General features: G+C 45.4%; 93 protein-coding genes (1 of these 93 only partly in view). 43 read left to right on the forward strand and 50 right to left on the reverse strand.

Annotated elements, in window-relative coordinates; genetic code table 11:
- The 3 genes from VRK_RS21320 to VRK_RS14620 all read right to left on the reverse strand — a co-directional run.
- On the reverse strand, nucleotides 1-280 hold a 280-nt coding region (locus VRK_RS21320), incomplete at its 3' end, for a hypothetical protein (protein WP_197413118.1).
- Entirely contained in the window at nucleotides 277-1029 is a 753-nt protein-coding gene (locus VRK_RS14615; protein WP_059122046.1) for a DUF4123 domain-containing protein, read from the reverse strand. The genes VRK_RS14615 and VRK_RS21320, both read right to left, overlap by 4 nt.
- The gene (locus tag VRK_RS14620) at nucleotides 1017-3074 is read right to left on the reverse strand and encodes a type VI secretion system Vgr family protein (RefSeq protein ID WP_059122047.1); all 2058 of its coding nucleotides are present in this window, start codon (nucleotides 3072-3074) and stop codon (nucleotides 1017-1019) included. Before VRK_RS14620 ends, VRK_RS14615 begins: the two co-directional genes overlap by 13 nt.
- A 317-nt stretch (nucleotides 3075-3391) precedes the next feature.
- Between VRK_RS14620 and VRK_RS14625 the strand changes: the two genes are divergently transcribed.
- Nucleotides 3392-3721, forward strand: coding sequence for a cysteine-rich CWC family protein (locus VRK_RS14625; protein ID WP_231735781.1), 330 nt, complete (start codon nucleotides 3392-3394; stop codon nucleotides 3719-3721).
- A 22-nt stretch (nucleotides 3722-3743) separates the two neighbouring features.
- Here VRK_RS14625 and VRK_RS14630 read toward each other — a convergent pair whose 3' ends face one another.
- Nucleotides 3744-4091, reverse strand: a complete 348-nt coding sequence (locus VRK_RS14630; RefSeq protein ID WP_059122048.1) for a HopJ type III effector protein — start codon at nucleotides 4089-4091, stop codon at nucleotides 3744-3746.
- 285 nt (nucleotides 4092-4376) lie between these two features.
- Between VRK_RS14630 and VRK_RS14640 the strand changes: the two genes are divergently transcribed.
- Both VRK_RS14640 and VRK_RS14645 read left to right on the forward strand, forming a co-directional pair.
- On the forward strand, nucleotides 4377-6335 hold the full coding sequence (locus tag VRK_RS14640) for a sensor histidine kinase (RefSeq protein ID WP_059122050.1): 1959 nt from the start codon (nucleotides 4377-4379) through the stop codon (nucleotides 6333-6335).
- Between the two features lie 59 nt (nucleotides 6336-6394).
- The gene (locus VRK_RS14645) at nucleotides 6395-8344 is read left to right on the forward strand and encodes a sensor histidine kinase (protein ID WP_059122051.1); all 1950 of its coding nucleotides are present in this window, start codon (nucleotides 6395-6397) and stop codon (nucleotides 8342-8344) included.
- Nucleotides 8345-8357: 13 nt separating this feature from the next.
- Here the strand turns inward: VRK_RS14645 and VRK_RS14650 are convergent, their stop codons facing one another.
- Entirely contained in the window at nucleotides 8358-9917 is a 1560-nt protein-coding gene (locus tag VRK_RS14650) for a DUF3369 domain-containing protein (RefSeq protein ID WP_059122052.1), read from the reverse strand.
- 336 nt (nucleotides 9918-10253) lie between these two features.
- Nucleotides 10254-10769 carry a nicotinate-nicotinamide nucleotide adenylyltransferase gene (locus VRK_RS14655; RefSeq protein ID WP_059122053.1) on the reverse strand — a complete coding sequence of 172 codons (516 nt, stop codon included), beginning with the start codon at nucleotides 10767-10769 and terminating at the stop codon, nucleotides 10254-10256.
- A 172-nt stretch (nucleotides 10770-10941) separates the two neighbouring features.
- Between VRK_RS14655 and nadE the strand changes: the two genes are divergently transcribed.
- Both nadE and VRK_RS14665 read left to right on the forward strand, forming a co-directional pair.
- Complete coding sequence (nadE, locus tag VRK_RS14660) at nucleotides 10942-11772, forward strand: ammonia-dependent NAD(+) synthetase (protein WP_059122054.1); 831 nt, start codon at nucleotides 10942-10944, stop codon at nucleotides 11770-11772.
- Nucleotides 11773-12015: 243 nt separating this feature from the next.
- Entirely contained in the window at nucleotides 12016-13344 is a 1329-nt protein-coding gene (locus tag VRK_RS14665) for an anaerobic C4-dicarboxylate transporter (RefSeq protein WP_059122055.1), read from the forward strand.
- Between the two features lie 119 nt (nucleotides 13345-13463).
- Here the strand turns inward: VRK_RS14665 and VRK_RS14670 are convergent, their stop codons facing one another.
- The 3 genes from VRK_RS14670 to VRK_RS14680 form a co-directional block, all read right to left on the reverse strand.
- Complete coding sequence (locus VRK_RS14670; protein ID WP_059122056.1) at nucleotides 13464-14177, reverse strand: carbonic anhydrase; 714 nt, start codon at nucleotides 14175-14177, stop codon at nucleotides 13464-13466.
- Between the two features lie 145 nt (nucleotides 14178-14322).
- Nucleotides 14323-14670, reverse strand: coding sequence for a helix-turn-helix domain-containing protein (locus VRK_RS14675; RefSeq protein WP_059122057.1), 348 nt, complete (start codon nucleotides 14668-14670; stop codon nucleotides 14323-14325).
- Between the two features lie 130 nt (nucleotides 14671-14800).
- On the reverse strand, nucleotides 14801-15631 hold the full coding sequence (locus VRK_RS14680; RefSeq protein ID WP_443083478.1) for a tetratricopeptide repeat protein: 831 nt from the start codon (nucleotides 15629-15631) through the stop codon (nucleotides 14801-14803).
- A 316-nt stretch (nucleotides 15632-15947) separates the two neighbouring features.
- Between VRK_RS14680 and proV the strand changes: the two genes are divergently transcribed.
- The 4 genes from proV to VRK_RS14700 all read left to right on the forward strand — a co-directional run bounded on the left by proV (nucleotide 15948) and on the right by VRK_RS14700 (nucleotide 20998).
- Complete coding sequence (gene proV, locus VRK_RS14685; RefSeq protein ID WP_059122058.1) at nucleotides 15948-17135, forward strand: glycine betaine/L-proline ABC transporter ATP-binding protein ProV; 1188 nt, start codon at nucleotides 15948-15950, stop codon at nucleotides 17133-17135.
- Between the two features lie 4 nt (nucleotides 17136-17139).
- Entirely contained in the window at nucleotides 17140-18147 is a 1008-nt protein-coding gene (gene proW / locus VRK_RS14690) for a glycine betaine/L-proline ABC transporter permease ProW (protein ID WP_059122059.1), read from the forward strand.
- Nucleotides 18148-18333: 186 nt separating this feature from the next.
- A complete protein-coding gene (gene proX / locus VRK_RS14695) occupies nucleotides 18334-19323 on the forward strand; it encodes a glycine betaine/L-proline ABC transporter substrate-binding protein ProX (protein WP_231735817.1) in 990 nt (329 codons plus the stop codon).
- Between the two features lie 385 nt (nucleotides 19324-19708).
- Nucleotides 19709-20998, forward strand: a complete 1290-nt coding sequence (locus tag VRK_RS14700) for a magnesium transporter (RefSeq protein WP_443083479.1) — start codon at nucleotides 19709-19711, stop codon at nucleotides 20996-20998.
- 83 nt (nucleotides 20999-21081) lie between these two features.
- Here VRK_RS14700 and VRK_RS14705 read toward each other — a convergent pair whose 3' ends face one another.
- Both VRK_RS14705 and VRK_RS14710 read right to left on the reverse strand, forming a co-directional pair.
- Nucleotides 21082-21864: a transporter substrate-binding domain-containing protein gene (locus tag VRK_RS14705; RefSeq protein ID WP_157371926.1), complete on the reverse strand. Its 783-nt coding sequence runs from the start codon at nucleotides 21862-21864 to the stop codon at nucleotides 21082-21084.
- Nucleotides 21865-21922: 58 nt separating this feature from the next.
- The gene (locus VRK_RS14710) at nucleotides 21923-22849 is read right to left on the reverse strand and encodes a LysR family transcriptional regulator (RefSeq protein WP_059122063.1); all 927 of its coding nucleotides are present in this window, start codon (nucleotides 22847-22849) and stop codon (nucleotides 21923-21925) included.
- Between the two features lie 134 nt (nucleotides 22850-22983).
- On the opposite strand from VRK_RS14710, the gene VRK_RS14715 reads away from it, so the two are divergent.
- Genes VRK_RS14715 through VRK_RS14730 form a run of 4 tightly spaced genes read left to right on the forward strand, consistent with a single transcriptional unit; the run spans nucleotide 22984 to nucleotide 25944 of the window.
- The gene (locus tag VRK_RS14715; RefSeq protein ID WP_059122064.1) at nucleotides 22984-23757 is read left to right on the forward strand and encodes a 5-oxoprolinase subunit PxpA; all 774 of its coding nucleotides are present in this window, start codon (nucleotides 22984-22986) and stop codon (nucleotides 23755-23757) included.
- A gap of 29 nt (nucleotides 23758-23786) precedes the next feature.
- Complete coding sequence (locus tag VRK_RS14720; RefSeq protein ID WP_059122065.1) at nucleotides 23787-24038, forward strand: acetyl-CoA carboxylase; 252 nt, start codon at nucleotides 23787-23789, stop codon at nucleotides 24036-24038.
- 57 nt (nucleotides 24039-24095) lie between these two features.
- Nucleotides 24096-24977 carry a 5-oxoprolinase subunit B family protein gene (locus VRK_RS14725; RefSeq protein WP_059122066.1) on the forward strand — a complete coding sequence of 294 codons (882 nt, stop codon included), beginning with the start codon at nucleotides 24096-24098 and terminating at the stop codon, nucleotides 24975-24977.
- A complete protein-coding gene (locus tag VRK_RS14730; protein ID WP_059122067.1) occupies nucleotides 24967-25944 on the forward strand; it encodes a 5-oxoprolinase subunit C family protein in 978 nt (325 codons plus the stop codon). Before VRK_RS14725 ends, VRK_RS14730 begins: the two co-directional genes overlap by 11 nt.
- 511 nt (nucleotides 25945-26455) lie before the next feature.
- On the opposite strand, the gene VRK_RS14735 is transcribed toward VRK_RS14730, so the two are convergent.
- Entirely contained in the window at nucleotides 26456-27061 is a 606-nt protein-coding gene (locus VRK_RS14735) for a DNA-3-methyladenine glycosylase I (protein WP_059122068.1), read from the reverse strand.
- Between the two features lie 390 nt (nucleotides 27062-27451).
- Between VRK_RS14735 and VRK_RS14740 the strand changes: the two genes are divergently transcribed.
- Genes VRK_RS14740 through VRK_RS14750 form a run of 3 tightly spaced genes read left to right on the forward strand, consistent with a single transcriptional unit; the run spans nucleotide 27452 to nucleotide 31109 of the window.
- On the forward strand, nucleotides 27452-28489 hold the full coding sequence (locus VRK_RS14740; RefSeq protein ID WP_059122069.1) for a hypothetical protein: 1038 nt from the start codon (nucleotides 27452-27454) through the stop codon (nucleotides 28487-28489).
- A complete protein-coding gene (locus tag VRK_RS14745) occupies nucleotides 28489-28941 on the forward strand; it encodes a hypothetical protein (RefSeq protein WP_059122070.1) in 453 nt (150 codons plus the stop codon). The genes VRK_RS14740 and VRK_RS14745 overlap by 1 nt, the downstream gene beginning before the upstream one ends.
- A gap of 38 nt (nucleotides 28942-28979) precedes the next feature.
- Complete coding sequence (locus tag VRK_RS14750) at nucleotides 28980-31109, forward strand: putative bifunctional diguanylate cyclase/phosphodiesterase (RefSeq protein ID WP_059122071.1); 2130 nt, start codon at nucleotides 28980-28982, stop codon at nucleotides 31107-31109.
- Here VRK_RS14750 and mak read toward each other — a convergent pair.
- Nucleotides 31100-32017, reverse strand: a complete 918-nt coding sequence (mak, locus tag VRK_RS14755) for a fructokinase (protein WP_059122072.1) — start codon at nucleotides 32015-32017, stop codon at nucleotides 31100-31102. The genes VRK_RS14750 and mak overlap by 10 nt on opposite strands.
- Before the next feature lie 133 nt (nucleotides 32018-32150).
- Between mak and VRK_RS14760 the strand changes: the two genes are divergently transcribed.
- Both VRK_RS14760 and VRK_RS14765 read left to right on the forward strand, forming a co-directional pair.
- A complete protein-coding gene (locus tag VRK_RS14760; RefSeq protein WP_059122073.1) occupies nucleotides 32151-32507 on the forward strand; it encodes a diacylglycerol kinase in 357 nt (118 codons plus the stop codon).
- Nucleotides 32504-34225: a phosphoethanolamine transferase gene (locus VRK_RS14765; RefSeq protein WP_059122074.1), complete on the forward strand. Its 1722-nt coding sequence runs from the start codon at nucleotides 32504-32506 to the stop codon at nucleotides 34223-34225. The genes VRK_RS14760 and VRK_RS14765 overlap by 4 nt, the downstream gene beginning before the upstream one ends.
- A gap of 91 nt (nucleotides 34226-34316) precedes the next feature.
- Here VRK_RS14765 and VRK_RS14770 read toward each other — a convergent pair whose 3' ends face one another.
- Entirely contained in the window at nucleotides 34317-36032 is a 1716-nt protein-coding gene (locus tag VRK_RS14770; protein ID WP_059122075.1) for a phospho-sugar mutase, read from the reverse strand.
- Nucleotides 36033-36384: 352 nt separating this feature from the next.
- Here VRK_RS14770 and aroG point away from each other — a divergent pair, with 352 nt between their 5' ends.
- Nucleotides 36385-37452 carry a 3-deoxy-7-phosphoheptulonate synthase AroG gene (gene aroG / locus VRK_RS14775; protein WP_059122076.1) on the forward strand — a complete coding sequence of 356 codons (1068 nt, stop codon included), beginning with the start codon at nucleotides 36385-36387 and terminating at the stop codon, nucleotides 37450-37452.
- An 82-nt stretch (nucleotides 37453-37534) separates the two neighbouring features.
- Here the strand turns inward: aroG and VRK_RS14780 are convergent, their stop codons facing one another.
- Nucleotides 37535-38869, reverse strand: a complete 1335-nt coding sequence (locus VRK_RS14780; RefSeq protein WP_059122077.1) for an MATE family efflux transporter — start codon at nucleotides 38867-38869, stop codon at nucleotides 37535-37537.
- A gap of 323 nt (nucleotides 38870-39192) precedes the next feature.
- On the opposite strand from VRK_RS14780, the gene VRK_RS14785 reads away from it, so the two are divergent.
- The 8 genes from VRK_RS14785 to VRK_RS14820 all read left to right on the forward strand — a co-directional run bounded on the left by VRK_RS14785 (nucleotide 39193) and on the right by VRK_RS14820 (nucleotide 45293).
- Nucleotides 39193-41553, forward strand: a complete 2361-nt coding sequence (locus VRK_RS14785; protein WP_059122078.1) for a Lon protease family protein — start codon at nucleotides 39193-39195, stop codon at nucleotides 41551-41553.
- 22 nt (nucleotides 41554-41575) lie between these two features.
- Entirely contained in the window at nucleotides 41576-42061 is a 486-nt protein-coding gene (locus VRK_RS14790) for a GNAT family N-acetyltransferase (protein ID WP_059122079.1), read from the forward strand.
- A 104-nt stretch (nucleotides 42062-42165) separates the two neighbouring features.
- A complete protein-coding gene (locus tag VRK_RS14795; protein ID WP_059122080.1) occupies nucleotides 42166-42648 on the forward strand; it encodes a GNAT family N-acetyltransferase in 483 nt (160 codons plus the stop codon).
- A 92-nt stretch (nucleotides 42649-42740) separates the two neighbouring features.
- On the forward strand, nucleotides 42741-43295 hold the full coding sequence (locus tag VRK_RS14800) for a sugar O-acetyltransferase (RefSeq protein ID WP_059122081.1): 555 nt from the start codon (nucleotides 42741-42743) through the stop codon (nucleotides 43293-43295).
- A 19-nt stretch (nucleotides 43296-43314) separates the two neighbouring features.
- Nucleotides 43315-43509, forward strand: a complete 195-nt coding sequence (locus VRK_RS14805) for a VOC family protein (protein ID WP_197413119.1) — start codon at nucleotides 43315-43317, stop codon at nucleotides 43507-43509.
- 88 nt (nucleotides 43510-43597) lie between these two features.
- Nucleotides 43598-44296, forward strand: coding sequence for an aspartate/glutamate racemase family protein (locus VRK_RS14810; RefSeq protein ID WP_059122082.1), 699 nt, complete (start codon nucleotides 43598-43600; stop codon nucleotides 44294-44296).
- Between the two features lie 21 nt (nucleotides 44297-44317).
- A complete protein-coding gene (locus VRK_RS14815) occupies nucleotides 44318-44740 on the forward strand; it encodes an MAPEG family protein (RefSeq protein WP_059122083.1) in 423 nt (140 codons plus the stop codon).
- 88 nt (nucleotides 44741-44828) lie between these two features.
- Complete coding sequence (locus tag VRK_RS14820; RefSeq protein ID WP_059122084.1) at nucleotides 44829-45293, forward strand: acyltransferase; 465 nt, start codon at nucleotides 44829-44831, stop codon at nucleotides 45291-45293.
- A 130-nt stretch (nucleotides 45294-45423) separates the two neighbouring features.
- On the opposite strand, the gene VRK_RS14825 is transcribed toward VRK_RS14820, so the two are convergent.
- The 4 genes from VRK_RS14825 to VRK_RS14845 form a co-directional block, all read right to left on the reverse strand.
- The gene (locus tag VRK_RS14825) at nucleotides 45424-46644 is read right to left on the reverse strand and encodes a glycoside hydrolase family 30 beta sandwich domain-containing protein (protein ID WP_082671408.1); all 1221 of its coding nucleotides are present in this window, start codon (nucleotides 46642-46644) and stop codon (nucleotides 45424-45426) included.
- 626 nt (nucleotides 46645-47270) lie between these two features.
- Nucleotides 47271-47507 (reverse strand): non-oxidative hydroxyarylic acid decarboxylases subunit D, encoded by a 237-nt coding sequence (locus VRK_RS14835; protein WP_059122086.1) that lies wholly within the window; start codon nucleotides 47505-47507, stop codon nucleotides 47271-47273.
- On the reverse strand, nucleotides 47504-48943 hold the full coding sequence (locus tag VRK_RS14840; protein WP_059122087.1) for a non-oxidative hydroxyarylic acid decarboxylases subunit C: 1440 nt from the start codon (nucleotides 48941-48943) through the stop codon (nucleotides 47504-47506). Before VRK_RS14840 ends, VRK_RS14835 begins: the two co-directional genes overlap by 4 nt.
- A complete protein-coding gene (locus VRK_RS14845; protein WP_059122088.1) occupies nucleotides 48933-49538 on the reverse strand; it encodes a non-oxidative hydroxyarylic acid decarboxylases subunit B in 606 nt (201 codons plus the stop codon). Before VRK_RS14845 ends, VRK_RS14840 begins: the two co-directional genes overlap by 11 nt.
- Before the next feature lie 219 nt (nucleotides 49539-49757).
- Between VRK_RS14845 and VRK_RS14850 the strand changes: the two genes are divergently transcribed.
- The gene (locus VRK_RS14850) at nucleotides 49758-50174 is read left to right on the forward strand and encodes a MarR family winged helix-turn-helix transcriptional regulator (protein ID WP_059122089.1); all 417 of its coding nucleotides are present in this window, start codon (nucleotides 49758-49760) and stop codon (nucleotides 50172-50174) included.
- A gap of 74 nt (nucleotides 50175-50248) precedes the next feature.
- On the opposite strand, the gene VRK_RS14855 is transcribed toward VRK_RS14850, so the two are convergent.
- Entirely contained in the window at nucleotides 50249-51400 is a 1152-nt protein-coding gene (locus VRK_RS14855; protein ID WP_082671409.1) for an MFS transporter, read from the reverse strand.
- Between the two features lie 255 nt (nucleotides 51401-51655).
- Nucleotides 51656-52066: a prenylated flavin chaperone LpdD gene (locus VRK_RS14860; protein ID WP_059122091.1), complete on the reverse strand. Its 411-nt coding sequence runs from the start codon at nucleotides 52064-52066 to the stop codon at nucleotides 51656-51658.
- Nucleotides 52067-52363: 297 nt separating this feature from the next.
- Here VRK_RS14860 and VRK_RS14865 point away from each other — a divergent pair, with 297 nt between their 5' ends.
- Nucleotides 52364-52630, forward strand: coding sequence for a YrhK family protein (locus VRK_RS14865; RefSeq protein ID WP_059122791.1), 267 nt, complete (start codon nucleotides 52364-52366; stop codon nucleotides 52628-52630).
- A 94-nt stretch (nucleotides 52631-52724) separates the two neighbouring features.
- Here VRK_RS14865 and VRK_RS14870 read toward each other — a convergent pair whose 3' ends face one another.
- A complete protein-coding gene (locus tag VRK_RS14870; RefSeq protein ID WP_059122092.1) occupies nucleotides 52725-53033 on the reverse strand; it encodes a hypothetical protein in 309 nt (102 codons plus the stop codon).
- Between the two features lie 247 nt (nucleotides 53034-53280).
- On the opposite strand from VRK_RS14870, the gene VRK_RS14875 reads away from it, so the two are divergent.
- A complete protein-coding gene (locus tag VRK_RS14875) occupies nucleotides 53281-56115 on the forward strand; it encodes an FAD-binding and (Fe-S)-binding domain-containing protein (RefSeq protein ID WP_059122093.1) in 2835 nt (944 codons plus the stop codon).
- A gap of 70 nt (nucleotides 56116-56185) precedes the next feature.
- On the opposite strand, the gene glgB is transcribed toward VRK_RS14875, so the two are convergent.
- From glgB to VRK_RS14935, 12 genes are all read right to left on the reverse strand, one after another.
- Entirely contained in the window at nucleotides 56186-58378 is a 2193-nt protein-coding gene (gene glgB, locus VRK_RS14880; RefSeq protein ID WP_231735783.1) for a 1,4-alpha-glucan branching protein GlgB, read from the reverse strand.
- A gap of 186 nt (nucleotides 58379-58564) precedes the next feature.
- Complete coding sequence (gene malQ, locus VRK_RS14885) at nucleotides 58565-60736, reverse strand: 4-alpha-glucanotransferase (RefSeq protein ID WP_443083481.1); 2172 nt, start codon at nucleotides 60734-60736, stop codon at nucleotides 58565-58567.
- A 104-nt stretch (nucleotides 60737-60840) separates the two neighbouring features.
- A complete protein-coding gene (locus VRK_RS14890; protein ID WP_059122096.1) occupies nucleotides 60841-63294 on the reverse strand; it encodes a glycogen/starch/alpha-glucan phosphorylase in 2454 nt (817 codons plus the stop codon).
- 530 nt (nucleotides 63295-63824) lie between these two features.
- On the reverse strand, nucleotides 63825-64691 hold the full coding sequence (cyoE, locus tag VRK_RS14895; protein WP_059122097.1) for a heme o synthase: 867 nt from the start codon (nucleotides 64689-64691) through the stop codon (nucleotides 63825-63827).
- A 10-nt stretch (nucleotides 64692-64701) separates the two neighbouring features.
- Nucleotides 64702-65016 (reverse strand): cytochrome o ubiquinol oxidase subunit IV, encoded by a 315-nt coding sequence (gene cyoD, locus VRK_RS14900; RefSeq protein WP_038184500.1) that lies wholly within the window; start codon nucleotides 65014-65016, stop codon nucleotides 64702-64704.
- Nucleotides 65013-65618, reverse strand: a complete 606-nt coding sequence (gene cyoC, locus VRK_RS14905) for a cytochrome o ubiquinol oxidase subunit III (RefSeq protein WP_059122098.1) — start codon at nucleotides 65616-65618, stop codon at nucleotides 65013-65015. Before cyoC ends, cyoD begins: the two co-directional genes overlap by 4 nt.
- Nucleotides 65608-67632, reverse strand: a complete 2025-nt coding sequence (gene cyoB / locus VRK_RS14910) for a cytochrome o ubiquinol oxidase subunit I (RefSeq protein ID WP_059122792.1) — start codon at nucleotides 67630-67632, stop codon at nucleotides 65608-65610. Before cyoB ends, cyoC begins: the two co-directional genes overlap by 11 nt.
- A gap of 7 nt (nucleotides 67633-67639) precedes the next feature.
- Nucleotides 67640-68569, reverse strand: a complete 930-nt coding sequence (gene cyoA / locus VRK_RS14915) for a ubiquinol oxidase subunit II (RefSeq protein ID WP_059122099.1) — start codon at nucleotides 68567-68569, stop codon at nucleotides 67640-67642.
- A gap of 587 nt (nucleotides 68570-69156) precedes the next feature.
- Nucleotides 69157-69876 (reverse strand): YebC/PmpR family DNA-binding transcriptional regulator, encoded by a 720-nt coding sequence (locus VRK_RS14920; protein WP_059122100.1) that lies wholly within the window; start codon nucleotides 69874-69876, stop codon nucleotides 69157-69159.
- An 86-nt stretch (nucleotides 69877-69962) separates the two neighbouring features.
- Nucleotides 69963-70172 (reverse strand): DUF3283 family protein, encoded by a 210-nt coding sequence (locus VRK_RS14925; protein WP_059122793.1) that lies wholly within the window; start codon nucleotides 70170-70172, stop codon nucleotides 69963-69965.
- 141 nt (nucleotides 70173-70313) lie between these two features.
- Nucleotides 70314-70511, reverse strand: a complete 198-nt coding sequence (locus VRK_RS14930) for a PA3496 family putative envelope integrity protein (RefSeq protein ID WP_059122101.1) — start codon at nucleotides 70509-70511, stop codon at nucleotides 70314-70316.
- A gap of 552 nt (nucleotides 70512-71063) precedes the next feature.
- Nucleotides 71064-73040, reverse strand: coding sequence for a replication initiator protein RctB domain-containing protein (locus VRK_RS14935; protein ID WP_059122102.1), 1977 nt, complete (start codon nucleotides 73038-73040; stop codon nucleotides 71064-71066).
- A 1483-nt stretch (nucleotides 73041-74523) separates the two neighbouring features.
- On the opposite strand from VRK_RS14935, the gene VRK_RS14940 reads away from it, so the two are divergent.
- From VRK_RS14940 to VRK_RS14955, 4 genes are all read left to right on the forward strand, one after another.
- Nucleotides 74524-75741 (forward strand): AAA family ATPase, encoded by a 1218-nt coding sequence (locus VRK_RS14940; RefSeq protein WP_059122103.1) that lies wholly within the window; start codon nucleotides 74524-74526, stop codon nucleotides 75739-75741.
- A 6-nt stretch (nucleotides 75742-75747) separates the two neighbouring features.
- The gene (locus VRK_RS14945) at nucleotides 75748-76719 is read left to right on the forward strand and encodes a ParB/RepB/Spo0J family partition protein (protein WP_059122104.1); all 972 of its coding nucleotides are present in this window, start codon (nucleotides 75748-75750) and stop codon (nucleotides 76717-76719) included.
- 143 nt (nucleotides 76720-76862) lie between these two features.
- Complete coding sequence (locus VRK_RS14950) at nucleotides 76863-78896, forward strand: GNAT family N-acetyltransferase (RefSeq protein ID WP_059122105.1); 2034 nt, start codon at nucleotides 76863-76865, stop codon at nucleotides 78894-78896.
- Between the two features lie 153 nt (nucleotides 78897-79049).
- Nucleotides 79050-80729: a DUF342 domain-containing protein gene (locus VRK_RS14955; RefSeq protein WP_059122106.1), complete on the forward strand. Its 1680-nt coding sequence runs from the start codon at nucleotides 79050-79052 to the stop codon at nucleotides 80727-80729.
- Nucleotides 80730-80774: 45 nt separating this feature from the next.
- Here the strand turns inward: VRK_RS14955 and VRK_RS14960 are convergent, their stop codons facing one another.
- Genes VRK_RS14960 through VRK_RS14975 form a run of 4 tightly spaced genes read right to left on the reverse strand, consistent with a single transcriptional unit; the run spans nucleotide 80775 to nucleotide 86944 of the window.
- Nucleotides 80775-82886: a type I secretion system permease/ATPase gene (locus tag VRK_RS14960; RefSeq protein WP_059122107.1), complete on the reverse strand. Its 2112-nt coding sequence runs from the start codon at nucleotides 82884-82886 to the stop codon at nucleotides 80775-80777.
- Nucleotides 82887-82912: 26 nt separating this feature from the next.
- On the reverse strand, nucleotides 82913-84826 hold the full coding sequence (locus tag VRK_RS14965) for a bifunctional diguanylate cyclase/phosphodiesterase (RefSeq protein WP_059122108.1): 1914 nt from the start codon (nucleotides 84824-84826) through the stop codon (nucleotides 82913-82915).
- 6 nt (nucleotides 84827-84832) lie between these two features.
- A complete protein-coding gene (locus VRK_RS14970) occupies nucleotides 84833-85501 on the reverse strand; it encodes a transglutaminase-like cysteine peptidase (RefSeq protein ID WP_059122109.1) in 669 nt (222 codons plus the stop codon).
- 51 nt (nucleotides 85502-85552) lie between these two features.
- A complete protein-coding gene (locus tag VRK_RS14975) occupies nucleotides 85553-86944 on the reverse strand; it encodes an HlyD family type I secretion periplasmic adaptor subunit (protein WP_059122110.1) in 1392 nt (463 codons plus the stop codon).
- 246 nt (nucleotides 86945-87190) lie between these two features.
- Between VRK_RS14975 and pdxH the strand changes: the two genes are divergently transcribed.
- Nucleotides 87191-87841: a pyridoxamine 5'-phosphate oxidase gene (pdxH, locus tag VRK_RS14980; protein ID WP_059122111.1), complete on the forward strand. Its 651-nt coding sequence runs from the start codon at nucleotides 87191-87193 to the stop codon at nucleotides 87839-87841.
- Nucleotides 87842-87948: 107 nt separating this feature from the next.
- Here pdxH and VRK_RS14985 read toward each other — a convergent pair whose 3' ends face one another.
- Together VRK_RS14985 and VRK_RS14990 are read right to left on the reverse strand one after the other, a co-directional pair.
- Complete coding sequence (locus VRK_RS14985; RefSeq protein ID WP_059122794.1) at nucleotides 87949-89781, reverse strand: SUMF1/EgtB/PvdO family nonheme iron enzyme; 1833 nt, start codon at nucleotides 89779-89781, stop codon at nucleotides 87949-87951.
- A gap of 157 nt (nucleotides 89782-89938) precedes the next feature.
- Complete coding sequence (locus VRK_RS14990) at nucleotides 89939-91045, reverse strand: PEGA domain-containing protein (protein WP_059122112.1); 1107 nt, start codon at nucleotides 91043-91045, stop codon at nucleotides 89939-89941.
- A gap of 535 nt (nucleotides 91046-91580) precedes the next feature.
- On the opposite strand from VRK_RS14990, the gene VRK_RS14995 reads away from it, so the two are divergent.
- The 4 genes from VRK_RS14995 (at nucleotide 91581) to putP (ending at nucleotide 98127) form a co-directional block, all read left to right on the forward strand.
- Nucleotides 91581-92396, forward strand: coding sequence for an AraC family transcriptional regulator (locus tag VRK_RS14995; protein ID WP_059122113.1), 816 nt, complete (start codon nucleotides 91581-91583; stop codon nucleotides 92394-92396).
- A 305-nt stretch (nucleotides 92397-92701) separates the two neighbouring features.
- Nucleotides 92702-95857: a bifunctional proline dehydrogenase/L-glutamate gamma-semialdehyde dehydrogenase PutA gene (gene putA / locus VRK_RS15000; protein ID WP_059122114.1), complete on the forward strand. Its 3156-nt coding sequence runs from the start codon at nucleotides 92702-92704 to the stop codon at nucleotides 95855-95857.
- Nucleotides 95847-96545 (forward strand): hypothetical protein, encoded by a 699-nt coding sequence (locus tag VRK_RS15005; protein ID WP_059122115.1) that lies wholly within the window; start codon nucleotides 95847-95849, stop codon nucleotides 96543-96545. The genes putA and VRK_RS15005 overlap by 11 nt, the downstream gene beginning before the upstream one ends.
- Before the next feature lie 91 nt (nucleotides 96546-96636).
- Nucleotides 96637-98127, forward strand: a complete 1491-nt coding sequence (gene putP, locus VRK_RS15010; RefSeq protein ID WP_059122116.1) for a sodium/proline symporter PutP — start codon at nucleotides 96637-96639, stop codon at nucleotides 98125-98127.
- A 703-nt stretch (nucleotides 98128-98830) separates the two neighbouring features.
- On the opposite strand, the gene VRK_RS15015 is transcribed toward putP, so the two are convergent.
- The 4 genes from VRK_RS15015 to VRK_RS15030 all read right to left on the reverse strand — a co-directional run bounded on the left by VRK_RS15015 (nucleotide 98831) and on the right by VRK_RS15030 (nucleotide 103560).
- Nucleotides 98831-99370 (reverse strand): MltR family transcriptional regulator, encoded by a 540-nt coding sequence (locus VRK_RS15015; RefSeq protein ID WP_059122117.1) that lies wholly within the window; start codon nucleotides 99368-99370, stop codon nucleotides 98831-98833.
- A gap of 67 nt (nucleotides 99371-99437) precedes the next feature.
- Nucleotides 99438-100583: a mannitol-1-phosphate 5-dehydrogenase gene (locus tag VRK_RS15020; protein WP_059122118.1), complete on the reverse strand. Its 1146-nt coding sequence runs from the start codon at nucleotides 100581-100583 to the stop codon at nucleotides 99438-99440.
- 63 nt (nucleotides 100584-100646) lie between these two features.
- Nucleotides 100647-102536, reverse strand: coding sequence for a PTS mannitol transporter subunit IICBA (locus VRK_RS15025; RefSeq protein ID WP_059122119.1), 1890 nt, complete (start codon nucleotides 102534-102536; stop codon nucleotides 100647-100649).
- Nucleotides 102537-103203: 667 nt separating this feature from the next.
- Entirely contained in the window at nucleotides 103204-103560 is a 357-nt protein-coding gene (locus tag VRK_RS15030) for a MaoP family protein (RefSeq protein ID WP_059122120.1), read from the reverse strand.
- Between the two features lie 176 nt (nucleotides 103561-103736).
- On the opposite strand from VRK_RS15030, the gene VRK_RS15035 reads away from it, so the two are divergent.
- A complete protein-coding gene (locus VRK_RS15035) occupies nucleotides 103737-104627 on the forward strand; it encodes a LysR family transcriptional regulator (protein ID WP_059122121.1) in 891 nt (296 codons plus the stop codon).
- Between the two features lie 10 nt (nucleotides 104628-104637).
- Here VRK_RS15035 and VRK_RS15040 read toward each other — a convergent pair whose 3' ends face one another.
- Nucleotides 104638-105081, reverse strand: a complete 444-nt coding sequence (locus VRK_RS15040) for a DoxX family protein (protein WP_059122122.1) — start codon at nucleotides 105079-105081, stop codon at nucleotides 104638-104640.
- Nucleotides 105082-105358: 277 nt separating this feature from the next.
- Here VRK_RS15040 and VRK_RS15045 point away from each other — a divergent pair, with 277 nt between their 5' ends.
- Nucleotides 105359-105751, forward strand: a complete 393-nt coding sequence (locus VRK_RS15045; protein WP_059122123.1) for a hypothetical protein — start codon at nucleotides 105359-105361, stop codon at nucleotides 105749-105751.
- Between the two features lie 96 nt (nucleotides 105752-105847).
- On the opposite strand, the gene VRK_RS15050 is transcribed toward VRK_RS15045, so the two are convergent.
- On the reverse strand, nucleotides 105848-107497 hold the full coding sequence (locus VRK_RS15050) for a methyl-accepting chemotaxis protein (RefSeq protein WP_059122124.1): 1650 nt from the start codon (nucleotides 107495-107497) through the stop codon (nucleotides 105848-105850).
- A 609-nt stretch (nucleotides 107498-108106) separates the two neighbouring features.
- Between VRK_RS15050 and VRK_RS15055 the strand changes: the two genes are divergently transcribed.
- A complete protein-coding gene (locus VRK_RS15055) occupies nucleotides 108107-109513 on the forward strand; it encodes a glycoside hydrolase family 1 protein (RefSeq protein ID WP_059122125.1) in 1407 nt (468 codons plus the stop codon).
- 180 nt (nucleotides 109514-109693) lie between these two features.
- Here the strand turns inward: VRK_RS15055 and VRK_RS15060 are convergent, their stop codons facing one another.
- Genes VRK_RS15060 through VRK_RS15070 form a run of 3 tightly spaced genes read right to left on the reverse strand, consistent with a single transcriptional unit; the run spans nucleotide 109694 to nucleotide 112280 of the window.
- On the reverse strand, nucleotides 109694-110725 hold the full coding sequence (locus VRK_RS15060; RefSeq protein ID WP_059122126.1) for a DUF2955 domain-containing protein: 1032 nt from the start codon (nucleotides 110723-110725) through the stop codon (nucleotides 109694-109696).
- A 13-nt stretch (nucleotides 110726-110738) separates the two neighbouring features.
- Complete coding sequence (locus VRK_RS15065) at nucleotides 110739-111797, reverse strand: HlyD family secretion protein (protein WP_059122127.1); 1059 nt, start codon at nucleotides 111795-111797, stop codon at nucleotides 110739-110741.
- Nucleotides 111798-111818: 21 nt separating this feature from the next.
- The gene (locus VRK_RS15070; RefSeq protein ID WP_059122128.1) at nucleotides 111819-112280 is read right to left on the reverse strand and encodes a MarR family transcriptional regulator; all 462 of its coding nucleotides are present in this window, start codon (nucleotides 112278-112280) and stop codon (nucleotides 111819-111821) included.
- Nucleotides 112281-112802: 522 nt separating this feature from the next.
- Between VRK_RS15070 and VRK_RS15075 the strand changes: the two genes are divergently transcribed.
- Entirely contained in the window at nucleotides 112803-114398 is a 1596-nt protein-coding gene (locus tag VRK_RS15075) for a carboxylesterase/lipase family protein (RefSeq protein ID WP_197413120.1), read from the forward strand.
- A 161-nt stretch (nucleotides 114399-114559) separates the two neighbouring features.
- On the opposite strand, the gene VRK_RS15080 is transcribed toward VRK_RS15075, so the two are convergent.
- Nucleotides 114560-115343: the 3' portion of a methyl-accepting chemotaxis protein gene (locus VRK_RS15080; RefSeq protein WP_059122129.1), read on the reverse strand. 1133 nt of this gene lie beyond the right edge of the window; the window shows 784 of its 1917 coding nt (coding positions 1134-1917); the start codon falls outside the window, past its right edge; the stop codon is at nucleotides 114560-114562.

The raw sequence follows: 115343 nt of genomic DNA on the forward strand, positions 1-115343 counted from the left end.
AAATCGACTGAAACACACTTTGGATTTCGAGATTACCACTGAGCGGACAACTCACCTTGGTCGCATAGTTCGCATCATCTTTCCCCACCGTGGTACTGGCACCATTGACTTTGAGCTGTTTATCCATCGAAAACAGGGAGGGTAAATCTTGCCACTCGCTCACGGTATCCGCACTCTGGAAATACCACTTCTTAGTCATTTGCCGATATTCGGTCAGCAAATCAGGAAAGCTGTTCAACTGCTGATTGATATAATGATAAAATGCCTGTTGTTCACTCATGAGAGCATCCCTAACCGTTGTTGTTCTTGTTCTATCAATTGAATGAAAGCCGCGAGATAACCGTCTTGCTCTCCCTGATAACGCGCGACAAAACGCTCGGTTTTCTGACGTAAAACCGGCTCAGGATAGGCGTCATACAAAGCCTGCTGATACTCACTTAATCCCTGAAGGAGATTATTGACCAATACACCCGGGTCTTCGCTCAACCCTGCCGACACCGCCTCGGGCACCTGCCACCACGGGAAAGGCCGCTCCTGAAAATCGGCTGGCGCAGTGGGGGCCGGGTTCTCCACCCGGGTCAGCGTTTGCTGAGCCGATAAGCGCAGCCAGCATTGAGTCGGCCCCATCAGAGCGATGCGCTGCTCGTCATCGCACAGTGTCGCCACATCCAGCCCGAAGCGCGGGTCGTAGAAGCGGAAAAACACATGCTCGCCGGATGGCAGCCACACATGGGTCAGGCTGCGAAAATGCGCCTGAACGGTGGCAAAATCGGCATGACTGCCGACCAACATGCCCCAGTCCTCACATGACGCCTGTTTAATCCAGTCAAGAAACGGGTGCTCAGGGGTAATCTGCGCGAGATTCGGCATCACTTCGCGCCATTCGGCATACGGCGTGCTCAGCCAGATGCCCTGCGCATCACTGCCGCCATTGAGGTAAAACCAACGCTGCGGCTGGCCGTCACTGGTTTCATTGAGAATGACGTACCAGTTTAAATCCGGGGTCAGTTGCTGGTTTAAATCGCACATGCGCCATCCTTACATTTTTCACACTCTTCACAGAACGGTACCGCAGCTTTCATCGTGGCAATCTGCGCCGGACTCAGGATAGGCGCCGGGTTATCCGGCTTGGTGGTAATTTCATCCGGTAATTGCGCGGCTTGCCCGCCATACGCCACCGCACTACCGGCACTGCCGCCGGCGTTGAGGTTAATCGCCGGGCCGGAAAGATTGACACTGCCGCTGTCGATGCTGATAAAACTGCCCCCGGCGGATAAGGTCAAACCGGAGCCGGCCTCGGCAACGATTTTGGCCCCGCTTTTCAGGGTGATGGCACTGCCGGTCTCAACCGCCGTCAGGCTGCCGATTTGCTGTGCCAGCGAGCCGCCGATATCGTGGGTCTGGTCTTGGGTGATTTTCAGACGCTGCTCACCATCAATGGTGAGATGGTCATTCATCTTGATGTGCTCGTAACGGTCGTTTTCCACCGTTAAATGGCTGTCGTGACGGATGAGCGTGGTGGCGTCGTTTTCAATCAGCGCTTCGGTGTCTTTCTGCGCATGAATATAGACTTTTTCATGGTCGGACTGGTCTTCAAAACTCAGCTCGTTAAACCCTTCGCCCTGATGGGTCTCGGTGCGCAGCACAGTTTTGGTTTTGTGCTCGGGCAACGGGTAAGGCGGCACCTGACTGGCATTGTAGGCCCGCCCGGTCACCAGTGGCTGGTCCGGGTCGCCGTCAAGAAAATCCACAATCACTTCGTGGCCGATGCGCGGCACGGCAACCATACCGTACTGACTGCCCGCCCACTGTTGTGACACCCGCACCCAGCAAGAGCTCAGCTCATCGCCGTTGCTTTCGCGGTCCCACGGGAAATGCAGTTTCACCCGGCCATGCTCGTCACAGTAAATTTCTTCACCGGCCGGGCCGACCACGGTCGCCACCATCGGGCCGTCCACCCGGGGTTTATTCTCCACCGGCGACAACCATAAGTTATCACCGGGAATGGCGGTAAACTGGTTGGCATAGGTGGTAGCCCCGCTGCCGCCGGACTCTTCCAGTGCCTGCGGCTGACTGCCCTGATGGGCAATTTGTACCACCAGCCAGCTCTGATTCATTGCGGCATCAAGGTGGTTGCTGAGGTCAAACCGCACTCCGGCCTGGAGCTGCGCCTGATTACTTTGACCACGGGCGGTATGCGCTTCACGCCGCAGTGCATCAAGGCGGATTTGGCTGAACGCTTTGCCGGTCGCATCATCTTTATAGCGCCCCGGCGCATCGAAGTGCTCGTAAGTGGTGAGCTGGTAATCGAGATTACTGCCTTCAACGCTCTGTTTAAAACTGTAGGTCGGCTTTTTAAAACTGTAGTCCTGCAACCACACCGCGCTGATTTCAGACTGCTTGCGCGCAGTCATCGCAGAGACATACGGCGTGTCAGAAACCCCGCCGGACAGCACGTTATACGGCACCGTCCCGCCGAGCCGGGTAAAGCCCTCAGAATTATCGGTCACCACCAGCGTATGTTTGTCGGTGTCATGGGTGAAGGTGTACATCAGCCCTTCTTCAGCCGCCAGGCGGTGGAAGAAATCTAAATCGGTTTCGCGGTATTGCACGCAGAATTCACGCGGCGGGCTTTCCCGTTTAGTGGAAAAGGCATAGTCGGTGATGTTCATTTCCTGCAGCAGGACAGAGAGAATTTGCGGCACGCTTTTTTGCTGGAAGATGCGGCTGTTGTGGCGCAGCGAGAGCCGCTCGAATGACGGCACCAGCGTCAGAGAATAAAAGGTGTGGTGATGGCCGGTATCGCCACGACTGAAATTGCGGATAATGCCGTGGACCTTTTGTACCACCTTGCCGCTGCGCAGCACTTCGAGCAGTGCCGTGGTATCGACCATTTGCTCAAAGCTCAAATCACTGTTGCGACTGGCGAGTTCGAGATGATAACGATAGCCATAAACCGGTTGCCCGTCGGCGGCCACTGAAGCTGAAACAGATTCAAATCCCTGATAGTCACGCACCACCAATGACGTATCATTGACCCCATTGATCGTGAGCCTGAAACCTAACGTTGCCATGCAGAAAACCTTTGATGTTTTATGTGAGAATGTCGGTGTTTTATTTTAATTCGCGCAGAGAGTGCCTTTTCGCTCAGAAACTGCCTTTTTCACTTCATAAGGAAACCAGTCAACCGAGAATCTGGCTTTACTCAACAACTTGCTATTGTATGCAATTTATTTTATTGAGTTCAGCCTTTATTGGTTCATTTTCATTACCGGGCGCATTTTATTGAATGCATCTCTCAATTCTTCACGCTTCCTCGCGAATGCTCACCCGATTGCAAAATATTGCATCCTCACAGGGCGATCTCTTATAGTGTCTGCCATAGCAAAATATGAGTCAGATCGAAGTGTCAGAAAAAGCAATCAAATCCCCGTGTGTGGCGAGTTGTAAAAATGAAGATGGTCTTTGTTCGGGGTGCTACCGAACCATGGAAGAGATCCGGCAGTGGCGTCATTACACCGATCAGCAAAGAGAACAGATTATGCAGCGGCTGAACGGAATGGAGACCTCTCATACTTGTCCGCAATGTGGCGAGCCGACCTATTGTGGTGTCAGTGTCGGAGAATCAGACTGTTGGTGTTTTCATGTCTCAACCCGAGAGAAAACGGGGGCACCCCACTGTCTGTGTCGTCGTTGTCTTTCCCAACAGCCGCTGCGATAGCCATTCTCGTCTCATACCGGCGTTATGATTTTGCCGCTAATGCATCGCCCTCAAACCGAATCCCTTCCCAACCGGTACGGATAAAGTTACGGATATTCTGATGGTCCTGATTTTCAGGATATTGCAGCACGTCCTGACGATAAAAGTTACCAAAACAAGCCAGCGTTTCTTCAGGACTCAATTGATGTAATTTCGCAAAAGAAAAGATTTTACATGAGCCTTGATTTTCATGTGCCTCATTAACAACGTCTCCGTTGCTAAATCGGGTTGGCGTAAAATCATAGTGCTCGTCAATCACACGCATCACGCCAGAAAAGTCAACTTGCTCTGGAGAAGTGCGGATCATGTCTAGTAATTCATTGAATGTCATATAAATTTTCTCTACTTCTGGTTAGTCGTTTTACACGATGCGGAGTCTAACAAAGATCTCATTGATTGGTCATGAAAATGAGGACATCGGTTCCTTTCAGGCATAGAAAATGATGTTTATCCTCGAGGACTTCTGTGAGTCTTCCCAACAGAATAAGGATTTTTTTAGTAACTATTGAGCAGAAAAACTTAATGTCATCAATAATTAACTTAGACGTGCTCGCTCTGGCAGGAGCTCGTCTCTTTAAAATGGCGAAGATACGGACTGAAGCAGGGCGTTGAACATATGGCATCAAAGACTGAAAAGCCGATACTAGAAGCAGATCATGAGACGGAAGACATGAAGTCGATTCACCCATTGCGGAGCCGCCTGGGACGAAGAATCATTTTTATGTTGGTATTACTCAGTGGGACGATCACTTTTTTGGCGACCTTGGCACAGCTTTATTTCGACTACAGCAAACAATTCAGTAACGTTGATCGACGCCATCAAGAAATCCGGAATATCCACACCCATCTACTAGCTTCATCGCTGTGGAATTTTGACCTCACCATTTTGCAACAAAGAGTCAATGGGCTGATCAATTTGCCTTATATCGATTATTTGGAAATACAGTCTGACAACTATAAAATCAGTGCGGGGAAACCTGTGACTGGCCGAGCCGTCAGTCATCTTTATCCGCTGACATTTCAAGACCCGATCACTGGGAAATCAGAACAAATCGGTACAATTCGCGTTGAATCGGATATTCAGCAAATCTATAATTCGCTGTTGCATGACTTTCTGGTGATTCTGTCAATTAATACCATTAAGACGGCACTGGTCTGTTATCTGATTCTGATTGTGTTTCACCACAGTATCAATCAACGAATTTACGCGATTGTCCGCTACCTGAGGCAATATAATCCCAGACACAGAACTCACCCCCTGCGCGTCTATAACTATCCGGTGATTACGCAAAAAAATGATGAACTATCACTTTTATGTAATGAAACCAATAAGTTAACTAGAAATCTCACAATTTTATATCAGAATATTCGCTTCGAACAGACACGTTTGGCAGATTTTGCCCACGTCTCATCTGACTGGCTGTGGGAAACCGACTCCGCCCTGAGGCTGGTGTATTGCTCAGAGACCATGCTGGAAACACTCAATTTGCAGGAAAACCATCGTTTGCCATTTCATGAAATTGAGCAATTTCAAATGGCCATTCAGTTACAACAATCCTTAAACGGCAAGCAAAACTTTCATCATTGTGAAGTCGCTCTCGACCTGAACGGACATAAAATGTGGTTAATGTTTCAGGCGCAGGCTCGCTATGACAACGAATATAACAATTTCTTAGGTTTTCGTGGCACAGCGCTGAATATTACTGAGCTCAAATCCGTACAAGCTGAGCTAGAGCAACTCAATCAAAGCTTAGAACACACCGTTCAAGAACGAACCCATGATTTGGCGCAGAGCCTCAAACAACTCAAACAGGCGCAGGCGCAATTGATCCAGTCGGAAAAATTGGCCGCACTCGGTGGATTGGTCGCCGGTGTCGCCCATGAGGTCAATACACCATTGGGCATTGCTGTGACAGCAACATCCGTTATTGAGGAAGTGACCGAGGAGTTTGAACGCGCATTTCGCGATCAAACCTTAACGACCACTCAGTTTGTTGAACTGACGGAAAGATTGAAATCGGGCTCAGAATTGCTGCAAAGCAATCTCAATCGGGCATCGAAGCTAATTCGAGATTTCAAACAGACTGCCGTCGATCAGGTTTCTGAAAACCGTAGTAAATTTAATATTCATCAGGTGCTTATGGCATTAATTGCCAGTATGCACCCGGAAACCCGAAAGATTCCGGTATCACCACAACTCGAAGGTGATGAAGAGCTCATGATGACGAGTCTGCCGGGAACACTGACTCAAATTGTCTCGAATTTGATTATGAACAGTGTTGTCCATGCTTTTGAAGGTGAACATCCGCACCCGGAAATTCATATAAAATTCTATGCACAAGACCAGCATATTATTTTTGAATATCAGGATAACGGTATCGGTGTCCCACACGAATTACACGAAAAGATTTTTGAACCGTTCTATACCAGTAAAAGAGGTCATGGTGGTTCAGGGTTGGGGCTAAATTTGGTCTTTAATCTGGTGACTCAGAAACTAAAAGGCCATTTAAAATTTACCTCAGAGCCGGGTCAAGGCGTTCAATATCGCATTCATCTTCCGAAGACATTGGATTAGCAAAAAACATATGTCCCCCCCCCCCAAGATGAACAATTGTCGGCTAGGGTTGCAAGGATATGACAACAGGTAAATACAGCACTGAATTAATTTCCCCGTTGCGGAGCCATCTCGGACGACGCATGATTTTCATTCTGATCCTGCTCAGTAGTGTGTTTACGTTAATTTCCACGGTCACTCAGCTCTATTTCAATTACACACAACATGTGGATCATATTGAAAAGCGCCATATGGAAATTCGAGATGTGCACGCACATATACTGGCTTCATTTATTTGGGACTTTAACCTGACACGATTGCAACAGAGAATGGATCATCTGGTGCTTTTATCCGATATTGATTATTTGGAGGTTCAATCCAGTAATTACCGAATGGCCGTTGGTCAACCGAACACGGCAAAGGTGATCCGCCATGCCTACCCATTGACGATTCGCGAACCGGTGAGTGATGAAACAGAATTAATCGGCACGATTGTTGTTGAATCGAACCTCCAGAGTATCTACAACACTCTGATTCGTGAGTTTTTGACGACATTGGCTATCAATACCCTCAAAACCATACTCGTCTGTTATCTGATCCTCGTTATTTTTCACCGAAGTATCAATCAACGTATTTTTTCGATTGTTCGTTTCCTGCAACACTACAACCCCATGAAACCGGGGAAACCACTTGAAGTCTATCAGACGCCATTTATTACGCAGCACGATGATGAGTTATCGTTGTTGGTCAAAGAGACCAATAAATTAACCCAAAACCTCGTGGCTTTTTACCGGAGCAGCCATTTTGAACGGACGCGTTCGAGACATTTTGCCCACATATCATCTGACTGGCTTTGGGAAACTGACAACGCACTCCAACTGATTTATGCCTCAGAAGACATGTTAAAAGCCTTATGCCTCTCAGAGAGTCATCCCATCCCCTTCGAGCAAATTGAGGCGTTACAACCGGCACAAGATTTACACCGTTATCTCTCTCACAAACAGAGTTTCCACCGGTGTGAAATCACCATCATCTTGGATGGTATCCAACAGTGGTTTGTATTTCAGGCACTGGCTCGCTATAACGACGCGCATGAATTTATCGGATTTCGGGGAACAGCCCTGAATATCTCTGAGCTGAAGTCCGGACAGTTGGCCTTAAAACAGCTCAATCAAGAGCTGGAACATAAAGTTCAGCAACGCACCAGTGAGCTGGCTCAGAATATGGATCAACTCAAGCAAGCTCAGACCCAACTGATTCAGTCAGAAAAATTCACTGCGCTCGGGGGACTGGTTGCCGGCGTTGCGCATGAAGTCAACACACCACTTGGAATTGCAGTAACAGCAACATCGGTCGCTGAAGATGTCAGAAAAACACTGGAAGAGGCTTTTCACAATCAGACACTCACCACTCATCAGTTTACGGAATTAACCCAACGATTAAATTTAAGTGTCGATCTGTTGAAAAGTAATCTCATCAGGGCATCCGAATTAATGCGAAACTTTAAACAGACCGCGGTCGATCAAATATCCGAGAACCAGAGTCAATTTAACATCTATCAGGTCTTGCAGGCCTTAATTGTCAGTATGTATCCCGAGACCAAAAAAGTACCGGTTGACCCAGTGCTGGAAGGTGATAACAGCCTGATGATGAATAGTTTTCCGGGGGGATTGTCTCAGGTAATTGGCAACCTCATCATGAATAGTACACGTCATGCATTCGGAAACGGAAATACGCAGGCACAACCGCAAATTATCATTCGTTTTTATGCAGAGGGAGAATCCGTTGTTCTTGAGTATCTCGACAACGGCATCGGCATTCCCGAGGATTTACATCAAAAAATCTTTGAACCATTCTATACCACTCAAAGAGGACGCGGTGGTTCAGGGCTTGGCCTGAGTTTAGTGTTTAATCTGGTTACCCAACAACTTCAGGGAACATTGCAGTTTTCATCAACTCCCGGGCAAGGTCTGCACTATTGGTTCAAGCTTCCCAAGCAATTAAAGATTAAAAAGGAAGAAACGGTATAATTGCGATTCAGAGTTAATCGGGCAGACTATTACGAATATTGATAAACTCGTCCCAGTTTGCCATGAACAAGTCAACAAGCTGTGGGTCAAATTGTTTACCTCGCTGGGCCGAAATTTCCCGTTTGATCTCGTCATCTGTCCAACTTTCCTTGTAACAACGTTTTGCCCCCAAGGCATCGAAGACATCCGCCAGCGCGGTAATTCTGCCACAAATCGGGATATTTTCTCCAGATAAACCATGAGGATAACCGGTTCCATCCCATCGCTCATGATGGTACTCAGCAATGTTTTTCGCCATAACCATCAACGGACGAGCCGATTTACTCAAAATTTCGACACCATACTCCACATGTTTTTGCATGATGATCCATTCATCCTCGTCCAGTTTGCCATTCTTATGCAAAATGCGATCTGGCACAGCGACTTTACCGACATCATGCAACGGTGCTGCGTGTTTGATCATCTTCACCTGTGTGTCGGTCAAGCCACATAACTGCGCCAACCGTTCACTATACAATGATACCCGCTGCACATGCGCCCCCGTCTCCTTGCTGCGCGCCTCGACAGCATTCGAGAGGTTATATACCAACTCCACAGAGGTTTCCTGCAAATCGACAAACAGGTTGATATTATCAAACGTCATGCATATGTTCTGCATGTATATTTCCAACAACTGTTTATCCAGATCCGATAATTCACCGTTTAAATTGACGTAAAGGAGGTTGGTTACGTCCCGTTCATCGCGGGTATGGAAAACATAAGCATCCCCATAATTTTGGGAGGCACGTTTTTCCAATACTTCCTGACAGCGCTGAGCAACCAAGTCTGGTAGCACACTGAAACTACACTCTTTATAAAAGGAAACATATTTTCCTGTTGCGGCCAGTGTGAGGGCCTGCTCTCCGTCTTCACGGTCATGGGGATAGACGATGCAGTAAAATGCAGAGGCTTCCAGCCCGAGCAGAGAGGTCAGTTGTTTCAATACCGTTGTCGCATACGTTTTCAATGTTCTGGTATTTTGGACCTTGGCTGAGGCTTCAATGACTCTGCTCAACCCCTCCTTTTGTTCTTCAATGAGACACAGATCCCGATATGCTCTCAGCATCGAATAGAGTAAAGTCCGTAGTTTCTGGGTGGTGAGATCCGTTTTTTCTTTGTAGTCATCAATTTCATAATCTTGGATCACCTTCTCTTCCGGTGCCTGACCAGCCTGCCCGGTCCGTAAGACCAAACGGATAATACGATTGCGACAGGTTTCCCGAATGAACCGAACCAAATCCAGCCCGGCATGTTCCGTCTCCATCACGACATCGATCAGTGCCAGTGCAATATCATCTTCTTGTTGAAAGATCTCTTGGGCTTCACTTCCGGAGTAAGCGGAGATCAATTTCAAAGGGCGTTTTTGAAAAACAAAATTACTGAGCGCTAGTTTGGTAATCTGATGCATTTGGGTGTCATCATCCACCAGTAACACTTTCCAAGGCTCTAAACCTTGAACGTTTGCCGATGAATGGCTGTCTTTATTTTCTTCATTATCTGAAGAACTTGAACGCATATCTGCAAATAATTCCATAATCACCTCTTTTTCATCGACCTAATATAGTTTTAGCACACTCCCCATGACTCTTAACGGTTTTATTCTGAGTTATCGGTACGACATCAAAAAAGCATCGGTCTTTCATATGGGTTGTCGTTGTGAATCAAAGTGTTGCGACTCCGGAGTCAATCGTCATTTTAGTCAACAAAGTCATATTTAAGTTGAACGGATTTGAAATCGATGCTGTGCTCGGAAAGCTGGCCGACATGATTTTTGAGTAGTATGGCGCTGAGGATGTCAGAGGAAGGTACACTGAACCGGACACATAGTGTCACTCAGGTATACAGGTACCAACCAATGTCATATAAGGCATTAGTGATAGAGTGATAGTGAATAGATCAATTGAGCAACAGACGGTGTCGTTAATGTATCGATCGCCTTGCCTTGCTGAAGTCCTTGACGGATGTCCGTGCTGCGAATTGGCACTTTCTCCGGACAGGCCATGACATTAAATCGCTTGAGGATATCTTTCGCCCGAAAAAAACGGGCAAACTGGAACAAATTATCCGGCCCCATCACAAACGTCAGTTCATCCTGCGGATAAATTTCCTGCAATGCGGTCAATACCGCATAAGTGGTAATGTGTTTACCCGGGAGATATAGCTGCTCTTCAATTTCAGAACGTTGAATTTTATCACCGCCTAAATCGGATATCAGCGCATCAACCAAGCGACACCGTTGCTCATAAGGGAGCATCTTCTTCCCCCATGCATGGGCGAGACTCGGGACGAGTAAAACTTGATCAAAATGGCTCAGTGAATCAATCACACTTTTATGACCCAAACTTGGTGGGTTAAAAGCGCTGCCAAATACAGCGATTTTCAACATATCCTTCCTTTCTGGCAATTATCCGGTTTTCTAATTCAACGAAATAGGTATGATACTAAAAAGTTGTTATATACCCAAGTGACCTCAAGATATGGGATTCCACGTATCTCCCGATCACGGTGACTTGAGCGTCATACTATCAGTTTATTCTTGTACGAAAAGGAATCTCAAAATGGAACAGCTTATTCGCGAGGAAATGCGCGTCCAACCCACCATCAATCCTGAGTATGAAATTCAGCGTCGTATTGACTTTATCAAACGCAAATTGACTGAATCCGGCTGTAAATCTCTGGTGCTCGGTATCAGCGGCGGGATTGACTCGGCCACTTGTGGTCGCTTGGCGCAGCTGGCAGTGAATCAACTCAATGAAGAACTGCCAAACACTCCGTATCAATTTATCGCGGTCAGACTGCCCTATGGGGAACAGAAAGATGAAGATGAAGCGCAACTCTCTATCGCCTTCATTGAACCCAGCCATGCTGTTTCTGTGAATATTAAAGCCGGTGTTGACGGACTGCACACAGCGTCTCACCAAGCACTGGCAGGAACCGGGTTACTCCCGAAAGACCATGCACAACTGGATTTCGTCAAAGGCAATGTCAAAGCACGTGCCCGGATGATTGCCCAATACGAAATTGCGGGTTACGTGCGGGGCCTTGTGCTCGGCACCGATCACTCAGCAGAAAATATTACCGGTTTTTATACCAAATTTGGTGATGGTGCATGTGACCTCGCCCCTCTGTTCGGATTAAATAAGCGTCAGGTTCGTCAAGTCGCAGCAACACTGGGGGCACCGGATGTGCTGGTCAATAAAATCCCGACGGCTGATTTGGAAGAACTGGCACCGCAAAAAGCGGACGAAGCAGCGCTGAATCTGACCTACGATCAGATTGATGATTTTCTGGAAGGAAAACCAGTCCCTCAGAGTGTCGTTGAGCGATTAGTGGCAATTTATCAGGCCACTCAGCATAAACGTCAACCGATTCCGACGATTTACGACTAATTTTCCCCTATTTTCATATTGTGGAAGATCAATGACCGAGTGATTTTCCACAACCTATTAACACTCTCATCTAATAAAAGACACACCAGATTTGCATTGTAGTCACGTTTTTATTCCATAATGTGAGTTCTCTCCGATCGCGTCACACTTCTGAAAAAACGACGAGTGAACATGATTATCGTCAATATTTTTTTTACCGTATCGATGATGATGAAGTAACGAATTGTTATAGGAGTTTACAATATGTTGTATATGGAGTTTTTGTTCCTATTATTGATGCTGTACATCGGCTCCCGATACGGTGGTATCGGCTTGGGCGTGGTGTCTGGCATTGGTTTGGTGATCGAAGTATTTATCTTCAAAATGCCGCCGACCTCACCGCCCATTACGGTAATGCTCATCATTTTGGCCGTGGTCACCTGTGCATCCATTCTTGAAGCCGCTGGCGGATTGAAGTACATGCTACAGATAGCCGAACGACTGTTACGGAAAAATCCCAAACGCGTTACCCTGATCGCACCATTTGTCACTTATACTATGACCTTTATGCTGGGTACCGGCCATGCGGTATACTCCATTATGCCCATCATCGGTGATGTCGCCTTGAAAAATGGTATCCGGCCAGAACGTCCGATGGCTGCCGCTTCTGTGGCTTCACAGGTGGCGATTACAGCATCTCCGATTTCAGCGGCAGTGGTTTATTATCTGGCTCAGTTAGTCAATGTTCAGGCTAATATCACACTCCTTTCAATTCTGATGGTCACAGTGCCGGCCACACTTTGCGGTACACTCGCGATGTCGTTGTACAGCCTCAAACGCGGGAAAGAACTGCAAGATGATCCCGACTATCAGGCTCGTCTGAAAGATCCGGTCTGGCGAGAAGAGATCCGCAATACAACCGCCACCACGCTGAATGAAACCCTCCCGGCAAAAGCAAGAAACTCAGTCTTACTCTTCATTGGCTCGATTCTCTGTATTGTCTTGATTGCGATGGTGCCGGAAATCAGAACAATCAGCGAAGGGGCGAAGCCTATCAGTATGGCAGTTGTCATCCAGATGATGATGCTCTGCTTCGGCGGGATTATCCTGCTGGTCACTCGGACCAATCCGAAAAATGTCCCTGACGGTGTGGTCTTTAAGTCTGGTATGGTTGCAGCGATAGCGATCTTTGGGATTGCCTGGATGTCAGATACTTATTTCAAATATGCAATGCCACAATTCAAATCCGGAATTGTTGAAATGGTACAATTATATCCTTGGACCTTTGCACTGGCCCTCTTCGTTGTTTCTGTCGTGGTCAATTCTCAAGCGGCAACCGCTCGGATGATGCTGCCCGTCGGTCTGGCGCTCGGTTTAAGCCCTGCCCTGTTGATCGGCCTGATGCCAGCAGTATATGGTTACTTCTTTATCCCGAACTATCCATCGGATATCGCCACCGTCAACTTTGATGTCTCCGGCACGACGAAAATAGGCAAATGGTATTTCAACCACTCGTTTATGTCTGTCGGTCTCATTGCTGTTGTGACTGGTTGTATTGTCGGTTATCTGCTGGCTCAGGTGGTAATTGGCTAGGCTTATCTATCCTCTTATTACAAAAAAAGCCCCTGATACTCAGGGGCTTTTCCGTTATAACGTAGTTCGGCTCAACAGTGAATCTCACCTTGAATGACAAGTGAAATCACAGAACTCGATTATTTCTCATCTAACACCACGCGAGCATTGCGTGCCTGAACGGGGCGATTGTTGTGTCCCATCATTGAGGTCAGCGCATTTTCCTGCTCAGTCGAGAGCGTTTTCGGCTGTTTCATCACAAACCAACGCACACCTTCACTACACGGAGGTGTGGTGAGCGAACCATTGAAACGATAGTATTTCTGAGCCGTCGGCAGTAAATCTTTCACCGGGAAAGAAACCGGTACAGCGTCCCCTTTTCCCGGTAATTTCTGTGTCAACTGAGCCAACTCATGATCGGCAGCTCCGATGTCAAACATCACGGCAACAACAGCCAGATTGCCGTCATTGTCTTGATTGACAAAGTGAGCTTCCAATGGATATTGATGGCTCTTAATCAAATTTTCGGAAGGGGTATGAAAGTGAAATTGCTTCAATTCAAACTGCATGCCATCAACTGTCAGCGTGTTGTTGCCGGTCACGGTTGCCTGTAGCGTATGACCATTGTTGGTCAGAGTCGTCACTTGTCCTTGGTAATCAATCGCCAAAGGCTTCAGCTCAGATGTGACTGTATCCGTCAAATTGATCGGACTCTGGTTTTTTCCGGTCTCACAGACCTTGGAAACATGACCCCAGTGTTCCGGACCATTTTCACCGCTATATCCCCATTCTGAAGCCTGAGTCATTGCGGTGAATAAAGCGCCCACTGATATTGCCAATATAATTTTTTTCATGGTCTCTCCATGTTGTTATACCAATACGATGACTATACCAATACGATGACTATACCAATACGATTGTTATACAACGGGTATGGTTATTTCTTATTGTTGTTAATTATCAAAGATAAGGCCGAAAATGCCTTATCGGGATTTGAGTCTATCTCACCGAACTCCGGTACTCAATCACGACTTGATTGCCATCCACATAAACCGAATCAATGTCACCATCGATAATCACTCGATTGACCAGTTTGACTTGCTGCTGCCCTTCTCGTTGCTGTTTGATCAGGCTGGGCATGAACAGATAGGGATCGACATGGAGATATCGACAGAAAGATTGGACAAATTGTTGCGTCAGCGGCTCACGCCCCCGCAAAATGTTAGACAGTTGGATTTGGGTCAGTCCCAACTGCTTAGCCACTTCCATTTGTGTTAGATGCATCCTCGCTTTTTGCGACATCCAAACATGATAAAGTGCCTCAAGATCGTCTGATGTATATGTCATGAAGGGATCTCCTCTAAGGGCGTTGTCAACCATCAATAATGGTCAACAACGACTGATACGATGAATCCCGACAACATGACAGATGTGTATGAGTAATGTGTCAACCAATCGTCATGATTGGTTCACGCAACTACTCCTGAGAGGGGGCAATCAATAAGTTATCAAACGTCTTATGGCCGTGCAGTCCTTCAAAGTCTGACTCTTCAGCAATGAATTCCCGGAGTGACGGGCTGAGATCGACGGCGAGCTGCAGATCGATAATCGCTTGTTCTTCAGCGCCCAGACGCGCGTAGGCACAGGCCCTTTGATACAGTGCCGGACCATTGGTTTCATCAAGTTCAAGCACTCGATTGCATAAACTCATCGCCCAGTGATATTCTTTCATTTCCATCACTGCGTCAGCTTTATAGGTCAACGCTTCTAAATCTCCCGGGCGGATTTTCAGAATTTCATCATAAACTTCCACACGTTGTTCCGGTGTTTGCACACTCTGCGCTCTGAGCCACAAGTTGTGAATCTCATTGATAATCTCAATCTCACGATTATTATCAGTGATGATCCGCGTTTTACGCTTTAAATCACGCTCTAAGGCGAGAAACTTTTTCTCATAATCTTGCGCGATTTTATTTAAGCGCCTATCGGCCAGCTCACTCGTCTTGGTCTTCACCTCTTTTAATGAATGCCAACCAAATAAAGCGATCAATGACGCCGCAGCAGCAATGATGTAAAAGAAATAAGTGACCGTGACATTGGCATAATTCATTGATTTATCGGCGACGCTCAACTCCCGATCTGTCATCTGGATGGTCAGACGACGTTCTAGATCCTGCTGATCTTGTCGCAATGATTTCAGTTCATCGAGGATATAGCGCTCGATGAGCGGGCGATCCAAGATATCAGTTTGTGAGTATTTCTGTTCCGGCTCTGCAACGGCAGTTTTCAGAAAAAGAGACAGTATCATTGCAACCATCAGTATAATTTTTAACACGGCAGACCCCTTCTTTTGAATACCACTTCTGTTTTACACAACAAGTGTTCCTCCATTGTCTAATGAAATACAGTACGAAACAATCCCGCAATAGGTAAAAAATAATTTATTTGTGTACAAACAAAATCACAAAAACATTAAAAATAACAAAAATATATATCCATTAATAATCAATAAATTACAAACAATAAAAATGCACAGATCACAGAAATGCTTGATTTATATCCAAATAATGCTTAGAGTACAAAACATAGTGTCGTTAATTTAAAAACAACGTAGGTCGTGATGAATGGAAGCTATATTAGAAGTAAAACAGCTTTACAAAATATTCGGAGAGTCCGTTGATACAGCTTTTCCCTTAATGGAAAAAGGGCTGGATAAAGATCAGATTTTTGAAAAAACAGGCCTCACTGTCGGTGTCAAAAATGTTTCTCTCTCAATTCAAGAAGGCGAAATCTTCGTCATCATGGGGCTTTCCGGCTCTGGCAAATCAACACTAGTCCGTTTATTAAATCGGTTAATCGAGCCAACCCAAGGCAGCGTCTTGCTCAAGGGCAGAGATATTGCACGTATCTCCGCTCAGGATCTCCGTGAGGTACGGCGCAAACAAATTTCGATGGTTTTTCAGAACTTTGCGCTGATGCCGCACATGACGGTCATTGACAATACTGCTTTTGGCTTAGAGCTGGCGGGGATCGATAAACCAACCCGATACCAACGCGCAAAAGAAGCCTTGTCGCGTGTTGGACTGGAAGCGTATGGAGACTCTTATCCGGATGAACTTTCTGGCGGGATGAAGCAACGGGTCGGACTTGCCCGGGCACTCACCAACGATCCTGACATTCTCTTAATGGACGAAGCATTTTCAGCACTTGACCCGCTGATTCGTACCGAGATGCAAGATGAGCTGATCCGGCTACAAAACGATGATAAACGCACGATTGTCTTTATCTCTCATGATTTGGATGAAGCGATGCGTATCGGTGATCGGATTGCCATTATGCAGGATGGTGAAGTCGTCCAGGTCGGTACCCCGGATGACATTTTACACAACCCTGCCAATGACTATGTCAGCTCTTTCTTCCGTGGGGTAAATGTTGCAAACATTCTCACTGCTAAAGATATTGCCCGTAGAAAAACTGCAACGGTTCTGAAAAAGCATGACAACGACGGACCGGCAGCAGCGCTGCAACTGTTACTCGATAATGATAAAGAGTTCGGGATTGTGGTTGACCGCGGCAATACCTATGCAGGTGTCGTTTCTCTCGACTCGCTGAAAGAAGCTCAGAAGCAGCGGAGTTCTCTCAACAGCGCTCTCTTACAAGACGCCATACATGTTCATGCCGATACGCCAATCAGTGAATTGATCGGTCAGGTTGCGACCATTCCTTACGCACTTCCCGTGGTCGATGACGAAAATCGCTATTTGGGTGTTATCAGTAAATCCCGATTACTTCAGACTTTAGACAGAGAATAATATTATGGCAATGGAATCCACACAAAACGTTGATCCTTGGGCGACAAGCACCACAGCGAATAGTGACTGGTTAAATGCCAGCACACCACCACCAGAGACCTTTCATTGGTTACATCCATTTAAAGATGCACTGATCCCATTTGATCAGTGGGTAGAAACTGCACTTAACTGGCTCGTGGTACATGGCCGCCCGTTGTTTCAGGCGATTCGCATTCCGATCGATCTGATCCTCAGCTCATTTCAGACTGCATTAGTCGCCACACCGTCACCAATTATGTTAGCGGTGCTGTTTCTGCTGGCCTGGCAAATGGCAGGACTGCGCATGGGGATCGTTTCACTGATTTCATTAATTGTGATCGGCCTGATCGGCGCTTGGAATGGTGCCATGGTTACCTTGGCGTTAGTGATGACCTCGGTCTTTTTCTGCTTACTGATAGGACTGCCGCTCGGTATTTGGCTGGCCCGAAATCAGATAGCTGCGAAAGTGATTCGGCCCATACTGGATGCCATGCAGACCACTCCAGCCTTCGTGTATCTGGTACCGATTGTCATGTTGTTCGGGATCGGCAATGTTCCCGGGGTTGTCGTAACCATTATTTTTGCCCTGCCGCCCATTGTGCGACTGACCATTCTCGGCATCCAACAAGTACCAGAAGATTTGATCGAGGCAGGCCATGCCTTCGGTGCAAGCCCGAAACAAATGTTGTACCGAATTCAGCTTCCTCTGGCGACGCCATGCATCATGGCGGGTGTGAACCAAACACTTATGCTCTCGCTGTCTATGGTGGTCATCGCGTCAATGATCGCCGTCGGTGGACTGGGACAAACCGTATTACGTGGTATCGGCCGACTCGATATGGGCATGGCAGCCGTCGGTGGGATGGGGATCGTGATTCTTGCCATTTTGCTGGATCGTATCACTCAAGCGATCGGTGCAACAACCCGGGATAACAAGAGTCGCTGGTATCACGCTGGCCCTGCCGGTTTCATTTGGCGCCTGATGGCGAAATAAGCAACATCATCACAGAAAATACAGCCAATCAGTCACAGGACACCAACACACCTGTGTCTGCTTGGCGACAATAGAACCGTATCTTCAGAATGAAGTGTATCCAGTGGTTCTTTTCCTTAAGACCCGAATTCGGGCATTGATAAGCTCACCTACATAAGGAAATCAGATATGAAATATACACGGAGAATGTTGATCACTGCCGGCATGGTATTATCAACGTGTCAGACCTCACTGGCTTTTGCCGATGATTTACCCGGCAAAGGCATCACCGTTCAACCGGTTCAGTCAACCGTCGCAGAGGAAACCTTTCAGACCCTGATCGTCAATAAAGCGATGGAAGCGTTAGGTTACACTGTTTTACCGACCAAAGAAGTTGATTACAACGTTGGCTATACCTCGATTGCCAAAGGCGACGCAACGTATCTTGCCGTCGGTTGGTTCCCGCTCCATAGCAACAAATATGAAAAAGCGGGAGGTGATGATGCCTTCTATGTTGCCGGAGACTACATTTCAGGTGCAGCACAAGGGTATCTCATTGATAAGAAAACCTCAGAGAAATATGGCATTACCAATATTGCGCAACTGAAAGATCCGAAACTGGCCAAATTGTTCGATACCAATGATGATGGTAAGGCGGATCTAACCGGGTGTAATCCCGGCTGGGGATGTGAAAGTGTGGTTGAACACCAGTTGGATGCGTTCGGTTTACGTCCAACGGTGATGCACAATCAGGGTAAATATTCAGCATTGATTGCCGACACGATTGCCCGTTACCACAAAGGCCAACCGATTTTGTATTACACATGGACTCCATATTGGGTCAGTGGCGTATTAGTTCCGGGAAAAGATGTAGTCTGGCTTGAAGTACCATTCTCGGCACTGCCCGGTAATCGGAAGAACATTGATACCAGCCTCCCCAATGGCAAAAATTATGGTTTCGAGATGAACTCGATGAAAATTGTTGCGAACAAGAAGTTTGCGCAAGATAACCCGGCCGCAGCGAAATTATTCTCGCTCATGAAGCTGAAGATCAACGACGTGAGTGCGGAAAACATGATGATGAGTCAGGGGAAAAATAGTACGGCAGATATTGAAGCACATGCCAATGGCTGGATCAAAGCGCACCAGAAATTATTTAACTCTTGGATCTCGCAAGCAAAAGCGGCTGCGAAATAACCGTTAGATAGAGCAGTTATTTAAAAATTGCTCGTGTATTGTAACGATACATTCCAACCCTCGATTGGCCATTATCAATGACCTTTCGGGGTTTTTTAAATTGATTCTCCCAGAATCTCTGTACTTCTCTTTGATTTTTGTTCCTGCTGTTTTTATTCTTGAGTATCATAGACATCCAAGTAACCGTAAGATGCAGGATTCAGCGTCTCTTTAAGACCACACATACCGGAAGCGTTCTGCCTCAATGGACATCCCATAGCAACATGCTCCGATGTAGATCTTTTTTGATGCAATATGGTGTTCTGAATGCATTCTCGGAGTGAAAAAATTGAGCGATCAAAAAGATTTATCCCTATTTATTGAATCACTGACACAAACCGATGATATTGACCAGTCGAAGCAACTGACTTCATATCTGAATCAGGGTATGGATTCGGATACTGTCGCTCGTTTACTTGAGGCATTAAAAGTCGAACAACGGGTCAAGCTCTGGCGAGCTTTGCCACTTGAATTTCATATTCCGGTTCTGACTGAGATGCGCTCAGAAGCACGGATTTCAGTCATTCAGAGTCTGACACCGACTGAGCTGAAATTAATCCTAACGAAGCTGGATAACCTGTCGCTGCTGGAATGGGAAGACTCCCTGCCTGACGAAATCATCAGTGAAGCACTGCGATTAATCAGCCGGGATGAATTGGAGCTTTATGACCAAGCCAATCAGTATGATGACAACCAGCTTGGTCACTGGGCAGACCGTAAAGTGTTTACTTTGCCGTTCAATATTCGGGTCAGCCGTGCCAGAGTCTTGTTGGATAAATATCAGGATGGTCCAACACCTTATATTTATCTGATCAATAAGGACAAAAAATTCCGAGGCCTGATCAGTTCCGCTGATTTACTGACCGCGGAACCTTCAGCGCCGCTAAGTTCACTGAATAAAACCAATCTCACACCACTCAAAGCAACCTCACCGCTTTCAGAAGCCGTCAGTGCGCTTGAGCATTCGGAATATCCGACCCTACCCGTACTGGGTGATTACGGAATCTTGATCGGTGCGGTTGACTGGCAGTTTACGCTTAGTGTTCAACGAGAAATTTACGAAGCCCGTCTGACGGCCGGGACCGGTATTCACGAAGGTGATGACTTGTTCGCCCCCGTTTTCAAAGGGGCACAAAAACGGGGTGTATGGCTCGGTATTAATCTGATGACCGCGATTTTGGCTTCTATCACGATTGGACTCTTTGAAAATGTCATCGCTCAGGTTGTTGCACTGGCCGTTTTGATGCCAATTGTTGCCTCTATGGGCGGAATTGCCGGCAGTCAAACCCTCACTTTAATGGTGCGGGCGATGGCTTTAAACCAGATCACGTCGGGCAACCGTTGGACTTTCCTGAAAAATGAATTGGGGATTGGTGCATTTAACGGCCTGTTCTGGGCATTGATTATCGGTGCGATCACTGGCCTGTGGTATCAATCACCGGCACTGGGAATGACTATCGCTTTCGCCATTGTCGTCAATATTGCAACGGCTGGATTGTTTGGGGTTTTAATCCCGATACTGCTAGATAAATTCAAGCTGGATCCTGCGCTGGCAGGCTCCGTAATTCTGACAACCGTCACCGATGTCGTCGGCTTTTTTGCTTTTCTGGGGACTGCTGGCGCGATTTTACTCTAAGAGGCAGTATTCTTATTCTCTCGGGGAGCATTGACCCGACGAGATCGGTTACGCTGAGAGATCATTGACACAGAATGGCTATCCTACACAGAACGGCTGTCAGGTGCGTTGAGCTCAAAAGGTTGGTGCAATCCATGCTTGACCATCAACTGTCGCTCGATACCTTTTAGTTTGATGTCATCCAGAATCAGATTAACCATATTAAGCAACCGCTGCTGCCCGAGGGGCAGCAGATAACTGAATTGATGTGGTCCCGACTGCGCCAATTCCCGAATTGCAATCAATGGTGACTCGGTCATCTGATAAAACTGCGCCGATGGTGTTTCGGTCATCATCACATCGATCTGCCCGGCGTATACCGCCAGTGGCATATTCAAATAGTTCTCAAAAGGCACAATGGTTGCTGCCGGAAAATGCTGTTCAGCCAACGTTTGGTAGATTTGACCAACATGCACACCAATTTTCACCTCGGGACGGTTGATCTGCTCAAAACGGCCGAAGCGTGGTTGGTTGTCCGCCGTGACCATCAACACGTGACGGAAGGTCAGATAACCTTGCGTCTGTTCAACATCATACTGACCGGAGACTGAGCGAGGAATGCCGCCCATCGCGATATCAAACTGGCCTGAATACAACCCGGAGACCAGAGCCTGCCGTTCAGTCAACACCCACTCAACCTTAACTCCCAACTGCTCTGCCAAATAAGAAGCAATATCAATGTCGTAACCGGAAAACATGTCGCCATCAAAGTATGATAGCGAGTGATAATCTCCCGGTGTGCCGATCCGCAAGCAACCCCGTTTTCGAATATACGCTAATTGATCTGTCTGAGTAATGAAACGCAGACAACCGGCAATCAATATCATCAATTCAACCACTTATTTGTTTGATGGACTCAACTGACCTGATCACACATCAGGACTTTTATAACACCGTATTTCTCATCATATTCTGCTGCGGTGTAAGGTAGGCTTGCTGCAAATAACCCCGAATAGCAAGCATCGCTTGTGTAAAAGCTTTACCGCGCTTCCAAGCTAAGCCCACACTCATTGGATCAATCACATCATCCAGAGAACGCGTTTCAATCCGTCGCCCTTCTAAAGACCACGGCCTGTAAACGAGATCAGAAAGGATTGCCACCCCCAATCCGTTCGCAACCATACTTCGGACCGATTCAACTGAGCTGGTACGAAGTATCACATTAGGTTGTAACGACTTGCGATTCCAGTAACGCATGGCACTCACATCAGCTTCGTCCACCGTCAACATGATAAACGGTTCTTTTTCAATATCTTCCAAAGCCAATGTTTTCTTTTGACTCAATGCATGGTGACTGGGTATCCAGAGCCTGCGTTCAGAGCTGAATAATTTTTCAGAAACAACGCCTGACGCTATTAAGTTATCCGTTAATACAATCGCCATGTCAATTGAACCATCTAATAATTTATCTTCAATTTCCATACGTTCAAACTCGTACAAATCGATTGAGATATTGGGATACCACTGTTTCAGCCGCTGTAAGTGGTAAGGCAACAGATACCCCAGTGCCGTATATGTAGCCGCCAACCGAACTGAACCGATTGCTTCTTCATCCGTATGTGGAATATTCAGCGCTTCATCGACACTTCTCAGTACCTGATAAGCATTATTCAAAAAGTGACGCCCCTGATCCGTCAGGGTCACGCCATGAGTGCTACGCACAAATAGATTCACCCCAAGTAATGATTCCAATTCTCGGATTGCAGTTGTCACCGCCGATTGTGAGATATTCAACTGAATTGCAGCCTGAGAAACCTGCCCAAGTTCAGCTGCTGCAACAAAATATTTCAATTGCCGAATCGTCATTGACATATGTTGATTTCTCAAGGTATCTGATTTTTAGATACTACAATATCTAAAAATAAATCTTTTTTACAGTACGCAAAAAATTATATATTGAATGCGTTGCATAAAAATATAAATATAAATAATGGTGGAAGAAAGCGATGGTATCCGTTGATGTAAACTCTGATATCGGAGAAGGATTTGGGCATTGGTATGTGGGTGATAACGCAGACGCACAAATTATACCGCTCATCAGTTCTGCCAATATTGCAACCGGGTTTCATGCGGGTGATCCGTCCACAATGTATACAACCGTAGAACTTGCCAGAAAACATGGTGTTTCGGTCGGAGCTCATCCCGGGTATCGCGATCTACTCGGTTTCGGTCGTCGTCATATTCATACTTCGGCGCACGAACTGATTCACGATATCATTTATCAAGTCGGAGCTTTGAGAGAGATTGCATCCGTTCACGAAGTCACTTTACAGCATATCAAACCACACGGTGCACTATATATGCATCTGGCAAACGACCACGAAGCGGCTAACTTATTCATTAATCAGATCCATCGTTTTGCACCAGAACTTATTTTATATGTGATGCATGGCTCGCAGCTTCATCAGCTTGCGTTAGACAAAGGCCACCCGGTCATCTGTGAATTTTATGCCGATCGGGAGTACGACCAGAGTGGTTCAATTGTCTTTACCCGAAAAACCGGAGCGTTGAACCTGAGTCAGATTGCCCAAAAAATCCTCACAGCGTGTCGCGAAAATAAAGTAACGACCATTGATAATCAGGAGATTTCTGTACAATTCGACTCAATCTGTATTCATAGCGATTCTCCGGGGGCGTTGGCAGTTGTCCAAACCGTCAGACAAACGCTGGAGCAGGCCGGTATTTCGATTCAGGCACCAAACTGTATGAATAATAGTTAAAATGCATATCACTAAGATTGAGGTAAAGCATGACAAGGACACATCAAATCATCTCTCCGCTACCTGGTATTTTTTATCGGCGTCCGGCGCCTGACGTAGCGGAATTTGTCGCGGAAGGAAGTGAAGTTCACTGTGGTGAGGTGATTGGATTGATTGAAGTCATGAAACAATTTTCGGAAGTCACTGCCGATGTCGATGGCATTCTGAAATCGTTTCATATTGAGAACGAAGATTTTATTGAGCCCGGCCAAGTGATTGCCAGTATTGAAGCCCCAAAATAACTATGATGTAACACCGTCGGGAGTATTCATACCGACAAGAGGAAGGAGAATTAGGACATGTCTGAACAATCAATCCGGTACTCTTTCGGGGGTGATGAACATCTGTTTGCAGAGATCTCCGAGTCCATGTCTCTGCCGGCGTTTTTCCGTGGGCTGGAGATGACCAATCGTTTAAAAGCGATGAATTTATCAGGCATTTTAGATATTTGTCTTGCCAACGCATCATTTCAGATTCGGTTTAACCCAGACCAGATATCACCACAAACATTGTTGAACCAAGTCAAATCACTCGAAAGTGCTCGTAGCACGACACATTGCCTCAACACTCGGATTATTGAGATTCCGGTTTATTACAATGACCCTTGGACACATGAAACACTGATGCGTTTTCGGGATAGGCATCAATCGCCCGAACAAACCGATTTAGAATACGCTGCTAGTTTAAACGGGTACGGCAACATTGAAGACTTTATTCGTGCACATAGCCACTCCCCCTGGTTTGTCTCGATGGTTGGATTTGTTGCCGGCCTCCCCTTTATGTTTCAAATGGTCGAGCAAGAACAACAACTTGAAGTACCGAAATATCTGACCCCCAGAACAGACACCCCCAAACAGACTGTCGGTCACGGTGGATGCTTTGGCTGCATCTATTCCGTCAAAGGTGCTGGTGGCTATCAGATGTTTGGGATGACACCCGTTCCGATCTACGACCCTCAGCAATCGATGCCCCACATGCAGGACTCAATTGTCTTTTTCCGTGCTGGCGACATCGTGAAATTCCGTCCGATTGATCAGTTGGAATACCAACAAATCACTCAGGCGGTCGAGTCAGGGACTTATGTACTCCATACCCGACCATTCAGATTCGACTTACAGCAATACCTTGCGGATCCGGAAGGCTACAAAAGTCGCATTATGGAGGCGCTTTATGTCAATTAAAGTTATCAAACCCGGCCTCAATACGACCATACAAGATGGTGGACGCGAAGGCTATTACCATCTGGGCATTCCTCCCTCGGGCGCACTAGATCAGTTCTCGATGAAAGCAGCCAATTTATTGGTTGGAAATAAGGCAACGGCAGCCGTTCTCGAATGTACACTTTTGGGGCCAGAACTGGAATTTCTCAGCACAACGCTGATCGCCGTATGTGGGGCAGAGATGTCACCGATGCTCGATGGCGAAGTGATGCCGATGAATACGACCCTCAAGGTACAGGCGGGACAAAAACTCAGTTTTGGCTATCCCCTGAAAGGCGCTCGGGTTTATCTGGCCGTTGCCGGAGGCTTCAATCTAGAGCCAACCTTAGGCAGCCGTTCAACCTATGTGTTGGGTGGACTGGGCGGCATGAAAGGACGAACAATACAAAAAGATGACCTGCTGACGATCGGTTCCCCCACCGAGAAGGTCAGCAAAGGTCGCACGATTCCCAAACGTTTCCTACGCACGATTCATAAGGAAACAACCATTCGGGTCGTAGAGGGGCTCTATGCTCACCGCCTGACACCATCAAGTCTCCGCCGTTTTTATCGAGACGAATGGCTGGTCGGTAGCGAGGCTGACCGCATTGGTTATCGCTTTAAAGGGGGGCATTCGCTTGAATTCAAACCAAGAATTCAGCCGTTTGGTGCCGGTTCTGATCCGTCAAATATTGTCGATGCCTGCTATCCGATCGGTTCTATTCAAGTCCCGGCAGGTAAAGAACCGATTGTGCTCCTTCGAGATGCCGTTTCAGGCGGCGGTTATGCCACGATTGGGACCGTCATCAGCTCAGACCTTGATCTGATCGGTCAAATGCAGCCCAATTACAAAGCTCAGTTTGAGTCGATTACAATCGAAGCGGCGCTACAAATCAGAGCAGAAAAAAATCTGCAATTACAGCAACTCTACGAACATCTGATGCTGTAATATCGGTGGCGTCATCAATATCGAATGAAATAAAAAAAGGCCATGCTCGTTGTATGACAAGTCATGGTCTTTCTTTGTGCCGACTACTGATATTTTTTATCATCGAACCTAATAACAGTCTCTATCCTGACACTGTGTTTTGGAGCCCTGTCAAACGTGTCAATCTTAGCGGTTGATACGGAAGTAAAGCATAAACAAGACACCAGTGCATAACATGACCAATCCAACTTCGATAACCATCCTGCTTTCTCCATTCGATCAAATCATTACTGCATCATCTGCAATAATGAACATAGATGAATATAACTTTATTATAATTGTAATGATATAAATCACTATAAAGTGATTACTTAATTTTATAGAACTCAGCGTCTCTGTTGTCAAAATGAATGGATGAGTTCCACCGTGGAAATGGCAATTGTCTCATTTATGAGAATATTTACACCAATATCTGATCCAAATTATGTTTATAAGCAAGCATGTAAAACATATGGTTATGTAGTGATGGAAGCTATGGCCGTTGAAAACCGGCTCGAACCTGTGCAACTTTTTCCCGAATCACACAGCCTTTTTCGTGATCATTGACCAGTCCCATTGCCTGTAAAAATGCATACACCGTCGTTGGCCCGACAAACTTCCATCCCATCTTTTTCAGTTGCTTCGACAAAGCCACTGATTCTGGTGAAGTTGATACCGATTGCGGTTCTGGTAACGTGGCAGGATCGGGCTCATAACGCCAGAAAAAAGCCGCCAGAGACCCTTCCCGAGCCACTAGTTCCTGCGCTCGTTTTGCATTGTTAATAACCGCTTCAATTTTTCCGCGATGCCGGATGATGCTTGCGTCCTGTAACAAACGCTCGATATCCTGCTCTGTAAACTGAGCCATTTGGTTAAAATCAAAATTCAGAAAAGCCCGACGAAAATTCTCTCGTTTTGCCAGAATCGTTCGCCAACTCAAACCAGACTGAAAGCTTTCCAGACATATTTTTTCAAAGAGGGTCCGGTCATCATCAACCGGAAATCCCCATTCATGATCATGGTAGTCAAGAAAATCAGTAGTCGTGCTACACCACTGGCATCGTTTCTGTCCATCAGGACCAATATATTCATTACTCATATTTTTCTCTCAAACACATCAACTAAACCAATAATAAATGAAAAAAATGTTCATAAGAGACATAATCTTTCATCTTCGAACCAATTAGATATATTATGTGAAACTTAAGCAAATCTATTCAAAATCTAAATAGACTTCTTAGAAATAAATAAGTTACAATTTATTAACAACTTGGATGGTGAGCGCCGTCGCAGACTCAAGATGATGTTGTCTTTTTTTAATATAAGATATCGTAGAAAATATCAGGAAATATCTCAAATAGCCTGTTTCTTTACTTTATTTCTGACTTTACTCCCCCATAAAGGATACGCGAATCCTGATGATCGTTTTTCCCTTTCTGGATTTGGACGGATAACAGCAGGTTATTTGACGACCTCTCAGGCAACATATATGGGGCATTCAGACCGCGTCTCTCTGAAGCCTGAGACACTACTCGGTTTGCAAACATCCTATCGCTTCAATTCAGTCTTTAGCACAACGGTTCAGGGCATTGTACGAACACAGCGTTCCGCAAACGAGGAGCTGATTAACTGGGCGTACTTTTCTTATCAGCCCGGTGACAATCTCCTGTTGAAAGTTGGCCGGTTACAAACTCCCTTTTTCGCACTAAGTGATGTCCTTGATGTCGGTTATGCCTATCCTTGGCTCTCGGCACCGCAGCAGATCTATAAAAGTTGGCTATTCCCGACATATCACGGTATCGATTTGGCATGGGGTCATGCAAGCGACAATATCGACGCTTCTCTCGAAGCTTATTTAGGACGTTACTCCGGTACACATGACACCAATTTCGGGGCGACTGAATACGATGTCAAAATCTTTGGTGGATTGATTGCGCGGATTGACATCGATGACCTGACACTACGAATTTCTCATCACCACGGACAAGTAAACCTAGATAAAGCAGAGCTGAATCAACTGCAAGCATCACTAGAAAACGCCGGTTATATAAAAACCGCAGAGGCACTGAATCAGAGGCACTGGATCGATCTTGAAGAGGCAGCGATAACATATGAAACCATCGATTACTTTTTGCGTGCTGAGTGGTCCATGATGAATCCTCGGCAAGTTTATTTGATTAAAGACATTCAGAATTATTATCTTTCCGTCGGCTACAATATCCAGCCACTAACGTTTTATGTCACATTTGCGCAAAGCCATGTCAGATATCAATCGTATCCCGATGAAGTACCGATATCTGAAAGTGATTTGTATCAAACCGTCAGCGCACTGAAATCCAGAAGTCAGGATAATTTAACCACATGGACTTTTGGTACTCGGTGGGATGTCCACCCCAAAATCGCACTCAAAGCAGAAGTTACCTTTTTAGATGGCAAACCGGGAGAAAACGCTTTTTTTGATTCGATTCAGAATGATTTCAACAGAAATGCAGATCTCTATAGAGTCAGCCTAGAGTGGGTGTTCTGATGAGAAGTGCGCCGCAGCGACATCGCTTCTATCACATATTTAGCTTTTGGCTGGTACTGAACTTATTGATTTTATGTCCCCTCAGTTATGCCAAACCACAACCGGATATTCTTGTCATCGCCAATACGGCATCACACCTGCCAGCACTAACACATCATGAAATCAGACAAATATACATGGGAGGGACACTCAGCCGTAAATATCAGGCAGTTGCTTTAACGGTTGGCAACCCCACTCGAATACTGTTCAATACCAAAGTGATTGGTTTAACCGAAAGTCGGATTCAATCCTACTGGGCACAATTACTGTTTACGGGGCGAAGTCACCCACCACTCGAACTCTCGTCGGCAAAGGAATTGCTGAACTATGTTACAAAAACCAATAACGCGATCGGCTATGTACCGGCACAGTTGGAGCTCCCTCACGATGTCATTGTGGTTTATCAAAAATAACGATTGGCTAGAACACAACCAAAAACAGGACTGACTTGATGTTATCAGGGATTCATAAAAAACTGGGTATCCGGGGAAAATTTCTCTTCATCAGTACACTGTCGATTGCACTTTGTGCGCTATCGGTTTTTATGGTCTCTCTCAAAGAATACGAAGCCATCTACATTCATTCGGTTAAAAACAACCTTGAAGCTTTAATCGCAAATGTTGCCGACGATCTGCTCTTCACTTTTTCAGAAGAACCGGACAGTTTTATTCTGAAAAATAAACTCCTCTCTTTCGAAAGATATGATCACATCCTCTATGCCGATGTTTATGACGCGAACTGGAACCTACTTGAGCGTTACACCAAAACATCAGCCAAGCCGATTCATATCATTGATAACCCTCACTATCAGTCGCTCATTGCCCAAAAAGCACCATTTCCTGTAACACATATTGATGATTTTCTGGTAAGTATGGACACCATTGGCAATCCGAATTTTCCGGTTGGCTATCTGGAAGTCATCCACGATTTCAAACAGCCAATTGCCAATAGCCGTCACGATCTACTCATCAAAGCAATTCCTCTGGTATTACTGATTCTCATCATTTCTCTGGTCATTTCTTGGTATATGTTCCAGCACATTGTCACCCCTTTGATCCGCCTCTCTGCGTTTACCCGACAGGTCAAACACTCCAGAAATTATACGCTCCGGCATTCCACTGAAGGTGTCAATGAAGTGTTACACCTGAGCCAAGATATCAATTCAATGCTGGAAACCATCAATCAGGAACATCAACTGAATCAGGAACAGAACAAAAAGCTTCTCCAACAACAAGTCTCAATGTTTCACCTCGCCAACTACGATCATCTAACCGATTTGCCAAATCGACGGTATGTGATGGAAACACTGAAGCAATATCTACTCAGTGCACAACGGCATCACATCGATATGGCGATTTTTTTTCTCAATGTTGACCGTTTTAAAGATATTAACGATTTGATGGGACACACGATTGGCGATGACCTGTTACGTCATTTGAGTCAGATCATTGCGAGGAGTCTCCGGTCAAATGACACGCTCGCCCGCCTCGGTGGTGATGACTTTCTGGTGGTGTTGCCCGATCTACCGGACTCAAGTATCGCCAAACAAGTTGCACAAACGATTATCGACCAACTGAAGACACCGATTACCATCGGCCAGTGGGAAATCCAGACCAGTGTCAGTATTGGTATTGCCATGGCCAAAGCGTCCGATTTCGACATTGATACCCTGATTTCTAACGCTGATATTGCGATGTCTCACAGTAAAAACGTTGGTAAAGGATCATATCGTCTGTTTCAGCCTCAAATGTTACATCAGAAACGGCGTACGTTGCAGATCATCAACCGCATATCGACGGCAATTGACAATGATGAATTCTTTTTGGTGTATCAGCCCAAAGTTTCTCGCCAAGGTGAGGTGATTGGATTTGAGGCGCTCATCCGTTGGAATAGTCTGGATCTGGGCATAATTTCACCGTCGGAGTTTATTCCCATCGCAGAAAATGGTGGCAAAATCAACGAAATCACCAGTTGGATGCTCTGTCAGGCAATCCGGGATCTGGATGAAATTCAGTCAATCTGTACCCATCCGGTCGTCGTCTCCGTCAATATTTCATCGAAAGATTTAATGACAACTCAGTTGGAAAATGTTCTGCATCAGGCTTTAATAACCCATCACCAAGATATTGCCCGGCTTCAGTTCGAGATTACCGAATCCAGTTATCTGGAAAAATTTGATTTGGCGAACCAATTCTTCTCTCGTATTAGAGCGCAGGGAAGCTCAATTGCACTCGACGACTTCGGAACAGGCTATTCATCACTGAGCTATCTGAACCGCATTGATATCGATACATTAAAAATCGACCGTCAGTTTGTCGTGAATTCATTTAACAGCGATAAAGATGCCTCGGTTCTCAATACCATTCTGGCGCTCGCCCAACAGCTCGGATTACACAGCTGTTGTGAAGGTGTGGAAACAGAGAAACACGCCCGTTACCTGATAGAAAAAGGTTGCGATAGTCTGCAAGGGTATTACTTCTCAGCCCCCGTGCCACTGGAAAATTTAGCGCAAGCCGTCCATTCATCGATACAAAACTATTACCGGTTATTCGCCTTACCCGAGTCACACGATCACGATTGATCATCCACAGGCCATAACCATGCTGCCCCCCGGACGCCACTCGAATCGCCATGGACAGCCTGTCGTATCGGTGTCCGGCACTCCCGGCCAAAAATAAACTCGGGCAATAGTCGGGGGACATTGTGGTAAAGACGCTGGATATTGCTCACACCACCGGCAAAGACCACCACATCCGGATCAAGAATGTTGATGTATGCGGCCAGCGATTTTGCCAACCGACGTTCATAATCATCCAACACCTGTCGGGCGAGCTCGTCTCCCTGTGCTGCCAGTGCATCGATCTGACTACCGGTCAATGCCACACCGCTGCGGCTCTGATAGTCATCACACAACCCGGTGCCGGAAACATACTGCTCAATACACCCCGTTCTACCACAGTAACAAGGTCGCTCAGCCACCAAACGACGCTCTGCTTCGTCAGGCCAGGGTAGTGCATTATGTCCCCATTCTCCCCCAATCCCATTGCCACCGATATGTGGCTTTCCATCAATGGTGATCCCGGAACCACATCCCGTCCCTAAAATTAACGCCAAGACAATTCGCTGACCGGTGCCTGCCCCATCCACCGCTTCAGACACCGTCATACAGTTTGCATCATTCGCAATCCTGACTTCTCGCTGTAATCGTTTGCCAAGATCATCCTGCAATGGCTGATCGTTTAACCAAACTGAGTTCGCATTTTTCACCCGGCCGGTATACGGGGAAATCGTCCCCGGAATTCCCACCCCAACCGTGCCGCTCATCCCGGTCTCCGCTTCTGCGGTATGGACCAAATCCACAATCGTTTGCAACGTCTGCGGATATGATCCCCGCGGCGTTGATACGCGTTGACGAAATAACGTTTCGCCATCATCCGCTAATGCAATTACTTCTATTTTGGTGCCGCCTAAATCAATGCCAATACGCATGATGTTTCCTCTGCTTGTTAAAGGTGACGTCTCTTTTATCTTTCTTAAGTAAATCTTAAGGCTTGCTCATTACGATAACCCAATGTTTCAACCACATGTCAGATTTTTACGACCTGATTCATATGAGGATGTTATGAAAGCAAGTCATCAAGGGCTCAAACGGGTCTATTTCGCCACCATTTATTCGATGAAAGGCCTCCGTGCGGTCTGGCTTCATGAAGCTGCCTTTCGTCAGGAGGTGATGGCCTCCATGCCACTGGTCATGCTCACTTTCTGGCTCAACGTCACCTCAAGCGAGCAGATGCTTATGATTGCATCGTTAATCCTGATTTTAATCGCTGAATTATTTAATTCTGCCGTCGAAGCCGTTGTTGACCGAATCAGCGACGAATTCCACGAATTGAGCGGCAGAGCCAAAGACATCGGCTCTGCCGCTGTCTTTATCACCATTTTACTGACTGCTTTTATCTGGACGTGGATTTTAGTATGAAAATCAATCGCACGATGACGTTTTATCCGTTCTCATATACCATCATGACGCTGATCCTTTCAGCTTACTTTGCCGTGTTTCTCAATCTGCCGATTTACGCTGATTTGAAAACCATTTTCAGCAGGCTTGAGACGGTTGATACCGGCTTTATTATCTCGATCCCGATATTTTTCTTCTGCGCCTTAAATATTATCTTTGCGCTGTTTACTTGGCCGAAAATCACCAAGATCTTCTTTTCTATTCTGATCATTACCTCAAGCATCGTCTGTTATGCGAGTTACAATTACGGTGTCATCTTTGATATCGATATGATCCGCAATATCGTAGAAACCAACTCCGGTGAAGCGACCTCATATCTGAGTATGAACTCGATCTTGTGGGTGACGATTCTGGGGATCATTCCAACCATTTCACTGTGGTTGTCACCGATCCGTCCGGAACGCAGCATCCCGCGCTTGCTCGGTAAAAAACTCCTGACGATCAGCGTATCGTTATTGGGGATCATCGTGATTGCCATGTTCTATTATCAGGACTATGCCTCTGTCGGCAGAAACAACAGCTATTTGCGCAAAATGATCATTCCGACCTATTACGTCCACAGTCTCGACCGCTTCATTCGAGAAAATTATCTGACCGCACCGATGGATTATAAACAGATCGGTCTGGACGCGTATCAACCCACGCCAACCGCCGGTAATAGTAAACCGACACTATTTGTTTTTGTGTTAGGAGAAACAGCCAGAAGTCAGAACTATCAGCTCAACGGTTACCCGAGAGAAACCAACCCATATACCAGCCAGTCCGATGTGATTGCCTTTCAACATGTCTCATCATGTGGTACTGCAACTGCGGTGTCTGTCCCTTGTATGTTCTCGCGGCTGAATAAATCTGACTACAATGAAAGAGTCGCACTGCATCAGGACAATGTACTGGACATTCTCAACCGCGCCGGTGTCGATGTGCTCTGGCGAGAAAATGACGGTGCAGATAAGCATGTGCCCGCCCGCCTCCGGGAAGAAAACCTTTCCCGTAGCAGCAGCGATCCATTGTGTAACGGCACAAGCTGTCTCGACATCAAACTGCTTGAAGATTTTCAGGAAAAAGTCGCCTCAATGAAAGGTAACCGTATCATCGTCCTGCACTTGATGGGCAGTCACGGTCCCACCTATTATCAACGCTATCCGAAAGAGTTTGCTGCATTCCAGCCGGACTGCCCGAGAGCTGATATAGAAAACTGTACTCAGGCGCAGTTAATCAACACGTATGACAATACCATCCGCTACACCGATTACGTTGTCGGCCAAACCATCGACCAGTTAAAATCACTGGAAGAGCGCTACAATACTGCCTTGATCTATATGTCTGATCACGGTGAATCGTTAGGTGAAGACGGGGTGTATCTACACGGTTTGCCTTATAGCATAGCCCCGAAATATCAGACCCATGTACCACTGCTGCTCTGGATGTCACCGGGATTTAAACAAACTAAATCTATCAATGAAGCTTGTCTGAAAACGGAGGCTCAGCAAGCCCGGATCTCTCACGACTATCTCTTCGATACGTTGTTGGGTGCACTGGATGTCACGACTCAGGCCTATCGTCCACAACAAGACGTCTTTGCCAAATGCCGTTCATCCAATCCGGCGATGGCAATAGCACAGCTCTCAAACAAATCATCCGATCACCCTGAGCCGCTTGTGTCTGCTGGCGACCAATGAGTACCATCGGACAGCGATCAAAAGATCGATTAAAAAAGAGCAGCGAATGCTGCTCTTTTTCGTTTGCTTGTAATATATCGCGTCAACCGCGTTATTGCAGATGGATCTGGTGTTCGGCAATCAGCATACTCAGTTGTTCATCCGCTCGCTGTTGAGCATCCTGAAACGCTTCATCTGCGGCAATATCTGTCACCAGTTCATAATAACATTTCAGTTTCGGTTCCGTGCCTGAAGGACGAACAATCACTCTGGCTCCACCATCCAATTGATACACCAACACATCACTCACCGGTAAATCGATCGATTCAGTACGTCCGTCAGCCAAATGGCGTTGCGATGTCTTATAATCTTCCGTCACGATAACTTGACGTCCGGCAATCGTCGGCGGCGGATCCGCTCGCAATGCATCACCGATCGGCGGTGTCTCCGGTGATAAGGCGATACTTTTCTGGGCAGTCACATACAGACCGTGCCGACGATAAATCGCTTCTAGCCGATCCCAGACGGTTTGTCCGTCACGCTTGAGTGACGTACACATCTGCACAAACGCAAGCAGGGTTGATAATCCATCTTTATCCCACACTTGTGTGCCGATGGTATAACCCAGCGCTTCTTCATACGCAAACAAGAACGGCAGGTCTTCACGCTGTCGCTGCATGGCAACATTCGTCAGCCATTTAAATCCCGTCAACGTTTTGAAATAAGTCGCACGATAATGCCGGGCAATCTTCTCCAACAAACTGGAAGAAACAATGGTATTACCGACTAGCACTTGTTGTGTGTGTCCTTTATCTAATAGGTAGTCGCCTAACAAGCTGCCGACCTGATCACCGGTCAGCATCCGAAACTCACCTGAAGCATGACGAGCAGCAACCGCAAAGCGATCTGCATCCGGGTCATTGGCACAAGCCAGATCCGCCCCCACTTGTTCCGCCAGTGCAATCACAAGATCCATAGCACCCGGCTCTTCAGGATTCGGAAACTTAACGGTCGGGAAGCGCCCATCCGGTTCACGCTGCTGTACAACACTGTGGACATGTGAGAATCCGGCTTCCCGTAGTAACGCTTCCGCATAAGGAGCCCCGACACCATGCATCGCGGTATAGGCAATCGTAATATCATCCCCGCCGATTTCCTGGACACCTGATTGTAATAATGGGTGCTGATGTACCGCCAACCGATAGGCCGCGTAGTAATCATCACTCAGCCACACGAGACGATGCTCGGCTTCAGCCTCGGTCAGAGAAATCGTGTGCAGCGGCTGCTGAGCAGCCTGCTCAATCGCCTGTGCGATCCCTTGATCATGCGGTGGAATAATTTGCGCACCGTTTTCCCAGTAAACTTTAAATCCGTTATATTCCGGTGGATTATGACTGGCTGTCACCACCACACCGGCAGCCGTATTCAGTTGACGAATCCCATAGGCAACCACCGGCGTTGGCGCAACTTGATCGGTGAGATAAACTTTGATCCCCAATGCAGTCAGTACCGATGCGGTATCATAGGCAAAATCTCTCGAATCCAAGCGGCCGTCATAACCAATAATCACGCCGCGTTCTTTGGCCTGATCGACCTCCTGAATCAGATAGTTACCTAATCCGGTTGCCGTTTCCTGAATGACCAGACGGTTCATTCGGTTAGGACCACAGCCGACCTTGCCACGCAGACCTGCCGTCCCAAAAGCTAAACGACCGTTAAACCGATCTTGCAGTTCTTCCTGATTCCCGGCATCAATCAATGCTTTTAATTCATCTTTTGTTGTCCGATCTGGATCTCTTGCCAGCCAACGGGAAAATTGTTCATTCATGGGGGATACCTTTGCACTATTTTCGTTATCAACAGTGTATGATAGATCACGAATTATTTGTGAGTACGCAATCGATAAATAATAGAAACCCTTCATCGTATTTCAGTCACAATGAGAGATTGAATACAATTTATACCTTTTCAAAACAGCCTTTCAAACGCAAGTGTACACTATTTTTTACGAATGATATTTAATGTAAAGTCAGGTTTAATATTGCATTTATATAAAAAAAATGATTGAAACATAATATTGAACCCGATACCTTACGTAAGTTAAAGCATCTGAGGGCTACGTTGCCTTGACAAACGTTCCCTTGACGGATGTGTCGTGATAAGAGAGGAAGAAGAACCGAATGTTTCAGACTGATGATGTAAAAATAAAACGAATTAAAGAACTCCCCCCGCCGGTAGCGATTCTTGAAAAATTTCCGGCAACTGACGTTGCTTCTTCAACAACATTTAATGCCCGTAAAGCCATTCATCATATTCTGAATGACAAAGATGACCGTCTCCTCGTGATTATCGGACCTTGTTCTATCCATGACCCGGAAGCGGCAATCGAATATGGCAAGCGGCTGAAAACCATGCGTGATGAGTTAGGTGACAATCTGGAAATTGTCATGCGCGTCTACTTTGAAAAACCACGGACGACCGTCGGTTGGAAAGGTCTCATCAATGACCCGTACATGAATGATACCTACAAGATCAATGAAGGTCTGAAAATCGGACGGAAGCTACTGCTGGAGCTGACCAATCTGGGCATGCCGACCGCCAGTGAATTTCTCGACATGATCACACCGCAATATATCGCCGATCTGATCAGTTGGGGCGCTATCGGGGCGAGAACCACTGAATCACAGGTTCACCGTGAGCTGGCTTCTGGTTTGTCGTGTCCGGTCGGGTTTAAAAACGGCACGGATGGCAACATCAAAATTGCAGCGGATGCCATTCGCTCGGCTCGTGCATCTCACCACTTCCTATCTGTGACTAAATTTGGTCATTCTGCGATTGTTGAAACCGCCGGAAACCCAGATTGCCACATCATTTTGCGTGGTGGCAAAGAGCCGAATTACAGTGCCGAACATGTTCAGGATGTCAAAGATAAACTGACCGCAACCGATCTGCCGCAAAAAGTGATGATTGACTTCAGCCATGCGAACAGCAGTAAGCAATACCAACGTCAAATGGTTGTGGCTGAAGACGTTTCAGCACAACTTGCCAATGGTGAAGACCATATCTTCGGCGTAATGATCGAATCGCACTTGGTTGAAGGCCGTCAGGATTTAGTCGATGGACAAGCACTAACTTATGGTCAGTCAATTACGGATGCGTGCATTGGCTGGCAGGATACGGAACAGGTGCTACGTCAGCTTTCTGCAGCAGTTGAAGCCCGGCGCAAAGCAAAAGCGGATCGTGCTTAAGCGAGCAAGACAGCATCCCGGCTCGATTCAAAACCCCCCGCCTGCAAGCGGGGGGTTTTTATGATCATCTCGGGCAGACATTTTAGCCAGCAGATACCTCTTGCTCGATCTGCCGTATGGTTCTTCGATAGATCAGCCAGGCACACAGACCCGCCAGAATGTTGCCGATCATTGAACCGAGATAGATACCTTTCAGTTCAGCTATCTGCGCACCGATCCACAAACAAGGGAGGAAAAATACGAACAGCCGCAACGCTGAGATCACCAACGCGGTATATGATTTCGCCAACGCATTTTGGATCGACACCATTAACATGCAGATGCCCAACGGGCCAAGGCTGATGGGAACAAAAATCAGATGCCACCGGAGTAATCGCTGTATCATCTCAGCATCGGCCATCCATACCACAATCGAACTCGCCAGAAAAAATACCAATACCGCAAGTACAGTCTGAAAAATCAGTACAAATCTCACCGCAATACCGACCAGATGACGAATTTCCGTAATTTTTCGCTCACCAAGCATTCTGGCAACCATGGGCGGCATTGCCATCGTGAGCGCCAATACAGCCACCAGTGAGAAAAACTCAAACCGTGAACCAACCGCCCATGCGGCAACAGGTTCATTGCCGAACGAAGCCAAAATGTGTGTTGCCATCATCGAAGAAATTGGCGGCAGTAGCTGACTCACCGTTGCCGGCCCCATCACCTGTGAAATCGACTTGACACTGGCCCGAATATCCAGCCCTTCCCATTCAAACGACATCCAGTGGCGGGAAATCACTTTCACCGCAACCACAGCAATGCCAATCCCAAACGCACAGATAGTTGCCAATGCTGCGCCATTTATCCCGAGATCGAACGAGAAAATAAAAATCGGATCCAAAATCAAGTTCACCACACTGGTGACCATCATCATCGTTCCGGGGAGGATCGTATTGCCATTGGCCCGACAGATACTATACAAGAAATACAAGGTTGCACCGGTCCAGGCACTGATCAGCCAGACAATCCAATATTGATCGATAATGGGGAATACTTCCGGTGTTGCGCCCAAGAGTGCCAGAATCGGATGGCGCAGCAGATAGATCAGCACCGTCAGTACCGCCACACTGATACTGCCAATCGTCAGAATCAGGCCACCCAACTGTTTCGCATCCTGTTGCTTGCCTGCACCGAGCACTCGGGCAATCACGGATGTAGTCGCGATTCCCAACCCGACCTGCAAACCAATGATGACCATCTGCATCGGTAGTGTGAATCCTTGGGCTGCCAGCGGCAAAACGCCCAACTGGGCAATAAAAATACTGTCAACCAACTGGAATCCCATCAGAGAAAGTACACCAAAGACCATTGGCCAAGTCATAGTTAGAAGCTGGCGACTCAGTGATTGCGGAACATTTACAGTTTTCTGCATAAAAATAGAAACTCTTATTTCGTCAGATCAAATCAAACATCATTGATACATTTCACCCGAACATCAGCACAGCACAGGAACCGTATCGGTCTCGCCACATCACGCTTCTCTTTGTTCTGTCAGGTCAAAAGGAACGCTAGTCTACTGACTCTATGATGATTATCAAAGCACTCTTTCCCTGTCACCATCATTTCATGATTCGGTTACATTTCACCATAAATTGCTGTTTATTTGTCCAATCAGATACGAATCAGCACTAAGTCACTAAAAATGCAAACAATTACATCTACACTGAGCAAAAAAGGAAAGGCGTGAGGGAATTCATGGCAATCGAACGACTACAAACACATCAGCTTTATCATGTAGCCAAGCTGGAAAAGCTATCCAGTAAGTCCACCAAAGATTTACCCCCTATCGATGAGATCGTCGGGCAAGAACGGGCACAAAAAGCGGTTGAATTCGCCATGTCGATTAAAGAGAAAGGGTACAATATTTACGCCATCGGCAGAAACGGACTAGGAAAACGGACGATGGTACTACGCTATCTTAACCGTCACCAACATGAGCCGGATGCCCTGTTCGACTGGTGCTACGTCGCCAATTTTACCGAAAGTCGTACCCCGAAAGTCTTAAAATTACCACTCGGGCTCGGTAATCAGTTGCGGCATGATATTGAAAAGCTACTCGAAAAACTGGTGGGCGCGATTCCACTGGCATTCGATAACGAGCTGTATATCGGCCGGGCGGAACAGCTCAAAAATCAGCTCGCCACCAAGCAGCAAACCGAGTTAGAGCAAATTACCAAAGACGCAAAGGAAAAAGGCGTCAGCCTGACAATCACCCCGCAAGGCGATTATCAGTTCATTGCCATGAATGGTGATGAGATGCACACCGAATCGACCTTTGAGGCATTAACCAAAGAAGAGCAGACTTATTTCAGTGAAACCATTGACGAACTGGAAGTCAAACTGCGGAATATGGTTCGCCAACTCTCAGAATGGGAAGAAAGCTACAACGAAAAAATCAAAAAGCTTAATGATGAAGTCACAGGCGAAGTGCTCAATCACTTTATCAAAAAACTCAAAAAGGATTATTCCGGTTATCCAGAAATCAAAACCCATCTTGAAGATCTGCGCAAAGACATTATCGATAATGTCGATATCTTTCTTGAGGAAAGTAGCGAACAAGGTGAAATTGCGGCAGCCGCACTGGAAAAAAAATTCCCCCGCCGCTACAAAGTCAATGTATTGGTGAGTCATCCGGAAGATTGCTTCCCGATTGTGGTTGAAGAGAATCCGAATTATCACTCGCTGTTCGGCTATATCGAAAACGCTACCTATAAAGGCACTGTATTTACCGACTTTTCACTGATTCGCTCGGGCAGTTTACACCGTGCCAATGGCGGAGTTCTGCTCATGGACGCGATTAAAGTATTGGAACGTCCCTACGTCTGGGACGGTCTCAAACGCGCCTTGCGTTCACGGCAGATCAGCATGACCTCGCTGGAGAGAGAGGTCACATTAAGCGGGACGATTTCGTTGGATCCCGAACCCATTCCACTGAATGTGAAAATCATTCTGTTCGGCGATTATCGGACCTACCAACTGATGACACATTATGATCCGGAGTTCGGAGAACTCTTCCGGGTCACCGCTGACTTTGAAGATGAAATGCCCCGCACCGCAGATTCCGAACTGCAATACGCACGGTTTATCTCCAGTTTTGTGCACGACAACAACCTCCTGCATTGTGATCGCAAAGCGATTGGTCGCATCATTGAACACAGTTCCCGCATTGCCGGGGATCAAAATAAACTGTCGTTACACTCAGCACACATCGCGAATCTGCTGCGCGAATCGAACTATGTTGCCAAACAGGCCAACGCGAATATGATTCGTCAGGGTCATGTGGACGCAGCACTGCACAACCAAGAACTGCGGGTCAATCGTATCCAGCATAATGTGATGGAAGGGTTTCTCAACGGCACCACACTGATGCAGACCGAAGGAAATGCAGTCGGTCAGGTGAACGCACTGTCAGTGCTCAGCACCACCGATCATATGTTTGGCGTGCCGAATCGCATCACGGCAACCACTTGTTATGGGGAAGGCGATATTATCGATATTGAACGAAGCGTTGATCTCGGTGGCAGTATTCACTCAAAAGGCGTAATGATTCTCACCGCATACCTCCATTCGGTGCTGGGTAAGAATGCCAAACTCCCACTCACCACAACACTGACGTTTGAGCAATCCTATGGTGGTGTTGATGGTGACAGTGCCAGTATGGCGGAGTTCTGTGCCATTCTTTCTGCTTTTTCAAAACAGCCCAACCGACAGGATATCGCGATTACCGGCTCGATGAATCAGTTTGGAGAATCACAGCCGATTGGCGGATTGAATGAGAAGATTGAGGGGTTCTTCGATGTCTGTACCATCAAAGGCCGTCACCCACAACAGGGCGTGATTATCCCCCGCTCCAATGTACACAATTTGATGTTACGCAATGATATTGTCAATGCGATTGAAAAACAGGAGTTCCATATCTGGGCAATTGATCATGTCACCGAAGCGATCGAAATCTTCACCGGCAAACCCGCCGGCACCGCGACTGAAGACGGCAGTTATCCGATCAATTCGATCTTTGGGATTGCACAGGCAAAACTGAACGCAATGCGTAAATAAAACAGCATAGGGAGTTATTTTTATGCTCAGAGAAATCACAAGAGCAGAGTTTGAATCGTTTTGGCCGACCTTTTCTGCGGTAATTCAGGCGCAGGAAACTTATGCATTCGACCCGAATATGACGCAAGAAGATGCGTTCGTTCTCTGGTGTGAAACACCACTGCAAGCCTATGCTTTTATTGAAAACGAGATTGTATTGGGCACTTATTATATCAAGCCAAATGCACTAGGGCCGAGTCGCCATATTTGTAATTGTGGGTACATGGTCTCAAGTGCAGCCAGAGGGAAGGGAATTGCCCGTCAAATGTGTGAACATTCACAGCAAAAGGCGCTTGAATTGGGTTTTGACGCTATGCAGTTTAATAGCGTTGTCTCTACCAATGACGTTGCTGTCAGACTATGGCAGAAACTCGGTTTTACAATCATCGGTACCATTCCTAAAGCTTATCAGCACGCTCGGCTTGGATTGGTTGATAGCTACATTATGTACAAATGGTTACGGAGATAATCATTCGTTCAAACTGGCAGTTAGGTGTCGTTAATACTCGTTTGTATCATATCAATATGGCAGACTGTCGGGTAAGCAACCCCATACGATGAATTCACACAACGATGAAGATACAAACATACTCACCAGAATGGGCCAGAGAGATTGCTGACTTATTTTATCAGTCTGTACATGCAATTGATCCTGCGATTTATACACCTGAGCAAAAAGCAGCCTGGGCACCGGCTCCGGTTAATTATGAGCTTTGGTCCGAGCGACTCAGTATCAAGAAACCATTTGTAGCAATCATCGACAATCATGTGGCCGGCTTTATTGAACTCGATAGTGACGGCCATATTGATTGCACCTATACGCATCCAAATTTTCAGGGAATCGGCGTCGCTTCGTCGCTTTATGAACATTTACTCTCACAAGCAAAAGAAGTCGGTATGACACGTTTATACGTTGAGGCATCACTCATTGCTAAACCTTTCTTTGAACGTCGTGGTTTTACAGTGGTCAAGCAGAATGAAGTGCAACGCAATGGCGAGTCTCTTATCAATTTTTCAATGGAAAAGCATCTCAACCATGATCATCAAGGCGCTTGAAAGTGAGAGTACTCACACATCGTTATCGTTCAATCACTGGTATTTTAAAGTAATGTAAGTGACAACATGCATACTTAAATGGTGATAAGAATATGAATGAATTTGAGAAAATGAACTCAGGCCTGGAATTTGATGCAACCAGCCCCGAATTTGCTGAATTGAGAAATGAAGCATTTGATTTACTGAAAGAAATTAATTCGCGCCAGTTTGAAGCGGCTAAACCTTACGTTGCCAAGCTGCTCAAGCATGTAGGAGAGAATACGGTGGTCTGCCCGCCATTTCTTTGTGAATATGGAAAAAGCATTTCTATCGGTAGCAATACTTACATCAATATGGGTGCAACAATGCTGGATAATGCGCCGATCAAAATCGGCAACCATGTGTTAATCGGCCCCAATACCCAATTTTATACCCCGACCCACTCATTAGATCATCAACAGCGTAAAAATTGGGAATTTCAGTGTTTACCGATCGTCGTCGAAGATGATGTCTGGATCGGAGGAAATGTCGTGATTTGCCAAGGTGTTACGATCGGCGCACGCTCGGTTGTCGCAGCAGGTGCGGTGGTGACCAAAGATGTTGCACCGGACACCTTAGTGGGTGGCGTACCGGCTCAATTTATCAAAGCGCTGGATAACAACGACTAGTCCGATTGCCCACCTTGGCGTGGGTTGTCGTAATAAAGATGAAGTGGATCAGTTGTGTCATCAAGCAAGAAAAGAAGGTATTTTAGCCAAAAAGGCTACGGATTCCGGCTATCCTGTCGGGTATTGGGCGTTTATTCGTGATCCGGACGGCCACACGCTTGAGATCTCTTATGGGCAAGAGATTGGTTTGACAGTTGAACAACATCAAGCTTAGCAAAAAATTCAGCCGACTCTCACCGCGTCGGCTGATGATCACTATTAAAGATGATAAGTGACTTACAATTTGAATAAGGATGTATCACATGAAAACCATTGGTTTATTGGGAGGAATGAGTTGGGAATCGACACTCAGCTATTACAAGGCAATCAACGAATCCGTACAAAATAAATTAGGCGGACTACATTCAGCCAAAATCAGTTTATACAGTGTTGATTTTGACGAAATAGAAAAGTTACAACACCAAGGCAAGTGGGATGAGACGGCTAAAATACTATCTGACTCGGCCAAATCTGTCGAATCAGGCGGTGCTGATTTCTTGTTGATTTGTACCAACACCATGCACAAAGTTGCCCCGCAAATTGAATCATCAATCTCGATTCCCATTCTCCATATTGCAGATGCCACTGCAGAGCAATTACTCGCCGACGGTATTCAAAAAGTTGGACTGCTCGGAACTCGATTCACAATGGAACAAGACTTCTACAAAAACCGTTTAACAGAAAAATTCGGGATTGAAGTGATTGTGCCAAATTCAGATCAACAAACCGTCATTCATGACATCATTTATCAAGAGCTGTGCCTGGGCGTAATACGTGATGATTCCCGGGCACAATATTTAGACATCATCCAAAGTTTATCTGCGCAGGGGGCTGAAGCGGTTATTCTCGGATGTACCGAAATCGCATTACTCGTAAAACAAGAACATACGGATGTAACCCTATACGACACCACGGCTATACATGCAGAAGCCGCGGTTTTGCTTGCTTTAAAAAATAGTTGATCAATATAACGAGGGAAAAATATGAATTCTATCGATCTATATACCGCTTCTTTTTGGGGTATTTTGGTTATGCTGCTCACATGGCTTATTCAAGGGCTAGTTGCAGCGACCACAAAAGCATCGCAGAAAAACGCAATTCCCGGGAAAATTGATCAATCACTAAGCCATGACTCTTTTGTTTTCAGGTCTCACCGTACTTTTATGAACTCACTGGAAAATCTCCCGATCATGTTGGGGACATCGTTTTTAGCCATACTGGTGGGTGCGAATGTATTTTGGTCAGGGGTGTTTATCTGGTTTTTTGCCGGAGCAAGAATTGTGCATATGGTGCTCTATTATGCGATTGCCACAGAAACCAACCCTAGCCCGCGGTCCTATTTCTTTTTACTCGGTCTGTTATCCAATATCTGTTTACTGGTTTTATGTGGGTTCACACTTGTCTGACAAGGATGAGTATGAGGTGTGGCTTATGGTAACGCATTCAGCCCAAAGCCATATGTAACATTCTTAAGCCACGTTTAAGGAGAGTAAAATGACAACACCACGGATATTAAAATCACAAGTTACTGATGTCAGTTTTGGTACAAACGTGACGATTGTCGAACCTTCAAATATCTATGGATGTGAGCTGAAAGATGATGTTTTTGTCGGCCCTTTTGTAGAAATTCAAAAAAATACAGTGATCGGTGCCCGAACAAAAATCCAGTCTCATACATTTATTTGTGAATATGTCACCATTGGCAATAACTGTTTTGTGGGACATGGCGTCATGTTTGCAAATGATTTATTCAAAAATGGCAAACCGGATCCAAATCCAGAGCACTGGGGACGAACTTTTATCGCGGATAATGTCATCATTGGCTCTCACGCAACCATTCTTGCGGTTCATATCTGTGAAGGGACGGTGATTGGTGCGGGTAGTGTTGTGACTCAAGATATCCATGAAAAAGGCATATACGCAGGTAATCCTGCCAGAAAATTAAGAGACCTCCCATAACCCAACGATACATACGATATGTACATTTATCCGAATCTATACATCAGAAAATACTGAACCTTGAGTCACGATTGCCTCAAGGTTCATTTTCGAGGTGAGGAAGATTCTCCTCACCTTAACTGACACAGCATTACTCAGACACGAATGTCATCACTGCCCAAGGATCCGCATAAGCAGTAAATCGGTTGTTACTTACCGCATATTTACCGCCATAGCTAACATTTTTAGACGCTGAAGTCACATATTTTGTCATGGAACCAACAGTGCCATTTTGTAACGTAAAGTCTAGCTTCTTATTTGAGTTCGTTCTGTTGACAACTGCAACCACAAGCTTGCCAGAACGATTCTTATAAGCCGTCACATAGACATTACTTTCAGGGACTTCTGTTGCAGCAATACGTACATCTCCCGGACGGATGAATTTAGAAAATTGGGACATGATATAACCACGTTTACTGATGTTACCGTCTTCAGTCAAAAAGCCGTAACTCCGACGGAGATACCACCAGATATACGCACTATAGTTAGAAACCATACTTTGATGCAGTTCTAAACCGACATTCATTGCCTTGTCCCAAATATTGGCATTATCAGTATCGGTATAGTGCTCGGTCATCCACAATTTTTTGCCCTTCTGGAGTGCCAGTGGATAATTTCTTGGTGTAACGCCATATAAATGACCACCAATAATATCAACATGACTACTCGCAACAGAGTCTTTCAAGATTGGATCAGAAAGCGCAGGATTAAAGCCTAATGATTCTGGTGCTAAAATTTTAAGAGAGGAACCCAGTCGCCAGCCTTGATCATTTAAATAATTGACAAAGTCTGCACCCGACCAGTCACAAGACTCATAATTGGGATGCCAATCCGGTTCATTTTGTATTGACAGTGCATAAATAGGTGCATTTTTACCAGCCATATAATTGGTAAAATCCATCAAATGATTGGTATATCCCCAATAATGTTCTTTTTTAAGTTTACCCCCATTATTTACATTGTTGTTGGTCTTCATATAAGCGGGTGGTGACCAAGGCGTTGCCAATAGTTTCGCACCATAAGAATAAGCAATTTGAGCCGTTGGTACTTGTCTGTACCATTGATTTGGGTCAGGATCGATTCGCATACGCATAACGGATAAACCCATTTGCCCATCACCATTACCAAATGCTTTTGTGGCTTGTTCTGAGGTTAGATCATTGACCCAACCGGGTGCATTCATCGCACCAAACCCATCAATCTCTTGATATTCAGCATTAAAATTAATGTATACAGAGCCAGCGACAGCATTTAAACTCATTGAACTGAGTAATAAAGTCGTTGAAATCCCTAGTAATTTTTTCATCTCCATATTTACCCAACCTTGTTTGTTAGTGTTAAATATTGTATGGCAGATATGACTGCCAATTGATTTACTCAACCAAACCGAGACCGTCTGGCTAGTAAAACTTAACGAGAACAACCTAATAACGAAAACAACTTAAAATGCATCCAGCATCTCTATATTAGGTAGCTCAGTCAACTATGCCACTCCATGCAATATATGTAACCTACAAAAATCAGAATATATGACTGATGCCAAGTAATTATACGGTGATAAAATATATTTAATTCAATAAACAAGATGTTTATTGTGACGTACGCCGTCCTGTTATAAACACTATTAAGAACATTAATTTCCCCGAATTTATTTGGGATAGCATGAATCAAACAATATATTATTCAATGAATATTCATGAAGAAAAAAATACTGAATATTACTTATTGACAAGTATCAAAAAAATATATCATAAAATTCAAAACTATGTTTTTATATGCTTTAAAATAATTTATTTCTCTCAAAATGGCACTAAAACTCAAATTCTGGGAGGAGACGACAGATCTAACCCGACTCGATTTTATGAGGACGGTTCAAAGAAAAAGAGAGACTCTCCCGGCTCGGAGTCGTCTCTCTGATACTTTACCCTTCCCTATGATTTATCGTTCATTCACAGGTAGTAATGGGGGGATTTCTGGTAATTGCAACGCGTTATCGATATCTGCCTGCGTCATTTTAAATGCATCGGGAAAATGCTCGCGACTCGTCCGTCTGAGCGGCTCTGTAGAACGCCAGGTATAGAGGCATCGTTGACATTGATATACCGTCCATACATCGGGAACCGGTGACTGAGCTAATGACACAATCTCTTCATGGGCACAGCGTGGACAAATCATAGTTTACCTTCCTTTGCTTCGTGAAGCATACGCGTTAATTTGGAGACCCACTCTTTCGTCTCAGGTAGATCTTTGACAGGCATACTGTAGTTACCTCGATTATCCGGAGCGACTGGCGTTGTAGCATCGATAATCAACTTATCCGTGATGCCCGCCGGGGATGAACCGGGATCCAGTTCGAGTACCGACATATTGTTTAGTTGAACTAAGTCACCTGCCGGGTTGACTTTCGATGACATTGCCCACATCACTTGTTTTAAATCGAAAGGATCAACATCTTCATCGACCATAATGACCATTTTGACATAGCCAAGGCCATGCGGTGTGGTCATGGCACGCATCCCAACCGCTCTGGCAAACCCGCCGAAACGTTTCTTTGTCGAGATAATCACCAATAAACCATGGGTGTACATGGCATTCACCGCCTGCACCTCAGGAAACTCGGCTTTGAGTTGTTGATACAAAGGAACACAAGTTGCAGGTCCAATCAGATAGTCAACTTCGGTCCACGGCATACCAAGATATAAGGATTCGAAAATTGGATTGCTCCGGTAAGATACCTTATCAATTCTGACCACGGTCATTCTCCGGCCACCAGAGTAGTGCCCGGTAAACTCACCGAATGGCCCCTCGATCTCACGGACACCACATTCAATCACCCCTTCGAGCACGACTTCAGATCCCCAAGGCACATCAAATCCGGTCAACGGTGCTTTCACAATCGGATAAGGCGTTTCTCTAAGAGCCCCCGCCATATCGTATTCAGACTGATCATATTTGAGTGGTGTTGCCCCCATCAGAGTGATAATCGGATCATTACCGAGTACGATCGCCACTGGCAGGTTCTCTCCCCTCTCCTCGGCTTTATGCAAATGAATCGCAATGTCATGCATCGGAATCGGCTGCAAACCTAACTTTCTTTTGCCTTTGACTTCCAGCCGATAAATCCCGACATTCTGCTTGTCGAAATTTTCCGGATCCGTCGGATCCCGGGAAACGGTACACGCTTTGTCGAGATAGAATCCACCATCCCCATCGTTGAGCCGGAAAAGAGGCAGAATATCAAACAAATTGATCGCTTCGCCTTCAACGGTATTTTCTGCCCAAGGTGGGTTGTCCCGATACACAGGTGCCACCGGGAAATTGTCCCAGCGACGAATAAATTCGTCGATCTGTTCTTTCACGGGCGTATTCGGTGGCAGCCCAATCGAGATCGCGTGATTTGGCCACGATCCAACGGTATTCATCGCCACTCTGGCATTGGTGAATCCCTCGATATTATCAAACCAAAGCGCCGGAGCACCGTCACCGATTCTTCCGGCCGCATTGGCCGCAGCGGCAATATCTGGCTCCGCCTTGACCTGCTCGGTGATTCTCAGCAGTTGGCCTTGCGCTTCTAACGCATCTAAATAACTTCTTAAATCATCAAAAATCATCAACGATTTCCTCATCATGTCTATTGGTTCTTTGAGAAAGACCTTGCCAGCGTTTCGCGAATGGAGCATCCAGACCAAACTGGTCCAGCACTCTTGTCACAATATGCTGTTTAATATCCTCGACAGACTCAGGTCGGTTGTACCATGCAGGCATAGGGGGCACCATAGCGACACCTATTTTGGCAAGCGCCAGCATATTCTCTAAGTGGATAGGATTGAGCGGCATTTCCCGGGGAACAAGAACTAATCGACGTTGCTCTTTTAAGATCACATCAGCGGCCCGGCCAATTAAACCATCAGCGTATCCGGAGCGAATACCGGCTAAAGTCTTCATACTGCAAGGAATGATGATCATACCGTCTGTTCTGAATGAACCGGATGAAATCGCAGCCGCCTGATCTGCGGAATGATACGTGACATCGGCCAGAAGACTCACCTCTCTGGCCGTCATCGACGTTTCAAGTTCAATCGTCGTTTTTGCCCAACGCGACATCACAAAATGTGTTTCTACATCCGGGATTTGCTGTAAAGCCTGCAACAGCGTGACAGCCAAAGGTGCCCCGGTAGCACCTGTCATTCCAACAATTAGCCTCATACACCCTCAAAATTGTGATTGAAATATTGTTCGCATACGAACAATATGATTAAACTAAATCTTATATGTCCAAAAAGCAATCTTAAAATTTCAAATCAGCGATACCTAAGTTCCCTTGAGATAACTTGGGTATATAATTAACAACATACGTAATTAATGGATATTTTGAATGACACCGTGCCCCCCTTTCTTCATCAAGATCAAGGATGACCTGAACAGATGACTGACACATTAGATTCGGCTGTATTTCACTTAATGCGGAAACTATTTCAAGAACATACGTCTTGTTGGCAAGAAGCATTACCACACGTGACGAAACCACAGTTTTCTGTGCTACATGCGATTGCCCAATCTCCGGGGATTGAACAAGTTGATCTAGTGGAAGCCGCCATTACTACCAAAGCAACACTGGCAGAATTACTGGGCAGAATGGAAAAACGGGGGCTGATTAACCGACAGCATGGTACTCAAGATAAAAGACGCCGTTTTGTCTATTTAACTGCAGAAGGGGAAAAGCTTTACCATGCTTCAATGGAAATCGTTCAATCGCTCGATATGAAATTTCTCAGTCGTATCTCTGAAGCAGATCATCAACAATTGTTGCAAATTCTGAATACATTATCCGTCGGCCGTTAATCGTCCGCTCCCAAAACGTCAAAAGCACCGACAGTCTGCCAGTGCTTTTGCATTGTCGTTTCCGGTACGAAGTATCAGCCCCCGGCAACCCACTGACGTTTGGTTTTGATGCTGGAAAGCAGCATATAGAAACAAGTACTGAGTGAAATCACAAATAAATAGCCCAATAATCCCTGATTGCCTTGCATAAACCAGTTTGCCATGATCGGTCCCACCACAGAGCCGACACTGTAGCTAAACAGCATTACCTGCGATGCAGATACAATATAGTTGGCATCTAACTTGTCACATCCCAGATTGATTGCAATCGGGTAGAGTGCAAACGTTGCAACGCCCAGCAGAAATAACCCAAGCACCAGCGCACTCATTCCAGAATAAAGGACAGGTAAAACTGATGCGCCAGCGCCAATCAGACAAAACATTGCCATCAGGAGTTTACGCCCCAGAAATTTTGACAACCAAGGAATCATTGGCTGTACGGCCATTGCTCCGAGGATAACCAGCGCAAGTAGGCTGCCAAGATGTGTGGTCTGAATCCCACGATTGGCGAGCTCAACCGGCATCAAACCATAAATTGCGCCCAGCATCAGCCCTGAAACCAAACACCCGATCAGTGCAGCATGACTAAGCTTGGTCATCTGTTTCCAGGATAAGCTCGTGGCTTGTTGTGTCGGCGGCTGATCCATTTCTCCATAAATCAGTACCACAGAAGCCAGCACCAGTAGCACGATAATGATCGTGAACGGGATAACGCCAGATACCCCTAAACCAATGCCAAGCTGGCCAATCGCAGTCCCACCGTACAAGGCCACCATGTAGATGCCTAAACGCTTCGCTCGTCGGGATGCATCACCATGCAACAGCCAAGATTCGACTACCACAAATACACCGGCAACCGCAACCCCGGCGACAAAACGCGCAGCAAGCCAGACAGAGGCATAAGGCAGTGATGGCAATATCACAATGGAGAGTAGCAAGATCACCAGACACCAGATAAATGCCAGCCGATGCCCGACACGGTTGACAAAAGGTTCCATCATCATCGCTCCCAGCAACAGACCGGCATAAAAAACACTGGCAAGCCAGCTCGCAAGCGATTCATCAAGCTCATAATGAGTCAGAATAAGTGGAATCAGGCTCATGAGATAACCAGACGCAATAGCATACAGCGCCAAAGCGATTACTGGCACCGCGATGCGCTGAGTAGCAATAGGGGAAGTATTCAACTGAATCGCCTCGAAATCAGATGGAACAACAGAAATAGGAGATTTTCGCGGCGAATATCGCGCTAACTCATCAAAAGATAAAATGAAAAATTGTAGTCTTAACGATTAATAATTTTTATCAAACAGATAAACAGACATTTTTCATTAACAAAATGGAGAGAGGCAGTTAAAAACACTAATTAAATGGTTTTTGTTTGGTATTTACTAGCATAAAAACTATCACGGTAAAAATTATCTTTTATAAAAACTACCCGATCAATCGCCTTTCGATCCGGCTTGCAGGCAATCGATCAGTTGCCGGACCAGTGTATCCACCATGTCAGGAATCTGCGTCAGATGCTTCGGCTTGGCCTGATCGATATGAATGCCACAACTGACCGAAACAACACAATTGAGTGCAGAAGCAATCGCCTGAGCCATACGATGTGCAAGCAGATCTTCTTTGTGACCTAAAACACATAACACCGACGTTGATGCACTCACCTTCGAGGCATCTTGCAAGCTTGCCCGTGGTTGCGCCAGTGCGACAGCACCGATATGTGCAGCATCGCCACCATGAATGCTCACCAGTAAGTCACGGCCAACGATCACTGCGACTAGCTCAATCACAATCCCGGCAGATTCCAGCTCTAACCGCACAATATGACCCGACGGATATGATGTCATTGATGTCTCCTTCTGTTCGTAATCGCTGTATTCTCAGTGATAGCTGTCGCTGTCAGCGTCTTTGTTACGCGCTCGCATCGTAGTCACAATCGAGCAGTGTGTAAAGTCTCATCACGCGTATCCGCCAGAAAGAAGCTGTGATTAGAATGGCTCAAAAATAAGCCATTATTCAGAGGGGAGTATTTGTTTTGTTGTGAAGATGTTACTCTGACAATCAAGATACATAACCTAAGCAACTCAGATTGATTCAGTCAGTTCAATCAATCCGTTCAATCAATACCCGATGGAGGCGTAGTGATTAATAGAACAAAGACAAAACTGGACATCAATATCGGTAGCGAACATCTAGTCATCCAGCAACGTTATGAAGCATTAAGTGCCTTCAATGATCTGCTCATTGCGATCTGGTTTCTGATCGGCAGCTTCTTTTTCTTAAGTAATTCGTTAGTCGAAAGCGGTACTTGGCTCTTTATTGTCGGCAGTGCTCAGCTCCTGATCAAACCATTTATCAAACTGACCAGTCTGGTTCATCTGTATCGTATTCAAAATCGCTGCAATAATTAACCCACAACGGTAGAATGACATCGGCTCCCACGTATACACCTTATACACGTGAGAGCCGATGACTCAGGATGAACAATAAGCCAAATAAGGAACGTTATTTCTCTTGATGCTTATCATTGCCAGCATCAGAGTTTTCTCCAACGACACCCTGATTCATTTCCGGCGCTTCTCCCATCATCTCTTGATCAGTCTTCGGCGCCTGACCATTATCCATTGTCTGAACACCGTCCATTGTTGCCGGATCGGCAGGCACTTGACCCGCATCCATTGTTGCAGAATCCGTTTGCTCACTGCTGGTCGTGGTTTTTTCAGTGGTTGCGTTATCATCGTTACATGCCGTTAGGCCAAAAGCAATTGCGGTTGTCAGCAGCATCATGGCAATCGGGTTTGATAGTTTAGACATACTTCTCTCCTGTTTTTCGAACGGCTGATGCGTTCACACATTAAATCAACTGAGGCTAGTGTAGTGAATTACGCAGAGAAGATTTCCAATTTCAGGTCAAGAGTTCGTACTAATTGTGTAAGAAATCAAACCGCTCCCTGACCTGAAAAACAAACTGTGCAGCAAACAACAGATCAAGAGATCGAAAAGCAGCTATATTGATCATTCGTGAATCCCATCATAAAAAATCAAACAAATAGGTAGAATCATGCAATGTCAGCCCCCGGAAGTTTCCGCACCATACCTACAGCTCATCACCCGCTTATCCTCTCGGCTTGATCCTCAATGTATTATCACTCAACCGGAACAACGGTTAGCTTACGGCACCGATGCCAGTTTTTACCGCCTGATTCCACAAGTGGTTTTACGATTGAAAAATATCGATGAGGTAATTTTTACCCTCCACGTTTGCCATGAACTCGATATTCATCTGACATTTCGGGCAGCCGGCACCAGCCTGTCCGGTCAGGCCGTTTCAGACTCAGTGCTGGTTACCCTGAGCGACGACTGGCGTAACTATCAGATTTCAGATCAGGGTCATAAGATCAGGTTACAACCCGGTGTGATCGGGGCCGATGCCAATCGCTATCTGGCACCCTATCAACGCAAAATCGGACCGGATCCCGCCTCCATCAACGCATGTAAAATCGGGGGGATCGCTGCCAACAATTCCAGCGGGATGTGCTGTGGCACGGCCCAGAACTCATATCAGACCGTCGCAGATATCCACATTATTTTTGCGAACGGGAGTGAACTCAATACCGCCGACCCCGAGAGCGTTCAGGCATTCAAACAACAAAATCCAACCCTGATCCACGGAATTGAAACGCTCTGCGAGCAAACCCGGCAAAACCGCCAATTGACCGATTTGATTCGGCATAAATACCGTCTGAAAAATACCACTGGCTATGCACTCAATGCCCTGATTGACTATACCGACCCGATTGACGTGATTAAGCATTTAATGATCGGCTCCGAGGGAACGCTGGGATTTATTGCCGAGATCACCTACCACACAGTCGCAGAACATCCGTTTAAAGCTTCAGCGCTGCTGGTCTTTGCCGACATAGAACAAGCCAGTCAGGCCGTCACGACACTCAAGGAAACCCCTGTTGCTGCCGTGGAAATGATGGATGGCCGTTCACTCCGGGCGATTGCCGATAAACCGGGAATGCCGGATTTCATCGCCACGCTGGATCAACATACGACCGCGTTACTGATTGAGTCTCATAGCCAGAGTGAACAGCAACTCACGATGCAATGTGATCAGATTATGCAGCAACTCGCGACTTATTCGATTCTGGAGTCCGTCCCATTTACCTCAGATCAACAGACTGTGACAACGCTATGGGGAATTCGTAAAGGCCTTTTCCCGGCAGTTGGTGCGGTGCGTGAAACCGGAACAACGGTCATTATTGAAGATGTTGCCTTTCCGATTGAACATCTGGCCGGTGGTGTACGTGATTTGCAAACGCTATTTAACAAGCATCACTATGATGAGGCGATTATTTTCGGTCATGCACTGGAAGGTAATCTACATTTTGTCTTTACGCAGGGCTTTGAAGCGCCGGAAGAAATAGCACGATATAGTGCATTTATGGATGATGTCGCACAACTGGTCGCGGTGAAGTACCGCGGCTCACTGAAAGCAGAACATGGCACCGGGAGAAATATGGCTCCCTATGTTGAACTGGAGTGGGGAGCATCAGGTTATGCCCTGATGCAACAGATAAAGCAACTATTTGATCCCAATGGCAGGCTCAATCCCGGGGTGATTCTCAATCCGGATCCACAGGCGCATGTTCAACATCTCAAACCGATGCCACCAGCCGATCCACTGGTTGATCGCTGTATTGAATGTGGCTTTTGCGAGGCGGTCTGTCCGTCCCGCACACTGACCCTCTCTCCTCGCCAAAGGATTGTGCTGTACCGGGAGTTACAACATCGTCGTACCCTGAAGAAAGACAGCCCTGATGTTCGAGCGTTAGAACAGGTCTTTGAATATCAAGGCATCGATACTTGTGCCGCAACCGGCTTGTGTGCAACGCGCTGCCCGGTCGGGATCAATACCGGTGATTTAGTCAAACAGCTGAGAACCGAGAAATATCGACGCTATGATACAATTGCCCGCTGGACGACAAACCATTTCGCCACCACAACGCAACTGGCCAGAAACGGTCTCAAACTCAATGCATCGGCAACACGTCTGCTCGGACCGGAGCGAATGCAGCAATGGAATCAGCGGTTACGTCACCATGTAAAAATACCGAAGTGGTTACCGGAAATCCCGACACCAAATCGTGATGCCATTACCAAACACCGCGAGAGCCCAGCCAAGAATAAGGTCGTCTATTTTCCCTCCTGCGCAAGTCGGGCCATGGGAACCACCCCACAAGGCATGGATCATCGCTCGCTCACTGAAGTCACCCGTCGGTTACTCAATAAAGCAGGATTTGAAGTCATCATCCCTGACCATTTAAACGAACAGTGCTGCGGGATGCCTTATGACAGCAAAGGGATGACGTCACACGCACAATACAAAGCACAGCAGTTAGAACAGACTTTACTCGACGCCTCAGAACAGGGTCAATATCCGATTCTGATGGACACCAGCCCGTGTGTGCAGCGGCTGAAAACCGAGCTGAGTACGACGATGCAGCTCTACGAGCCGGCGGAATTTGTCAGTCGCTATCTGTTGGAATCACTGACAATTACCCCGACAGAAGAAACCATTATGCTCCACATTACCTGTAGTGCCCGAAAGATGGGATTGGAAGGCGTAATGCTAAAACTGGCTCAAGCCTGTGCCCGTAAGGTCATCGTCCCGGAACATATTCAGTGTTGCGGCTGGGCCGGAGATAAAGGCTTCACCACACCGGAGTTGAATCAGGCTGCATTACAACCGTTGAAAAATCAGATCCCGCCGGATTGTAAACGCGGCTTTAGTCATAGTCTGACCTGTGAGATCGGTCTTTCGCACCACAGCGGGATTCCTTATCAATCCATTTTATATCTGGTGGATGAAGTGTCCGGAAAGAGGTAAGAGTCTAGCTTGAAAGACAACAGCCCGATTTACATTGTAAATCGGGCTGTTTTGCATCGACACATATAGACTACGATTCTAATTTATAATAGACCGTCGCCAATGGCGGTATCCGTAACAACAACGAATGTGCTAATCCCTGACTCTCCACCGGTTCAGTTGTCGCGGTACTGACCACCGTGTAACCACTGCCGCAGTATTCATCATCATCCGAGTTAAAAATCAGTTGGTAATTCCCCTGCACCGGCATTCCCAAACGGAATTCATCATGAGGCACCGGAGTAAAGTTACTGATGATGAGAATCCGCTCACCGGATTCACAGATTCGCTCATGTGCCAGAATACTGATATCGGCAGCATCACCGAGACGCCATTCGAACCCTTCCGGTACCGAATCCCATTGATGTAATGCTTTTTCCTGACGATACAGAGCATTCAAATCCTGTGTCAGCTTCAGCACGCCCTGATGACGTTCATACTCCAACAGGAACCACTGTAGCTGACTTTCGTGTTGCCACTCTCCGGTTTGGCCGAATTCTGCCCCCATAAAGTTGAGCTTCTTACCGGGCTGACCATACATATAACCAAGGTAAGCCCGGAGATTGGCGGTCTGTTGCCATTCGTCTCCCGGCATTTTGTTGTGTAGCGAGCGCTTCCCATAAACCACTTCATCGTGCGAAAGCGACAAAATATAGTTTTCACTGAACGCATACAGTAGCGGGAATGTCACCACATTATGGTGGTATTTTCGGTGTACCGGGTCATGCTGAATATACTCAAGGCTGTCGTGCATCCAGCCCATATTCCATTTAAAACCGAATCCCAGCCCGCCGAGAAATGTCGGCATGGAAACCCCGGGGAATGCAGTCGATTCTTCAGCAATGGTCATCGCATTGGGGAAATGTTTATACACTTCCTCATTCATCCATTTTAATGTCGCGATGGCATCATAGTTCTCTCGTCCCCCGTCAACATTCGGGATCCATTGATCATGGCTGCGTGAATAATCGAGGTAGAGCATGGAAGCCACAGCATCAACCCGAATGCCGTCAATGTGGAATCGGTCAAACCAGTACAACGCATTGGAGACCAGAAAGCGACGCACATGTTCACGCCCCATATCATAGATATAAGAGTTCCAATCCTGATGCCAGCCGCGACGCGGGTCCGGATCGTGATAGAGCGGTGTACCGTCAAAATTATTCAGGCCATGTCCGTCGGCCGGGAAATGGGCCGGCACCCAATCCAAGACCACACCGATCTTCGCCTGATGACACTGATCGACAAAATACTTGAAGTCATCCGGTGAACCATAGCGGCTGGTAGGTGCAAATAAGCCAATCGGCTGATACCCCCACGACCCATAAAAAGGATGCTCGGCAATCGGCATCAGTTCAACATGGGTATACCCCATATCGATCAGATAAGGCACCAGCAGATCAGCTAACTCCCGATAATTGAGAAACTCCCCGTCGGGGCCAAGCTTCCATGAGCCGACGTGCAGCTCATAAAATGACAATGCTTCTTTGCGTTTTTCTGTGACTGGCCGGTTTTGCCAAGCCTCATCCTGCCAGACATAACGTGCATGATCATAAGTAACAGAAGACAATGATGGGAACTGTTCAGCGTAGAAGCCCCATGGATCGGCTTTATGGGGTAACCCTTCGCCATTCGGGCCTTTGATCTCAAATTTGTACTGCGTGCCTTCGGTCATTTCCGGGATGAAAATTCCCCAGATCCCATAATCAAGCCGCTGCATCGGGTGACGACGTCCATCCCATTGATTAAAATTACCGATCAGAGAGCATGATGAAGCGTGAGGGGCATAGACTAAAAAACGAATCCCCTCGATCTGCTTACCGCCCCGCTCCAGCGTGATGAACTGAGCGCCAAGATGCCGATACATTTCGATCGGGGTATGCAAATCATCATATTCGGCATAAATTGCATGATACTGATACGGGTCATCGAGGATCTGCTCTCCGCCTTTCCAGCGCACCGACAAGCGGTAATGGGTCAGACGTAACCCCATGTCCGACTGCAAAATAAAACCACCCCCCTCTTCTGGCGACATTTCGATCGGCTCTTGTTCATCAAGTAACACGAAGACCTGAAGCGCTCCGGGCATCCATACCCTGAGAACACCTTGCTCGGGAGAGATAAATGGCCCTAAAAAGGCAAATGGATCAGCAAATGAAGCCTGTGCCAATTTCTGATAAGTCTGCTGCTTTTTTGTCAGCTTCTGCTTCTGAACGGTTTTCAATATCCTTACTCCTAACCTAACGAACATGTCTGTTTACCCGTAAGCAGACCTAACCCTATTTTGACACGGTCAAATCTCCGGATACCATCTATCTGTTGATAAAACAACCCAATCTGCAGTTTACAAAACAACCCGATGCGATTGAGTGACTGCAATTCAATTTATGGATGACACACCTGCCGCAACCTAACGCTGATGTGTTCTCATCGCTGAAATTCGTGCTGCCAGATGTTGGATCGAGGGCCGTAAAAATAATGTTTCTAACGGTTCACAAAGCTTACGCCGCCAATTTGGATATTCCTCAACCGTTCCCGGAATATTGACCGGATTATCCATTTGTAACCAGTCTTCCAGTTGAATACTCATCAGTGCGGATGTCCCCGCAGCCATGTGTAAATGCATCGCCTCACACAGTGCCTCACTCATCGGTACAGTCATCGCATCTCGCCCGATATGCTCGGGCAGTAAACCATGCCAAGCGATCGAATCCAAAATGGCTTGTTTCTGATACAAACGGACATCCATTCTGAATTTGAATTGCGCCTCATCAGGGTAAAGCCCGATGTTATGCCCCATTTGCAGATCGAGACAATGCCAAAACCCTCGTAATGTTGGCATGTCATGCGTACATAATGCGGACATTGACTGCGCGGTATAATGCGCCGGAGAAAAAAATCCCCCGTCTTCAGCCGTTTGAAAAAAGAAGATTTTATAGGAATAGATACCGGCATCCGCTAACAGAGCAACAATCTCTTTCGGGACAGTCCCTAAATCTTCGCCAATGACACTGCATTGATGACGATGAGATTCGAGCGCTAAAATAGCCAGCAATTCATGAACGCGGTAATAGAGATAAGCGCCCTGAGTCGCGTTTTCTCCCCGGGGAATCCACCAGAGTCGTAACAGTCCGAGAATATGGTCGATCCGCAAAGCACCACAATGTTTCATATTCGCGCGCAGAAGTTGAATAAACGGCTCATAGGCCTGATTTCTGAGAGTCAATGGATTGAGCGGCGGCAACCCCCAGTTTTGTCCGAGTGGCCCGAGCTCATCGGGCGGCGCACCGATACTGACATCGAGTAATAAATCGCCCTGATCCGCCCACACTTCAGCACCGGATTCAGCAACACCGACCGCGAGATCGCGATACAGCCCGATCACCATCCCTTGCGCTTTGGCCGTGCGTTGCACATCCTGAATTTGTTCATCAGCGATCCATTGCAAGTAGAGATACAGATTGACGCGGTCAGGATTGTCACGCAGATAATCTTGTACCGCAGCATGGTGAAAATTCTGATAGCGCTCGGGGAAAACCTGCCATCCCCAAATACCGGCATCTTGCTCACACAGCTCGGCATGAATGGCATCAAAGGCTGCCTGTGATAGTAAAGACTCACCTCCCTGCGCCACAAAATCATGAAATGCCTGTCCGCGGTCAGTCAGTGAATCCAAATGCTGGCGTTTGAATGTCTCATAAAGCAGTGGCAGTATTTCCATTTTCAGCGCCACAACGTCGGTATACTGAACCCACTCACTGGCTCTGACCGAACTCAGGCGTTGACAAAAATCCGGGCTCGATATCTGTTGTTGCGCTAGCGGACAGTCGCTCAATTCAGGAATGGTACTCACATCAATATATAAAATATTCATCCAGCGACGAGAAGAAGGGCTGTAGGGACTGGCACTTTCAGGATAGGCCGGAAACAAAGCATGAATCGGGTTCAGGCCGACAAAGTTTGCCCCCAGTTCAGCCATTTTGATAACCAGTTGTTTTAAGTCGCCAAAATCACCGATCCCCCAGTTTCGTTGTGAACGCAGGGTATATAATTGCACACTCGGGCCCCACAACTTCTCTCCTTGTTGGAGTGCCGGTTGCTTATAGCAGGCTGACGGCGCCACAATGAGTTTGGTCTGATAGGGGCTCTGACGCCCTTTACGTAATACAGATAAGGTGTGATAACCGATAGGAAGCACCGTCGATAAAGAAAACACCAGCGGCCCGCCCTCATCACGCTCATCTCTGACAATCTGTGACTGAAGGTAACCTTCGTAACGCTCTCCTTGCTCTGTTTCCAGCGTCCACTGAAACTCACTTTCTCGCGCGCTACTACCCAAATGCAACGGTACTTCGATCACCTGATCAGCCTGACCAAACAAAACCGGTTCCAGAATCGGCTGTTTATGAATTCTTTCAGCTGAATGAAGTAATGCTTCCTGTGACTGAGTGTCGTAACCTAACGCATTGAGTAAATATTCAATCGTTTTACGACTCACAACCGCTTCTTTCCCTAAATTACTGGTATAACGATCAGCAATCCCCGCCTGACGGGCGACCGCAAATAAGCGGTCCTGTTCAATTTCCATGGCTGTTCTCCTGATATGGAAGTGATGGACGTTCTAAGTCACCGTTCGCGTCCGATGGTCAGCCGTTACCGACAGCCATCGGTATACCACGCCATCTTTTAGCGGGGGACCGATTTCAGCTTCCATATATGATCGACATAATCACGAATACTTCGATCAGAACTGAATTTTCCAACCAGGGCGGTATTCAAAATAGCTTTTTTCGCCCACCCTGCCGCATCGCGATACTGCGCATCAATCTGACCATGAGCCTCGATATAAGATGCAAAATCAGCAAGCACCAAGTAAGGGTCTCCGCCATCTAAGAGGCTTTCATAGGTGGCTCTGAGCTTTCTCGGCTCTCCGGGAGTAAATTCTTCACCGATCAGTAAATCAAGTGAGGCTTTCAGTAACGGATCCGCATTGTAGTAATCAAATGGGTTGTACCCACCAGCTTTGAGACGATGGATATCCTCGACTTCTAACCCAAAGATATAGATATTCTCATCACCGACTTCTTCGCGGATCTCAACGTTTGCCCCATCCATTGTCCCAATGGTTAACGCCCCATTGAGTGCCATTTTCATATTTCCGGTCCCGGATGCTTCTTTGCCTGCGGTTGATATCTGTTCGGAAACATCCGCTGCCGGAATAATGATCTCAGCCATACTGACCCGATAATCGGGAATGAACACAACTTTCAATTTGTCGTTCACTCGCTCATCACTGTTGATCTTTTCCGCTATCTTATTAATCGCATAGATAATTTCTTTGGCAAGGTAATAACCCGGCGCGGCTTTCGCAGCAAAAATGAAAACTCGGGGAACCATGTCAAAATCGGGGCGTTTGAGCAGCCGGTGGTACAGCGAAAGAATATGCAACATATTCAAATGTTGACGCTTATATTCATGCAGTCGTTTAATCTGCACATCAAAAATAGCATCTGTATTCAGCTCAATATCCATATTGGTTTTGACCCACTTAGCCAGACGCGCTTTGTTGTCTTTTTTAACTGCCATAAATGCCTGCTGAAACTCAGCGTCATCGGCCCATTGAGATAGCTGCGCTAACTGCTCCAGTGCAACAGGCCAGTTATCTCCTATTTTTTCAGTAATCAGATGGGATAATCCCGGATTACAATACTGTAGCCAGCGCCGGGGGGTGATACCATTGGTGACATTCATCAGTCGATTCGGATATAGTTCATGGAATTCGGGAAACAGGTCTTGTTTCACCAGTGCGGAGTGTAGTGCGGCAACACCATTGACCGCATAGGATCCGACAACACAAAGGTTTGCCATTCTCACCATCCGGTGAAAACCTTCCTGAATAATCGAGAGCTTTTGCTGTTTATCACCGTCACCGGGCCATTTTTCCCGCACTTCCTGTAAGAAACGATGGTTAATTTCGTAGATAATTTCCATATGACGCGGCAACAAACGCTGGATCAGCGCTTCATCCCATGTTTCCAACGCTTCAGGCAACAACGTATGATTGGTATAGGCAAATGTCTGACTACAGATACCCCATGCATCTTCCCAGGTCATATTTTGTTCATCGACGAAAATCCGCATCAATTCAGGGATGGCAATGGCCGGGTGGGTATCATTGAGCTGAATCGTTTCATACTGAGGCAACTCTGCCAGTTGATGTCCTGCCGCTTCATGACGACGAAGAATATCCCGAATGGAAGCCGCACTGTGAAAATATTGCTGCATCAAACGCAGAGTCTTGCCTTTTTCATGGTTATCATTCGGATAGAGCACTTTGGTAATGTTGCCGGCATCAATCAAGGCATGTTGTGCCTCAAAGTAGTTGCCGTTGTTGAAACTTTCTAAAGAAAATGGCGCAATTGCCCGACACTCCCACAAGCGCAGCGGATACACGGTTTCACTTTTATAGCCGACCACCGGAATATCCCACGGCATTCCCATCACCGTCATGCCCGGAACCCATTTTCGTTTTTCCAGCCCATCAACCGTTTCGGTGGTGACATAACCGTAAAAACCGATTTCCTGTGCCAGTTCAGGCCGTGCAACTTCCCACGGATATCCTTCAATCCCACACCATGCATCCGGAGTCTCTTTCTGGTGGCACGCTTCAAACGACTGTTTAAACAGCCCATATTCATAGTGCAGCCCATAGCCGACTGTCGGAAATTCCTGTGCCGCCAGAGAATCCATAAAACAAGCAGCCAGACGCCCTAAGCCACCATTGCCTAATGAGGGATCCCGCTCTTCTTCAAGCAGGTCACTCAAATCAAGGCCTAATTCAGCCACAGCGTCACCAATGGCTTCATAAACGCCCATATTGAGTAAGTTATTACCGGTCAGCCGACCAATCAGAAATTCCAGCGAAAGATAATTGACACTTTTCGCATTCAGAATCCGTTCATCCTGCTCCGTTTCCAGTAGGTCAAATGTGGTGAGTTCTGCCAACGCGCGAGACATGGCCAAATACCAAGAGCGCTTGGTCGCATTTTCGACGGTTGTCGCGTAAGTTGATGTCAGATGACGCTTTACATTCTCCAGAAACAACGTTTTATCAAATGACTTCTGCAATACTGCTTTCATCGGAACCCCTCCCAAACAGGTAACGAGCTGACTGAAATCCGTCTTCGCCAGTACAGGGCTCAAGAAACTTTGGATACGAAGAAACTGTCGCAGTCACTTCCCTTCAGTCATGAAAATCATATGGTATACAGCCGTCTTACCAAGTTGAGGTGTGATACATATCAACTTCTGTGTTGAACATGACTCACAATACCTTTAGATAGTAACCTTAGTCGTTAAATTGAACTCCTTGCGTCTTTTTCAGCGGATAATATCTACAAAAAGTGACAACAATCACATATTGATAACATAGTATCTGACCAAAGTACCAGCGATATGATTATTTTTTCATCATTTTTGTCTCAGCCAGACAGAAGTAATGTATTCCAATGTAACGACGCCGGAATGTAAGTAAATACTTACAATCAATAGAAAGCTATCCGGAAAAGAATATGAGCGAAGATGTGAAGGAGATGTCATTCAAGGTGATAAAAATAAAGGCATCCAATGATGCCTTTATGATTTGTAGATAAAGATGTGTGCAACTATCGCTAGAAACTCAGCGGGAGCAGCTCAACGCCGAGGACGGCACTAAAACTCATCACCACAATGAGCGAGTGTTTAAACACCGTTTTTGACCATGCTTCAAAGTTATCCGCGGTCATACGACGGAATGTAACACGGGTCCACATAAAGCAAACTGCCGAGGCCACCACCAGATATTCATAACCGGTGTTTCCGACAAGGTATAGCCCCAACGCAACAGCATTAAATGCGATTACATAGGCCATCATATGCTTGCGCGCCTTATCGATCCCGGCCACAACCGGCAGCACAGGAATTCCCGCCTGACGATAGTCCTGAAGTCGGAACATCGCAATCGCATAGGAGTGAGGCATCTGCCAGAGACAGAATAAGCTAAACAATAGCACGCCTTCCAGGCTGACATAATTCGTCACTGCGAGATAGCCAGCCAACGGCGGCACCGCCCCAGAAATACTCCCAACCAATGTGCCGTAGACTGACGTCCGCTTGTACCACATCGTATAAAAGAAGACATAGAAGACATAACCCAATAAAACCACAACTGCGGTCAGTGGGTTTGTCTGTTGGTACAAAAGCGCCGTTCCAGCGAGTAATAAGACGATGGCGTAGATAAATGCATGATCAACATTAATCTCACCACGCACCAATAATCTCTGACTGGTACGTGCCATTTTGCTATCGATATCACGGTCAAAAATATTATTAATGACACACCCTGACGCGATGATCAAAGCCACCCCGGCCAGCGTACAAAGCAGTAACATTGATGAGGCTGATTCCGCTTTGGCTGCGAGAAAAAATCCCGCAGCCGTAGAAATCAGGTTACCCACGATAATGCCTGGTTTGGAGATCGATAGATACCCTTTAATCATCAGCCTGCGCCTACATCATCATATTGATGTTCAGGTTCCACATAATCCAGATAGAACCAGCGATCAGAATCAGAACAACGATCGCGGAAAACACCAGTGAAATGAAATTCCAGCGACCTTCACTCGTCTTAGTTTCCATATGCAGGAAGTAGACAAAATGAACAATCACCTGAACAATGGCGCAACCAAACAGAACGGCAAATGTCGTTCCGGTCGAGAGGCTTTGTGTCGCAGCATAGTAAAAAGGAATAATCGTTAAGATCAGAGAGGCAACGAAGCCAATCACATATCCCTTCACTCCTGAGTCAGCGTGTTGGTTACTCATGATGTCACCCCAACTAAATAAACGAATGTAAATACACAAATCCAGACGATATCAAGGAAGTGCCAGAACAAGCTCAGACAGCCGAATCGAGTTTCGAGCATGTCGGTCAGGCCTTTGGTATTCAATTGCCAGAAACAAACAAACAACCAAATCAAACCAAAGGTCACGTGAAGACCATGCGTTCCAACCAAGGTGAAGAATGCAGACAAGAACGCACTGCGATCCGGACCATAGCCTTCAACAATCAGATGGTGGAATTCATAGATTTCCATGCCGATAAAGCCAGCCCCGAACAGGAAGGTAATCACCAACCACAATTTCAGGGCACCAATTTGTTTGCGTTTCATCGCAATCATGCCAAAACCAAAAGTGATACTACTCAGCAGCAGCAACATGGTTTCGACAAAAACAAATGGTAACTCAAAGATTTCTTTACCGCTGGGACCACCAGCGGTTGCATTGGCAAGTACTGCATAAGTCGCAAACAATGTTGCAAACAAAATACAGTCGCTCATCAAGTAAATCCAGAATCCGAACAGCTTGTTACCACCGGTATCATGGTGGTGCTCATGCGCGTGATCGGCGACAGAATTAGCCTGCATAATTCACCTCCATATCATCTTTCGATTGAGATCCGGCTTTTGCTTTCGCAACTTGATCGCGGTGTTCATCTTCAATCGCTTTGATTTCATCCACCTGAACATAGTAATCAACATCATCGTTAAAGCTATGCCAGATACTTGTTACAACAATACCGATAAAGCCGATAGCAGCCAGCCACCAGATATACCAGATCATCGCGAAACCAAAGACCATAGACCATGCAGAGACATACATACCTGTCGGTGTGTTTTTCGGCATATGAATCGGTTCGTATTCAACTTCTTTATCAAGCGAATGCTCTCCACGCTGTTTCTGATACCAGAAAGCATCGATTTGATCCCCTTTCGGAATCACCGCAAAGTTATAAAACGGTGGCGGAGAAGAAGTAGACCATTCCAACGTCCGGCCATCCCAAGGGTCGCCAGTGACATCACGGTTTTGTTCGCGATCTCTGATACTGACAACGATTTGAGTCACCTGACAAAGCACCCCGAGGGCAACAATCGCAGTACCGACTGCTGCTGTGGCAAGCAGTGGGAAGTAATCATGATTGATATCCTGACTCAAACGACGTGTCATGCCCATAAAGCCAAGTGCATACAACGGCAGGAAGGCCAATAGGAAGCCAATCAACCAACACCAGAAGGCACGGCGTCCCCATGCTTCATTCATCATGAAACCAGTCGCTTTCGGGAACCAGTAAGTAATTGCAGCAAAGCAGCCGAATACTACACCACCGATGATGACGTTATGGAAATGCGCAATGAGGAATACACTGTTGTGCAGGACAAAGTCAGCTCCGGGAACCGCCATCAGAACACCGGTCATCCCACCGACACTGAAGGTAATCAGGAATCCAATAGTCCACAGCATCGGTGATGTAAACTGAATGCGTCCTTTGTACATCGTAAATAACCAGTTAAAGATCTTCACCCCTGTCGGGATAGATATGATCATGGTTGCGATACCAAAGAAGGCGTTTACATTCGCACCGGCTCCCATTGTAAAGAAGTGATGCAGCCAAACAATAAAGGCCAGAATCGTGATGGCAATGGTTGCCCACACCAAAGACGTATAGCCGAACAGCTTCTTACGTGAGAAGGTTGCGGTCACTTCAGAGAACACCCCGAAAACTGGCAGCACAAGGATATATACCTCTGGGTGACCCCATGCCCAAATCAGGTTGATATACATCATCATGTTCCCACCCATATCATTGGTGAAGAAGTGGAAACCCAGATAACGGTCTAACGTCAGCAGTGCAATAGAAACAGTTAAAATCGGGAATGAGATAATGATCAGGATGTTTGCACACAGTGAAGCCCAAGTGAAAACCGGCATCTTCATCAGTGGCATTCCCGGTGTACGCATCCGCATGATGGTAACAAAGAAGTTCACCCCGGTGAGTGTCGTCCCGACTCCCGATATCTGCAATGCCCAAATCCAGTAGTCAACACCGACCCCCGGACTCGCAGCAATCCCTGACAGTGGTGGATAAGCCAACCAACCAGTACGGGCAAATTCTCCCAAGCCCAGAGACAAGTTCGTCAGAATCACACCCACGACAAATAACCAAAAACTCAGGTTATTCAGATATGGGAAAGCAACATCACGCGCACCAATCTGCAGCGGCACAACAATGTTCATCAGACCGATCACCAGAGGCATCGCCACAAAGAAAATCATGATGACACCGTGAGCGGTAAAGATCTGGTCATAGTGATGTGGCGGCAGATAACCGGCTTCACCAGCAGCAGAGAGCGCTTGCTGACTTCGCATCATCACCGCATCGGCAAAGCCACGTATGAGCATGACAAATGCGACAACAATGTACATGAAACCTAATTTTTTGTGGTCTACCGAAGTAAACCATTCATTCCATAGATACTGCCATTTACCAAGACGTGTTACCCAAATCACGACGGCCAGACCGACCACCGCGATGATGGAGAGGGTAATCATGATAATGGGCTCATGGTATGGAATGGAGTCCAGTGTTAATCTTCCAAACATAATCTCATTACCCTTCATGCTCAGCCATCGAATGATGACCCATTGTTTTATCCATATCCTGTCCATCTTCCATGTGCATATTCATACTACCCGGGAACTGGGTTACCACTGAATTGAACAGGCCGTCCGGAATATGAGAATAATAAGTGACGGGAACATCGATGCTTGGCTTCGCTAAAGCACGGTAGTCGGAGAAATCATGAATCTGCTTTTCAGAAGACTTCACTTTCTCAACCCACTGTTCGAAGCTGGCCATATCCGGTGTCGCAGTCGCGGTAAATTTCATATGAGAAAATCCGTCACCACTGAAGCTCGCAGCAATACCTTTATAATCCCCGGCATGATTGGCAATCAGATGCAAACGAGTCACCATTCCGGGCATTGCATAGAGCTGGCTACCCAATCGAGGGATAAAGAAAGAGTTCATGATGTTATCTGACGTTAGTTTGAACTTCACCGGAACATCTTTTGGAAATGCAACATAATTGACCGTTGCAATTTTTTGTTCCGGATAAATAAACAACCATTTCCAGTCAAGCGATACGACTTCAATCGTCATTGGCTTCGCATCACTTACTAAAGGATTAGAAGGTTCAAGATGATGTGTTGAACGCCATGTGATTGTCGCCAAAATAACAATAATGATGATAGGGATCGTCCAGACAACAAACTCAATCTTTGTTGAATGGGACCATTCTGGTGTGTATTCTGCGTTCGAATTACTTGATCGATATTTATACGAGAAGTAGATCGTCATCAGTATCACAGGGATAACAACGATCAACATCAGGAACAGAGCTGTAATGATCAACTCTTTTACCTGAACACCCACCTCTCCTTTGGGATCAAGTAGCGCAAACTTACACCCTGAGAGCATCAGCACTGTGAGTAACAGTCCGAGTCTCGATATGATGCTTTTATATCGTGAGGCTTCCATTTACTTGTACTTTCTCTTTTTGGCAGAGAACCTGATAACCGACACTACCTTATCAAGACTCTGCGGTTGTTTTTAATAAGAGTATTTGAATCTGTAACAAAATTATCCTTACCTGCGACAAATCCATTCAACTCTACGAAATCGTGATAATTCACATCCAGCTTATCGAGAAGGCAAATATATTTGTTACAAGAAAGAACACTTTGCTACATCCGACACATCATAGTAACAATACGTCGAGGGGCACTATATTAAAGTGCAATCTTAAGTTACGCAAATCTGACGTTCAGAAAAAGCAGATCTGCCACACCTGCGAAATCAAAGATATAATCCCTTGTTATCTATATATTTTTTAGAACAAATTTCTCCATCTGCCACTCATTCCTCATGCATGTTTTTTTTTTCGTTATAATTTATGAACTCTATCACGGAATGTGCTGCAATTTCTTTTATAAACCCATGAATACTGAGCGCATGAAAAATCATGATTTGTGATATCAATCTAATCCGAAAGACATAAAAAAACGCCCCATGTTATATACCAAGGGGCGTTTTGTAATCCGGTTTGTTAAAGCTCGAATGAGTGTCTACTCAATCTCCGCATTATGATAAACCTGTTGTACATCATCGCTGTCATCCAACAAATCCAGAAACTTCTGGAATTTCTCAGCATCTTCTCCGGAAATTTCAGTCCGGTTTTGTGGCACAAACGTAATCTCTTCTACATCCAAAGTGACATCAGGGAAAGAATCAGTCAACGCAGTCTTTACTTTGAAGAATTCTGTGTGGGGAGCAAATACCGTCATCACACCGTCTTCCAGCTCAATATCAGTCACATCAACATCAGCCATGACTAACGCTTCTAACACCGTTTCTTCATCATCACCTTTAAACTGGAACACTGCCTGATGATCAAACATATGGGCAACCGTTCCCGGGCTGCCGATCTTCGCACCCGTCTTCACAAAGCACTGACGAACATCCTGATAAGTTCGGTTACCGTTATCCGTTAAACAGTCAACAATCACACTCACACCACCGGGGCCAAACCCTTCATAACGAGCAGGCTGGTAATCTTCACCAGAGCCTCCCGAGGCTTTATCCAGCGCTTTGTCGATCACATGTCCGGGAACCTGATCTTTTTTCGCTTTCGTGATCAAATGCCGCAAAGAAAGGTTGGTATCCGGATCGGCCCCCCCATTTTTTGCACACACATAAATCTCTTTGCCGTATTTGGAATAAACTTTAATCTTTGCGCCTTGAGTCTTCGCCATGGAAGCTTTACGCACTTCAAAACTTCTTCCCATCGGGATATTCTCTCTCATTAATTGAACGCGACGGATTGTAGAAAAAACACAGAATCATTTCAATTTCTGCCGGTTCAGGGAGCGGCTTACATCACGCCCATGACCCTTTTATATTTATCCACTGATTGTTGAAAGCATGTCTGTTCATCGGTTGTTCGCAACGTTTCCTGATGCTGAGTGAATACTTCAGGCCCGGCCTTTCCCTGTTTCAGTTTCCAGACCAAAAAGGCAGCCTGCTTATCCAACTCGATCCGATTCTTCTCTTCAGCACTCAATTCTGCAAGATTAAAAGACATGAAATCACCCGTCATCTGTAAACAAGTTGTGCAATATACCACAGGAATCAAGAAAATTAAGCGCTAACTGATGTTCATACCAGCTTACCCTCATTCAAAAAAAGGGGCAGCCAAGCTGCCCCTTCTTATCCGATATCAAACTTAATGAAGTAAGCCAAGTTCCCTTGCTTCTTCAATCGTTAAACCACTTTCACGAATCTCTCTCATCACTTCAATCCGGCGTCGGGCTTCGGCTGATTTGAGGTTTTTCGTAGGTTTTTGCAATTCAACTTCGTCCGTGAAGTCCCATTTGTTTGCGATATTCGTCATTTCATCATGGTCGATTGAATTGATAGACATAAATCACCTCCGGACAAACCATGTTAGGGACACGTATTCTATAGCGAAGCTGAAAAATCTTGTTAAGCAAAATTATCTAAGAGTGTGATAGTGGCTATAGTTCTGTAAAAATATTGATAGATGTAAGAATAAAATTTTGCGTCTATTTGAACAGCGCAGTATTTTTAGAAGATCACCATCGATTTTTTTGCTCAACTAATCCCCCTACTCTTCTCGATAATTTTTCTTATTTACATATATACGGAACAATGATCAAGGGTGTTATTCCATGAAATGACTCGCAATGCTCAGTTGATGTGATGACCGAGCTGACACGCTCATTTTCTGACAGACAAAAAAAAGCGAGCATGGGGTGCTCGCGAAAATGCTAAGTATGAATATAACAACATGAACCTAACCAATGACATCGGTAGGATATTGGTTGTCTTTCGGGATAAAGAATAACGGCCTTAACCGCCACCTCTGTCAGAAGGATGTCAAAGCTATGTAAAGACGAGCAGGGTTTGTAACCTTTGTTCCATTTATTTTATCGTTCGCCTGTCGTTGAGTGCTCTAGATACCAATTGCCACTTCGTCAAGCACTAAAAACACCGACTCGTCCAAATGCCCTTCACTGATCTGTTTGCATACTTTACGCCGGACCGCCAATCCAGAGATCAATCGTTCAATTGACAAATGTTTATTGCGACTACGAGAATTATACAGCTCAATAGTCTTGCTCAGAGTCTCGTAAGGGAGCGCCGTATCACCGACTCTTAGCCAATCAAGCTTATCAATCAACTCCTGACACTCTTCTCGGATTAATGATGGGGAATGCCCGGTCATCGCAGATAAAGCGCTTATACTGCGTTCCAGAGCCTCCTGTGAGGTATATTTTGACAAGGTGATCGTAATTTCATCGGCATTAATCTCAACCAGATGTTTACGCAACTTGACCCTGCGGCCCAAATTGCCTCTGGGGGACGGTGCTTTACGTTGGATGGGTTCAAACTCACCATCAATAATTGAAGCAAGCTCCTCCAGTTTCTGTTTAGAGACCATCTCATGGCGAAGTGGATTCGGTAAAGTTGGTGCCATGTTGCGTTTTCCCGCATTGGTTGTTCTCGCTCTGGAGAAACGCAAAACTTCTTCAACATCACATCTAATATCCACTTCATAATCTGACAGTTTGCCTTTGGTATGAATCGATCGGACAGACAGGTGATACCCCCACAGATTGACGACAAATAAATCGTCATCCCCTTTTCCTTCGGATAAACGCCGCAACTCACGGATCAGATCCATCGAAAAACGCCGCCATTCAATATTGCGGGCCAACTTCTGATTCAGCTCAGATAACAGCATAGTGTCATGATGCCGACGGGACATCCGGCTCCGAAAATAAGAATAGAGTTGGAATACCAGAGTATGCTGTTTCAGAATCTCCGGTGGAAACAGGAAAAAGTAATCCCGCGTTAGCAGCTCTTCATAAAATGAGGGTTCCCAAACCAAAATATAGAGATTGGGTTTGATCTTAATCTCTCCGTCAGCACCTTCAACCGGTGCTTCTTCTGAAGCTGTGATCGTTCGGGCCAGAAAGCGGAAACGATCACTTTTAAATCCTTCCGGCATATTTTCACTGAGCCAACGTCCAGTTAGTTCATGAAGCTGAAAGTCAGTAAATTCAATGCGATCAATACTGTCTCGGATAGAGTCTCTCGCCGGTCCGCTATCCTTTTTGCCACGAAGTGACAAAATATCCGTGATATAAAGCGGTGTTTTATTCGGAATTTGTTTCGCGTTCAGATGATATTCTTCGCGTTGATGATCATGGTATTGAACGGTTAATGTAAACAGGGCAAACAATGTCATCAGATCATCGACAGTCATAATATTTTTGGATGATCTTGTTTCGATCACGGCTCGAGTCCCAGAAATTGAAACCATTGATTTCTGGTAATTCTTACGCGTTCTTGGTGGAGCCAACGCTTGATCGATAATGCCAGCCCAATTGGTTGGTGAAACCACGAATTGATCGGCTTCGTCTTTGATCGCCGGGGGAGTATTTAATCCATACTCATTTAACAAGCGCCGATTGACTTGAGTTTGTGCTAACGCTTTTGAGCGTTTTTGTTTTTCTGATTGTTTCACTGATTCGGTAATCAGGCTGGTGGCTCCCAATGATGAAATTAGTTGACTGGGATTAATAAATTTATGCAGCATCGTTTTGCCGGCAAGGCCTTCTTCGAACCGGACAGGAATTTGTTCGAAGAGACCAATACTGACTGCTGCGCGTAATCGTTGCTGGATCGCGGCTCTGGTTAACTGCCCATCTGCGGCTTCGATCAGCTCTGTCGTTGAGACCAAGCCGTCTTTACTACTCATGCCTTTTAGAGAGACTAAATTCAGTAGTTCAATGATGCTTCTGGTCACACCTTTAAAGTGTTGATACTGTTCTATCCAATTGATCGATGGTTCTGATACCTGAAAAAGATGTCCATCTTTATGATTTCTAGGAGCTTTGATTAATATTTTTTCGTGGGTGCTCATTTTCCTGTCCATATCACATTTGATGTAATATTGATATTTTTCCGAGCATAAAGAAAAATATTCTATAAATAAAGAAAAAATTATTGCTCTTAAAAACTGATCTTCTTGATTATTAATGATCTTAAATGGTTATATGATCTTATGATCTGAGTAAGAAAAAGCTCGTAATTAATTGTAATAAAACAATATTTTTATTGCGTCGATGAAAGCATGATCATGGTACGTCAGGAACGATGATCAATTAGATATTGAAAGCATGATCATTACGCGGCTGAAGCATGATCATTTGTGTTTCGGAATCATGATCAATATCTTCTTTGAAGCATGATCAAGATGCATACACAACTTATCCACATGCTTGGTTTACTGTTTATCGTCAATCAGATTATATTTTGCTTCAATTCTGAACAACCCCGCAAGCATGATCAAGGTACCTTGTTTCTAACTTCCCTTTCCCTGCGATTTTGTTGACTTTTGGATAATCGAAAAACATATTTTTTGGGAAATAACTCTATATATATCAAGTTCGGTCGTCACGTAAGCATGATCAAGGAGTGATGGTGCCCTACTCTTCTGAAACTATGTCAGTTCAATTTAGTGCTTAATTCAGATAAAGAAGACGCATCCCCCAGTTGAATTGACACCATCCGTAGTTAAACCAAGAAAACTCATGCTTCCGAGAAAGATTTTTCTTGATCATTGTTCCGAGTATTTGATCATCAGATCATAAATGCGTTGACTGAATTTACATTGCTCATATCCCTTGATCATGCTTCTATTTTTTCTGTCGCATCTGGAAAAATGATCAAGGTGGCATGCCATGATCATCTTTCCGGTGGTTCTTTATTGATTTGCTATCCACGATATGTGAGCCATTTGATTAAATGACGATTTACGACGGATATTTTTCTTTATTCTGGCATTTCGGAAGTTTTTTTTGACAGAATCAAACTAATCGCTGACTGACAAACGCCTATTTTCCAGAGGGCCAGTTTTCAAGATATTCCGGTTTTCAGCATCTTAGCTCAAGAGAAGCGTATAAAATGGTCTCGATTAACGCTGATGATGATGATTTGGGAAGTATCGTATGCAGTTGAAATCACAACCACCGTAAGTATCGGGGCTCTTTCAATCGTTCCGGTATCATGATTCTCGGTATGCATGTGTATCACTACCTATAGTTTTGATATCGATAAAACCTCATTTTCATGAAGTATTTTTAAATAATGAAGGAAGCTGTGTGATTTGATAAGTGAAATGAAATTTACAATGTAAAATGTGACAAGGTAACACTTTCATGAAATGTTGTTTTTAAGGCTGAGCATGAAACAATTTTTGATAGGAATTTTAATTTTTTCATTAAATCGTCTCTTAGTAGACACTTAACTGTGATATTTATCTAAAATTGATTGTACACCTTTTTATTGTCAATAAATAAATTTGCTGTACAATAATGTCATGTCACTCATTATGGATATTGGCAATGAAGAGAGAACAAACCATAGATAATCTCTACCAACTCGCTGAACAAACCAAACAAGTTCAGGCTGATCGGATTGAGATCGTCCTTGAAGAACGTAAAGACGAGCACTTTCCCCCAATGTCTAAGGCATTGATGGAAACGCGTTCCGGCCTCACGCGGCGAAAGCTGGATGAAGCTATTGCAAAGATGGAAGCTGAGGGACATCAGTTTACCAAAAATAATGCCAATCATTATTCGATTTCTCTTGCTGAAGCGCATATGCTGATGGATGCGGCCGGTGTGTCTACTTTCCATCAACGTAAAAAGAACAATGATAATAAGCCATGGATTATTAATGTTCAGAATCAAAAAGGTGGTACGGGAAAATCGATGACTGCGGTTCATCTGTCTGCCTGTCTGGCGTTAAATCTGGATAAAAGATACCGTATTTGCTTAATCGATTTAGATCCTCAAGGATCATTACGTCTATTCCTGAATCCTCAGATTAGTACGGAAGAGAATGAAAATATTTTCTCTGCTGTGGATATCATGCTAGACAATGTACCGGATGGCACGATTGTGGACCGTTCTTTTTTGAATAAGAATGTGCTGATGTCCACTCAGTACCCGAACTTGAAAACCATTTCTGCTTTTCCTGAAGATGCGATGTTTAATGCTGAAGCATGGCAATATTTATCACAAAATCAGTCACTGGATATTGTGCGTCTATTGAAAGAGAAGTTGATTGATAAAATTGCTGATGATTTTGATATTATTGTCATCGATACGGGGCCACACGTTGATCCTTTAGTCTGGAATGCGATGTATGCTTCTAATGCGCTTTTGATACCATGCGCAGCGAAACGTCTGGATTGGGCATCAACCGTTAATTTCTTCCAGCATTTACCAACGGTCTATGAAATGTTTCCGGAAGATTGGAAGGGGCTTGAATTCGTTCGTTTGGTACCGACGATGTTCGAGGATGATAATAAAAAGCAAGTTTCTGTTTTGACGGAGATGAATTATCTGCTCGGAGAGCAGGTTATGATGGCAACGATACCACGTAGTCGGGCATTTGAAACCTGCGCTGATACCTATAGCACGGTGTTTGATTTAACTTCAGGTGATTTTGAAGGTGGGAAGAAAACACTGGCGACAGCGCAAGATGCTGTTCAAAAAAGTGCATTGGAGCTTGAGAGAGTTCTACATACACATTGGCCGTCGTTGAATCAGGGGTAAGAGAATATGGCAATGAAAACATCAGAATTAAACGCAAAACTGTTTGGTAAAGCAGATAAGCGCCGGGCAACGACCCCACAAGAGGCGCAAAACGCTGCAAAAGAAAAAGCACATGTCATTGAATTGGCTGTGGCTGGCAAAGATTTAGTCACCTTTGAATTACAGCGTATACCAGCAGATAGTATTGCGGCCCAGACGACCGTTTTTGAACGGAATGCCCGTGAACAGTCGTTTCTGAATGAACATGCATTGTCTGATATTCTGAGTACGTTGCAAGACCGAGGGCAGCAATACCCAGCCGTTGGACGACGTTCAGCAGATGGTATGATTGAAGTGCTCGATGGTAGCCGACGTCGGATGGCTTGTATTCTGGCGAATCAGGACTTCTTCGTTTATGTTGCAAACGGCATTAATGAAGAACATGCCAAATTCTTGTCTGACGTGGCAAACGCGCACAAGCCGTTATCTCTTTACGAAAAGGGAAAAGAGATGCAGGCGAAGTTGGATAGTGGTGAGGCTGAAGATCAAAAAGCCTTAGCAAAAATGTTCCAATGCAGTGAAGCTCTCGTCAGTGGTGCATTGAAGGCTGCCGCGTTACCTCTTGAGTTACTTCAGGCTTATCCCAATGTTGTTGAACTTGGTCGCCCGACTATCGTAAAACTTCATAAGCAATATAGTGTTCTGGATGAGGAACAGCGAGAGCAACTCTTAGATAAATGTCGTGCCGATGGCGAATTTGTCTGGCAAAAAAGTGATGTTCAAGGTGTTGCTAGATTGACGAAAGAAGTGACGGAAACACTGGAACAGTGGATGGCCTCACTTGCACCGAAGCAGGAAGTTGCCTCTCATAAAATTGAATTGGTCAAAGGACGTGTTAGTTATACGCGTAAAGGCAGTCAGTTAGTACTGAATCTGAAGCGGGTTGATGATCAGCTCATGGATGAATTGTTTGAATTTATTCAGAGTAAAATGAATTAACGTCTCGATTGATTACTTGAAATAAGTAAGCTCGGTGATTCACCGGGCTTTTTTTAATCCTAGATTCCTCATGAGAAATACTTCCCTTTCCTCAGATGATTTGTATGATGTGATACCTATATTCCTGTTTTGACGGTTTTGCAATGATGTCTGCTTTTTCTGAGGTTATTTCCCCATTACAGTCTTATCTGGAACAAACGTTCTACCGTGCCGGTATTGTACTGAGAGGCACACCTGAATGGACTGAAGCTCGATTATTGCAAGTGAAAGGCTATTTTGTCGGTCGGCATATTCAGCTCGGTGGTCATCCCAGAGAAGGATATGAATGGTTTGATATTAAGTCTGGCCGTCGTTTACTGGGTCAGGAATGTCGGCTGTTACTGGTTGATTTATCGGTTGGGTTTGATGCTGACAGTTTTAATGCTGCGCTTGGAGCGCTGCAAGGCGGTGGGCTGTTGGTGTTTGTCGATGCCCCTATGGTGACTGAAAATTTAAATCCAGCCCAGCAATGGTTACAGCGGGCGCTGGATCGACTGATATTAGTAGATGAATTACAGCCGTCTGTCAAAGTTGATTTTCCTTCGATCCCATTGACACGAGTCTATCGATTTGAGCAACAGGAAAAAGCGATAGAGTCAATTGTTCATGTTGTTGAAGGACATCGTAAACGTCCCTTGGTATTGACTGCAGATCGCGGTCGGGGGAAAAGCAGTGCCCTAGGTATCGCTGCATCCGTTTTAATGAAGCAACGTTCATCAATTCAGATCATTGTTACGGCCCCTACCTTTACAGCAGTTGGCCCGATTTTCAGCCATCTTCAGCGAATGCTTCCAGAAGGACAAATACAGGGGAAGACCTTCATTTATCTGCAAGCCAAGCTCCAATTCATCGCACCGGATGAACTGGCTCATACACGTCCGGGCTGTGATCTGCTGTTGATTGACGAAGCCTCTGCGATACCGATATCGATGCTCACCGCTTTAACCAATTACTATCATCGTTTAGTTTTTTCGACCACCATTCATGGCTACGAAGGATGCGGCAGAGGATTTACGCTCAAATTTTTACCGTGGTTAAAGCACAACAGGCCCGGTTTAACACATCAAACGTTATCAACCCCGATTCGCTGGGCTGAAGGTGACCCACTTGAGCGCTGGCAATATCAGACATTTTTACTTGATGCCGAGTTGCCCACCGTAGAGGATGTACAAGATGGCCCGGTTCAGTATCGTCATCTAACGCGTGAAGTGTTGCTGAACGTTCCTGAGTTGTTCGCAAATATCTTTTCTTTGCTAACCAATGCCCATTATCAGACAACACCAAACGATTTAATGGGTATTCTTTTTGATTCGAATATCACGGTATTTATTGCGCAGAGAGCACATCATCTGGTGGGATGTATTCTTGCGATACAGGAAGGGCCGTTATCACCAGCCGCAGTTACAAGAATTCAATACGGTCAGCATCGCCCTAAAGGGCATCTTGTGCCCACATCTTTGGTGAATCAACTCGGGTTATCTGATGCGGCTGGTTTGTCTTGTTGTCGAGTGATGCGAATTGCGATCCATCCTGCTTGGCAAGGGCGAGGATATGGCTCCGCGCTACTGTCCGAATTGATCCGTCAATGTCCGACTGACTATATGGCTACCAGCTTTGGTGCAACTTCTGCGCTACTTCAGTTTTGGGGAAAAAATGGTTTTCACCCAGTGAAAATTGGTTCGCGTAGAGATCAGGCAAGTGGCTGTTATTCCGTTATGATGATTTACCGCAATTCGTATTCGTGGTTTGAGGCTGCGAGAAAACAGTTTTCCTACTACTTCCCACATGCTTTAAAAACTGAGCTTACTCGTCTAGAACCCGACGTTGTTCGGCAACTACTAAAGATGAGTGTCAATTTACCGATAATAGACATACCAGTCGCATTGATTCAAAATTATGCTCAGGGTGGTTCCAATTATGAGAGTGTCGCTGTATGGCTATCTCTCTATATTTCAGTTCTTCCATATGAGCATATTGATATGATTGACGATTTATTGATTGAAAAAGTTTTACAGAATCAGGCGTGGTCAACGATTGTTTCTCATTCTTCTATGACTGGCAGAAAACAGATTGAGCAGAAAATCCGAGACAACCTTTCATCTATCATCGCGAGTTTACAGTGTAAATTTGAGTCTTAATCAATAAATCAAATTTGTCTATTTACAGTGTAAATTTGTTAAGTTGGTGACCCAGCACTGAGTTTTCAATGGCGCTTATTTAGTTGCCGCCATGAGATGAGTAAAATGTAAGCAAATAGAATGGATTGCGATATGTACGATAAGGACGAGTAGATGTGGAAGAGAATCTTATCTATTACAGAAGATAAAAAATCAGTCATCGCGAATCTGAAACCGATAGAAACGCTGAGTAAGAAATTATCGAAAAGCGGAATCATGGAAGCTTTAACAAATTTAGGTGCCTCTGAGTTCTATTTGGATCAGGATGTATTGGGACGGTTCATCAATGATGCTAACGAAGGCAAAGGAGAAGCTTATAAGGATTGTGTCGTTGCAAAGCGTCTTAATGCGCAAGTGACGGTTGAGTTAGCTGAACAAGATATGCTAGCCAGTATGGTGGTCTTGGGCGCATATGGTGGGAGGGGATTACTTGGCAGTGATTTAGTTCATGCTCTTGCTCAGTCAAGAGTCACCAAGGGTATCAATAAGGCAGCCCTGAAAAAAGTTTTAATCGTGAGCAGAACTCTCTCACCCGGAGAGGTGTTCGTTCAACCCATCGCGCAAGGGAAAAATCCTGTCAATGGTATCGATACGAGATTTATTCCTTTAGTGGATGATGTGAACAAACGAGTATTGGCGCCACAGCAGAAAGAAAACTCGTCAAAACTTGATATGAGAAATTTGGGAGAGACTATCACGGTTGGGGAAGGAGACGAAGTGATGCGTCGGATTCCTGCCACAAAAGGGACGCCCGGCTATACGGTTCAAGGAACGATTATTCCCGCAAAACCGGGAAATGACTCACCAATGAAAGAAGGTAAGGGAACTGCTCTTTCTGCAAAAGACCCCAATATTTTAGTTGCGACGGTCTCCGGAATGCCGCTGATCAAGGACCGAAGTATCGATGTTGATAATGCATTATGTATGCAAAATATCAATGTGGGTACGGGCCATGTGAAATTTAAAGGAGCCTTGATTGTTGCCGGTAATATTGAATCCGGAATGATTGTACGTGCGACTGGCTCTATTACTGTCGGTGGATTTATCGAATCTGCAGATGTTCAGGCTCAGGGCGATATTCAAGTCGGGAAAGGAATCATTGGTCATACGACAGCCGACGACGAAAAACGCACTTGTACGGTCAAATCTGGTGCGGCGATTAAAGCCAATTATGCACAATATTCTGAACTTCAGGCACATGATGATATTCATCTGACCGTGCATAGTATTAGCAATAATATTCGTTGTGGGCAGGATCTGTATATCATCGATGAAAAAGAGAAGCAAGGAACACTAAGTGGTGGTATGGCTAAAGTCGGCGGCAAACTCATCTGTGTTAATCTGGGGGTTGAGGGTGATACAGCAACGCGTGTTGAAGCGTTTGGCTGCTATGCGAGTTACAGAGAGCGTTTGGAACAATATAAAGAGCAGTACAAGCAGACGCAGGCCAAAACGATGGACATTGTTCGTCGGGAATTAGAATTTAATAAGAAACCCAAAGAAGAACGTTCAGAAAAAGAGCATGAAGAGATTGAGCGTCTTAAACAGGAAACGAGCGAGCAGATGATTAAAGAAAAAGAGATGCTCGCAGTGCTGGAAGATGAATTTGAAGACATGCTGAGAGAAAATACTATTGAAGTCAAAAGTAAAGTGTTCAGTCATGTGATTATTCAATTCGGTGATGAACGTATAGTAATTAAGCGCTCTCATGGCCCGAGTATCTTTAACTTTACCCAGTATGAAATCAAATGTCGCTCTTTGTTAGATGAGAATGATGTTGTCTCTGAAATTTAAAATCATATCGCGGCAACATCATTTTCTTTTCTGCTGATGGGCACGTTAAACGGCCCGGACGTTTCCCTGACGCAGATTGTTTAGCACTTCTTCTTTGGCACCATCAGCAATCACGTATCCTTTTTCCATCACGATAATACGATCAACAATATCCAGCATTGATGTTTTATGCGTAATGAGTATCAGTGTCTCGTTTGGTGTTAACTGCTTAAATTGATGCTTCACATGCATTTCTGAGCGGTTATCCATGGCACTGGTTGGTTCATCCATTAAGAGTACGGGAGGACGGCCTAACAACGCACGAGCAATCGTAACCGCCTGTTTTTGACCACCGGAAAGTAATTGTCCGCCTTCCCCGACCTGACGTTCCATTCCGGCTGCGTCCTGTTGAGTAAACATCGTCACACCGGCACGATTTGCAGCATCGAGAACATCCCGGTCATCAACCAATGGCCTTCCGAGCGTAATGTTTTCTCGAATTGTCCCGAAAAATAGCAAGCTATCTTGCGGAACGCAGCCAATATTCCGACGAATATCAATGTGATGTAACTGAGAAATATTGGTGTCGTCAATACGAATGTGACCTTCGGTGGGCTTATATAATCCCATGATTAAGCGTTCTAATGTGGTTTTTCCTGACCCCACTCTGCCGATAATCGCGACTTTTTCTCCGGGATTGATGGTGATACTGACATCTCGAATCGATGCTGAAGCTGAGCCCGGATAGTGAAAAGTCACGTTGTCTAGTTCGATTTTGCCTTTAAATATTGGTCGGTGAATATAGCGTTTGCCTTCCTCTTGTTCCTCTGGCATCGACATAATGCCTTCGATCAATGTGAAAGCTGATTTTGCCTGGGTATACCGGGTCGAGAGTAAAGAGAGCTGAATCATTGGTGCGATTGCTCTGCTACTGAGCATTGTGGCTGCAATCATGCCCCCCATAGTCAAATCACCTTCAGAAATTAAATAAACACCGACAATAATCATCCCAATGTTACTGACTTGTTGGACAAAGCCTGCGGCGTTTTGAACACCATTGGTTATTTTTCTGCTTTTAATATTCCAATTCGCCATGTGTGCAACAGCTTCTTCCCAGCGATATTGGAATTGACTTTGTGCACCGAATAATTTGACGGTTTCTAAACCGGAAAGGCTTTCAATCAAGTTAGCATATTTCTGAGAAGCAAGTCTGGAACCTTCTTCGATGGCGACTTTGAGTTTGGCCTGAATCAGATAAGAGTAACATGCCAATATCACGACACCGATAATCGGAACGATGACCAGTGGGCCTGACATTAACCAAATAAGAAATAAGAATAAGAACGCAAATGGTAAATCAATCAATGATGAAATTGTAGCAGACGTGAAAAACTCTCGGATAGACTCGAACTCTTGTAGGTGTCTGGCAAATGCTCCGACAGAAGGGGGGCGATTTTCCATGCGGATGCCCAGAACCTTACTGTAGAGTTTTGAAGAGATCAAAATGTCTGATTTTTTCCCCGCGACATCAATGAAATAGCTTCTGAGCATTTTTAAGGTGATATCAAACAGAAAAATACAGACGATACCGCTGGAAAGCACCCAGAGTGTTTCAAATGCAAGGTTCGGCACAACTTTGTCATACACTAACCGGGAAAACATCGGTGCGGCAATGGCAAAAGCATTGATCAGCAGTGAAGCAATCAGCACATCCCGGTAAATATTTTTTGATTGCCAAATGGTACTCCAGAACCAGTGTCCTTGATTTGTTTTTAAGACCTCCGGAGACCTTTCATCATAGCTAAACTGCTTTTTAACCATAAAATAGCGGCCGATATAACGTTCTTCCAGATCCTGAAGAGAATAAGAAATCGGCACCATACCGGATGCTTCGGTGATGACTTCAGCTTCTTGTTCCTCTTCACTAATATTGAGTAATACACATGACTCGCCACCTTTGAGTAAGAGCACGACGGGGAATATCAGTTGAGGAATCTCGGTCAATTTGGCGCGGTTTTCCTTGGCAACCAATCCCGCCCTTTCTGCTGCCCGGGGGAACAAAAATGGGGTTAGTCTCCCATCTGATAATGGTAATCCATTAATCAGTGCTTCCGGAGAATTGGCTAAGCCATAATACCGACTGATATAAATCAGCGAATTGAGTAATGTATCTTGCATTCAAGCTGACCTTTTCTATTCTTCCATCACTTATCAACAATAAAGCCTTGGAATACATCAATAAAGTGTTCAGCCAGAAAGTCTAGCTGCTCTTGTGTTTCTATCCTTGACGCCACGGTTGTAATGTCTAGGTTATGCGCGGCTCTTGAAATTGACGCCAGTGTATATGTCTGCTTCTCATCTTTCAGATTATGCGTGAATAAATAATCCAATTTCACGTAATGTGGTCTGAATTCGTTGAGGTAATCCAGTGTCTGGAAATGTCGTCCATAGTTATCGACACCAAAGTCCGCGCCGGCACCCCGGATAGCATGACAAAATAGTGCTGTATAGCTGGCAATTTCGATGAAACATTCTTCTGGAATTTCAAAATGGAATCGTTTCGCGACCGATGGATTTTGCATGAGCAACTGAGACACCCAGCGAATGAAGCTCGGATCCGAAATACTGCTATCGGAAATGTTAATCGCCAGAATATCGTTGCCGTCTTCGTCCTGAGCTAATTTGTCGAACATCTGCTGAATCACATACTCATCAAAAATATGGCTGACGTTAAGCTGTTCCAGCGCAAACAGATATTGCGTGGCACTATATCGCTGACCATTTTTTTCGATTGAAGAAAACACCTCTTTATGTAATTCCTGACCATCCTTGTCACATGCCGCCTGAAATCGGAAATGAACCAAATCATTTTTCATTGCTTCATCAACTAGTGCTTTCCATTGTTGTTTACCCATGACTAATCGATTTTCGTCACTGTTAATATAACTATATGGTTTCGTCCGATTTGCTTTTGCAGATGCTAAAGCATTATCCAGCAGTGACAGAATGTTGGAGGTCGAGGTTTTCGATTTATTCAGTACCAGTCCCAGATAGGCTTCCGGAGATACGAACCCCGTCGGATCCGGTGTCATGTCAGAGACGCAGTTCATAATATCTTCTGCAATTGACTGAATTTCATCGTCTTCAGCATGAGGGAAAAGAAAGGCGAATTCACTACTCGATAAGCGCGCAATAATCGTTCCAGGAGCGTTAACCGACAGTTTGAGACGTTCTGCCAGTGTTTTCACCTGAGCGTCTCCGCTCTCATAACCTTGAACATCATAGCTCTCTTCGATAAAAGCAGCCTGAAGCATCGCAACGGCACCGTATCCACCTTCACTTAACCAGTTTTCTAACTGATTCATATAGTAAGAACGATTGCCCAGTTTTGAGACCGTATCGAGATAAGCCCGATCTCGAAGTTGTTGCGCTTCTCTTGCCTGAGCCATAAAGGATTTTTCAACCTGAGAGGACATCCGGTTGATCCCATCAACGACATGGACGAGATCTTTCGTCATCGGAGGGGGTAACGGTTTACCAAACTGGCTTCGCGCGACTTGTTCCATTTTTATCACGATTGCGTGAAGTGGCCGTAGAGAGTGCTTAATAATCAGCGCAATTGCGATTAGTCCGAATAGGAAAACACAGCCGAAAACAATGCTCAGGCGAATAAGGGCATCCCATAACTGTCGGTATGCTTCACCCGGATGGCTGACAATTTCTACTTCGGCTAGCTGCATCCAGCCACTGGTTACCACGCGACTTTCATTGATTGGTTTGAACAGATCAAGGTGAGTGAACCATGCAGGTACACCGTTTGGTGTAATTGGATACGTTCGTACAATGGCTGGTCGATCATCAAAAAAGGTTAATTTAACCAGCGAATAAGTGCTCCCATCAAATAGCGCATTGATAACCGACTCGGCTGCAACCGTGTCTTTATCTTCCAAATACGGAGCCAGTGCCAGCCCTACAGTATTGATGGTGTTGCTGACTTCTGAAAGTTGCTGTTGTTCAAGGTTGCTGCGTGTTGTATTAAATTCAATAATAAATACAGAACTAATCAGCAAAATAAACAGCGCAATCATTCCCATAACGATTTGCTTGTAAAGAGTCATATTTCCCTACCCATCGTAACTAACTATCGGTTTATTCAAAATGAGTTCCCGTTCCCGATGCCTTAAGTCGTTCCACAGACTCAGGCGAGATGAGTCGCCCGCCAGTTGACCATTTTTCGATTTCATCAGCCATAGATTCCGACCATTGAAGCTATAGATCGGCAATAAATCGGTTCTGCTCCTTGCCGGCTTAATTTGAGGTATCAGATTATCGAGGATAAGAGGCTCTGCATCTGGTGTATTATAATAGGCCAGAACCATGTGAAACTGATTTAGTTTGATGGCTTTGACATAGACTAATCTCAGTTTGCGGTCCGGTATGCCAATTTCTCTGAGAGAGAAATATTTGGCAATTGTAAAATCTTCGCAATCACCGGCATTGGCGCCCAGAAATTCCAGTGGGGTTGCCCAGTAATCTTGTTTACCCCATAAGTTGATATCGCTGACGAAGTGGAGTTGATTGAAAAAGGCATTCACTTTCTCCAGTTTTTCTTGTGTTGAAAGCGGTTTATATGTGGCTAAAGCATTCCGCCAAGCTTCTACTCGTTTACCCGCCCGCTCACCGTAAACATGCGTTACGGTGTTCACCCACTTCTGTTCAGTGGTATCAAGGGCCTGTAATGACGATACCATCAGTAGTAATAGCATAAAGATGACTGTCAGCCAGCGTTTCATAATGCCTCTATTTTTCTGATCGGATTTTTCATTGGCAGATGTCGGGCTCCATTATTCTTTCAGTGCATTTTCCTGTGCACCGAGTATCGGCTGTAAGAGATACTCCATCACGGTTCTTTTTCCGGTGATGATATCTACTGATGCGGTCATTCCCGGGATAATGGGGAGGTCTCCATCATGATGTAATGTGGTGGAAAACGTCCTGACTCGAACAATGTAGAAGCTGTTACCCTCTTCGTCCTGAGAGGTATCGGCACTGATATGTTCAAGTATGCCTTCCAATCCACCATATTTACTAAAGTTATAGGCACTAAATTTGACGATAGCATGTAAATTTGGACGGAGGAAAGCGATGTCTTGGGGAGCAATTTTTGCTTCGACGAGTAATGTATCTTCCGATGGAACAATTTCAACAATATCCATCCCCGGTTGTATGACGCCACCCACTGTATTGACATTGAGCGTTTTGACCGTGCCGGCTACCGGAGAGACGACCACTGTCCGGTTGACTCTGTCTTCCAGACCGACGGCTGATTCAGTGAGTGCGGATAACTTATCCTGAGCCTGATTTAACTTGTCCTGTTGTTCGGAACGGAAGGTTTGTGCAGTATCAATGCGGCTATACATCGCTTCTTTGAGAGCTGCTTTTGCCAGTGGAATTTTTAATTGACCAGATGTCATATCACGGCGGATGTCATTTACTTGCCGCTGTAATTTTAGGATCTCAATTTCTGGCACGACCCCTTCTTTTGCCAGCGGTTCAGTCATCTGAAGTTCTTTTTGAACGTACTCATAGCTTTGCTTCAAATTCGTGACTCTGGCTTGTAATTCAATCAGATCCTGATTTTTTTGTTTGATTTGCTGATCGACCACCGAAAGTTGGTTTCTCAAGTTATCCAGAGACTGAATGTATTGTGCTTTTTGTCTTTCCACTAATTCAGTTTTTTTTTCAGCCAGCGCTTGAGGAAATTTTAAACGATTGTAGGTCACGACAACACTTTTCTGCCAGTTGGTTTCGTCGAATTTCTCATTAATTTGCACACTGTCAATGGATGCGGACAATTGGACAACGTTTGCTGTCAAGTTGGCAACTTCCTGCTCCCGTTCCCGATAATCGGACAAGAAACGGGTATCATCAAGGAGTATTAGTTGTTGGTCTTTTTCGACGTGCTGACCTTCTTTGACCAGAATTTTTTTGACCAGTCCACCTTCTAAGTTTTGGACAACTTGGATTTGGGAAGAGGGGATGACTTTCCCACTGCCGACGGTCACTTTATCGATTTCGGCAAAAGATGCCCAGATGGTTGCGATGACAAAAAAAACAGCCATAACCCATAACATAATCCGAGCACTATTTGGGGTATTCAGCAGAAGTGCCGCAGTTTTATCATCGACATATTCCAGTTCTTCTGATGAAAGTTTGTTGTAGCTGTCTTTACGCATCAAGACATCCTATCGGTTCGGATTACTCTATTGATTTTATTACTAGTCTGATGAAATGTTAAGAATTGGCACCAGATAGATGCTGAAAATCGTTGAATTCCTCTATTTTCGATAGAAACTGTATCATACCTTCACAAGATTGCTTGGTTTTTCTGAAATTTATCGCCGTTTTGATGGGGGATAAATGTGATACTTGTCTTATCGATATGAAAGGCGCACAATCACGAAAAAAACGCAGGAGCGCTCATGAAACTCTCAGATATTCGTCGGGAATATATTCAAGGTGGCTTGAGAAGAAAAGATTTGATGCCAAATCCTTTTCTTCAATTCGAGCATTGGCTACAACAGGCGATTGATGCCAATATTTCTGATCCGACAGCGATGACAGTTGCGACAGTTGCTCCTGATGGCCAACCTTTTCAGCGGATTGTGTTGCTGAAAGATTCTGGCGAACATGGGTTTATTTTCTACACTAATCTGGGCAGTCGTAAAGCTCAGCATATTGAACACAATAATCGCGTGAGTCTCCATTTTCCGTGGCATATGTTAGAGCGTCAGGTACATATCACCGGACGGGCTCAGAAACTTTCAGCGATGGAAAATTTCAAATATTTTTCCTCTCGTCCGAAAGACAGTCAGTTGGCTGCGATCGCAAGCCATCAGAGTCAGCGTATATCTGCCCGAGGGATACTGGAAGGGAAGTTTCTGGAGTTAAAGCAAAAGTTTGCAAAAGGAGAGATTCCTGTGCCCAGTTTTTGGGGAGGGTATCGAGTGATTCCTGAAAGTTTCGAATTTTGGCAGGGCGGGGAGCACCGTTTGCATGATCGATTCCTCTATGTTCAAAATGAAGCTCATCAAGGCGACGGACTGTGGGAGATTAATCGATTGGCGCCTTAACTTGCGCTTGATGAAACGTCTCGTTATCGTTCTCATCAACAATCGGTAATAACGGGATACAGAAAAGGGAAGCCATGGCTTCCCTTTTTGATTGGATGATTGGTGGATTACTCTTTAATTTCTCTTACGACCCGAAAGCCGATGTAGTTGGCGGCTGTTGATGGCTCAGAGAAAAGTTGGCTATAGGCCACAGCATTGAGCGGAGAGAAGCTCCAAGCGCCGCCTTTGAGGATACCTTGAGGTGCGCTGGTCCATTCCCAGACGTTCCCGACAACGTCATACAGCCCTAAGGGGTTGGCTGGGAATGACTTAACCGGAGATGTGCTTTTGTTTGCCCAGAAAGAGCCACTCCACCCAGTATTGGCTAAGCCAGTAGCAAAATCATCGCCCCACCAGTAATCGGTTTGAGTACCAGCCCGAGCTGCAATTTCCCATTCATCTTCTGTTGGGAGGCGGTATTTAAACCCAGTTTGCTTTGAAAGCCAGCTTGTAAATGCTTTGGCATCATTTTGGCTGACGCAAACAACAGGAGATTGTGAGGATTGTTTAAATCCGGGATTACGCCAGTAGTGACCTGACTGTGGCGTCATTTGATTATTAATCATCGCCACACACGTTTTTGTCAATTCTGCATCTGAACGGTAATTTGTCTGTGTGACAAATGCTTTGAACAACCCCACGGTGATGGGCGTCGATGAAATCGCGAAAGCATGATCAAGGTACACTTGAGTCGATGCATGTTCCCCGATAAAGAATTTCCCTTGAGTTATCGTAACCAACTCAGGCCCTGAGAGGCTTTGTGATAATGCGTCCGCAAATGCATAACCAGTTTTCAACTGATTATGTTCTTCTTTCAAAATTGCCCGAAGTTGGTTGTCTGATTTCAGAACAACCTCTGTTTGATAAGGGATATAACCTGTTTTTTCGATCCGAACCTGATGAATGCCTTCCGGTAGCGTCAATGTCAGTGGCGTATGGCCATAGCTAACATCATCAATGATTACTTGATCGTCATATATATTGGAACGAAGTGTCAGATTAAACCAAGCTATTTCCTGCTGGATCGTCTGTTGATCGTCAATAATACAGTATTGGGCATCGATATCTAAAAGTTGGCAAGGTGCTGCATTGTCCGGTCTCGCTCCCAACTGGGCTTCAACAATCGTTTGATAACGGCTGGCATCAGAGAAACCGGATTGAACTGTCTGATGCTGAAGGACATGAATATTCAGAGAAGCCTTCGAGGCATGTTTAACTGCAATTGAAGACTCGCTAACATTGTTTAGTAAAGAAGTCTGGAACTGTTTGACTGCTTTTTGCAGAGCCAATTTTATAGTTTGCTGTTCACATGCAACAATGGTCATTGATGGATGGCAACGGTTGGTGAAGCTGACTTTTTCCGTGCCCTCTTTTAATAACTCTTCTCTTAAACGTTTCGCTCTGGCCTTCAACTTATTTCTCTGGAGATCGGCAATGTTCTTCTTGAGTAGAGAAACCGTTGTTTCCTGATCTTTAAGTAATCCTTCCTGCTCTTCCAGTTGGTTATCCAAATCAAACAAACTCTTCTGATTTTGCTTGTATTTTGACCATGCATTCTGGTAGGTGGACTGATAAGGGGTGATATCCACTTTGGGGTCCGAAATCATCTTTTGATAGGCGTTTTCCAAATCTTTTTTGGTTTGGTTCAGCTTGGCTGAAAGTTCCTTATCTTGTTGACGAAGTCTGTTTAGCTCGGTTTGTTGGTTTGCGACAGTCTGTTGTTTTTCTTGCAAAACTTTCTGGGCTTTTTCCAGCTCAGTATTTTTACTGAAAAGTGCATCGTCAATTTGGTTGACTAAAGGTGCGGCTTTTTCTGGCAATGCAGCATCTTCGGCAAAAGCGCCGAATGATACGAAACCAAGCAGGAGGGTTGATAATAGAGCAGTTATTCCTTGTCGCATGCTTTTGTACTTCAATGTTGGATCGTCAAGTCGTCTGATCGATTGTAAACGAAAACGCCATTCGGCCATAAGTCATATATCAATAACTTACAGTCAAAATGGCGTCGTAACCATATCTTTGTGAATCGTACCCAAAAAATAATTCACAAATTGGCATTTAGCTTTGCTTATTCGGACGAAGTTTGACCCATACCGTGTCATTATTATTGACTGTAATGACCTGATTATATGTCTCATACCCGTCTTTTGACACTGTAAACTGATGGCGACCATGTGGTAGCACAATCTCAACCGGAGTACTGCCATAACTTACACCGTCAATGGTCACAGAATCCTGATATTGGTCAGAGCGGACGGTTATGTTTGCCCACTGCTTTTCCTTTTTCGGTGTATAGTTTTTCTGCCCTTGCAGACAGTATCGTGTTGATACACCCAACAATTTACATCCGGCAGTTGCTTCCGGCCGAGCCTGAAGTTGTGCTTGAATTTTGGTGTAGTAATCGTTGTTACCCTGAAAACCGCTCGACAAAATCTGACTATCCTGAATTGATACATTCAGATCGACATTTTTCAGATTTTGCTTGGCGATGACAGACTCTGTCAGATTATCGAGTAATTTATCCTGAAAGGCTGAGACTGCTTTCTGTTTGGTTAGATAGACACCTTGATTCGCACATTCACCCAACGTCATCGTGGTTGAACACGTTGTTTTATAGTTGGCTTCAATGGTGTTGCTATTCATCAACTCAGCATTAATGCGTTTGACCCGAGCTTCGACCCGAGACTCTTTCAAATTATCGAACTCGCTTTTCAGGCGGGCCTGCTTCTGTTTGAGCTGAGAGACACGCATTTCACTTTCAGTAATCGTCTGTTCGTTATCCAGACGAGCTGCCTGGTTTTGCTTTAACTCATTCCAGACTTCCTGATATTTTTTCTGAAAAGTCGCTAAATCGATATCCGGATCTTCGAGAAGTTGGCTATATTGTTTGTCCAGATCTGATTTGGCGCGATTTCTTTTCGTTTCCAGCTTATCGCCTTCACGTTTCAAACGCTCTTGATCATTTTTCAACTGCTGGAGTTTTGCGATCTCCGAGTCGTACTTGGATGAAATGGATTTTATTTCATCTTGCTTTGTATCTATTTTTGCATCAATCGTCGCAACAGGATCAGCCTGTGCGACATTTGCTTCATCAGCATATACAAATGCTGGTCCCAAAAGAGGGCTGAGCGCCAATACGAGCGCTGGGATGTGACGTACTATCATAGGTCCCTGCAACAATTTTTAACGTTTAGCCACAGTAACTCTGTGGAGAAGACAATGACTCAACAACTAAAGAAATAATGAAGTAGCTGTCTCATAATTCTTACTCTATTGGAAGCATAAATAACACAAAATGTAACTTAGGTCTCTGATTTTGTATATTTTAAATATGCTACTTCCATTTTGAGCCGAATGAGAAAATATGCAAGTATTTCACCTCAATCTCTGCTCTCGTTTCGCGTTTGAACAAACACTCACCGTAATTTATGTGCACTTGATCATTGTTCCGGATTTTGCTCAAACATTTAGCGTCATACTCTTTCGAGATTTATCGACATGCCTAATATACATGAACGGCAATTATTTTCACGGAATTAGTTACAGATTTGAATCCATTACTTCTGATAATCATCTTTATGCTTATCTGCTTCGTTGTGTTTGAAAAAATAGCTGTTCTGAGGTAAAAATCTACTATTCATATTGTTGACACTATATTGCGCATCGCAATTGTTGCACCGGATTTTGAGGAGGATGTGGGATGTCTGTGCAAAAAAAAACTTCCCTACCTGTGCCCAATCAAACTCCGACGCCGAAACCAGCGGAAGTGATGACGTTGCCTTCGGGGATGGATTGTCATGCTCACTTCTATACACAAATCGTCGTGTGTCTCAATGGGATGACCGAGTTTGAAATCAGCGGATATGGTAACCGAGTTGGCCCGGGGCAGGGGTGTATTGTCCATGCGGGAGCCAACCACGCTTTTGGCGGGATTGTTGAAAGTGCCGATATCATGGTTCTCAATTTGCCATGCCCTTCAACAGAAGCACCACTGATGATGCAGCAACTCAATGATCTGTCGAATTCGGGATGTTATTTTTGTCTTGATGAACCGTTTAAAAATCTGATTCGAATTCTGGGGCAGGAGATGTCCACTGCTCCGGAGGATTGTCTATTGAGCCAAGCTTGTCATGATACGCTGGTCTCGATCTTACCTCGCCATATCACCGGCTATGTTCCGCACGTCAAAGAGTCTCGCTTTGATATGGACATCATTGATCATTATATTGAACGAAATATAGGACGACCGATTTCGGTTGCCCAACTTGCCGGCCGTGTTTTTCTTGGAGAAAGTCAGTTTCACTCACATTTTAAAGCAACAACTGGTGTTACGCCGTATCAGTATGTGCTGAATAAGCGGGTTCAAATGGCCAAGCGATTAATTGAACAGGGTGGCTATACTCTGGGACAAATTGCTGATATCTCAGGTTTCTCCGGTCAAAGTTCTTTTTCTCATGCATTTATTCGGCTCGTTGGTCTTTCCCCGTCTGCTTACAAGAAACGTTATCAAAAATAAGATATTGCTTCCAAATCAAACCTATCATTGTTTCTTCTTTCTCATTTGTTTTTCATGCAATTGATTGTATTAACTGAGCCGCTTCTGTCTGTTTTTCTCCAGCCTAATGTGTTTATTTCTTTCGTTATTCGCTAAAAAAATATGTCTATACGTTGGCTTAATTGATGTGATTGTGTTTTTAATTTGTTAAATATCGGAGCTTTTCACAAAAAAAACGGAGTTTTTGACAAGTAATCCTCAGATGCCCAGAATACACTGCTAGCTATTGTAAAAGGCCCATTCGGGATGATGTTGAGGGAAAACGCATGTTTACTGCAAATGATGTGTTGAAGTCGGAGTTTGTTGAGCAGCCACTGGACAAACTTTGGGCACTTATCTCGCCACTATATATGGCTGATGAGTCACAATGGCTACAGGAGTTGTTACCACTGGCAACACCGACTGATCAAGAGAAACAAGAAATCACGGAAAAGACGACTCAGTTGATCAAGTCGATCAGAGCCGATAAGAAGTCGGTGCAGATGATTGATGCATTGCTTCTGGAATATAGTCTGGATACGCAGGAAGGTATTTTGCTGATGTGCCTTGCAGAGGCGCTGATGCGCATCCCTGATGCTGAAACAGCGGATGCCTTTATTAAAGACCGATTAAGTGTTGCTGACTGGCGTTCTCATTTGAAGAACTCTGACTCCGTTTTCGTCAATGCTTCAACGTGGGGATTGATGATTACCGGCAAAGTGCTGGAGTTGTCAGACATTCAGAGTACCAGCCCGATGCAGGCATTAAATCGGTTGGTCAATCGATTCTCTGAGCCGGTTATTCGTCAAGTCATGCATCAAGCCATGAAAGTGATGGGACGCCAGTTCGTTTTGGGTCAGTCGATCGATGAAGCGCAGAAAAATGGCCAGTCAATGCGAGACAAAGGATATACATATTCCTTCGATATGCTTGGTGAGGCTGCGCTGACTAGTGCGGACGCGAATAAATATTGTCAGGATTATCTTGCTGCGATTGAGTCGGTTGGTAAAGCTTCAGAAACGGGAACGCTTCAGTCGTCACATTCGGTTTCGATCAAATTGTCGGCACTGCATCCTCGTTATGAAGTGGCCAATCAGGAACGGGTCATGACCGAGCTGTTGGATACGCTGGTCGTGCTTGTTCAACGCGCGCGCGAGTTTGATATCGGTATTTCGATCGATGCGGAAGAAGCGGATCGGTTGGAACTGTCCCTGAAACTGTTTGAGAAATTATATCGCCATGATGTCACTCGCGGCTGGGGCAAACTTGGTATTGTGGTTCAGGCTTATTCAAAACGAGCGTTACCGGCACTCACTTGGCTGACTGGTCTGGCAAAAGATCAAGGGGATTTAATTCCGGTTCGGTTGGTTAAAGGTGCCTATTGGGACAGTGAAATCAAGTGGTCACAACAAAAAGGTTACGCAGGTTATCCTGTCTTTACCCGCAAAGAAGCATCAGATGTTTCTTATCTGGCTTGTGCTCGCTTTTTATTATCGGAACATGTCCAAGGCGCTTTGTTCCCTCAGTTTGCCAGTCATAACGCTCAGACGGTGACAGCCGTTGCTGTGATGGCGACGCACCGTGATTATGAGTTCCAGCGTCTGCATGGTATGGGGGATGCGCTGTTCCATCAGGTGATGGCAATTTATAAACCTGCAATCAGAATTTATGCGCCTGTCGGGAATCATAAAGACTTACTACCTTATCTGGTTCGACGCTTATTGGAAAATGGTGCCAACAGCTCTTTTGTACACCGTCTGGTGGATGCCCGCTGCCCGATTGATTTACTCAACCGCCATCCTGTAGATGCATTACAGGTGTTTGAGACACTGAATAATGCTGCCATTCCGTTGCCGTTGGATATCTACCCTGACCGTCGTAATTCTTACGGTGTCAACATTGATATTGAAAGTGAAGCCGTGCCTTTTGAGCATCAAGTTGCTGAACGCCTAAACCAACAGTGGCGTGCTGCCCCGATCATTCAGGGAGAAGATCAATACGAAAGCATGATCAAGGACAATGCTGCGCCAATACCGGTCACGGCCCCTTATGATCATCGTATCGATGTCGGAAGCGTGATCATGGCAAATGCGCAGCAGATTGAGCGAGCCATTGAGATTGCGCAGGGGGCATCCCCCCAATGGCGAGACACTGAACTTGTGACCCGTGCTGCCTATTTGACACATTTTGCTGACCTGATGGAATCACATCTGCCGGAGCTTGTAGCATTGTGTCACCAAGAGGCTGGTAAAACGATCCATGACAGTATTGATGAAGTCAGGGAGGCGGTCGATTTCTGTCGTTATTATGCCAACCAAGTGCTGAAACTCACGCCGACATCGCATATCGATTTCAACGGTGCTGAGCGACATACGCAGTATTTGGGACGCGGTGTTTTCGTGTGTATCAGTCCATGGAATTTTCCATTAGCAATCTTTGTCGGACAAGTGGCTGCTGCTTTGGCTGCGGGGAATACTGTAATCGCCAAACCGGCGGAACAGACGTCCCTCATCGCATTTCGTGCGATTCAATTGCTATTGGAAACCGGTATTCCTGCCGATGTGATCCATTTGTTGCCGTGTAATGGTAAAGAAAGTGGTCACTTACTGACCTCTCACCCCTTGATTGCCGGTGTTGTTTTTACTGGCTCAACGGGAACAGCGCAGCGTATCAACCAAACATTAGCGGAAAGACCATGTGACCCGGTTCCTCTGATTGCCGAGACGGGTGGGCAAAATGCCATGATTGTTGATAGTACGGCATTGCCTGAACAGGTTGTGAGAGATGTGTTGCGTTCGGCATTCGCTTCGGCCGGACAACGTTGTTCCGCGTTACGTGTGTTATTCATCCAAGAGGATGTTGCTGAGCGGGTTATCACATTGATTCGCGGCGCAATGCAGGAGCTTTCCGTCGGTGATCCCAAACTTCATCGTACCGATGTGGGGCCGGTGATCGATAAAGCAGCCCAGAGTCGGTTATTGGCACATATTGAGAATATGAAACAGACTCAAAAACTAGTTGCTGAACTGGCATTGAATGATGAATGTTCGCATGGCGTGTTTGTCCCACCGACGGCCTTTGAAATTAGTGGAATTGATTGCCTGAAAGAAGAACATTTTGGTCCGATTCTGCATATTGTCCGTTATCGGGCAAAAGATTTACCAACCATTGTTGAGCAAATCAACCAGACAGGTTTTGGTCTGACTTTAGGGATTCACAGCCGGAATGAAACAACGTATCGGTGGATTGAAGCCCATGCACGGGTCGGAAACTGTTATATCAACCGTGATCAGGTTGGTGCCGTTGTGGGCGTTCAGCCGTTTGGGGGGCAAGGATTGTCAGGGACAGGGCCGAAAGCTGGCGGGCCTCACTATCTCTATCGGTTCACCCGCCCTTTTTATAGTGGAACAGCGATAAAACAAGGAGCGGAGCATGGTGAGTAAAACAACACATTTTTCCGATGCTGCTTTGGCATGGCAGCAATGGAATTTAACGGATTTTAGTTCTAAAAGTGAGCATTTACTTCGTCTTGCTCAATCTTTGGAACTCGATGCTGCTGACTTAGCTCAGGTCATCTCTTATCACCTCAATAGTGCGAGAACTCGGATTGCTGAGACACAGCTTTTAGTCGGTCCGACAGGGGAAACCAACGAACTCTACAGTTCTGGCCGGGGTGTTGTGGTGATCCTTCACAAACGAAGCGGCACGAATGCTTCACTGGCTGTGGTTGCTCAGTTAGCAGCAGCTTTAATTGCTGGAAACAGCATCTTACTTTGTTCAGATGATACGACGCTGAATGCACGTTTGGCATCAGCATTGGAGAACAGTAGCTTTCCTGTCCATCTGGTACAAATCGTTGCGGTTGATGCATTTCATCAGATCATGGCGTGTGATGTGCGTCAGGTCGGGATGATTTGTGAGCCGCAAAATGCAAGGCTGGTGAATCAAGAACTGTCCAAGCGCCCGGGAGTGATTATTAGCCCGGTTATTGAAACGGATTTGGATCTGCTCCCGATGGCGCATGATGCAGCACTAGTGTTACGTTTCATCACGGAACGGACACGCACTATAAATATAACAGCGATAGGGGGAAATGCTTCTTTATTGGAAATGGGAAGCTCGAACCACTAAAACCTGCTTTTCCGGCGTCTGTCGGTCCTTGGGCTGATAGACGTTCGGAGATGAACAGGGAAGGCGATCAATATATAAAGAGGAATGAATTATGGAAAATAGCTTTGCTATTACAACGACCTTTATCGTGTACCTCATTATGATGTTAGCGATAGGGATCTACGCGTACTTACGAACGAAAAACTCAACCGATTACTTTCTCGGCGGGCGCTCTTTAGGTCCTTGGCCTGCGGCTTTGTCGGCAGGTGCATCCGATATGAGTGGTTGGTTGTTACTGGGGCTGCCCGGCTACGCTTATGCTGCCGGATTAGAATCCTTATGGTTAGCCGGAGGATTGCTACTCGGAAACTGGCTCAACTGGTTTATCGCAGCAAAACGCCTCCGCACTTACAGTATTACCACCGACGCCATTACAATTCCTGAGTTCCTGTCTCGCCGTTTTAATGATCAGTCGAAGTTGATTCAAACAATTTCTGCATTTTTCGTTTTGTTGTTTTTCCTTTTTTACACCAGCTCGGGTTTAGTTGCTGGCGGGAAACTGTTTGAAACAGTCTTTGGTCTTGATTATTCCACGGCAGTGATTATCGGTACGATTTGTGTGGTGTCATACACGCTGTTTGGTGGATTCCTTGCCGTGGCATGGACCGATTTAGTTCAGGGCCTGCTGATGGCGGCTGCGTTACTCATTGTCCCAATTACAGTGATGCAAGGTGGTTTTGCTGAATTAAGCGACAACCTCGCTCAGATTAACCCAGAGTTACTGACCATTTGGCATGGCATTGATGGCAAACCATTAACCGCAGTTGCCATTATTTCTCTGGCAGCCTGGGGCCTCGGATATTTTGGTCAGCCACATATTTTGGCGCGTTTTCAGGCGACTCGTTCAAATAAAGATCTGCGCACTGCGCGTCGGATTGCAATCGGTTGGTCTGCATTAGCGATGTTTGGTGCGGTGATGGTTGGGCTTGTTGGTTTGGTTTATACCACGAACCACCCAACGCTGACATTAGAAGATGGCGAGAAGATCTTCATGCTGTTGGTCAATGCTGCTTTCCATCCGGTCATTGCAGGGATTCTATTAGCGGCAATCCTTGCGGCAATCATGAGTACAGCAGATTCTCAGCTATTAGTCTGTTCATCGGCATTAGCAGAAGATTTCTATAAACAGGTCATTAAGAAAGATGCAACATCTGAACAGATTGTTCGGGTTGGTCGCTTTTCTGTTATGGCGGTTTCTATACTAGCTTTAGTATTGGCTATGACACCCGATAGTTCCGTTCTGGGATTGGTTTCTTATGCATGGGCCGGATTTGGGGCTGCATTCGGACCTGCACTCGTGATCAGTCTATTCTGGTCTCGTATGAACCGTAATGGTGCCTTAGCGGGGATCGTTGTGGGCGGCGTGACAATTGTGGTTTGGAAGCAATTAACCGGTGGCATTTTTGATGTCTATGAAATTGTGCCGGGGATGATCTTCTCTACCGTTGCAATTGTGGTTGTCTCACTACTGAGCCGTGAGCCGGAGACAGCTGTTCAAGCACAACATCATACCTTCTTGAAACAGCTGAAAGAGCTGGATTAAAGACGAAAATAATATCAGGACCCCTCATTTTGAGGGGTTTTTTTTCGATGTAGTATGATGAACTTAGCGATTGATAATGGTCATAGATATAAACGATTAGGGGGTTTTGGGAATAATCAATAAAATTTTAGCGACATATGTCACAAAATTGATGTTGATCTTTGAGAAAGTGTTTCTATATGGATAAATACTCTTATTATTAGCTATAAGTAGTTTACTTGATGAGGCTTGTCATGTCTGAAGCATATTGTCCCGTGTGTCGTAAAGTCACTCCACATAAATCAATTATGCGACGTTGTCAGACTGAACGTTGTACGCGATGGCAGGAGATTCAGCTATTCATTTCCTCACTGATGCGTGGTAATCATTATTATAAAATGGAAAGACAACATTTTTGCCGGATATGTAACCACCAGAATGTCAGACCTGTTCTTGCCTTACCGAATAATCCCCACAATGAGCCTCGAATTTCTTAGTCTAGTGTGAATCGCTCAGGCTGAAGCTTCCCCCCTGACTCTTTACAGTGTAAATTAGAGCCATAACTTATATGGTCTACTGTTTGTTTTAGCAAACTCTTGCTTTGATAAGCTTTATGCTTTGACGACTCTAGCAAGACTCCTCATGTTATGATTTGAAGAGCCTCTCGTTTTAGATGATGGGACATTGAATTATGTCGTAGCACGACATATTCCCGCTTGGCGTGCTACGTAGTAAAAGGGCTTTCAACATTGAGCATATTACATATCTCAACAATCGCGAGCGATAGACTTGATTTAATCACTTGTTGTTGGCGGTTCAATTGTAATTGATAAAGTTTTGTATCTGTGTCCTCATCATTGATGAGTGCCGGTGTTAATTGAAAGACTCCCATTTTTTTTAAAGCGCTAATTTTGTGAATCGCATCCAATATCTTTGGATCCATAAAATGATATTCAGTCCCATCTTTGTTTAACAGATTTCTGAGACGAATGATCGTATCGATATCGTGATAAACTTCATCCGTTATCACTCCTAATCCAAACAGCAGCTTGATACGGACACTTAAATCGCCCAGCGGGCCCGAAGATTCCAACAGTGGATTAATCACAGCTTTAACAGCGAGATAATCACTCCGGAAAATACGTTGTACTAGTGAATCGACAGATGTTTCAAAGATGTTGACAGCAGCGATGAAAAAACCCCTGACCGATGAGGCTACATTCAACTGCTCAATAATGTCTGCTTCGTTAATTTTTTCTACCATAAAGAAAGCATCATAGTTAAAAAGGAGGAGGGGGTAGGAGCTGGCCCCCAACCTCACTTATTATTTTTTAGAGGGTATTATAGATAGCTTCGACTTGCTTAGCTTCCGTCCCGTGTTCATTCAGATTGGCATAGTGAGCTAATGTTGCCAGAACACCATGCTGACTCAGATATGCCTGTAATTCGACGGCCTGAGGATCTGAATCGTTCGTGTATTTTAATGCAGCCGCAATGCCTTTCAACAGCGCTGTATTTGCAATACTGTACGCCATTGTACCACGTAATGGTTTGATTAAACGGTCATTTTCTCCGAGCTTACGGATTGGTTGACGGCCAACCCGTTCAACGTCATCGATTAAATACGGATTGGCAAATCGGGACAGAATCTTCTCGATATAAGCCGCATGAGCTTTACGATCAAATTGGTAACGATGAATTAAAACTTCTCCGCTTTCTGTCATCGCTTGTTTGACATCAGCATAGATCGCTTCATCTTCAATCGCTTCTTTGACCGTCTGAAAACCTTTGAGACAGCCCAGATAGGCTGTAATACAGTGCCCAGTATTGAGCGTAAACAACTTTCGCTCAATGTAAGCCATCAGATTATCCGTCTTTTCCATGCCCGGAATTTCAGGAACGTCACCCACAAATTGCAACTCATCAACGATCCATTCACTGAAACTTTCGACGGTCACATCCAGAATATTATCGGATACTTCTGCCGGAGGGACAATGCGATCAACGGCTGAATCGACAAAGCCAATCAGCGTGTCAGCCTTGACATGATAGTCTGCTGCCAGATGCAAATAGACTTGTGCTTTCAGATGTGAGGAGCCCCGAATCATATTCTCACAAGCAATAATATTCAGAGGTGTTGTGTTGCCGCTATCAAGCCGTTTCTGGATGCCTGTCGCGATAGTTTTCGCGATGATATCCAGCACGTTCGGTCCAACGGCGGTCGTAATTAAGTCAACCTGAGTGATGTGTTCATCAATCTCATCACTTGCTGAGTTTACGGCCGTGACATTTTTGACCGTTTGCCACTGGCACTCAGAGCCAACTATTTTGACTTGATACTGCCCGTCTTGACGCAGTTTATCTACGATTGCCTGATTGACGTCTGCAAAAATAACGTGGATTCCTGCATCTGCCAGAAGTTTGCCAATAAATCCCCGTCCGATGTTACCGGCACCAAAATGAATTGCCTTTTTCATAGACTTTTACCTACAAATTGTAAACAAAGAAAAGTAGAGGTGGATTCCCTCTACTTATGAGCCTTATGTGGTGGGATTTCCCAACACTTCCAGAATGGCGTTCACATCATTGGTTGACGTGAGCGTGGTGATCGCATCCGGGTCATCGAGCGCATTGGTGATCGTAGAAATGACCGCCATATGTTCGTCGTTCTGTGCTGCGATACCGATAACCAGTTTGGCAATGCCATCTGGCTCATCGGTAAACTGAACACCGTCCGGGTATTGGCAGATGACAATGCCCGTTTTCAGAACGTGATTTTTCGCTTCGATGGTCCCGTGCGGTACCGCGATGGATTCACCCAGATACGTAGACACCATCTTTTCTCTTTCAAACATGGCATCGATATAGCTGGGGTCTGCATATCCGAGTGCGACGAGTTGTTCTCCCGCATAACGGATGGCTTCTTCTTTGTTACTTGCTTTGAGGTTTAAGTGAATGTTACGGGTTTCGATTTGGAATGCCGGTTGGGTTTCAGCGTCAGCGTTTTGGGCCGCGACTGATTGACCGGCATCAGACTTTTTTATCTCATTGACGAGATTGTTATACATTTCATTATCCAGAAAATTGGTTAAAGAAATGTGGTGTGCCGATGGCGCATGTTTCCGGGCCCGATCTGTTAAATCTTTATGAGTAATGACGATATCAACATCTTGAGGAAGATGATTAATTGCCAAGTTGGTGACTTGAATGTCCAGTCCCGCTGCTTGTATTTTTTTACGCAGCATACTGGCACCCATCGCACTGGACCCCATGCCTGCATCACACGCGACAATGATCTTTTTGACATCACCTGTGAATTGTTGAGCTGTTGATGAGCCTTTGGATTCGGCTTTCATTTCTTGCATTTGAGTTGTCGCTTTCTCCAAAGAATCTTCACCATCGGTTTCTTGATCTCTTTGTGTTTTCATCAACAGTGACGCAACCGTAAATGAGACGGCAGCAGCGGCAGTGATTGAACAAAGCACACCGATAATCGAGCTCTTCGGCGTCATGAGTAATACGGCAAAAATAGAGCCGGGTGATGCTGGAGATACCAAACCGGCACCAAATACAGTTAATACAAATACACCAGTCATCCCGCCGGCAATAGCTGCGAGAATCAAACGAGGATTCATCAGAATATATGGGAAGTAAATCTCGTGGATCCCGCCCAAAAAGTGAATGATGGTTGCGCCACCGGCGGTTTGTTTGGCTGTCCCTTTACCAAAAACGATATAGGCCAGCAGAATACCCAGCCCGGGCCCCGGATTCGCTTCAATCAGGAAGAAAATGGATTTACCGGTTTCACTGGCTTGCTGAATTCCCAGTGGCGAGAAAATACCGTGGTTGATGGCATTGTTCAGAAATAGAATTTTAGCGGGTTCGACAAAAAGTGAAGTTAAAGGGAGTAGGTGAGCTTTCACCAAGACGTCTACACCCGTTGCCAGTGCAGTAGAGAGGACCTTGACGAATGGGCCAATCAGGAAAAAAGCGATGATCGCGAAGATCATACCAATCATACCGGCCGAGAAGTTATTGACCAGCATTTCGAAGCCACTTCTGACTTTTCCATCGACTTTTTTGTCAAACGTTTTAATTGCCCATCCACCGATTGGACCTGCAATCATTGCGCCCATAAACATTGGGATATCAGCACCGACGATAACGCCCATTGTGGTGATAGCACCGACGACTGCGCCTCGTTCACCACCGACCAGTTTACCCCCGGTATAACCAATCAGCAGTGGTAATAGGTAGGTAATCATCGGCCCGACAAGTGCAGCCAATGTTTCATTAGGTGTCCATCCTGTCGGAATGAACAGTGCTGTAATAAATCCCCATGCGATAAATGCCCCAATGTTCGGCATAACCATGTTGGACAAGAACCGGCCAAAATTTTGTATCTTGACCTTTGCATCTGGTGATATCATATGGATTCCCCGTTCGATGTACTCATTGGATGTTGTTGTGTTAACGGCTCGCCAAAGCCGTTGAATTGAATCGTTCAAAATCAATCTAGCACACAATTTTTCAATTAAACTGAGAACGGGTTTTTTGTGATATGTATCAAAAATATGTAGGGTTACAAGTATCTTTTTAGTGATTTAAATCTATTTTTAGTACTGTAAATTTATTACAAATAACTGAATAACAAAAAGTCAACCTATTTTTTATGTTTAACTTCTCTTTTTTGAAAATCTATTTTTTATATTTATAGTGATTTGTGTCACTATTTTGATAGTTTTTATCTGAGGATAAAATATAAATGTGACATAGATCTCGATGTGTTATTTATTTCAATATGTGAAATAAATTAGCTAAAAATTGGGAATGTGTTTTGTAAGAAATGTACATTTCTGTCACGGTTTGTAACCGTCTGTATCGAGAGGGCAATGGTCATGCATCGATTGCTTATGGAAAATTAAAGATTAAGTGACTTGCGTTGTGCTCTCTGCGGAAAGCGCATGGAGACTTCATGACAGAGAGTGAAGGAAAAGTGAAGAAGAGCGCCTCACAGAAGTCGGGGGCTCGGAAAGGCTGAATCATAAAGAGCAGAGGCCGCGCTCTACTCCTATGAATCAGATGTTGTGTCGGTACTCAGCTTTCTGTTTCTATATCTGAATCATCAACGAATTCGTCGAGCGCATCCGGCTTGTTACGGCCATTCAGCGTGTGGAAGCGTTTTCTGCCTCGGGCAAGGCGAACGTATTTTAACCAGACTCGCTCCAGTTTTGTTGTGGCTTTTTCTGGCTGTTCGAGCACGAGAAGAAAGTGTCTTTCATCGGCATTTACAGGTTCAAGGACACCTGATTCCAACTGGGACATGGTTTCACCAAACTGAATGAGCAGCTCTTCTTCAGCCAGCGTGAAATCACCTGATTTAGCAAATCCCCGCGGGAATTTCTTATTGTCGTAAAAATGCTTCTTTCCGTAACGGAATTCAGTCTCAGACATATCAACCTCGCATCAATGCAGCGTTACACTTTTGTATTGAATTACGGCGAAAGTTAGGCGTAATCTAAGGAAAAGAAAAACAAAAATTTTTTATCGTTATCATTGCATTTCATTATGTATATGCATATATCCTAAATCACTTTAAGATGCAGTTTCAGTAAGAATAAAGGGTTGCTATGGACGTCAAAGTCTTTCGTACTTTTCTGGAATTGGCCCGGGTGCGCCATTTTGGCCGGGCAGCAGAAAATTTATATTTAACGCAGGCAGCAGTTAGTGCACGTATCAAGCAACTTGAAAGTTATTTTGATACTCAGTTGTTTACCCGGGATCGCAATAATATTAAGTTGACCTCAGCCGGAGAGCGCCTGATTAGTTATGCAGAGGTCATGGTCGCGACTTTACAACAGGCGAAGTTTGAACTGTCACTGGAAAGTGGTAAAGCGCTCCAGTTAACGATTGGCGGAACGCCAAATATTTGGGATGCTTATTTACAACACTGTCTGAGTAAAGTAACGGATACGTTTACTGGCTACGGATTTATCGCGGAAGTCATGGGGCGGGAACAACTGAGCCGTGGATTACTTGAGCGTACTCTGGACATGGCATTTGTATTTGATCCGATTAAGGCCGAAGATTTGCATTGTCGGAAAGTGACAGATCTGACACTTCTCTTTGTTTCAACTCAGCCGCAGTCGATCGATGATGCTTTCAAGCATCACTATGTCTATGTGGACTGGGGGGCTCGATTTGCCGCTGAACATGCGGAACGGCATCCACGTGTGACGACACCATTTTTACGGACGTCAACGGGCAGAATTGCGCTCGATTTTATTCTTGAAAAGAAAGGAAGTGCTTACTTACCTGCATCGCTTGTTGAACCTTTCCTGCGGACAGGTCAGCTACACTGTATTGACGGAGGTTCTGAATGGAAAAGACCCGTTTACCTCAGTTATCGCAAAAATAGTTCATCGGTCGATGCGATCGGGCAAGTGGAGATGTTGGTGAAAGATATCGACCCGCTGACAGCTTTTTCATTGCAGCAAGCGGGCGATATAGGCAGGGATTAGAATAAATAGGTTATGACTTGATGGTGCGCAGGATGACTTGATCCAGACTCAGTTTTCCGGATCCGGAGAAAATGAGTGAGGTACATACCGCTAGGAGTGCAAGCGCATACTCATAACCGTTATTGGACAGAAACAGACCGTTGTTAATGTGTACGGAAAAAATCGCGACCACCATCGTAAAAGCGGTAACACATGCAGCCGGTCTGGTGAGTAGTCCTAGCAACAGGAACATGCCACCGAAGAACTCGCCGCTCCCGGCAAGGAATGCCATGAGCATACCGGGCTCAATGCCGATGGAAGCCATCCATTGGCCTGTCCCTCCGAGGCCATACCCACCAAACCAGCCAAAGAGTTTTTGAGCACCATGGGCCATGAGAATGATGCCGATCGGAACACGAAGAATCAGTGGCGCATATTGAGCATTTGAATTCAGTAATTTACGTAAAAAATGCATATCATCATTTCCTATATCAAAAAAGTTGAATTTGTTCTGAAGGTTGTTAGCACTATTAAAAGATGAATTTCATTGATGATAAATGTGTTATTTTGAATAGACTTGTTTAAAAAAATCGAATAACAGAACGAGACAGCTGTCATGATATGTAAATCGAGTCAATCAACGGTTATACCGTCAGTAATCTACGCCCATCGAAATCATGGATGATTTGTGAAGTGGTTGGTACGTTTTTTGTTCGGAAATAGCGTACTCTGATGGGGGAGGAGGAATAGATATGTATCAATTCAAATATGCAGTGAAGTCGTATCTGGTGGTTCTATTGTCTTCTCTGTCACTGTATGGATGTTTTCAGGAAGAGCTAGAGCATTGGATAAATAAAGAAACTTATGCGTTTCAGGGGATTTATGAAAATCAGCACAACACGGATTTGATCGCTTTTCACGAAGCAAAAGCTTCAATTCAAAGTGAAGGGAAATCGATGGTGGTTCCTTTTCAGGTTGATGGCAATTTTATTTACATTCAGGTCAGGCAAAGCTCTAAAGAGAAAAGAGAAGACATTGTCATGCGCATTCATGGTGATGGTGAAGTGCTGACATGTAGTGCCTGTGCGAAATATCATTTAAGTAATATCTGGCTTCGGACTATGCCTGAAAAACCGACGGAATAACGTTCATCGTTGCGTATTGCATGTCGTTGACATAGTCCGTTTATCAGCTCACTTTGATCATATGAGCGCGCAGAACAACCCTCATTGGATTTTCATTCAGGAAAGTTTAAATGATGCCACCTGCCGAGAGAGTTTCTGAATGGATAATGTGACTTCATTGATCGCATTATTCGCTTCAGATGCATTTACCGTAACTTCTTTTGAGCTTTCACGCATTTGCTCCATATTATTATTGACTTGATTGACGACCACGCTTTGTTCTTCGGTTGCGGCTGCAATTTGCACCGAAAAGTCGGTAATACTATTGACTCTGTCGATAATCAGATTCATGGCTGAGCCCGCAGAATCGGTATAGCTTGATGTTTCAACGGCTTTTTCTGTACCGGATTTAATCGTATCGACTGCTTTTTTTACGCCGGCGTTCAGTTCTGACAGCGTGGTTTGAATGCTTTGTGTAGACTCCTGCGTTTTCTGTGCTAAAGCGCGGACTTCATCGGCAACGACAGCAAAGCCTCTCCCGGAGTCTCCAGCCCGAGCTGCTTCTATAGCAGCATTGAGCGCCAGTAAATTCGTTTGTTCTGCGATACCCCGAATCACATCAACGACGGAGTTGATACTCTGACTGTCTTGCTCTAACTTACTGATCACACTGGCTGCGCCTTCCATCTCCTGAACGAGTGCGGTGATCTGGTGAATTGCATTTTGAATCCCCTGATGAGAATTGGTGACATCAGTTCTGGCATGATTGGATTCATCGGATGAGCGTTGAGATTGTTGGGCAACTTCAGAGATTGCCGTATTCAGCTCAGAGATTGAATGGGCAATATCATCGAGAGCCGTATTTTGATGTGCAGCACTCGTCCCGGTTTTGGATGTCAGACTTTTTAGCTGATTGGCATGGTTATGGATTCCCGAGACTTCGTCTTCAATGGTCAGCAGCATATTGTGCAGATAAGTGATGAACTCATTGGTTGCATTCGCAAGCTGTGAAAGTTCATTGTTGCCATTGTCCGGGAGTCTGAGTGTTAAATCACCACCAGACTGACTCAGCTCTTTCATTTTGTCCGTCAGCACTTGTAACCGAGTCGAAATCAAGCGTGGAATATAGAATAAGAACCAAAGCCCGACCACAACAGAAAAGAGGCTGGTAACGGTGGTATATAATTCTTGTTGCGCTTCTAAACTGTGAATCTCTGCTGCGACTTCTTGATGACGAGACTCCAATTTCTCACCAAATTTATCGTAGTACGAGCGTAGTGTAGAGAACACCTTTTCCTGATCTTGGGTCAGTAAGGTATAGGCCGGTTGGTATTGATCATCATTGACCAAGCGGATGATGTTTTCTGAGAGGCTTTTCCACTGGTTAAAGGTGCTGATGTATGTTTGATGTTCCTGAGGAATGAGTTTGATCCCTGCCCGCTCTCCGAATTCTCTCGATTTCAACATTCTGTCATAGGCTTGCTGCTGATTTTCATGGTATGCATCAAGTTGTTCTTGAGGGTTTTTTTGCTGTGATGACAGATACATATAGTCTCGCAATGCGACGGCTGACTGGTAGAGGTCACGATCAGCATTTAACACTGTGGTTGTTGCCGGAGAGATATACTTTGTCAACATAGTGGTGTTCTGAGCAATCTGATGGTTCACTTTTAATCCGAGTGCAACCACTGTTAAAATTGCTATCAGTAAGAACGCGATGGGTGTGAAAATCTGATACTTAATTTTCCAACCAGAAAAGTGCACCATGGTATACCCCTTTATTTGTTGATATAATTATATTTAAGTGTTTGCTTCTATTGCATTTTTAAGCATAGTCACTGTGAGTCTGAAAGCTTGTTTTTATTCATCGGTTCATATCTGGCCGGATAAAATTTTCTGATCTGTATCACAATCGACAGGGGCGTTTGTTGTTTGTCTGAGTAGGGGACGGTATAAGCGTAGGATAGATTGGATTGTTATTCCCTCTGGCAGGAAAACCTGACGAATACGGAACGAATACCATTGTGGTGCTTCCAAAGTGTCGGGTTTTTTTATGACAAAAAACTAGGATTGTTACCGCGCGTTCGCGGGCAAAACCTGAAAGATACAACTGACCGTATGGTGAGGTTAATCTTTCGGGTTTTTTTTGGTCCTTAATTTTGTGGTGCCGGATTTTAAAATAAGCATTTCAGGTCGATATGACCGTGTGAACTGCGATTATCGGTGTATTTATTGGGATTGTTCTGGCCAGTGGATTGGCGGTTGCTTTGGTGAACCGGGAGCTGCGGGAAGTGCAGATCAATCTATGAATGAAGTAGCCACATCGGTTGCTCAATAATATGGTTAACATCAGGATTAAACAGGAGAAGAGAGAAGATGAGTTTTAAATTTCCCGATTCGTTTTTATGGGGGGGCGCAACGGCTGCGAACCAGATTGAGGGCTCTCACTTGGGCGACGGTAAAGGTCTATCCACTTCAGACGTTTGCCCTTATGGTGCATTTGGCGAAATCGTGCCTCGTCAGGCTGGGGATTTTAATATTAAAGATCTTGCGATTGATTTTTATCACCGCTATCCCGAGGATATCGCGCTCTTTGCCGAAATGGGATTTACCTGTTTGCGCTTATCGATTGCCTGGAGCCGTATTTTTCCTAATGGCGATGATGCCGAGCCGAATGAAGCTGGTTTGGCGTATTACGACAAAATTTTTGCAGAGTTAGCGAAGCATGGTATTCAACCGCTTGTGACGTTATCTCACTACGAGATGCCACTGAATCTGGCAGAAAAATATCATGGCTGGGCGAGCCGGGATGTGATTGGTTTTTTTGAAAAATATGCTCGCGTAGTGTTTGAACGATATGGTCATGCGGTCAAACTCTGGCTGACATTCAACGAGATCAATGTAACGTTGCATGAACCATTCACGGGCTCCGGTTTGCCGAGAGACTGTGACGAACAGACCCGTTTTCAGGCGATCCATCATCAGTTAGTTGCCAGTGCCAAAGCGGTGAAAGCGTGTCATGAAATGATTCCTGATGCCAAAATCGGTAATATGATTCTGGGTGCGATACAGTATCCGCTCACCTGTAATCCTGATGATGTGATGCATACTCTGACACAAAATAGGGAGTGGCTGATGTTTGGTGATGTTCAGGCAAGAGGATACTATCCGAGTTATATGACGCGTAAGTTCAAAGAGCTGGGCGTTGAAATCAACATCACTGAAGATGATCGGGAAACACTGAAAGAAACTATCGACTTTGTTTCATTTAGCTATTACATGAGCGCATGTGCCAGTGCTGATCCGAATGAGCAGGCTAAAACTGCGGGCAATATGCTGAGTATGGTGTCAAACCCTTACTTAAAAGCGTCTGAATGGGGTTGGCAGATTGATCCGGTTGGATTGCGTTACCTGCTTAACTTCTTATATGACCGCTATCAACTGCCGCTGTTTGTGGTTGAAAACGGCCTTGGTGCGAAAGATGTCATCAATGAAGCGGGCGAAATTGTTGACGACTATCGGATTAATTATCTGAATGACCATCTCTTCCAAGTTGGTGAAGCGATTCAGGATGGTGTTGAGCTGATGGGTTACACCAGCTGGGGGCCGATCGATTTGGTCAGTGCCAGTACGGCACAGCTTGCCAAACGTTATGGTTATATTTATGTCGATCGTAATGATGATAATCAGGGTACACTCGATCGGATACGCAAGAAAAGCTTCCATTGGTATCAGGACATTATTCAGTCTCAGGGAGAGAAGCTGATGCCACCGAAAGCTTAAGACTGTCCTCAGCCCGTCTAGTCTGTTTTTATGATATCGTATGACAGGTGATTGAAACTCAGGATGTCACAAAAGATTGGATTGAGAGTCGTCAGACCTCAATCCTTTTTTGTGACTTTACAGTGTAAAACGGAGCGTATTTGGATACGTGATGTTGAGTCAGAACAACACTTGAACGGGTCAGTGCCCGTACTTGGTCGCTTCAATATTATTCAAGATACGATGGATCAGATAAGTGGCGATCAATGTGGCAACAATAGCAAATAAGATACTGCTGATTCGGTACAACGCATTAAATGTTAAGTCACTGGTCGGTGTCAGATACTGACCGAATAAAATCCCTAATGTGGTTAATCCTCCGAATCCAACTCCGGACCCACTTGCTTCTTTCATGTGCAGATAGCCGAATAACATGGTTCCGATCCACAGCAGTGGGATGACGAGCACTAATTGGTTAGAGCGATCGTATAAAAGAATTTGGCAGCTCAGACCAAAAACAACGCCTAAAATCGTCCCCATTGCTCTTTTTCTGGCATAGCCTAAAGCGCCATTCCAGTTCATCGGAAACAGCAGTAACAGGCTGGTGGACTGCGCTGACATCGAATCACTGAGATTGAGTGTCTGAAACACGAGAAACGATAAGGTCGCAACGCCGGTACCTAACAGCGTCTCATGGCGGAAACGATGAGACTGTTTAGGTTCTGACGGTGGTGGCAGCTGTCTGGGCGTCACATCAGGGATGAGATAGTGCATCAGATAGGCAATCCCAATCGCCAGAATATTCGCAACCATGTTACAGCTGATCATGTCATTAATATCAGTGGTTGAATAACTGGCAAAATGCAGCATGATACTCAGATTCAACACACTGTTTGCACCAAACAGGAATAACGGTCCGCGAGCCATACAGGCAAATTTGGAGAGAAACAGTAGCAACGCAATGCATGTCATCATCCCCGGATGCGAGCCAAATAAGCCTCCGAGTAGGCCGACTTCCAGTGTACAGATGACTGCTGATGCAATTACTTGCCGGGCGATATGACCGTTGAGTACCGGGATCATCCCCAGCAATAACATCGGAACAACGGTAAAAAAGACCCCGAAGTCCCAGCCAAAGTATTTACTAAAGGTAAAACCGAGGGTCGCGCCAGTCGCGATTCGTAAGCACTGCCGGAGATCGTTTTCATTGAGAGGATGGATCCATAAGCGCATCTTGTTCTCCGGTTCAGTAAATGTAGTGCAATAAGCTCAGCGCATGAATTTGCATCCGCGCAAACCAAGCAAACACGGATTGTCGGGGAATCAGCTGTACCGTTGCCCTGGCACCGGCTGGCAAATTCTTAGATAGCGGTTGATTGAGAACGAGATGAAGTCGGATTCGTTGCGCATCTCTGACCCAGCGATTAGAACTTGTCGGAGAGGCAAGCGAACCGTTAGCATCAAACTGACCATTACTGACACCCGCATCGATGGTACTCACCCTAGCGGTATACAGGTGGCCCGGATCGCGATCAAAGGTAATCAGTGCCGGAGTGTTATGACTAAAATTGCGCAGACTCTTCTCTCTGAAATCAGCAATGATATCCAGTTTGTTATCGACCAGCGCAATCAGCGGCGTGCCTTTATTGGCGTAAGTTCCGATCATGAGTTGCAGGTTAGTAATAATGCCGGCATGTTCTGCTTTGACTTGAGTATAAGAGAGATTGAGAGCCGCTTGCTGAAGGCGGTTCTGTGCCATCTTCACTGTGACATTCTCATGGGTCGTTGTACCGCGACGAACCTGAAGCTCTTTCAGTCGGGCTTGCGCGGCCATCAGGTTTGCTTTTGCCGCAGTCGCATTACTCAATGCATCATCACGCTGTTGTTGGGAAACACCATTACGGGCGAAAAGTTTATCCAGTCGTTTGGCCTCGCGAACTTTTTGGTTGAATACAATTTGATTTGCTTCGGTCTCTGCTTGTGCGGCTGCGATCGATGCATCTAATTGTTGATTGTCCTGAATGGCTTTTTCCAAATCGATTTTGGCTTGCTCAACCGCAAGCTGATAGGACGCCGGATCTATCTCAAACAAGATATCTCCCTGCTGTACCTGTTGGTTGTTGTGGACATAAACTTGTTTGATTTGTCCGCTGACTCGGGGCGCGATTTTGGTAATGGCACGGGTTGCCATCGCCTGTGGCGTCAGTGGCATTACGGTATCGGCCAGTAAAAAATAGGCAAAAAGGACAATGAAAAGCGCACTGGCGTATTTCACCCAGCGTGCAAATTTTTGATCGGGGGTCATCTTGTGAAACTTCCTTCGTTATTATTCTGGTTGGTGCAGGTTTTCCTGAGCATTATGTGCAATTTTTTCTAATGTCTTGCTCAGTTGGTTGAGCTCGGCCTCATCAATATTGATGAGCATACAATGTCTGACGTGCAGCACTCTTTCTTCAATCTGCTTTAAAAGTTCTTTGCCACTGTCAGTTAAATGGACAATTCGGGCTCGTTTGTCGTGTGGACAACAGTGGCGCTCGATAAAGTTTTGGTCTTCAAGCAGTTTCAAGGTTCTCATCAGTGAACCGAGTTCGATTTCAAGTGCATCGGCCAGCACTTTTTGACTGACCTCATCGCCGAGACGTTGGAGTTTCCAAAGCGCAACCCAACGACTTTGGGTTAAGCCGAGCGGTGTAAGCTCCTGATTTGCTACGCTGTTCCACAGACGAGCAGCCCGAGCGAGTTGCTCGGCAAGCGATAAGTTCTTCAGAATATTCAGATCATCGACCATAGTGGATTATCTCAATTACTAAGCATGCTCAGTAATATATAGTAGTTAGCAGGCTAAGTAAATATTTTTGATTTAAGTCACAAAATTAATATTAGATTTGTTGATAAGTGACTGTATTCATTTGGGTTCTGCTATCAACTTCACAAGGTGAGTGGGAAACATTTGAGTTAAAAACCGTATCTCACTAGATTAGTTGCATAACCGGATTGTTACTGTGGTATTTCTCTGACGCCTGACTTTGGTGGGTGTCTGAGGACGATGCAGGCAAAACCTAGCTGTTCCTGGAGTGTTGCTTCTGGAGGCTAGGTTTTTTTATGGATTCGTCTTGCGGATCTTATGTTGCCGACGTTGTCGTGGATTGTGGTACTGATTCACTTGGTTGTCGTCCGGGTTTTATAGCTCGCTGTTTTGTTACAAGCGAGAGAAAAAGCAGGTAATTTGAACTCGGTGAGCCTGATGGAATTGAACATAAAAACCGAGAATGAACTGATATTCCAATCGATGAAACGGAGAGTACTTGAAATGAAAAAGAACCGCATTTATATGCTGGCACTCGCAATTGTGGGGTTGAGCTGTCATGTGTCTGCGCATGAGAATACGATAGTGAAAATCAAAGATGGTCTCATGCAGGGGGTACACAATGACTCGGTTATTTCCTACAAAGGTATCCCTTATGCACAGCCCCCCGTCGGCGACTTACGCTGGCGAGCGCCACAACCCGTCAATGCTTGGGACGGCGTTTTACCAGCGAAAGACTATGGGAGTGACTGTATGCAAGTGCCTTTCCCGGGCGATGCCGCACCACTCAATGGCAAGTTATCCGAGGATTGCCTGTTTCTGAATGTGTGGCAACCCGCAGAGCCAAGTCGGACATTACGGCCTGTCATGGTATGGATTCACGGGGGTGGTTTTGTCAACGGTGGTTCTTCCGCTGCAAATTATGACGGAACATCTTTTGCTAAAAACGGGATTGTGATGGTGAGTATCAACTATCGCTTGGGACGTTTTGGCTTTTTTGCCCACCCGGCTTTAACCGCAGCAAACGAAGATCCTGCGCTGGGGAATTATGGACTCATGGATCAGATTGCTGCATTGCAATGGGTGAAAGAGAATATCGCTTCTTTTGGCGGAGATCCGAATCAGGTCACGGTTGTCGGTGAATCGGCCGGCGGTTTGTCAATTCATGCGCTTTTAACCTCTCCGATGGCTGAAAACTTGTTTGAGCGAGCGATTATTCAATCAGGAGCTGGTCGCCGCCATTTCAGTGGCCGCTATCTAAGTCATGAAAATACATCCGGTGAAGCGTCTGCTGAAACTGCCGGATTGTTGTTCGCGCAGAAGTTTCATATTGAGGGGCAAGGACAAACTGCGTTAGATGCTTTACGGGCATTACCTGCTGAAGATGTTGTCGATGGTTTGAGCATGATGAATCTTAACGGTGTGACATACACTGGCCCGATGATTGATGAAACATTGACCACTGCGCATCCTCAGAATATTTATAACTCTGGGAGTGGCGTTTCTGTCCCACTATTGGTGGGGGCGACAACTTCAGAAATTCCGGTTTCATCTCCGTTTACCAAATGGCCTGAAACGATAGAAGAAGCGCTGGCTATTTTTGGTCCGGTTGGTTCTAAAATTGCGAAATATGCCTATGGCGTGACACAAGAGACATCTGTTACGGATCTGGTACTGGATATTATCCGGGATACCGGAATGGTTGAGCCTGCCCGTTTTGTCATGAAAGCTGCTGAAGCGCAGGGGCAACCGGTTTATGGTTATCGTTTTGCTTATGTAGCGGATGTCCTCAAGCCAACATCAAAAGGCGCGGATCATGCCAGTGAAATTGTTTACGCATTCAATACTTTGCATGCTCAATATCATGATGCTGTGACTGCCGCTGATCAGGCAATGGCTGAGCGAGTGCATCAGTATTGGGTTAACTTTATTCGCTATGGCAATCCCAATGGCTTAGGTGTGCCACATTGGTCCCGATACCGCGGTTGGGCTGACAATCTGATGATGTTCTCCAATCAGGGTGTTGAGCAATCCGGCATGGTCTTTGACCCATGGAAAGTGCGCCTGACGCTGATTGAGTCAATCCAGCCACCATTGTGAACGACGACTGTGAGCGGCAACTGCGATAACATCAACGTTTGAGCCTCAGTGACCTCTGAATGATAAACAAATGCAAAAGCGCACCTTTAAAGTGCGCTTTTTACTGAACAAACCCATATCTCTCATTGTTTAAACAGGGTATTAAGGTTTAAACAACGCAATTAGAGTTTAAAGCGTCCGACGATATCGATCAGGTTATGGTTGACCCTGTTGATGCCTTCCATGCCCGATAGTGATTTTTGTCCGTTGAGGTTCAACTCATTGACGATATCATTCAGCGCGGACATATTACGGCTAATCTCATGGGTTACACTGCTCTGTTCTTCTGCCGCTGTTGCGATTTGTGAGCTTAAGTCATTAATTTTGTAGACGAACTCGGTCATTTTTTCTAGGCTGACCGCGACATTGTCAGAACCCTCAGAGGTTTCCTGACAGCGCTCTCTGGTATGCTCCATCGATTCGACAATAGTTTCTGTTCCCTTGAGCAGACGAGACAGTGCCTCTTCGATTTCTTCCGTACTTTTCTTGGTTCTGCTGGCCAGATTTCTGACTTCATCCGCAACAACGGCAAACCCCCGGCCTTGTTCCCCGGCTCGGGCTGCTTCTATTGCAGCGTTGAGTGCCAGTAGATTGGTTTGTTCTGCAATGCTGCCGATCACGGTCAGAATGGAATGAATACTCTGAGTTTCATCACTCATATGCTGAATATGAGTTGAAGAGTTCTCAACATCACTCATTAACACAGAGACGGTATGTTGAGATTGCGTCATAATTTGTCTTGATTCAGCACTGGTATCATTGGCCTGTTGCGTCAAGTTGGCCGTATGAGTGGCATCTGATGCCATCGATTCGGCTGTTGCATTCATCTCTTCAATTGCAGTGACGACTTGTTCCGTTTCTATGACATGGTTTTTGAGGATCGCAGAGTTATGTTCCGAAAGTTGT

Source organism: Vibrio sp. MEBiC08052, from assembly GCF_001506075.1.
Lineage (GTDB): Bacteria > Pseudomonadota > Gammaproteobacteria > Enterobacterales > Vibrionaceae > Vibrio.

What these genes read in the sequence shown, in the direction of transcription:
- VRK_RS14615 (WP_059122046.1), bottom strand. Translation starts at nt 1,029, where the DNA reads ATGTGCGATTTAAACCAGCAACTGACCCCGGATTTAAACTGGTACGTC.
- VRK_RS14620 (WP_059122047.1), bottom strand. Translation starts at nt 3,074, where the DNA reads ATGGCAACGTTAGGTTTCAGGCTCACGATCAATGGGGTCAATGATACG.
- VRK_RS14625 (WP_231735781.1), top strand. Translation starts at nt 3,392, where the DNA reads ATGAGTCAGATCGAAGTGTCAGAAAAAGCAATCAAATCCCCGTGTGTG.
- VRK_RS14630 (WP_059122048.1), bottom strand. Translation starts at nt 4,091, where the DNA reads ATGACATTCAATGAATTACTAGACATGATCCGCACTTCTCCAGAGCAA.
- VRK_RS14640 (WP_059122050.1), top strand. Translation starts at nt 4,377, where the DNA reads ATGGCATCAAAGACTGAAAAGCCGATACTAGAAGCAGATCATGAGACG.
- VRK_RS14645 (WP_059122051.1), top strand. Translation starts at nt 6,395, where the DNA reads ATGACAACAGGTAAATACAGCACTGAATTAATTTCCCCGTTGCGGAGC.
- VRK_RS14650 (WP_059122052.1), bottom strand. Translation starts at nt 9,917, where the DNA reads ATGGAATTATTTGCAGATATGCGTTCAAGTTCTTCAGATAATGAAGAA.
- VRK_RS14655 (WP_059122053.1), bottom strand. Translation starts at nt 10,769, where the DNA reads ATGTTGAAAATCGCTGTATTTGGCAGCGCTTTTAACCCACCAAGTTTG.
- nadE (WP_059122054.1), top strand. Translation starts at nt 10,942, where the DNA reads ATGGAACAGCTTATTCGCGAGGAAATGCGCGTCCAACCCACCATCAAT.
- VRK_RS14665 (WP_059122055.1), top strand. Translation starts at nt 12,016, where the DNA reads ATGTTGTATATGGAGTTTTTGTTCCTATTATTGATGCTGTACATCGGC.
- VRK_RS14670 (WP_059122056.1), bottom strand. Translation starts at nt 14,177, where the DNA reads ATGAAAAAAATTATATTGGCAATATCAGTGGGCGCTTTATTCACCGCA.
- VRK_RS14675 (WP_059122057.1), bottom strand. Translation starts at nt 14,670, where the DNA reads ATGACATATACATCAGACGATCTTGAGGCACTTTATCATGTTTGGATG.
- VRK_RS14680 (WP_443083478.1), bottom strand. Translation starts at nt 15,631, where the DNA reads ATGATACTGTCTCTTTTTCTGAAAACTGCCGTTGCAGAGCCGGAACAG.
- proV (WP_059122058.1), top strand. Translation starts at nt 15,948, where the DNA reads ATGGAAGCTATATTAGAAGTAAAACAGCTTTACAAAATATTCGGAGAG.
- proW (WP_059122059.1), top strand. Translation starts at nt 17,140, where the DNA reads ATGGCAATGGAATCCACACAAAACGTTGATCCTTGGGCGACAAGCACC.
- proX (WP_231735817.1), top strand. Translation starts at nt 18,334, where the DNA reads ATGTTGATCACTGCCGGCATGGTATTATCAACGTGTCAGACCTCACTG.
- VRK_RS14705 (WP_157371926.1), bottom strand. Translation starts at nt 21,864, where the DNA reads ATGATATTGATTGCCGGTTGTCTGCGTTTCATTACTCAGACAGATCAA.
- VRK_RS14710 (WP_059122063.1), bottom strand. Translation starts at nt 22,849, where the DNA reads ATGTCAATGACGATTCGGCAATTGAAATATTTTGTTGCAGCAGCTGAA.
- VRK_RS14715 (WP_059122064.1), top strand. Translation starts at nt 22,984, where the DNA reads ATGGTATCCGTTGATGTAAACTCTGATATCGGAGAAGGATTTGGGCAT.
- VRK_RS14720 (WP_059122065.1), top strand. Translation starts at nt 23,787, where the DNA reads ATGACAAGGACACATCAAATCATCTCTCCGCTACCTGGTATTTTTTAT.
- VRK_RS14725 (WP_059122066.1), top strand. Translation starts at nt 24,096, where the DNA reads ATGTCTGAACAATCAATCCGGTACTCTTTCGGGGGTGATGAACATCTG.
- VRK_RS14730 (WP_059122067.1), top strand. Translation starts at nt 24,967, where the DNA reads ATGTCAATTAAAGTTATCAAACCCGGCCTCAATACGACCATACAAGAT.
- VRK_RS14735 (WP_059122068.1), bottom strand. Translation starts at nt 27,061, where the DNA reads ATGAGTAATGAATATATTGGTCCTGATGGACAGAAACGATGCCAGTGG.
- VRK_RS14740 (WP_059122069.1), top strand. Translation starts at nt 27,452, where the DNA reads ATGGGGCATTCAGACCGCGTCTCTCTGAAGCCTGAGACACTACTCGGT.
- VRK_RS14745 (WP_059122070.1), top strand. Translation starts at nt 28,489, where the DNA reads ATGAGAAGTGCGCCGCAGCGACATCGCTTCTATCACATATTTAGCTTT.
- VRK_RS14750 (WP_059122071.1), top strand. Translation starts at nt 28,980, where the DNA reads ATGTTATCAGGGATTCATAAAAAACTGGGTATCCGGGGAAAATTTCTC.
- mak (WP_059122072.1), bottom strand. Translation starts at nt 32,017, where the DNA reads ATGCGTATTGGCATTGATTTAGGCGGCACCAAAATAGAAGTAATTGCA.
- VRK_RS14760 (WP_059122073.1), top strand. Translation starts at nt 32,151, where the DNA reads ATGAAAGCAAGTCATCAAGGGCTCAAACGGGTCTATTTCGCCACCATT.
- VRK_RS14765 (WP_059122074.1), top strand. Translation starts at nt 32,504, where the DNA reads ATGAAAATCAATCGCACGATGACGTTTTATCCGTTCTCATATACCATC.
- VRK_RS14770 (WP_059122075.1), bottom strand. Translation starts at nt 36,032, where the DNA reads ATGAATGAACAATTTTCCCGTTGGCTGGCAAGAGATCCAGATCGGACA.
- aroG (WP_059122076.1), top strand. Translation starts at nt 36,385, where the DNA reads ATGTTTCAGACTGATGATGTAAAAATAAAACGAATTAAAGAACTCCCC.
- VRK_RS14780 (WP_059122077.1), bottom strand. Translation starts at nt 38,869, where the DNA reads ATGCAGAAAACTGTAAATGTTCCGCAATCACTGAGTCGCCAGCTTCTA.
- VRK_RS14785 (WP_059122078.1), top strand. Translation starts at nt 39,193, where the DNA reads ATGGCAATCGAACGACTACAAACACATCAGCTTTATCATGTAGCCAAG.
- VRK_RS14790 (WP_059122079.1), top strand. Translation starts at nt 41,576, where the DNA reads ATGCTCAGAGAAATCACAAGAGCAGAGTTTGAATCGTTTTGGCCGACC.
- VRK_RS14795 (WP_059122080.1), top strand. Translation starts at nt 42,166, where the DNA reads ATGAAGATACAAACATACTCACCAGAATGGGCCAGAGAGATTGCTGAC.
- VRK_RS14800 (WP_059122081.1), top strand. Translation starts at nt 42,741, where the DNA reads ATGAATGAATTTGAGAAAATGAACTCAGGCCTGGAATTTGATGCAACC.
- VRK_RS14810 (WP_059122082.1), top strand. Translation starts at nt 43,598, where the DNA reads ATGAAAACCATTGGTTTATTGGGAGGAATGAGTTGGGAATCGACACTC.
- VRK_RS14815 (WP_059122083.1), top strand. Translation starts at nt 44,318, where the DNA reads ATGAATTCTATCGATCTATATACCGCTTCTTTTTGGGGTATTTTGGTT.
- VRK_RS14820 (WP_059122084.1), top strand. Translation starts at nt 44,829, where the DNA reads ATGACAACACCACGGATATTAAAATCACAAGTTACTGATGTCAGTTTT.
- VRK_RS14825 (WP_082671408.1), bottom strand. Translation starts at nt 46,644, where the DNA reads ATGGAGATGAAAAAATTACTAGGGATTTCAACGACTTTATTACTCAGT.
- VRK_RS14835 (WP_059122086.1), bottom strand. Translation starts at nt 47,507, where the DNA reads ATGATTTGTCCACGCTGTGCCCATGAAGAGATTGTGTCATTAGCTCAG.
- VRK_RS14840 (WP_059122087.1), bottom strand. Translation starts at nt 48,943, where the DNA reads ATGATTTTTGATGATTTAAGAAGTTATTTAGATGCGTTAGAAGCGCAA.
- VRK_RS14845 (WP_059122088.1), bottom strand. Translation starts at nt 49,538, where the DNA reads ATGAGGCTAATTGTTGGAATGACAGGTGCTACCGGGGCACCTTTGGCT.
- VRK_RS14850 (WP_059122089.1), top strand. Translation starts at nt 49,758, where the DNA reads ATGACTGACACATTAGATTCGGCTGTATTTCACTTAATGCGGAAACTA.
- VRK_RS14860 (WP_059122091.1), bottom strand. Translation starts at nt 52,066, where the DNA reads ATGACATCATATCCGTCGGGTCATATTGTGCGGTTAGAGCTGGAATCT.
- VRK_RS14870 (WP_059122092.1), bottom strand. Translation starts at nt 53,033, where the DNA reads ATGTCTAAACTATCAAACCCGATTGCCATGATGCTGCTGACAACCGCA.
- VRK_RS14875 (WP_059122093.1), top strand. Translation starts at nt 53,281, where the DNA reads ATGCAATGTCAGCCCCCGGAAGTTTCCGCACCATACCTACAGCTCATC.
- VRK_RS14890 (WP_059122096.1), bottom strand. Translation starts at nt 63,294, where the DNA reads ATGAAAGCAGTATTGCAGAAGTCATTTGATAAAACGTTGTTTCTGGAG.
- cyoE (WP_059122097.1), bottom strand. Translation starts at nt 64,691, where the DNA reads ATGATTAAAGGGTATCTATCGATCTCCAAACCAGGCATTATCGTGGGT.
- cyoD (WP_038184500.1), bottom strand. Translation starts at nt 65,016, where the DNA reads ATGAGTAACCAACACGCTGACTCAGGAGTGAAGGGATATGTGATTGGC.
- cyoC (WP_059122098.1), bottom strand. Translation starts at nt 65,618, where the DNA reads ATGCAGGCTAATTCTGTCGCCGATCACGCGCATGAGCACCACCATGAT.
- cyoB (WP_059122792.1), bottom strand. Translation starts at nt 67,632, where the DNA reads ATGTTTGGAAGATTAACACTGGACTCCATTCCATACCATGAGCCCATT.
- cyoA (WP_059122099.1), bottom strand. Translation starts at nt 68,569, where the DNA reads ATGGAAGCCTCACGATATAAAAGCATCATATCGAGACTCGGACTGTTA.
- VRK_RS14920 (WP_059122100.1), bottom strand. Translation starts at nt 69,876, where the DNA reads ATGGGAAGAAGTTTTGAAGTGCGTAAAGCTTCCATGGCGAAGACTCAA.
- VRK_RS14925 (WP_059122793.1), bottom strand. Translation starts at nt 70,172, where the DNA reads ATGTCTTTTAATCTTGCAGAATTGAGTGCTGAAGAGAAGAATCGGATC.
- VRK_RS14930 (WP_059122101.1), bottom strand. Translation starts at nt 70,511, where the DNA reads ATGTCTATCAATTCAATCGACCATGATGAAATGACGAATATCGCAAAC.
- VRK_RS14935 (WP_059122102.1), bottom strand. Translation starts at nt 73,040, where the DNA reads ATGAGCACCCACGAAAAAATATTAATCAAAGCTCCTAGAAATCATAAA.
- VRK_RS14940 (WP_059122103.1), top strand. Translation starts at nt 74,524, where the DNA reads ATGAAGAGAGAACAAACCATAGATAATCTCTACCAACTCGCTGAACAA.
- VRK_RS14945 (WP_059122104.1), top strand. Translation starts at nt 75,748, where the DNA reads ATGGCAATGAAAACATCAGAATTAAACGCAAAACTGTTTGGTAAAGCA.
- VRK_RS14950 (WP_059122105.1), top strand. Translation starts at nt 76,863, where the DNA reads ATGATGTCTGCTTTTTCTGAGGTTATTTCCCCATTACAGTCTTATCTG.
- VRK_RS14955 (WP_059122106.1), top strand. Translation starts at nt 79,050, where the DNA reads ATGTGGAAGAGAATCTTATCTATTACAGAAGATAAAAAATCAGTCATC.
- VRK_RS14960 (WP_059122107.1), bottom strand. Translation starts at nt 82,886, where the DNA reads ATGCAAGATACATTACTCAATTCGCTGATTTATATCAGTCGGTATTAT.
- VRK_RS14965 (WP_059122108.1), bottom strand. Translation starts at nt 84,826, where the DNA reads ATGACTCTTTACAAGCAAATCGTTATGGGAATGATTGCGCTGTTTATT.
- VRK_RS14970 (WP_059122109.1), bottom strand. Translation starts at nt 85,501, where the DNA reads ATGAAACGCTGGCTGACAGTCATCTTTATGCTATTACTACTGATGGTA.
- VRK_RS14975 (WP_059122110.1), bottom strand. Translation starts at nt 86,944, where the DNA reads ATGCGTAAAGACAGCTACAACAAACTTTCATCAGAAGAACTGGAATAT.
- pdxH (WP_059122111.1), top strand. Translation starts at nt 87,191, where the DNA reads ATGAAACTCTCAGATATTCGTCGGGAATATATTCAAGGTGGCTTGAGA.
- VRK_RS14985 (WP_059122794.1), bottom strand. Translation starts at nt 89,781, where the DNA reads ATGCGACAAGGAATAACTGCTCTATTATCAACCCTCCTGCTTGGTTTC.
- VRK_RS14990 (WP_059122112.1), bottom strand. Translation starts at nt 91,045, where the DNA reads ATGATAGTACGTCACATCCCAGCGCTCGTATTGGCGCTCAGCCCTCTT.
- VRK_RS14995 (WP_059122113.1), top strand. Translation starts at nt 91,581, where the DNA reads ATGTCTGTGCAAAAAAAAACTTCCCTACCTGTGCCCAATCAAACTCCG.
- putA (WP_059122114.1), top strand. Translation starts at nt 92,702, where the DNA reads ATGTTTACTGCAAATGATGTGTTGAAGTCGGAGTTTGTTGAGCAGCCA.
- VRK_RS15005 (WP_059122115.1), top strand. Translation starts at nt 95,847, where the DNA reads ATGGTGAGTAAAACAACACATTTTTCCGATGCTGCTTTGGCATGGCAG.
- putP (WP_059122116.1), top strand. Translation starts at nt 96,637, where the DNA reads ATGGAAAATAGCTTTGCTATTACAACGACCTTTATCGTGTACCTCATT.
- VRK_RS15015 (WP_059122117.1), bottom strand. Translation starts at nt 99,370, where the DNA reads ATGGTAGAAAAAATTAACGAAGCAGACATTATTGAGCAGTTGAATGTA.
- VRK_RS15020 (WP_059122118.1), bottom strand. Translation starts at nt 100,583, where the DNA reads ATGAAAAAGGCAATTCATTTTGGTGCCGGTAACATCGGACGGGGATTT.
- VRK_RS15025 (WP_059122119.1), bottom strand. Translation starts at nt 102,536, where the DNA reads ATGATATCACCAGATGCAAAGGTCAAGATACAAAATTTTGGCCGGTTC.
- VRK_RS15030 (WP_059122120.1), bottom strand. Translation starts at nt 103,560, where the DNA reads ATGTCTGAGACTGAATTCCGTTACGGAAAGAAGCATTTTTACGACAAT.
- VRK_RS15035 (WP_059122121.1), top strand. Translation starts at nt 103,737, where the DNA reads ATGGACGTCAAAGTCTTTCGTACTTTTCTGGAATTGGCCCGGGTGCGC.
- VRK_RS15040 (WP_059122122.1), bottom strand. Translation starts at nt 105,081, where the DNA reads ATGCATTTTTTACGTAAATTACTGAATTCAAATGCTCAATATGCGCCA.
- VRK_RS15045 (WP_059122123.1), top strand. Translation starts at nt 105,359, where the DNA reads ATGTATCAATTCAAATATGCAGTGAAGTCGTATCTGGTGGTTCTATTG.
- VRK_RS15050 (WP_059122124.1), bottom strand. Translation starts at nt 107,497, where the DNA reads ATGGTGCACTTTTCTGGTTGGAAAATTAAGTATCAGATTTTCACACCC.
- VRK_RS15055 (WP_059122125.1), top strand. Translation starts at nt 108,107, where the DNA reads ATGAGTTTTAAATTTCCCGATTCGTTTTTATGGGGGGGCGCAACGGCT.
- VRK_RS15060 (WP_059122126.1), bottom strand. Translation starts at nt 110,725, where the DNA reads ATGCGCTTATGGATCCATCCTCTCAATGAAAACGATCTCCGGCAGTGC.
- VRK_RS15065 (WP_059122127.1), bottom strand. Translation starts at nt 111,797, where the DNA reads ATGACCCCCGATCAAAAATTTGCACGCTGGGTGAAATACGCCAGTGCG.
- VRK_RS15070 (WP_059122128.1), bottom strand. Translation starts at nt 112,280, where the DNA reads ATGGTCGATGATCTGAATATTCTGAAGAACTTATCGCTTGCCGAGCAA.
- VRK_RS15075 (WP_197413120.1), top strand. Translation starts at nt 112,803, where the DNA reads ATGAAAAAGAACCGCATTTATATGCTGGCACTCGCAATTGTGGGGTTG.